The sequence below is a fragment of the Tsuneonella rigui genome (assembly GCF_003958625.1).
In the GTDB taxonomy this organism is placed as follows: domain Bacteria; phylum Pseudomonadota; class Alphaproteobacteria; order Sphingomonadales; family Sphingomonadaceae; genus Tsuneonella; species Tsuneonella rigui.
Genome location: NZ_RSEL01000005.1, coordinates 388,691 through 485,606 on the forward strand (window position 1 = coordinate 388,691; position 96,916 = coordinate 485,606).

Genomic DNA, 96,916 nt, shown 5'->3' on the forward strand with positions numbered 1-96,916 from the left:
GCTGGCACACTGAGCGCAAGCGACGACACCGCGGCCAGCACGGCCGCCATCTTGTGATATTTCCCCATGTTGCTTCCCCTGTTGGGGGGTCCCACCCCCCCCCGCCCCGTTGTAGGCGGACACCCCTGTCCGCCTGGGGATGAGAATGCGCGCGGCCGTTTACCCAGTTTTAAAGACAGAAGGTGAAGCGAAATTTACCAGCCGCGCCCGCTTGCACCGGCCCGCTCGCGCGCTATCTCGCGAGCCAAGGCAACCTTATGAAAGGATAAGCGCGATGACGATCAAGGTGGGCGACAAGCTGCCCGACGTGAAGCTGACCAAGGCGACCGAGAAGGGGCCCGAAGCCGTGCAGAGCGCCGACTTCTTCGCCGGCAAGAAGGTTGCGCTGTTCTCGGTCCCGGGCGCATTCACTCCGACCTGCTCGGCGCGCCACCTGCCGGGCTACGTCGACAAGGCCGCTGAGCTGAAGGCCAAGGGCGTCGACGAGATCGCGGCGACCGCGGTCAACGATGCCTTCGTGATGAGCGCGTGGAACAAGTCGGCCGGCAGCGACGACATCACCATGCTCGCCGATGGCAACGGCGATTTCGCCGAGGCTCTCGGCTTGACGATGGACGGCTCGGGCTTCGGCCTTGGTAAGCGCGGCCAGCGATTCTCGATGATCGTCGACGACGGGGTCGTCACCGAGCTCAATGTCGAGCAACCGGGCGACTTCTCTGTCTCGAGCGCGGAGCACATGCTCGGCCAGCTCTAGGAGCAGCGAACCCAAAAAAGGGCCGCGGCGCGCATCGGTGCGCCGCGGCCCTTTTGCGTTTGGCGTCCGGTGACCGGATCGAAAGCATTGGCGCCTATTGCGGCGGCGTGACCGCCGTTTCCCTCACCAATGCCCGCTTGTCGGCGAATATCCTTGGCGTGCGGATGCCGAGTGCGTTGGCGCTTTGCCTCGCAGGCGTCCTGACGGTGTCGGCAGCGGCTGGTGCTGCTATCATCGTGGCCACAGGCCTCACTCTCGAGATTGCCGGCTTTTCCCGCTTCCTCGCTCTCGCCGGTGTCATGTTCGCCCTCACGTTCTGGTGCGGGTCGCGCAGGCTCGATCCACGCATGGGGGCCGCGGCTTCGATCGTCGGTGCCGCAACGCTTTCGCTGGTCATCTGCGGGATCGTGTCCAACGCCGGACTGCGCTTGGGTGCTCCACTGGCCGATGCCCGGCTCGCCGCCGCGGACGCGCTGGTCGGGCTCAACGCGGGAGAGGTCATCCGCGCTGTCGCACGCCGTCCGTGGCTAACCGAAGTCCTGTCCCTTTTCTACAATTCCTCGGGCGTGGCAGTGATCGCGTTGATCGGATGGTCGCTTGTCCGCAAGAAAGTCGCGCGCGCGTGGGAGCTGGTCGCGACCGCCATCATCTCGATGCAACTCGTGGCGATCGCCTCACCGGCCTTCCCAGCCTGGGGCGCCATGCGGCATTTCGGGCTCGAGGGATTGCAGGGCCATGGCTTGCCCGTGGGGGCCGGGGTCTACCAGTGGCCAGCCTTCGCCAATTTCTACGCCGGAACCGACCCCGTTCTGCGCTTGGCGGACATGGGCGGCGTCGTCGCGTTTCCCTCGTTCCACACCGTGCTGGCGCTGTTGATAACCCAGGCGCTGGGAACGACCCGTCTCTGGCCGCTGGCGCTCGTCTGGACGGCGGGCATCATCCTCGCGGCCATCCCGATGGGTGGCCATTATGTCGTCGATCTTGCCGGAGGCTTCGTCATCTGGCTCGCTGCCGCGGCGATCGCGCGGCGAGCGGTGGCTAGTAGCCCATCAGCTTGAGCACTTCCTCGCGGCTGCGGTGGTCGTCGAGGAATGCCCCCATCATCCGGCTGGTCATCATGCGGACCCCCGGGGTGCGGACCCCCCGCGCGGTCATGCAGCTGTGGCTTGCACAGATGACGACCGCCACGCCTTGCGGCTTGAGGTGATCCCAGATGCACTGCGCGACCTCAGCAGTCAGGCGCTCCTGCACCTGCAGCCGGCGCGCGAAGCCGTTCAGTACCCGCGCGAGCTTGGAAATGCCGACCACGCGGTCGGTCGGCAAATAGGCGATCGACGCAGTACCGATAATCGGCGCCATGTGATGCTCGCAATGCGACTGGAAGGGGATTTCCTTGAGCAGGATCAGCTCGTTGTAGCCGCCAACTTCCTCGAACGTGCGGCTGAGGTGGTGCCCGGGCTCCTCACCGTAACCGAGGCAATATTCCTTCCACGCGCGGGCAACACGCTTTGGGGTATCGAGCAGGCCTTCACGCGTCGGATCGTCCCCCGCCCAGCGGATCAGCGTGCGAATGGCCTCCTGCACGTCGTCGGGAACCGGCGGCTTGCCGTCTTCGACGTCTTCGTCGGGACCGACCAGGCTACTCATCTGCCCACTCCTCGCTTCGCGCGATCGTAGGCGCGCTTGATCATGCTGCCCTGCTTCAACAGGCCGCCCTTGGCAAACGGTTCGAACATGTCCTCGGGTTTCTCCGGGTCGAGCACTTGCGATCCGGCGACCGCCTCCTGGATTTCGCTCACCTCGGGCGCGAGGAATGGCCGTAGCGTCCGGCTATTGCGCTGGCCATGCTCGCGGATCAGGTTCAGCATTGAACCATCGCTCTCGAGCAGCCGGGCAACCTCGTCTTCCTTCAGTCCGCAATGCTCGGCGAGCAGCGAGTGGCGAATGGCGCGAATGGGATCGCACGCGTGCGCGTTGCCCGGCCGGGTGCAATCGATGAACACGTCGCACTCGCTGTCGAGGCCGAGCGAACGGTTGTTGAAGTTCGCCGAGCCGATCCGCAGCACCTCGTCGTCGAAGATCGTCAACTTGGCGTGGACGTAGATCGGCGTCTTGCCCGTGAATGGGTTGAACAGCCCGAAACGCCCCTTGTGATCGAGCTCCTCCAGTCCGCGCACCAGAAGGGCACGCGCGTGATCCATTGCCTGCTGCTCCAGCCAGCCGTCCGCGACCAACGGCTGGACGAGTACGATCTCCGGGGGATCGGCTTCCTTCAGCCGTTCGCCGATGGCCTCGGCGATCTTGGGCGAGGTGAGGTACTGGTTCTCGCTGTAGATGAAGCTCTTCGCCGCAGCGATCTGCACCAACAGCAGCTCCTCGATCTCGCGAACCTCATCGCAATCCTCGTAGCGCGCACGGGTACGTGCGATGCCGATCTCTACGTCTTCGAACTGAACCGGCAGGCTTTCAGGCCATAGACTGTCGTCCGGCACCGTCAGTTCCTCGATTCGTTCACCTCCGGCCCGGTGCCAGCGGTCACGGCTGAGCTTTCCGAGCTGGCGAGCCGCTTCGCCTTCGAACATCATCGTCGCGTCGTGCCATGGCCCGTAGCGCCGCCCGTGCGGGCGATGACGGCGGCGATCGTTTTCCTCGTGCTCGCGGGTGTCCCACCGGTCCTGAGTCATGTCGATCCCGCCGCAGACCGCCAGCTTGTCGTCCAGCACGGCGATCTTCTGGTGATGCGAGCAGCCGATCGGATGATGGTTGTCGAACTTGAAGGTGATGCTTTTGTACTGTGCCATGCGCAGGACATCGACGATCATGTAGCCGCGCAGCAGGAAGGGGACGAAAGCGAAGCCCCACTTGAGGATGCGGATCTCAAGGCCCTCGCGATGCCGGGCGCACCACATCAGGAAGCTTCCCAGCCGGCGCGGATAGCGGCGGCGGAACGGACGGCTGAACCAGCGGCGGCCAATGGCGAGGTGGATGCGGGTGTCGAAGTCCCACCCGACCAGCATGATCCGCCGTCGAGCCTTGAGCATCGCCTGTTGCATGGCGGCGAAGTAGTCTTCGGCGTCGATGATCACGCTAGCGCGGTCCACTTTGGCATAGCGCCAGACGCCGGGGGCGGCGGGCTGGTCGATGTTTTCGTCCGCCGGCGTGTGTGTGGTTTGCGGCCCCTCTCCCATGCTTGGCTCACTGTCAGGATGGAGCGGTTGCGGCAAGTACCGCTGTGGGGCGGCGCGCCCGGAATGATCGCTTCGCCGCTGCGCGGCTGCGCCGTCTCCGCGCTTGCGGCGCTCCGACTCCGAACCGGTCCAAAGCGTGATGGGACGTGCAAACTTTTAAGGCCGCCTCCCGGTGGGGAGACGGCCTTAAAAGTTGGCGCGCCCGGAACGATTCGAACGTCCGACCCTCAGATTCGTAGTCTGATGCTCTATCCAGCTGAGCTACGGGCGCGCGCTAGGGGGCGGCACATAGGGTCGCCATTCCAGCTTGGCAATCCCCTATCCCGCACTCCCGAATAACTGGGCCGCCAGCTGCGAATCGAGCTGCGGCAGGGGTAGCGCGGCAATCTCTTCGGGCGTGAACCAGCCCAGTTCAGCGCCCGGTTCGGGCTGCGGCGTCCCGTGCCATTTGTCGATTTTGTAAAGCGTGATGACAATCGCCGGCTCCCCCTCGCCCGGGTCAGCCGCAGCCTCACCGATAGGCTCAAGGCCGCGCGGGGTCACCGCTATGGTCAATTCCTCGTTAAGTTCGCGAACCAGCGCCTGGAGCGGGGTTTCGCCCGCCTCGACCTTGCCGCCGGGAAATTCCCAAAGCCCGGCATGGCGCTTCCCGGCGGGGCGTTTCTGCAGCAGCCAGCGCCCGCTCGAGTCGCACATCGCACCCGCAACCACCGCCATGATTGTCGGGTTTCTTGTCAAGGTCGCGGCTCCCGGAAACACTTTCTTAACGGGTCGAACTGCAAAACGGCGAAAGTCAGGCAGTATTCGACGGAACAAACAAAATGCCGATGCGCAACCTCATCAAGCGGCTTGCCAGCGACATTTCGGGGGCCACCGCCGTCGAATACGGCCTGATCCTGGCGATGATCTTTCTTGCCATGATCGCGGCGATCCAGAACTTCGGGAACGAGACGATCTCGATGTGGACCAACGTCGCGGGCAAGATGGACAAAGCCGGCAAGCAGTAGTGGCTCGGTTAGGAGTTTTTCAACCACCTGACCGTAATCCACGCAATGCCCAGACCGTGAAAAGGGTTTCGGACTGGGCCGGGTAGCGAAGACTGAACCAGGAGACGTCAAATGCAGTTCATCAAGAATCTCGTTCGCGACGAAGCGGGCGCCACGGCCATCGAATACGGCCTGATCGCCGCTCTGATCGCGGTTGCCGCGATCGCCGCGATGCAGGGCCTCGGCAACCAGCTGAGCAGCACCTTCACGACCGTTTCGACGAAGATGGCCAACGGCAACAAGTAAGCCTCTTCGCTAACGCGAAAACGAAAAGGGCGGCGGGAGAAATCCCGTCGCCCTTTTTCTTTGTCCGCCGCCTCAGCGGCCGCGGACGACCAACTTGACCTTCTGCCCCGGCGTGACGGCCTGGCTCGAGGTCAGTCCGTTGAGCACGCGGAAGCGCTGCTCCTGCGCATCGGAGTAGGCCATGCGCGCCGCCAGCGATTGCACGGTATCGCGCGCGCCGACCGTGACCACGTCGATCACCCGCGGAATCACCTGGGCCGCCTCATTGGCGCTGATCCGCCGCATCGAGTTAAACATCGGCGAGAACACCGACGACCGGCCAGCCTGGCTGATGGTCATGAAGTGGAACGCCTGACTGTTCGAAAATTCATAGGCGAAGATCACAACGTCGACCTGGCTGCCGCCCGAATTGACGCGCGCGGTGCCGTACATCGCCGGAATCCCGTTCACGGTCGTGCGCTGGAGCGACTGCGGAGCGATCTGTTGGTTCTGGCTGAGCGACGCGAAGGCTTGCCGGACGTAAGTCTCAAGGTTGCCGTTGAACGGCGCCGTGGTGAGCTGCGCCTGCCCGCTCTGCCCGTTGATCGACACGGCCTGCGTGCCGTTGACCATGTAGAACCCGCTCGGCGCAGTGAACGCCAGTCTATAGTTCGGATGGATGAACTGGTTGCCCTCGATCACGCCCTGCGCGGGATCGTCGCCGTAGGTCAGGCCGTCGATCCGGGTCAGGAACGTGTCGCGGTTGGTCACACCGGTGGCGTTGCCCGCCATGCTGAGCGCGCTCTTCACGCGGCTGGCGGGATCGGGGTGAGTCGAAGCCCATTCCGGGATCGTCGCGTCATTGCGACCCTGCAGCGACGCGTCGAGCGCGTTCTGCAGTGCCAGGCTCTGCAGCACAGTCGCCATCGCGTGCGGATCGTAGCCCGCGCTGCGCAGATACTGGATGCCGAGCTTGTCGGCCTCGAGCTCCTGGCTGCGCGAGAACTTCAGGGTCAGCAGTTGCGAGCCCTGCTGGATGTAGCCGCTTATCGCCTGCCCGATCTGGCTGTTGCCGAGCACCGCGCCCGCGAGGATCGAGCCGAGCGCGCCGAGGATCGAGTTCTTGGTCGCAGCCTTCTGCCTACGTTGCGAGTGGCGCGCCGCGACGTGGCCGACCTCGTGCCCCAGAACGCCGGCCAGCTCAGCCTCGTTGTTCATCAGCCCGACGAGCTGCCGCGTGGTGTAAATATAGCCACCCGGGATCGCGAACGCATTGTTGACCGAGCTGTTGAGCAAAGAAACGGTGAACGCGTCGCGCGCGTTCGACAGGCTCGACTGGACCGCGATGTTCTTGCCGACCTGCTCGACATACTGCGCCTGCGGACCGGTCATCGCGCCGCCGAATTCCTGCAGCAGTTGCGGATGCTGCTCGGCACCCGACTTGGCCTCCGCCGCGGTGATCGCGGTGGAACGAGTGGACGCGGCATCGGCCGTGGTGGCGCAGCCGGTGACGAAGACGGCAGCGGCGGCGGTGGCAAGCAGAGCGCTCCGCACACCAAAGCGGGAATGGTTCATGTCTGGCCCCTTTTCCTAGGCATGCGCGGCGACCCACCGCCCGCCGCGGTTTTCGTTCTGTGGCCATGGAAACCCGCTCGCCGCGAGCTTGGTTCCCTCGCAAGGAGGGCGGGCGTCAGTTGGCGCCGATCGCCAGGAAACGATCTTCGCGCATGCGCCGGAGCTGCTCGGGAGCGATCTGGGCGAGCGTGTCGAGCTCGTCTCCGATCGCCGTGCCGAGTGCTCGTGCGGCCGCCGCGGGATCCCGATGCGCGCCGCCGATCGGCTCGGGCACGATCCGGTCAATCACGCCGAGCCGTTCGAGATGCTGCGCAGTCACCTTCATCGCCTCGGCCGCTTCAGGTGCCTTCTCCGCGGTGCGCCAGAGGATCGAGGCGCATCCTTCCGGGCTGATCACCGAATAGACCGCGTGCTCCATCATCAGCACCCGCTCGGCGCTCGCCAGCGCGACCGCGCCGCCGGAGCCGCCCTCGCCCACGATCACCGCCACCATTGGTACCGGCAGCGCGAGGCACGCTTCGGTCGACCGCGCGATGGCTTCGGCCTGACCGCGCTCTTCCGCCTCGATGCCAGGGAACGCGCCAGAAGTGTCCACCAGCGTCACCACCGGGATGTTGAACCTGCCCGCGAGTTCCATCAGGCGGATCGCCTTGCGATAGCCCTCGGGCTTACCCATGCCGAAGTTGTGGCGGATACGGGTCTCGGTGTCGTGGCCCTTCTCGTGGCCGATCAGAACCACCTTGCGCTCGCCCAGCTTCGCGAGACCGCCGATGATCGACTGATCGTCCCCATACAGGCGATCCCCGCCGAGCGGCACAAACTCTTCGAAAGCGTGCGCGACGTAATCGCGAAAGTGCGGCCGGGAAGGATGACGCGCGACCTGCGTCTTCTGCCAGGGCGTCAGCGCCGCGTAAGTCGTCGCGAGCAACTCCGCACTCTTCGCCTCGAGCCGCGCGAGCTCGGCAGAGATATCCACCTCGTCCCCCTCGGACGCGGCGCGAAGCTCGGCAATGCGCTGGTCGAGCTGGGCGACCGGCTTCTCGAATTCGAGGTAGGACTGCATCGGCAAGGCAGCTAGTCCCCCCGGCGCGCGCGCGCAAGCGGATGCCGCTCGTTGACCAGCGCGACCAGCCGCGCGGAATCCACATGGGTGTAGATCTGCGTGGTCGCGATATCGGCGTGCCCCAGCAGCGTCTGCAGCACCCGCAAGTCCGCTCCCCCTTCGAGAAGGTGGGTCGCGAAGGCGTGGCGCAGTACGTGGGGGCTGACCTTTTCGGGTTCGATGTCGGCGCGGGCAGCAAGCTCTTTCAGAAGCTGAAAAAGCCGGACCCGCGTGAGGTGCTTGCCGTTTCGCGAAGGAAACAGGTGCTTTCCCTGCGGACGGACCACCAGCCAGCGCGACAAGGCCGCCCGCGCAGCGCTGCTCATGGGCACGATGCGGGTGGTCCCACCCTTCCCCGTGACCGTGATCAGTGGCGCATCGCGCGGAACTGCGGACAGCGGGAGCGAAACGAGCTCCGTGGCGCGTAGTCCTGAACCGTACAGCAGCTCCAGAAGAGCAAGCATGCGCAAGGCCGCGGGGCTGTCGGTGAACGCTTCCAACTCGGCCCTCGCGAACAGCGCCTCCACCTCCGCATGGCTGAGGATGCGCGGCAGGGGCCGGCGGGTGGCGGGGCGCGGGAGCGCGCTGCTGGGATCGTCCTCGCGCACGCCTTCGTCGGCCAGGAAGGCGTAGAACTGCCGCAACGCGGACGCCTTGCGCGCGACGCTCGACGGAGCGAGGTCGGCCCAGGCGTTGCCAAGTTTCGTCAGCGCCGCCCGATCGGCCTTGGACAGATCGCCCAAGTGCTCCTCGGCATTTTGCAGATCACGGCGATAGGCGGCCAGGGTGTTCAACGCCGCTCCCCGCTCGGCGGCGAGCATGGCGAGGAAATCGTCGATCGCACTCATGCCGCGCGCCGCGCGATCACCCGCGCGCGACCGCCTCCGCCGCGATCATCCGCGCCTCGGCCGACAGCCCGACCCGATTGAGCGCGCTGACGATGTGGTAGAGGTGGCGCGGGGTCATCTGCTTCCAGTCGGTGCCCTGCATTCCCAGCCCCGCAAGGAACGTCACCAGCGCCTGGTTGTCGACTGCCGCAGCGGAGTCGATCGCGCGGGTCCAGCGGGTTGCGCTGCCGAGGCCCATCTTGAGGTCGCTCGAGTAGCTCGACACATCGCCCTGATTGATCCGGCCGAGACCAGCGAGACCCGCGACCAAGAACTGGGACTTGCGCTTGTCGTCACTCGAATCGTCGTCGACGAAATCATCGATTGCGCCGGTCGAGACTGACCCTGCGGGAGCCGGATTGGCAAACACGAGCTGTGCCCAGCCTGCGCTCCCCTGCGGCACCACGTTCGCCCAGCGAAGCGCGTCACGCTCGAAGCCTGCCGCCAACATTGATGCGAGCAGAGGGCCTGCGTCGTCGGCAAAGTCTTCGCTCGGCTCCAGCCGGGCAGCGGCGAATGCGGTCAGGACAAGCCGGGCGTAGTCAATGACCCCACCGCCCTGCCCGCGCCAGATATCGCGGATCGCAGCCATCCGCGCGGCTGCGTCCGCGCCGACGTATGCCTGGCGCAGCTGGATCGCGAGCGCCGCGGCGGGCCCTTCGAGGTCTTCCTCGGTATAGGCCTGGGAATAGAGATCGACCAACGCCGCTGAGGACAGAATGCCCTCCCGCGCTGCCAGCTCCGATGCGGCGATCCGGCGCGGCAGGCCGAGCATGGGCGCCGTGGCGGCAGCACGGCTGTAGTAGGGTCCAGCGCCGTCGAGCAGCGGATCGGGGATCGGCTCGCCCACCGCGTTCGCCAGTGCGAAGCGCATGGGGGTCAGCTCGTTGACGTCGGTCCACTCGATCGTGACCGCCCCGCGGCCCTCGCCCGCTGCACCAGCGTATCGCAGCGCGAGGAGCGCATCGATCGAGGCCGCCTGGCCGCGGTAGCGCACGCGGCTGATATCGGCCTTGGCCCGCGCGGCCTCGCCCGCGAACGCGCCGCAAATGCCCTGCAGCAGGCGCCAGTTCGCATCCTCGCGCACGCCGCCCTGCAAGCGCACCGCCGGGCAGGCTCCGACGAGGTCCGCAGTGCCGATATAGGCATCGAGCGCGGCGGCGGTCAGCGCGGGGTTCCAGTTCGAGGTGTCGACGTCCTGCGCCAGCGCCCTCGCCGCGCTGAATTCGCCCATCGCGTTGAGCGCACGCACACGCAATGCTGCGAAGTCCACCGGGTCCATGCCGGCGGGTGCCTCAAGCCGGCTGGCAAGCGCTCGACGCAGCAGGATGTGCCCCCAGCGCGAAACCAGCGGACCTTTGGTACCGGCGAGTGCCGCGCGGACGAGCGGCTCAGGCTGGTTGGCAAGCGAGAACGTCGGCAATCCGCCTTCGGACGGCGCGAGTACGCCGACTTCGGCAAGCGAACGCCGCGCCCCGGCGGGAATGTCGACCTTGGGTTTCAAGCCCAGCAGTTCGTCGAGCTCGTCGGTCGACATGCGCTCGAGCTGGTCGAGCGTCGGCAGCTTGCCGGCGAAGCTGGGCAACGCTGGAACGGGCGCCGATGCTCCGCCCGGAACAGGCTGAATCACCGGGACCGAGGTCGCGCCGCCCGTCGGTCCAGCCGCGGGTGTTTGCGAGGAGGTCGCGGTCGCGCGCGGGGTCGGGCTCGGTGTCGGCGCGGGCTTAGGCTCGTCGAAGCCCGGCGGCAGGATCGACTGCGGTGCGCTCTGCGCGAGCGCCAGGCCGGACACAACCGCCAGCGAGGCCGCGCCCGCTGCGAGGAAGCCGAGACGCTTCACTGCGCGTGTTCCGGGACTACAACCGGCTCGCTGATCGGATGCAGCGCTTCTTCGCCGCCGTCGATCCAGGCGTAGACCAGCAGCAGCACGACCAGCGCGCCTGCGATCCATCCCATTCGCTTACCCGTCATTGCCAAGAACGCGACCCTCTTCCGACCGATCAGCACAGCCGCCGCGCGGGTACCCGCGCACGGTTGCGCAGGCCCTAGCCCATCTATAGGCGAGGCGGCAATGCGCTCTGCGACCGCCGCCCTCACCCCCGCCGAAATCGGCGCGATCGCGCGCCGGATCGACCGTTCGGTGGTGCTCGTGGGCCTGATGGGGGTGGGCAAGTCGACCGTCGGGCGTAAACTCGCGGGATTGTTGCACGCTGATTTCGTGGACGCCGACGAGGCGATCGTCGATGCCGCGGCGATGTCGATCGCGGAGATCTTCGAGCGCTTCGGCGAGCCCTATTTCCGGGATGGCGAGCGGCGCGTAATTGCTCGGCTGATCGAAGAGCATCACGGCGTGATCGCCACCGGCGGCGGCGCGTTCGTGAATCCGCAGACGCGTGCCCTGATCCTCGAGCGCGCGATCGCCGTGTGGATCGATTGCGACACCGCCACGCTCGTCCAGCGCACCGGCCGGCGCGATGATCGACCGCTGCTGCGCAATGGCGATCCGGCCGAAATCCTCGACCGCCTGCGCCGCGAGCGCGAGCCGTTCTACGCCGAAGCGCCGATCCATGTGACCAGCGCCGACGGCCCGCAATACGATACCGCGCTGCACATCCTGGAGGCGATCGACCGATGGCTGTAATTCCCGTCGCGCTCGCCGGGCGAAGTTACTCCGTCGAGGTCGGGCACAGCCTGCTCGAACGCGCGGGTGAGTTGGCGGCGCCGTTCCTGCGGAAAGCTTCGGTGCCGGTGGTGGCGGATCGAAACGCGTGGGCGCTGCATGGCGCGCGGCTGGAGGCGGGTCTGGCGGAGACCGATCGCTCTGCCTCGGTCTATATCGTCGAATCCGGTGAGGGGTCGAAAAGCTGGACGGGGCTTGCCGCATTGACGGATTGGCTCCTTGCTGAGGGAGTCGAGCGCGGCGACCACGTGATTGCGTTCGGCGGCGGTGTTGTTGGCGACCTGACCGGCTTCGCGTGCGCCATCCTCAAGCGCGGGTGCGGCTTCGTACAAGTGCCCACCACGCTGCTTGCGCAAGTCGACAGCTCGGTCGGCGGTAAGACCGCGATCAACACCTCGGCCGGCAAGAACCTGGTTGGTGCATTCCACCAGCCATCACTTGTGCTGGCCGATCTCGCGACACTCGGGACGTTGCCCGAACGTGAGTTGGGCGCGGGATATGCCGAAGTGCTCAAGTACGGGGTGCTTGGTGATCGCGCGTTTTTCGACTGGTTGGGCGTTCATGGGAGCGAAGTCCTGTCGTTCGCCGACGGACCGCTCGAACACGCCGTGGCCACCAGCGTGGCGATGAAGGCCGCCATCGTCGCGGAGGACGAGCGCGAGACTACGGGGCGCCGCGCGTTGCTCAACCTCGGTCACACTTTCGGTCACGCGCTGGAAGCTCAGACCGGCTTCGGCGAGCGTCTGTTGCATGGCGAGGCGGTCGCGCTCGGCATGGTTCTGGCGGCTCGTTTTTCGGCCCGCGCGGCACTGATGGACGCCAGCGACGCCAGCAAGGTCGCAGCGGCTGTGAGCGACGCCGGCCTGCCGGCAGAAGTCGCGTCCCTGGGTTTGAACTGCGACGGCGCCACGCTCGTCGAGCACATGCTGCACGACAAGAAGATGGACGCCGGCGCCCTGCCCTTCGTCCTGCTGCGCGGGATCGGGGAGGCGTTCCTGGCCCGCGATGTCGATCTGGCAGATGTGGCGGCGTTCCTGCACGAGGAACTCGCCCGATGACCCGCTTCGTCGACCTGTCGATCCCGATCACCAATGATGTCGTGTCCGATCCCGAGATCATGCGCCCGCGGATCACCTACATGACGCACGAGGATACCTGGAAGCAGATTGCCATGTTCTTTCCGGGGCTTACCAAGGGCGATCTGCCCGATGGCGAAGGCTGGGCGGTCGAGCAACTGACGCTCAGCACGCACAACGGCACGCACATGGATGCGCCGTGGCATTTTCATTCGACCACCGATTCCGGCGCCAGCCCTGCCCCGAGCATCGACGAAGCGCCGCTCGATCGGTTCTTCCGACCAGGGGTGAAGCTTGACTTCAGCCACCTGTCGCATGGGCATGTCGTGACCGCACAAGAGGTTCAACATGCCTTCGAGCGGATCGAGTATGAACTCAAGCCGCTAGACATCGTGCTGGTGCAGTCGGGCGCGGTCTACGGCACCGACAACTTTACCGATCAGGGCGTCGGCCTTGGCGGGGAAGCGACGCTGTTCTTGACCGAACGCGGAGTCGAAGTGGTCGGCACCGATGCGTGGAGCTGGGACGCGCCGTTCAGCCACACCGCCAAGCGCTGGGCCGAAACCCGCGACCCGTCGATCATCTGGGAGGGCCACAAGGCCGGACGCATCCGCCCGTATTACCAGATCGAGAAGCTGACCAACCTCGCCGCCTTGCCGGCGTACGGGTTCACGCTGAGCTGCTTCCCGGTCAAGATCGAGCGCGCCAGCGCCGGGTGGATCCGGGCGGTCGCGCTGATCGAGGACTAGGCCGCTGGGCGCGAGCGGATCGGCGCCACGTTGGCGGCCGCGTCGCGCATCATCTCGTCATGTTCTGCGAACAGGCGGTCGAGTTCATCCCGGCGGCTGAGCAGGATCTGCGCAATCCCGGGTGCCAGGCTGTCGCCGTCGCCGATGCGGCCCAGCAAGGCCGCGAGATCGCTGATCGTCGCCTCGTCGGGCGTCTTGAAGAAGTGACCGCGGCCGTCGAAGAAGCCGGTTCCCTTGTGAGCCATCGTCGCTCTCCTCGCGGGTCCGTGATGGACCCGGACAGCGGAGAGTCTCGCGAAGCCGCGCCGCGCGCCAGCGGATTTACCACGATTCGCGCAACCCGCCCCGCGGCGGAACGGTTCACTTCACAAGCGTTTCCGGCTCCAGATCGACGCGTCCGAAGCCTTCGAACAACGCGTCGAACAGCAACGACCGATGGCATTCGGCCGCATCGCGTTCGTAGCAGAGCAGAGCGACCCGCTGGCCCTCGGCGATCTCGCGCAGTTCGCCCATCTGCGCCATCGCCTCGGGCAGTTCGAGCTGGCCGGCATAGACTCGCGCCAGTCCCGCGTGATCGCCCCGCCGCGCCGCCTCACGCCCTTCGGCGGGTGTGCCGAGCTGCTTGAAGTGGCGGTAGGCGATGCCCGCTTCCTCGGCGGCCGCCTTGAGGCTCGACTTCGAGAATCCCGGTCGGCGCGATAGGGGCAGGAAGCGGATGTCGGCGAGCAGCTCGACACCTGCGTCCTTCAGCGCGTCGATCACCGCGGCTTGGGTCACGCCCTCATAACCCATGGTGTAGATCGTCGGCATCAGAACAGCCGCGATCCGTTGGGCACGTGCACGTCGGGGGCGAACAGGACGACCTCGCCCGCTGCATCGGCAAAGCCGAGCGTCAGCACTTCGGACATCACCGGTCCGATCTGGCGCGGCGGAAAGTTGACCACGGCCGCCACCTGCCGCCCCGGCAGTTCGCCGAGCGCATAGTTGGTCGCAATCTGCGCCGAGCTCTTCTTCACCCCGATCGCCGGGCCGAAATCGATCTTCAGCCGGTACGACGGCTTGCGCGCTTGGGGAAACTCTTCCGCCTCGACGATGGTCCCGATGCGGATATCGACCTTGAGGAAATCGTCGAACGCGATCTCCTCAGCGGCCGGCGCATCAGCGGCGTGGGCGACGTGCATCACTCCAGCTCCAGAATCACCTCGTCGACCGCGAGGCTGTCGCCTTGCTTGGCGTTGACCTTGGCGACCGTGCCGGTCTTCTCGGCGCGCAGGATATTCTCCATCTTCATCGCCTCGACGGTGGCGAGCGGCTGGCCGGGCTGGACGGTGTCGCCCTCGCCCACGTGGAGCGCGACCAGCAGGCCGGGCATCGGGCAGATGAGGAACTTGGAGAGGTCCGGCGGCACCTTCTCGATCATGTGCTGGGCCAGGTGGCCGATGTGCGCGGGCAGCACCCGCACCTCGTGCTGCGCGCCGCGCGTGGTCATCCGGTAACCCCAGCGCCGCGGGGCGAGCTGGATGCCGTAGCTGGCGACCGGCTCCGCCTCGTCGTCGTCGGCGTCCTCGCCGTAGAGCTCGACCTCGACCAGCCGGTCGCCCGGCGTGTATTCGAGCGCGATCGCGACCGGCTGCCCATCGACGGTAATCGCGTCGTCTTCCAGGCTCACTGCGTGATCGTGACCGTCGATGCGCACCACCCACTCGCCGTTGACGTCATCGTCCTCGGCGAGCTGCCCGTCGATCCTACGCGCCCGGTCGGCGTCGGCGGTGGCGAGCGCGCCGGCGACCGCGGCGAGCGTTCGGCGCACCTCCTCGCTGGTGGCAGCGCCGTGGAAGCCTTCGGGATACTCCTCGGCAATGAACCCGGTGGTGAGCTCGCCCGAGCGGAAGCGCGGGTGCTGCATGATCGCCGAGAGGAAGTCGACGTTGTGCCCCAGCCCGTCGATGCGGAAGTTGTCGAGCGCCTGGACCTGCAGGTCGGCCGCCTCGTCGCGGGTCGGCGCCCAGGTCACCAGCTTGGCGATCATGGGGTCGTAGAACATGCTGACCTCGCCGCCTTCGGCGACTCCGTCATCGACGCGGATGTATGCGGACTTAGCCCTCTCCCCTTGAGGGAGAGGTTTGGGAGAGGGGTCGGCGGCGCCAGCCGCCGCTTGCGCGGCGAACCCCTCTCCCTCCGCGCCTGACGGCGCTCCTCCCTCTCCCTCAAGGGGAGAGGGGAACGGTGCCTGACGGTACCGCGCCTCCGGCGGCCGATAGCGGATCAGCCTCCCCGTGCTCGGCAGGAACCCGCGATAGGGGTCTTCGGCATAGACGCGGTTCTCGATCGCCCAGCCGTCGATGCCGATGTCCTTCTGTGCGAACGGCAGCTTCTCGCCCGCCGCCACGCGGATCATCTGCTCGACCAGGTCGACGCCGGTGATCGCCTCGGTCACCGGATGCTCGACCTGCAGCCGGGTGTTCATCTCGAGGAAGTAGAAGCTCTCCCCCGTCGGGTCCGCGCCGCTGACGATCAGCTCGACCGTGCCCGCGCTGTAATATCCCACGGCCTTGGCCAACGCGACGCACTGCTCGCCCATCGCCTTGCGCATCTTGGGGGTGACGAACGGGCTCGGCGCTTCCTCGACCACCTTCTGGTGGCGGCGCTGGATGCTGCACTCGCGCTCGTTGAGATAGACGATGTTGCCGTGCTTGTCCCCGAGCACCTGGATCTCGATGTGGCGCGGGTTGAGAATGAACTTCTCGATGAACACGCGGTCGTCACCGAACGAGTTCAGCCCCTCGCGCTTCACGCTCTCGAAGCCCTCGCGCACGTCGGTCTCGTTGTAGGCGAGCCGCATGCCCTTGCCGCCGCCGCCGGCGCTGGCCTTCATCATCACCGGGTAGCCGATCTCGGCCGAGATGCGCACCGCGTGCTCGGTATCCTCGATCTCGCCGACGAAGCCGGGGACGACGTTGACGCCGGCTTCCTTGGCGAGCTTCTTGGATTCGATCTTGTCCCCCATCGCCGCGATCGCGTTCACCGGCGGTCCGATGAAGGCGATCCCCTCGGCGGCGAGCGCCTCGGCGAAGCTGGTCCGTTCCGACAGGAAGCCGTAGCCCGGATGCACCGCCTCTGCGCCCGTCTGCTTGCACGCGGCGATGATCTTGTCGGCGACGAGATAGCTCTCCGCCGCCGGCGCCGGGCCGATGTGCACCGCCTCGTCCGCCATCCGCACGAACGGCGCGCGCGCGTCGGCGTCCGAATAGACCGCGACCGTCGCGATACCCATGCGCTTTGCCGTCCGCATGATCCGGCACGCGATCTCGCCGCGGTTGGCGATGAGGATTTTGGAGAACATTGTCAGTCCTTTGCGCGCTTGCGGCGCCAGATGTAGATTGAAAAGACTACGTAGAGAGCGACCGCGCCAAGTAAAAACCAGAACGCCTGATCATCCGCTCGCTGGTTGCAAGCAACGGGACTGTCCGGCCCCAATCCGCACTGCAAAAGAATTTGCATCCAGACGAACGTCGCGGCCGCGGCGTAGGCAATACTTACAGCCAGGAATCCGAGAGGCCTCATCGCGGCAGCCCTAGTCCATCATGCCGGACTTGATCGGGCATAGTGCTTCCTTCGGTCGCAGCGCGAAAAGAGAAGCACCTCCCCGGATCAAGTCCGGGGCGACGAGGTAGGTGGATGTTGGTCACGCGGCCGGCTCCATCGCGCCGCAGTTCGCCGCCCGCAGCGGCTCATCGCCCTTTAGCGCCGTCAGCCCCAACTTGGCGAACAGCGCCGCGTCGCTGTCGTCGCCCGCATTGGGCGCGGTGAGCAGTTTGTCGCCGGTGAAGATCGAGTTCGCGCCGGCGAGGAAGCACAGCGCCTGGGTCGCCTCGCTCATGCTCTCGCGACCCGCGGAGAGGCGCACCATCGACAGCGGCATCGTAGTGCGCGCCACCGCCACGGTGCGGACGAACTCGATGTCGTCGATCTTGGCGAGCGGGGTGTCCGCCAGCATGTCGCCCAACACGGTGCCCTTGACCGGCACCAGCGCGTTGACCGGCACGCTTTCGGGATGCTGCGACAGGGTGGCGAGCGTGTGGATGAAGCCGACCCGGTCATCGCGCGTCTCGCCCATGCCGACGATCCCGCCGCTGCACACGTTGATGCCGGAAGCGCGCACGTTGGCGAGCGTGTCGAGCCGCTCGCCCATCGTGCGGGTGGTGATCACCCGCTCGTAGTATTCGGGGCTGCTGTCGATATTGTGGTTGTAGTAGTCGAGCCCAGCCTCGGCGAGCATGTCCGCCTGTTTCGGCGTCAGCATGCCGAGCGTCATGCAGGTTTCGAGCCCCATCGCGCGCACGCCCCTCACGATCTCGACGATCGCGGGCATGTCGCGGTCCTTGGGATTGCGCCAGGCGGCGCCCATGCAGAAGCGCTGGCTACCGTGGTCCTTCGCCTGCGCGGCGGATTGCAGCACTGCCTGCACGTCCATCAGCTTGGTCGCCGCGACGCCGCTGTCGGCCTTCACCGACTGCGAGCAGTATCCGCAATCCTCCGGGCAGCCGCCGGTCTTGATGCTGAGCAGGGTGCAAAGCTGGACCTGTTCGGGCGGATGGTTCGCGCGGTGCACGCTCGCCGCCTGGAACAGCAGCTCGGTGAACGGCAGGTCGAACAGCGCGGCGATCTCCTCGCGCGTCCAGTCGGTGCGGATCATCGTCATGGCAGGACCTTCAGGAATGCATAGAGAAACGCGCCGACGCCGACCGAAAGCAGCCCGCTGGCGATATGCTGGGACATCAGCAATTGCTTCAGCAGCGGCGGGTCGGCAGCCTTCGCTTTCATCTCCGCGGTGGTGATCGTGGTCAGCGCGGCAAAGCTGGTGATCGCCGCCAGGCCGAGCAGCGCGACGGTCAGCAGGATCATCCATTTGCCGATGTTCGTGCCGTTATGCCCGTTAATAAGCCCGAATACGCCGCCGATTGAGATCAGCGACAGAGTCGTCAGGAACTTGAAGAAATCGTACACGCGCGCAAGCCCGTCGCGCTCGGAGGCCGATACCGGTTCCTCGTCGTCGGTCACTGTCTCAGCCACCTTCGCCGGGCGCCGCCGGCTCCGGGCAGCCGGTGGTGAAGCCGTACTGCGGGTCGAGCTTCTCGGGCGTGGGGAAGAGGAACTGGAGCGCCGCCGGCACGACAGCGTGGTAGATCGTCGCGTGGGTGTATTCGGGGTGCGGCACCGCACACACCTCGCGGCGCGGGCCGAGCGCGGTAAGGAAGCTGGCATCGAACCCGGCCTCCTCGGCGCCTTCTTCCGCTGTGGCGATCATCAGGCGGTGGCCGTCCTGTGCCTTGCCCGCCAACGCAGAAGCGGCGGCGGAAAGCGCGGCGTTGTCCCACCACAGGCTCGGGCTGATCGCGGCGTAGCTGCCGAACAGGTCGGGCTCGCGCAGCCAGGTCTCGGCGATGAACAGCCCCGCGAGCGATTCGCCGATCACCCCATCGGTGCCGTTGGTGCGATAGCGCGCGGCGATCAGCGGCTTGACCTCGTCGCGGATGAAGCGGCGGAAGCGCTCGGAGTGGCCGGCGGTCGGGTACTTGGCGAGCAGCGCGGGGTCGGCGGTCGGCCTGGTCAGCTCGTCGCGCCGGTCCTTTGTTGCGATGCCGACGATGATCGCGTCCTGCTGCCGGCCCGACGCCGCGCCGATCACGCTGGCGCCCACGACGTGGACGAAGTCCTGATCCACCCCGCCGTCGATCAGGTAGAGCACCGGGTAGCTCTTCGTGTCCTTCGCGTAGTCGGCGGGGAGGTAGACGTTGATCGTCCGCTCGGTGCTCATGACCTGGGAGGGGACGGTGTAGCTCTCGCCCAGCGTGATCGGCTGCGGAGCCGGCTCTGCCGCCGCGGACGAGGCAAGCGCCGCGCAGGCGAGGAGGAGCGTGCGCAAGCTCACAGCGCCATCCAGATGATCGCGACGAACAGCACCATCCCGACCACGAACAGCGCGCCGAGCACGCGCTGGCCGAAGCCGGTCCAGCGGCGGACGGTTCGATCGCCGGTCGCGAGGCGGATGATCTCCGATTGCGCGGCGAAGCTGACCGTCGCACCAACCGCGGTAAGCACGCTCGCGGCGACCAGCGGCCAGTGCGGCAGGTGATCGACCGCAGGCGACGCAGCGATCGTCAGCAGGCCGCCGAGGATCACCAGGCTGACCATCCCGGTCCACTTGTAGAAATCGTATTCGAGCGCCTCGGGCGAGACCTTGGCGCGGAAATCGACCGGCACCTTGTGCTCTGCGGGCGGCTGCGTACTCATGCCGGCTTGCGCGCCAGGTAGAGCCCGACCGCCATCACCGCGATGCCGAGCATGCGTTTCGGCGTCAACGCACTCTGGATCGCGCCGAGCCAGCCGAAGTGGTCGATCGCTGCCGCCGCCACGATCTGGCCGAGCAGGACGAAGAAGATCGCGTTGCCCAGCCCTATCCGCGGCGCCGCGTAGGCGACCGAGGTGGCGTAGAACAGCATGAACACCGCGCCGAACCAGATGTACGGCGTCTCGAAGGTGAAGGCCGAGCGCTGAGGCGCGCCGGTGAGCGCGACCAGAGCGAGGGCGATGATCAGCCCGACTCCGAAGGTCACCGCGGTGGCTGCGAAGGGCCCGCCGAGCTGCTTGCTGAGCCCAGAATTGAACGCCGCGAAGATCGGAATTCCGATACCCGCTGCGAACATCATCGCCGCGATCGGGAGAAAGGCGTTGGACGGCGCGGCGCTCACTTGGTCGCGTCCTTCAGCAACGGCGCGTAGCCGTAGCAGTCACAGCCCTTCACCGCGCACAGCCGCTCGTCGTGCGCGCCCGCGTGGTGCGTGCCAAGGGGATGCCCGCAGTGGCGGCAATCCGGCTTCACTCGGCCGCTTCCAATTCGCTGCCCACGGGCGGCATGTTGTGGCCGAGCAGGCGGAGCAGGTCCGCTGCGCACTCAACTACGTTCGAGCCGGGGCCGTAGATGCCCTGCACCCCTGCCTCGCGCAGGAAATCGTAGTCCTGCGGCGGGATCACACCGCCGGCGACGACCTTGATGTCAGTCCGGCCCGCTTCCTTGAGAAGCTGGATCAGTTCGGGGATCAGCGTCTTGTGACCGGCGGCGAGGCTGCTGGCGCCGATCGCGTCGACGTTCTCAGCCAGCGCCATGTCGCGGGTTTCGCTCGGGGTCTGGAACAGCGGGCCGCTGACGATGTCGAAGCCCATGTCGGCGAAGGCGGACGCGATCACGTTGGCGCCGCGGTCGTGGCCGTCTTGGCCCATCTTGGCGACCATCACCTTGGGCGCGCGGCCTAGGCGGCGGGCAACGGCCTGCACGCCGTCGACCACCTGCGCGTAGCGGCTGTCGCCTTCGTAGGCGGCGGAGTAGATGCCGGTCACCGGCGTCGGGTTGGTGCCGTAGCGGCCGAATGCCTCTTCCATCGCGGCAGAGATTTCGCCCAGCGTTGCGTCGTGGCGTGCTGCTTCGACGGCGAGAGCGAGGAGATTACCGCCGGTCGTCGCTCCCTTAGTGAGTTCGGCCAGCGCGGCCTGGCATGCCGCCTCGTCGCGCCCCGCACGCACCGTCTTAAGCCGCGCGATCTGCGCCTCGCGCACGGCGTGGTTGTCGACCTCGAGCGTGTCGAGGTGCTCTTCCTCCGCCTTGCGGTACTTGTTGACCCCGACGATCACGGTCTCGCCGCGGTCGATGCTCGCTTGCTTGGCGGCCGCTGCTTCCTCGATCGCCGCCTTGGGCTTACCGGTCGCAACGTAAGCGGTCATGCCGCCCGCCGCATCGGCCTCGGCGATCAATTTCTCCGCTTCTTCCACCAGCTTGGCGGTCAAAGCTTCGATGTAGTATGACCCGCCGAGCGGATCGACGACGTTGGTGATCCCGCTCTCTTCCTGCAGCACGAGCTGGGTGTTGCGGGCGATGCGGGCGGAGAAATCGGTCGGCAGCGCGATCGCTTCGTCGAGCGCGTTGGTGTGCAGGCTCTGCGTACCGCCCAGCACCGCGGCCATCGCCTCCACCGTGGTGCGGATGACATTGTTGTAGGGGTCCTGCTCCTGCAGGCTGACGCCGCTGGTCTGGCAGTGGGTGCGCAGCATCTTCGAGCGCTCGCTCTTCGCCCCGAGGCCGTCCATCACCCGGTACCACAGCGTGCGCGCGGCGCGCAGCTTGGCGACCTCCATGAAGAAGTTCATCCCGATGCCGAAGAAGAAAGACAGCCGGCCGGCGAAGGCGTCGATGTCGAGCCCCGCCGCCATCGCGCGGGTGGCGTATTCCTTGCCGTCGGCAATGGTGAAAGCGAGCTCCTGCACTGCGGTCGCGCCGGCCTCGTGCATGTGATAGCCCGAGATCGAAATGCTGTTGAATTTCGGCATGTTGGTCGAGGTATATGCGATGATGTCGGAGACGATCCGCATGCTCGGCTCGGGCGGATAGATGTAGGTGTTGCGGACCATGAACTCTTTGAGGATGTCGTTCTGGATGGTCCCGTCGAGCTTCTCCTGGCAGACGCCCTGCCGCTCCGCCGCGACGATGAAGAACGCCAGCACCGGGATCACCGCGCCATTCATGGTCATCGAGACCGACATCTGATCGAGCGGGATGCCGTCGAACAGGATTTCCATGTCCTTGACGGTATCGATCGCCACGCCCGCCTTGCCGACATCGCCGACCACGCGCGGGTGATCGCTGTCGTAGCCGCGGTGGGTGGCGAGGTCGAAGGCGACCGACAGGCCCTTTTGCCCCATCGCCAGATTGCGGCGGTAGAAGGCGTTGGACTCTTCAGCGGTCGAGAAGCCGGCGTATTGGCGGATGGTCCACGGGCGCCCGGCGTACATGCTCGCCTTCACCCCGCGGGTGAACGGCGCGAAGCCGGGGAGGCCCGGGTCGGCCGGCGCGTCGTCAGCGGTGTAGAGCGGCTGGATCGCGAACCCTTCCGGCGTGTGCCAGGCGAGGTCCTTGCCCTTCACTTCCTTGTCGGCAAGCGTTTGCCAGTCGGCGCGGGTCGGCTTCTCGGTCATGCGAGTCCCCTAAGCACACTCGTCATGCCAGCGGAAGAGCGACCCGCTGACCGCCCCCTTCCCCCCCACATCGTCACCCCGGACTTGATCCGGGGGTGGTGCTGTTCTTCTCGCGGCGGCGAAGAATAAGCACGAGGCCCGGATCAAGTCCGGGCCGACGAGGGGATTGCGTTTTAAGCCGCAGCACTCGGCCGCGCGCTGACAGCTTCGTGCCAACGCAGCAGCGCCGCATTCTCCGGCCCCGGCCCGCAGCCGACGAAGGTCGCGAAGTCCACCGTCGTAAGCAGCAGGATGTCGGCCATCGAGTAGCGGTCACCCGCCAGGAATTCCGAATTCTCGAGGCTGCGGTCGAAAAACGCGAAGGCATCGGCCACCCGCGGCCGGTTGCTTTCGCCCCACTCGGCATTCCGGCCCGGCAGCGCAGCGGTGAAGCGGTGGGTGTGGACCCACACCTGCCCGACCGGGTTCATCGCGATCATCTCGACCCGCCGGTTCCACATCTCAACCCGCCCGATCTCGGTCGGTGTGCGACCGAACATCGGCGGATCGGGGTGCAGCGCCTCGAGGAACCGGCAGATCGCGACGCTCTCGGCGATCACCGTGCCGTCGTCGAGCTCGAGCGCCGGGGTCTGCCCGCGCGGGTTGATCGCGAGGAACTCGGGCGCCTTGTGCTCGCGCGCGGGGATCGAGACTTCCTTCGAGGGCAGCGAAATGCCTTTCTCGGCGGCGAAGATGCGCACCCTGCGCGGATTGGGCGCGGGGTTCGGACTATCGTAGAACAGCATCCTCAGCGCCCCTTGAACGCGGCTTTGCGCTTCTGGAGGAAGGCCATGCCGCCTTCCATGGCATCTTCGCTGCCGCCGGCGACGCGCTGGCCTTCCGCTTCGGCGAGGAACACCTGCGGCAGCGTGCCGTCGAGCGCGGTCTGGATGTTGGCCTTCATCGTGCGGTAGGCGAGCGTCGGCCCTTCGGAGAGCTGCGTGGCGAGCGCGGTCGCCTCGTCCATCAGCGCGGCATCGTCGACCGCCTTGTAGATCAGGCCCCAGTCCTCGGCCTGTTGCGCACCGATCTTCTCGCCCAGCATCATCATCCGCGTGGCGCGCGCGCGGCCGATGGCGCGGGCGAGCAGCCAGGTCGAGCCGCCGTCCGGCACCAGCCCGATGTTGACGAACGCTTGCAGGAAATAGGCGCTCTGGCCGGCAAGCACGAAATCGCCCGCCAGCGCGATCGAGCAGCCCACGCCGGCGGCCGGACCGTTGACCGCGGTCACTACCGGCACCGGACAGCGCAGGATCTGGTTGAGCAGCGGGTTGTAGTAGTTCTGCAGCGCAAAGTGGCTGCCGCCCTTTGCGCGCCGCTCGTCACCCCCGCCCCGCGCGGCGAGATCGGCGCCCGAGCAGAACCCTTTCCCCGCGCCGGTAATCAGCACCGCGCGCGCATCGCCGAGGTCGTAGAACGCGTGCGTCAGGTCCTCGGCCAGCTCGATGGAGGCGGCGTTGAGGCGCTCGGGCCGATTGAGCGTGATCTTGAGGACGCCGCCCAAGCGTTCGGTCAGGATGATTTCGTAATCGGCCACGCGCGCTCTCCCGTTTGCGTTTCGCTTCGCAACCGGTGTGGCGTGGGATTAGGACCGACACAAGCCTCATCGTCACCCCAGCGCAGGCTGGGGTCTCGTGCTGGGTAGCGCCACGCCGCACGAGGCCCCAGCCTTCGCTGGGGCGACGCGGAAGCGCCTAAAACACCACACAACCGTCACCCCGGACTTGATCCGGGGTGGTGCTTCCTTCCAGCGCCGCGCTCGCAGAAAAGCACTGGCTCGGATCAGGTCCGGGCCGACGAGAGGTTAGTTCGCGGCCCCACCCCGCGGCGTCTCCATGATCTCGGTGAGCTGGCCCATCATGTCCTTGGGATGGAGGAAAAAGATCGGTGTCCCGTGCGCGCCGATGCGGGTGGGGCCGAGGATGCGCTTGCCGAGCCCCTCGAACCAGCTACGCGCCTCGTCGATATCAGGCACCTCGTAGCAGAGGTGGTGCTGACCCCCGAGCGGGTTCTTCTCGAGGAACCCGCGGATAGTCGAGCCCTCGCCCAGCGGCTCGATCAGCTCGATCTGCGTGCCGTTGATGCCGGAATCCGTCGGCGTATCGACGAAGCAGACCTTCACCCCCTGCTCGGGCATGTCGAACGGCTCGGTGATCTGCGTCGCGCCCATCACCTCGCGGTAATAGCCCACGCTATCCGCGATCGAAGGCGTCGCGACGCCGATATGATTGAGACGGCCGAGTTTCATCTTGCTGCTCCTTCATCAGCAATTTTAGGCCAGTCGATCGCTTCACGAAAAACGATAAAGCCAATGCAGACATTGACCATCCATGATCGAACCTCGGCTAGTTCATCCTCCAAAAGCTGCGACACGGCACTCTCGAACGCCCGAACCTCTTCAGATGAGGAAAGCGACGAGTAGATTCGAGCCGCCGGAAGGACGTTTCCGCCGTAATCAGAATCCGGACGGCGCATAGCTTTCAATAAGGCTGTGCGAAGTTCAGTTGCGTCCCTCATTGCAGGTCTTCACAGCGGAATATTGTCATGCTTCTTCCACGGGTTCTCAAGCACCTTCCCGCGTAGCTTCCTCAGCCCCAGCGCGATCCGCCGCCGGGTCGAGTGCGGATAGATCACCTCGTCGATGTACCCCCGCTGCGCCGCGACGAACGGGTTGGCGAAGCGTTCTTCGTATTCGCGGGTCTTCTCCGCCTGCTGCTCGGCCGGGAGGCCGCGGAAGATGATCTCGACCGCGCCCTTGGCGCCCATCACGGCGATCTCGGCGGTGGGCCAGGCGTAGTTGAGGTCGCCGCGCAGGTGCTTGGACGCCATGACGTCGTAGGCCCCGCCATACGCTTTGCGGGTGATCACGGTGATCTTGGGCACGGTCGCCTCGGCATAGGCGAACAGCAGCTTGGCGCCGTGCTTGATGATTCCGCCCATTTCCTGCGCCGTGCCCGGGAGGAAGCCGGGCACATCCACGAAGGTGAGGATCGGGATCTCGAACGCATCGCAGAAGCGGACGAAACGCGCGGCCTTCTTGCTCGAGTTGATGTCGAGCACGCCCGCGAGCACCATCGGCTGGTTGGCGACCACGCCCACCGTGCGCCCTTCGACCCGGCCGAACCCGGTGAGGATGTTGCCCGCGTGGGCCGGCTGGATCTCGAAGAAGTCGCCCTCGTCGAGCACCTTTCGGATCACTTCGTGCATATCGTTAGGGCTGGTTGGCGTTCGCCGGGATCAGCGTGTCGAGGCTGTCCTCGACGCGGTCCCACGGGTCGGCGGTCGGGCGCTCGGGCACCGGCTCGCGGTTCGAAAGCGGCAGGTAATCGAAGAACGCGCGGGTCGCGAGCAGCGCCTCGATGTCGTTCTCGTAGGCGAGATCGGCGACCGAGGTCTTGGTGGTGTGAGTGATCGCGCCGCCGAGCTCCTCCTGGGTCACGACCTCGTTGGTCACCGTCTTCACCACGTCGGGACCGGTGACGAACATGTAGGAGCTGTCCTTCACCATGAAGATGAAGTCGGTCATCGCCGGCGAATAGACCGCTCCGCCCGCGCACGGGCCCATGATCAGGCTGATCTGCGGCACCACGCCGCTCGCCAGCACGTTGCGCTGGAACACCTCGGCATAGCCGCCGAGGCTGGCGACCCCTTCCTGGATGCGTGCGCCGCCGCTGTCGTTGAGGCCGATGACCGGCGCGCCGACCTTCATCGCCATGTCCATCACCTTGCAGATCTTCTCCGCGTGGCGCTTGGAGAGCGAGCCGCCGAACACGGTGAAATCCTGGCTGAACACGAACACCAACCGGCCGTTGATCGTGCCCGATCCGGTGACCACGCCGTCGCCAGGAAACTTCTGTTCCTGCATGCCGAAGTCGACGCAGTCGTGCTCGACGTACATGTCGAGCTCCTCGAAGCTGCCCTGGTCGAGCAGCACATCGAGTCGCTCACGCGCGGTCAGCTTTCCCTTGGCATGCTGGGTGGCGATGCGCTTCTCGCCCCCACCCTGGCGCGCAGCGGCGCGGCGGCGTTCGAGCTCGGCGATATTGGCGGACATGCGCTCTCCCGGGGAATGGAGCGCGAGCGGTAGGCCGGGTGTAACGAAACCGTCAAGCGGGGCGAGCCCAGCTCTCTCCCCTCGAGGGAGAGATACGGAGACTTGCGAGCTCGCTCGCTAGTCGGAGTTGAGAGGGGGCCGCGGCGCGAGCTGACGCTCGCGACCCCTCTCCCAGAGGACTTAAAGCCTCACCACCCCCTGCGCGATCAGGCTGCGCGCGGTGTCGAGGACCGTCTGCTCGACCGGCAGCGTGGTCCAGCCCAGCAGGTCCTTTGCGTGCTGGCCCGAGACGACCTTGCGCTTGCCGACCTCGCCCGCGATCTGGCGGATGTCGCGACTGAACAGCGCCGTCAGCTTGAGCACGAGCGTCGGCATTCGGCGGCTCGGCACCTTGCGCGCGTCTTCGCCCATGTGCTGGCGCAGGACCTGTGCGATGTCCTCCATCCACATGAACTCTGCCGCGCAGGCGAAGCGCTCGTCTCGGATTTTGTCGGCGGGCGCCTCGAGCGCGAGCACGTGGAGACTGGCGACATCGCGCACGTCGACCACGGTGAATCCGACACGCGGGATCGCGGGAATCTCGCCGGTCAGAAAGCGGCGGACGAATTCGATCGACGCGGATAGGTCGTCGTTTACCACCGGCCCCAGCACCGCGACGGGGTTGACGCTGCAGAACGCCATCTCGGGCGCGTTCTCGGCGACCCAGTCGCGCGCGGCGCGCTCGGCGATGGTCTTGGACTTGACGTAAGGCTGCACCTCGGGCGCGCTGAGGTTGGTCCAGTCGGCTTCGTCGAACGCGGTCTTGGAGGCTGGATGGCCATAGGCGATCGCGGCCGAGCTGCTCGTCTGCACGAAATGCTGCACGCCGGCCGCCTGCGCGAACCGCAGCGCGCGCAAGGTGCCCTCGCGCGCCGGGACGATCAGCTCGTTCTCGTCGCGCGGCACGCCGACCGGGAACGGCGAGGCGACGTGTGCGACGTGGGTGCAGCCCTCGTTGGCGAGGTCCCACCCAGCATCGCTCATCAGGTCAGCTTCGAACACGTAGAGCTGGTCGCCCGCGCCCGGCCAGCGCCCGCGCAGCCGCGCCTCGCTCTTGGCCTTGCTGCGGACGGTGGTGCGCACACACCAGCCTTTGTCCAGCAACTGGTCGATGACTTCGCCGGCGATGTATCCGGTGCCGCCGGTGACGAGAACGGTCCCTGCCATATGCCTGTCTCCCCTCGCGCGCAGGCTACGCGCAATGGGCGGCGCGGGCAATCAGCGCAGCAGCACCAGCTCCTCGGCCATCGTCGGGTGGATGGCGACGGTCTGGTCGAACTGTTCCTTGGTCAGCCCCGCCTTAACCGCCACCGCGGCGGCCTGCATGATCTCAGCGCTCTCCGGCCCAATCATATGAATGCCGAGGATCTTCCCCGATCCTTCCGCGCACACCATCTTGTACAAGGACCGTTCGTTGCGGCCGGCGAGGACGTTCTTCATCGGCCGGAAGTCGCTTTCGTAGACCTTGATGCTGCCGAACTTGTTTCGCGCCTGACCCTCGGTCATGCCGACGCCGGCGAGGGGCGGGTGACTGAATACCGCGCTCGGGATGCACGAATGGTCGACCGCGGTCGGCTTGCCGCCGAACAGGGTGTCGGCGAACGCCTGCCCCTCGCGGATCGCGACCGGAGTGAGCTGCACGCGGCCGGTGACGTCGCCCACGGCATAGATGTGATCGACGCTGGTCTTGCTGAACCGGTCGACCACGATCTCGCCGTGCTGGCCGAGCTCGACGCCCGCCTTGTCCAGTCCCAGCCCCTCGGTGTTCGGCACGCGACCGGTGGCGAACAGCACGCAATCGACCACCAGGTCCTCGTGATTGGTCATCGAGACCTTGAGGCAGCCGTCCTCGGTCTGCTCGATCGCCTTGAATTCGGCGTTGAAGCGGAAGTCGATGCCCTTCATCACGCTGATCTGCAGCAGCCGGTCCCGCAGGCTCTCGTCGTAGCCGCGCAGCAGCTGGTCTGAGCGGTTGATGATCGTCACCTTGCTGCCGAATTCGTTGAAGATGCCGGCGAACTCGTTGGCGATGTAGCCGCCGCCGGCGATCAGGATGCGCGGCGGCAGGGCTTCGAGGTGGAACGCCTCATTGCTGGTGATGCCCAGTTCGTTCCCCGGGCATTGCGGCACATGCGGCCGCGCGCCGGTGGCGATGAGGATGTGCTTGGCGGTGACGACCTTGCCGCTGCCGAGCGTGATCTCATGCGGGCCGGTCAGCACCGCGCGGTCGAGGATGATCTCGACCTCGTTGTTCTTCAGTGTGTCGGTGTAGGCGCCGTTCAACCGGTCGACGTCCTTCAGCACGTTGTCGCGCAGCACCGACCAGTCGAACTTCGGGTTGTCGATGGTCCAGCCGAAGTTCTTCGCGTCCTCGAGGTCCTCGGCGAAGTGCGCACCGTAGACGAGCATCTTCTTGGGCACGCAGCCGCGGATCACGCAGGTGCCGCCGACCCGGTGCTCCTCGGCGACCGCGACCCGTGCGCCGTACCCCGCCGCGATGCGGCTCGCGCGCACCCCGCCCGAGCCCGCGCCGATGACGAACAGATCGTAGTCGTAGGTATCGTCCGCCATCATGTGCCTCCTGTCAGCGAGGGCGCATATGGCGGGCGGCTGGCGCGTTGCCAACCTCACTCGAGATCGTGGATCGCCGGGTCCCAGAAGGTGGCCAGCGCGACCGCGGCGATGGTCATGGTGCGGATGGTGCCGGGATCGAGATCGGGGTCGCCAGTCAGCGCGGGGCGGCCGGTCAGCGACAAGGCGCCGATCGTCTGCCCGTTGCGCTCGAACGTGTAACCGATCGGGGTCAGGCTGGGCAGCGAGGTGCCGGCGATATGGTGGAGCGAGTGGAACCGGATGGTCTCGCCCCCGAGCGCGATTTCGCCCGCGCGTTCGTAGCGGGTGATTGCGGTGCCGCCGCCGACGACTTCCTGCAGCTCGAATCGTGCGGGGATCGCGCGGCCCTCGGCGGTGAAGGCGCAGCGATAGGCAAGCGGACGGGTCGTCACCTCGGCAAGGCCAAGGTCGAGCGCGTGCTCGCGCATGCCGCAGTCCGCTTCGATGGTGGAGCTGATCTCCGGCCCGGCGATCGTGAAACGGCTGGCGCCCGAGCGTTCGATCGACCCGTCGGTGAACGCGGCGCGCTCAAGCCCGCGCGCGAAGTGGCCGCTGTAGGGGCCCACTTCGAACGTGCCCGACGGCGCGCCGCCGATGCCGGTGAATTCATTGAACCAGGTCATCCCGGTCAACGCCTCCGGCATGCGGATTTGCGCCTGCGTGCATCCGGCCAGCGCAAGGCACGCCGCCAGACCGATTCCAGCCCTCATTCGGTGATCTCCCTCATTGATCCCGAACGGGAAAAATGAGCAGCGCACCTGAACGCAAGCTGGCGCGGCCGGGCGGCGCGCTTGTGCTTTAGCCGCGCGAGCGGCGCTGGAAATTGCCGCCGCCGTTGCCGCCGCCGCCCGGGCCCTTGCCGAAGCGACGGCGCCGGTTCTGGCCACCGCCGGCAGGCTTGCCGGCCCGGTCACCCTGGCGCTCGCCAGTCCGCTCGCCCTGGCGCTGGTCCTGGCGCGGGCCGCGGTCGTTGCGGCGGTCGCCGATCGGCTTGGGCTGCACTTTCTGGCGCGGCGCGTTTTGCACCTGACCGGGGTTGCCCTTGGGCCGAACGATCGGCGCGTCTTCGATGAAGGCGCGGAAGTTGTCGGGCAGCGGCAGGCGCGTGCAGGTGACGCCGGTCAGCTTCTGGATGTCGCGCAGGTAAGCGCGCTCGTCCTCGGCGCACAGCGTCAGCGCGATGCCGTCCGCCCCGGCACGCGCGGTGCGGCCGATGCGGTGGACGTACTGCTCGGCGACGTTGGGCAGCTCGAAGTTGATCACGTGGCTGACGCCCGGGATGTCGATCCCGCGCGCGGCGATGTCGGTCGCGACCAGGATCTTGACCCGGCCCGACTTGAAGTTCGCCAGCGCCCGCTCACGCTGCGGCTGGCTCTTGTTGCCGTGGATCGCGTCGGACTGGATGCTCGCCTGCGCCAGTTTCTTCACCACGCGGTCCGCGCCGTGCTTGGTGCGGGTGAAAATAAGCACGCGGTCCATGCCCTCGGTCTGCGGGTAGCGCTGCTTGAGCATCAGCTCGAGCAGGGCCTGCTTTTCCGACTGGCTGACCAGGGTGACGAACTGCTCGACCCGCTCTGCCGTGGTTGCAGCGGGGGCGACCGAGACGTGCGCGGGATTGGTCAGGTACTGCTTCGACAGATCCTTGATCGAGCCCGGCATGGTGGCGCTGAACAGCAGCGTCTGGCGCTCCTTCGGCATCAGCGCGACGAGCTTGCGCAGCGCGTGGATGAAGCCGAGGTCGAGCATCTGGTCCGCCTCGTCGAGGACGAGGATTTCGATGCCGTCCAAACGGAACGCCTTCTGGTCGACGAGGTCGAGCAGGCGGCCGGGCGTGGCGACGAGGATGTCGGTGCCGCGGTGCAGTTTGTTGCGGTCGCGGCCCACCGAGGTGCCGCCGACGACGACGTCGACCTTGAGGCCGGTGAAACCGCCGTAATCCTCGGCGCTCTTGGCGATCTGGCCGGCGAGCTCGCGCGTCGGCGCCAGCACCAGCATGCGCGCGGACTTGAACGGCGTCTGCCGGTCAGCCTCACGCAGACGATCGATGCTCGGGAGCATGAACGCGGCGGTCTTGCCGGTGCCGGTCTGGGCGATACCGAGGAGGTCGCGGCCCGCCAGCACCAGCGGGATCGCCTGCGTCTGGATCGGGGTGGCGACGGTGTAGTTCTTCTGCTCCAGCGCCTGGAGCACGGGCTGCGACAGCCCAAGGTTTTCAAAAGACATAGTAAATCTCAATGCCATGCGGCAACGCGCGGACGGAGTCCGGGCGTGCAGCGGGGTGGTGAGGCTCCGAAGACCCTCGTCAACGACCCGCGTGAAATGGGCTGTCAGGTAAAATGGACCGAGACGCGGCCGGGGCGATTTTTGATCGCCTGTTCACGCTGCGTAGGCGTCTCGATGCGCGCTCACATAATTGTGCAGGTGCGAAATGTCAATGCTGCACCGATCAGGCAGCAGCGCGCTGCGCGGTCAGGCGCGCGATGAGCTGCGCCAGATCATCCTCCGTGAAGGGCTTGGCAAGCCGGGGCACATCGAGCGCGGTGCCCTCGGGCAGATCGGCATAGCCCGACACGATCGCGGCGTTGATAGAGGGCTGGATTTCGCGTGCGCGGCGCACCAGTTCGCCGCCGTTCATGCCCGGCATCGCGTAGTCTGACAGCAGCAGGTCGAATTCCTCGCCCTCCAACGCCGCCAATGCCTCGGCGCCCGAATGACGCTCGGTCACCGCGTGCCCGAGGTCTTCGAGCATGGTCACCGTGTTGAGCAAGACGATCGCGTCGTCGTCCACCGCCAGCACGCGCAATGACGGGGCCGCTGGCCTCGGCGTGACGTCGTTCGCGGGTGCGGCCAGCTGTTGCTCGTCCTCCTGCTGCTCCTCCTCCGCGACCTGAAGCCAGATTTCCGCGGTGGTGCCCCTGCCGGGCTCGCTGCTGATGACGAAGCGCCCGCCGCATTGCTCGGCCATTCCCTGCACCATTGACAGGCCAAGTCCGGTGCCCTTGCCGATGCCCTTGGTGGTGAAGAACGGCTCGATCGCGCGCGACAGGGTTTCGTCGTCCATCCCCTCGCCCTCGTCGATCACCTTGAGGCGGACGAAGCGGCCGTCACCCGGCGCGGTGGGCGGGCAATCGATCGCGAGCACGATCGAGCCGCCGTCGGGCATCGCATCGCGCGCGTTGACGATCAGGTTCATCAGCGCGAGCTCGAACTGCGCGCGATCCGCCAGCACCCGCGGGAGCCTCATCGGAAAACGCGTTTCGAGTGAGACGTTGGGGCCGATCGTCCGCTCCAGCAGTCCCGCCGTGTCGCGTATGCTCGCCACCAGATCGACCGGCGCCAGCTCCAGTTCCTGCTTGCGCGCGAACGACAGCAGCCGCTGGGTCAGCGTCGCGCCCCGCTTGGCGCCGTGCATCGCGTTCTGCAGGAACTGGCGCGGATCCTGGCCCGCGTCGATCCGCCGCAGGGCGATCTCGATGCTGCCCGAAATGGCAGCGAGGATATTGTTGAAATCGTGCGCCACCCCGCCGGTGAGCTGACCGATCGCTTCCATCTTCTGCGCCTGGTAGACCTGCTCGCGCGACAGCTCGAGCGCGTCCTGCGCATGCTTGCGCTCGGTCAGGTCGCGGGTGATCTTGGTAAAGCCGAGCAGATGACCGTCGTCGTCCCGGATCGGATCGATGACCACGCTCGCCCAGAAGCGCGTGCCGTCCTTGCGCATCCGCCAGCCTTCGGCCTCGAACCGGCCTTCGGTCTCGGCGGTCTTGAGCGCGCGTTCGGGGACCCCCGCATCGCGGTCTTCGGGCTGGTAGAAGTTGGAGAAGTGCTTTCCGATGATCTCTTCGGCGGTGTAGCCCTTGAAGCGCTGCGCACCCGCGTTCCAGCTCGACACGTAGCCCAGCGGATCGAGCATGTAGATCGCGTAGTCGGTGACGCCCTGGACCAGCAGGCGGAAGCGCTCTTCGCTCCGCCGCAGCGCTTGCTCCGCCTCGCGTCGTTCGGTCAGGTCGCGGGTGATTTTGGCGAAGCCGACGTGCTCGCCGTTCTCGTCGCGGATCGGATCGACCACCACGTTGGCCCAGAAGCGGCTGCCGTCCTTGCGCATGCGCCAGCCTTCGGCCTCGTAGCGTCCTTCGTTGAGCGCCTTGTCGAGTGCACGGTCGGGCACGCCGGCTGCGCGTTCCTCTTCGGTGTAGAAGCGCGAGAAATGCTGACCGATGATCTCGTCGGCGCTGTAGCCCTTCAGCCGTTCGGCGCCCGGATTCCAGCTGCGCACGATTCCCTGCGGATCGAGCATGTAGATCGCGTAATCGGTAACGCTCTGGACGAGGAGGTCCGCTTTGCTCTGACTAAACGTCGAATCCGCCATGCGTCCGATGCTGAATGAGCCCCCCTTTGGCTAGTGCGCGCCTAACGGGTGCTGCCGCAAAGCGTTCCGAACCTAACCATCGGTAAGGTTACGACTGTGACAAATCCGCCGCAGCGATCAGCGCCTCGGTGCTCGCGTCGAACCGCGCTCCGCCCGCGTCGATCTTGTTGGCGATCGCCTTACCGAGTTCGACCCCGAACTGGTCAAAGGGGTTGATGCCCATCAGCACCGCGTTCGCAAACGTACGGTGCTCGTGGAACGCGATCAGCGCGCCGAGCGTGGCGGCATTGATGTCGTCGCAGAGGATGGTCGCGCTCGGCCGGTCGCCGGGATAGGCGCGTGCGGGGTCCTCGCTCTTCTGTCCCGCCATCAGCGCCGCGCCTTGCGCGAAGCAATTCATCAGCAGGATGCGGTGATGCGCGGGATCGAGCGTATCGCCCGACGTGACGCTGGCGATGAAATCGAGCGGCGCTTCGACCGTGCCCTGGTGCAGAAGCTGGAACACCGCGTGCTGCGCGTCCGTCCCCACCCCGCCCCAGGTGATCGGCGCGGTCGAGCCCGAAACCGGAGCGCCGTCGGCAGTCACCCGCTTGCCGTTCGATTCCATCTCGAGCTGCTGAAGGTAGTCGGGAAACAGCCTCAACCGCTCATCGTAGGCAAATACCCCGCGCGTCTGGCACCCGCCAACGTTGGCGTAATAGCGATCGGCGAACGCCGCGCGCAGCGGCAGGTTCGCGCGGCCCTCAGTGCCCGCGAAATGCGCGTCGACCGCGCGCGCGCCGCGAAGCATGTCTTCGAACACGTGCCAGCCGAGGCCGAGCGCGATCGGAAAGCCGATGCTCGACCACAGCGAATAGCGGCCGCCGACGGTCTCCGGGAACGGCAGCACCCGCGTCTCGTCGACACCCCACTCGACCGCCTTGTCGGGGTTGGCGGTCAGCGCGACCACCCGTCCGTAGGGATCGGCGATGCCGTGCTGCTTGAGCCAGTCGAGCGCGCTCGCCGCGTTGGTCATTGTCTCGATGGTGGTGAAGGTCTTGCTGGCCACCGCGATCAGCGTTTCGGCCGGGTTGCACCGTTCGAAGGCGTCCTCCAGCGCGAGGCCGTCGATGTTCGACACCACGTGCACGTCGACCAGAGAACCTTCGCGCCGCAATGCGTCGATCGCCAGCTTTGGCCCCAGCGCCGAGCCGCCGATGCCGATGTGGATCAGGTGGCGGATCTCGCCGAAAGTCCCGCGATGGATCGCGTCGACGAGGATGTGCATCCGCTGGTGCAGCGCATCGGCTTCTTCCACCGAGGCATCGGCGCCGGTGCCGCGCTGCGCGGTGTGCTCTGCGGCGCGGTCCTCGGTGACGTTGACCCGTTCGCCCGCGAGCAGCGCCGCCCGCTTGCCGGCGAAGTCGCGCGCCTCCGCCAGCGCCTCGAACGCATCGAGCAGCGCATCGTCGAGGTGCGTCTTCGACCAGTCGAACAGCGCGCCGATCGGCTCGTCCTCATCGCCCCACTCCAGCCGCGCGGACAGCTTGCCGACGCGGTCACCGTCGGCAGCGAACAGTTCGGTGAGCGTGCGGCGCTCGCACGCCTTGATGCGATCCCACGCGTTGTCCCAAGGCTGGCCCACTCGCAAAATCCCTTTCCTACGACGCGGGCTCCCGACTAGGGACTACGGCGATGTTTGCAAGCGCTCCAACCGTCCGTCCCGGCGCCCCGTTCCCCCTTGTCGCCGCGCCCGGTTCTTCCTCTCCAGGACAGTGTGACAAGTGTGACAAGTCCAACAGCGAGGCGCGGTGATGACCGCTGACAGCGCCCCCGCCGCGACCGCCGTGACGGAGCCCGAGGACAAGGAAACGCTCGGCAGCTTCGCGTGGTTCGTGGTCAAGCTGGCGCTCGCGGTGTTCGTGTTCCGCGCGTTCTTCTTCTCGTTCTACTCGATCCCCAGCGAGTCGATGCTGCCGCGGCTGTGGAACGGCGATTACTTCATCGCCGCCAAGTGGCCCTACGGCTATTCGAAATGGTCGATGCCGTTCGACCTGCCGCTGATCCCCGGCCACATCCTCGGCTCGCTGCCCGAGCGCGGTGACGTGGTGGTGTTCAAGCACCCGGTCGATCATGTCGATTACATCAAGCGTGTGATCGGCCTTCCGGGCGACAGCGTCGCCATGCGCGGCGGGCAGGTGGTGCTCAACGGCGTGCCGGTGAAGCGAGTGCAGGTCGGCGATTTCATCCTCCCGGTATCGCCCAACACCAGCTGCGCGTGGGGCGCGAGAAACGCAGCCGCCACCGGCCAGCGCGCCTGCGACTACCTGCGATTCAGGGAGACCCTGCCCTCGGGCAAATCCTACGACACGCTCGATTTCGGACCGACGCTGCAGGACAACTTCGGCCCCATCATCGTGCCCGAAGACACCGTGTTTGTGATGGGCGACAACCGCGATAATTCGATGGATAGCCGCTTCCCCGCCAAACCGGAGGGCGGCGTGGGATTGGTGCCCGAAGAGCTGCTGGTCGCGCGAGCCAGCGCGATGGTGTGGTCGACCGACGGCTCGGCCAGTTGGCTCAAGCCATGGTCCTGGTTCACCGCCGCGCGCTGGAATCGCTTTGGAGAGGGCATTTGAGCGCCCTGCCGAACGAAACGCGCGAGTGGCTCACCGCGACCGGCTTCACCGTGCGCGACGAGAGCGTGTGGTACGCCGCATTGACGCACGGCAGCACCGGCGAGGCGGTCAATTACGAGCGGCTCGAATGGCTCGGCGACCGGGTGCTGGGCCTGTCGATCTCGCACTGGCTGTTCGACCGGTCGGACGCGGCGGAGGGCCAGCTTGCCCAGCGGCTCAACGCGCTGGTCAGCCGCGACACTTGCGCGTGCATCGCGCGCGAGATTGGCGTGCCCGCGCATGCCCGGCTCGGCAAGCAGGCGCGCGACGACGGTGCGCACGATAGCGACAACGTGCTCGGCGACGTGATGGAAGCGCTGCTGGGCGCCAACTATCTCGAAGCGGGCTTCGACCCGACCCGCGACCTCGTCCACCACTTGTGGCGCGATGCGGTCGACGGGCGCCGCGGCCGCTCCAAACATCCCAAGTCCGCGCTGCAGGAGTGGGCCGCGGGCAATCGCCGCAAGCCGCCCGAGTACGAGCTGGTCGACCGCTCGGGCCCCGACCACGCGGCGCGCTTCACCGTCCGGGTAAAGGTGCTCAACGTCGGCGAGGTCGAGGCGACCGCGGCGAGCAAGCAGCAGGCTGAAACCGCCGCTGCGGACGCATTCATGAAGAGGTTCGCATGACCGGCTCAGACACCACCCGCTGCGGCTTCGTCGCGGTGATCGGCGCGCCCAATGCGGGCAAGTCCACGCTGGTCAACGCGCTGGTCGGCCAGAAGGTGGCGATCGTTTCCGCCAAGGCGCAGACCACCCGCGCGCGCCTGATGGGCATTGCGCTTGAGGGCAACACGCAGATGGTGCTGGTCGATACGCCCGGCATCTTCAGCCCCAAGCGCCGGCTCGACCGCGCAATGGTCACCGCCGCGTGGGAAGGCACCCAGGCGGCCGACGCGGTGCTGCTGGTGGTCGATCCGATCAAGCAGCGGCGGCATGAGCTCGACCCGCTGATCGAGGCGCTCGGTCACCGTCCGGAGCGCAAGATCCTGGTGCTCAACAAGGTCGACATCGCGAAGAAGGAGCCCCTGCTCGCGCTGGCGCAGGAGTTCGGCGCCAAGGCCGATTTTGCCGAAATCTTCTTCGTCTCGGCCCAGACCGGCGACGGCGTGCCGGAGATGAAAGCGGCGCTTGCAGCGATGATGCCGGCGGGCGAGTGGATCTACCCTGAGGACCAGGTCTCCGATGCCAGCGAACGTCTGATGGCGGCCGAAATCACCCGCGAGCAGCTCTACCGCCAGCTCCACGAGGAGCTTCCCTACGACAGCGCCGTGCGGCCCGAGCAGTACGTCGAGCGCAAGGACGGGAGCGTCGAGATTCACCAGCAGATCGTCGTCGGCCGCGACAACCAGCGCGCAATCGTGCTCGGCAAGGGCGGCAGCCGGATCAAGCAGATCGGCGAGGCGGCGCGCAAGGAACTGAGCGACCTGCTAGGCCGCAAGGTCCACCTGTTCCTCCACGTGAAGGTGGAGGAGAACTGGGCCGAAAACCGCGAAATCTATGAGGAGATCGGGCTGGATTTCGGCCGCTGAGCCAATGCTGATTGAAAGTGGGTCGCAGGTACCGGGCGTTGATCCGGCAGACTTCGCATTGCTGCCCCATACGGCACTGCGATACGAGATTCCCTGCGCGGCGCTGAGGCCGTTTGTCGCCGACTACCACGTTCTCGATTCGGAGATTTCGCCGGAAACCGGACCCAGCGAATGGATGCTGCCCAACTCACCCGCAGTGCGCTTCATCCTCGCTGATCATTCGATGGCGCTGACCCTCGGCGCCAATGATCCGGAGACGATTCCGCGCGTGGCGCTATACGGAACCACCAGCCGCGCGGCGGAGATGCTTCACGGCGGGGGCGGCGTCACCATCGGCTTCAACCTGACCGCAGTCGGCTTTGCCCGCCTGTTCGGCGCCAACGCCACCAAGCTGCGCGACCGGGTCGTGCCACTGGAGGACCTGGTCGACCCCGAATGGTTGCGCACAGTTCTCAGCCGGCTGCGGGAAAGCGACCGCGGCCCCGCGGTCAAAGGCATCCTCGATCGCGCCCTGCCGCAACTGTTTAGCAACCCGCACCCGCTCGAAGCCGAGATCCAGCGGATCGCCGATCTCTTGCTGCGTCCGGGGGTGGTCAACCTTGCCGACGAGGCGGTGGCGCTCGGCATGTCGCCGCGCCGCCTGGAGCGACTATCGAGCCGGTTCTTCGGCTTTCCGCCCAAGCTGCTGCTGCGGCGGGCGCGCTTCCTGCGCTCGATCGTCGCGCTCAAGCTGGCCGGGCCGCCTTACGACTTGTCCGTGATCGATCCCGCCTATCACGATCAGCCGCACTTCATCCGCGACGCGCACCGCTTCCTCGGCATGACCCCGACGCGGTTCCTCAAGATCGGCACGCCCTATCTCGACAGCGTGCTTCGTGCGCGGGCGATCGTGCATGGCGCCGCGATTGCCGCGCTGGCGCCGTCGGGCAAGAGCCGGAGCTAGCGCTTTTTGGCGATCTCGATGCCGTTCTTCTTGGCGAAGTCCTTGGTCGATTCCTCGCTTCGGTTGATCGCCTTGGCGATTTCCCTGAGGCCCTTGCCCTTACCCGCGAGCATGCGCAGCGTGCCCGCCTCGTCGGCCTTCCACGGCTGCTTGTGGCGTTCGAAGTTCTCCTTGCCCATCAGCTTGCCTTCGCCTTCTTCTTCGGCGCCGCTTTCTTCTTGGCCGGCGCCTTGCGGCCCTTCTTCTTCGCCGGGCCCTTGGCGGCGCGGGCATCGATCAGCTCGATCGCCTGCGCTTCGGTCATGTCCTCGGGCTTCATGTCGCGGGGTAGTGTCGCGTTGGTGGTGCCGTCGCTGACGTAGGGGCCAAAGCGGCCGGCCATCACCTTCATCTCGCCCCCACTGGTCGGGTGCGCGCCGAAGGTCTGGATCGGTTCTGCCTTCGCGCGGCCCGCCCCGCGGTTGGCGCCCTGCGCCAGGATATCGACCGCGCGGTTCATGCCGACCTCGAACACCTCGCGGGTGCTAGTCAGCTTGCCGTACTTGCCATCGTGACGGAGGTACGGGCCGTACTTGCCGATCGCTGCCTCGATCTCCAAGCCCGTCTCCGGATGCGCGCCGACGATGCGCGGCAGGCTCAGGAGCTTGAGCGCCCACTCGAAGTCGAAATCGTCGAGGTCCTTGGGAATCGAGGCGCGCTTCGCCTCCTTGCCCTCGCCGAGCTGCACATACGGGCCGAAGCGGCCGGTCTTGCGCTCGACCGGCAGGCCCGTGTCGGGGTCATTACCGAGCACGGCGTTTTCGCCGCCCTCGCCGCCGCTGCCGCCGGGCGAGGCAAACTGGCGGGTATACTTGCACTCGGGGTAATTCGAGCAGGCGATGAACGCGCCGAACTTGCCGCCGCGCAGCGCCAGCCGGCCGCCTTCGCGTCCTTCGGTCACGCACACCTGGCATTCGCGCGGATCATGCCCGTCGGCGCGCGGCGGGAACAGGTAGTCGCCGAGGTATTCGTCGAGCGCCTCGGTTACTTCGGACGGCTTGCGCTCCATCACCTCGTCGGTCTTGGGCTTGAAGTCGCGCCAGAATGCTTCGAGCAGCGTCTTCCAGTCCTCGCGCCCGTCGGAGACGGTGTCGAGCTCCTCCTCCATTCCGGCGGTGAAATCGTAGCCGACATAGCGGTCGAAGAACCGTTCGAGGAATGCGGTCAGCAGCCGCCCGCTTTCCTCGGCGAAGAAGCGGTTCTTCTCCATCCGCACGTATTCGCGGTCGCGCAGCGTCTGGATGGTCGAGGCGTAAGTGGACGGCCGGCCGATGCCGAGCTCCTCCAGCCGCTTGACCAGGCTCGCTTCGGAGAACCGCGGCGGCGGCTGGGTGAAGTGCTGGTTGGCGTCGACGCCGGTTTTCGCCGGACTGTCGCCCTTGCGCATCAACGGGAGCAGGCCCTCGTCGTCATCCTCGCCCTTCTGGTCGAAGCTTTCCTCGTACACCGCGAGGAAGCCGGGGAACTTCACCACCTGGCCGGTGGCGCGAAGCTCGTGCCGGCCGGTCGCATCGCGCAGGGTGACCGTCGTACGCTCGAGGCTGGCGGCCGCCATCTGGCTCGCCATCGCGCGCTTGAAGATGAGATCGTAGAGCTTCGCCTCGTCGCCCACCCCGGCGCGGTCGCGGGTGAAGTCGGTCGGCCGGATCGCCTCGTGCGCTTCCTGCGCGTTCTTGGCCTTGGTCTGGTAGATGCGCGGCTTTTCCGGGAGGTAGTGGCCGGAAAAGCGGTCGCTGATCGCCTTGCGCGCCGCGCTGATCGCGCTGCCATCCATCTGCACGCCGTCGGTGCGCATGTAGGTGATCGCGCCCTGCTCGTAGAGCGTCTGCGCCAGCCGCATCGTATGGCTCGCCGAGTAGCCGAGTTTGCGCGCCGCCTCCTGCTGCAGGGTCGAGGTGGTGAACGGCGGCGCGGGGTTGCGCTTGAGCGGCTTGGTCTCAACCTCCTCGACCGTGAAGCGACCCTCCTCGACCGCCTGCTTCGCGGCGAGCGCGGTGCCCTCCTCGCCGATGCTCAGCCGGTCGAGCTTCTTGCCGTCGTAGGTGACGAGCCGCGCGTCGAATGCGGTGCCGTCGTGCTGCAGGTGCGCGATCACGCTCCAGTATTCCTGCGCGACGAAGGCTTCGATCTCGCGCTCACGCTCGACGATCAGCCGCAGCGCCACCGACTGCACCCGGCCCGCGCTCTTGGCCCCTGGGAGGCGCCGCCACAGCACGGGCGAGAGGGTGAAGCCGTAGAGGTAATCGAGCGCGCGGCGGGCGAGGTAAGCGTCGATCAGGTCCTGGTCGAGCTCGCGCGGGCGCTGCATCGCCTCGGTCACGGTCGCCTTGGTGATGGCGTTGAAGGTAACCCGCTCGACCTCCTTGGGCAGAGCCTTCTTCTTCGCGAGCAGGTCGCGCACGTGCCAACTGATCGCCTCGCCCTCGCGGTCGGGGTCGGTTGCCAGGATCAGGCGATCGGCCTTCTTGGCGAGGTCGGCAATGTCCTTCACCCGGCCCTGCTTGTCGCGGTAAACCTCCCAATCCATCGCGAACCCTTCGTCCGGCCGCACGCTGCCATCCTTGGGCGGCAGGTCGCGGACGTGGCCGTAGGAGGCCAGAACCTTGTAGTCCTTGCCGAGGTATTTCTCGATGGTCTTCGCCTTGGCCGGCGATTCAACGATGACGAGTTGCATGTGAGTGAAGCGGTGTCCCTACGCGTATACGTACGCACGAGGGTGGTGCGGTCAAAGACGGTTCGTCAAGCGGTCAGGCAAACACGGCGTCGAGCTGCGCGCTGGGTTGTTTCTTGAGGGTGTACACCGCCAGGCCGATCGCGGTGGTGAGCAGCCCCGCCACGGATATCGTCAAATTGGTCCCGACGCTGGCGGGCAGGCCAATCGAGCCATTGGCCTCGGTCCAGACGGCCAGTGCGACGACCGCGCCCAGCGCGAGGACGGTCGGAATCAGGAGCGCGACAAGGATCTGCCAGAACGAACCCCTCGTGAGTTCAAAGCTCGAACGCAGCGACTCCATGACGCCCACGCCCTCCACGCAGAGGAAGCCGTATGCGGCGGACCAGCGGACCCACAAGAAGACCCCCGGGATGATCAGCGCAAGCACGCCGAGCCCGATGCCGAGAGTGCTTACGATGCCCAGTCCGAAATAGGCCCAGAACCCCGCGAGGTTGCCGCGGCCCAATTCGCCCTTTTCGACCATCGTGGTCACAAGCATGTAGCCCAGGGCCAGCCCCACGGCGGTCGACGCGAGTGAGCCTCCCCGCTCCCAGCCGGGCAAGTCGGAGATGGTCGACGCGGTCGTGCTGCCGATGACGTACAGCGCCGCCACCAACCAGGTGCGGCCAATCAGGCGATTGCCTTCGCTGAGGATTTCGTTCGTACTAATTTCCATGGACGCTCCCCCAATGTCTCGAATGCTTGGCTAGGCGCCGTTGCTCGCCGAAGATGCCCGCAGGCGCACCCATGCGACAAGGAACAGCGCGCCCAGCAACAGGTCGATCGCGCCAAACGTGGCAGTCAATTCATCGGCTTGTCCGCGCGCCCAGAACGCGATTGCGGGAACGCCGAAGCACAGCTTCTCGAACAGCGTCACGGGCATCAGCGGTGCGAATCGCAGCGGGTCGCGGGCGATGACGAGGAACACGCCTTGAAACACCAGCGCCGTTCCCACGAAGCCCAGATGCGTGAGGTGCCACGGGTCCGGCACCGGCTGAAAATAGGCGAGCGCTAGCACGACGATCCCGTAGATCGCCGCCCAGCGATAGACCCGCGCGGCGAAGCGGACTTCAGGCGGCAAGGCTCACCCTCCCGCCCGCGTGCCGCACGACCCGGCCCGCGATCTCCAATTCGAGCAGAGCGAGTTGGACCGATGCGGCGGGCTCGCCCGATTGACGGATCAGCTCATCGACCGCGACCGGCGCCGTGGTGAGCAGGCTGGTGACATCGGCCGGTTCGGCTTCGGACAGTTCGTCGTCCGCAAACACGTAGGCCGGCGCGGCCTCGCGAAAAGTCGAGCGCGGGTTGCCGTCGAAGCCACTCAGGAGTTCGATCACGTCCTCAGGCGATTGCACCAGTACGGCGCCATCGCGGATGAGCTGGTTGCAACCGGTGGCTCGGCCATCGAGCGGGTTGCCGGGGATCGCCATCACCTCGCGACCCGCCTCGGCAGCGAGGCGCGCGGTGATCAGGGAGCCCGACTTGGGCGCGGCTTCCACCACGACCGTGCCGCTCGCGAGCCCGGCGATGATGCGGTTGCGGCTGGGGAAGTGGCGACCGCGCGGTTCGGTGCCGGGGACCTGCTCAGCGAGCAGTAGTCCGCGCATCGCAACCTCTTCCTGCAAGTCCTTGTGCTCGGGCGGATAGACCACGTCGATCCCGCTCGCGATCACGCCGATGGTCGCGGGCATCGCCCCGCGGTGCGCCGCACCGTCAATGCCGCGTGCCAAACCCGAAGCGATCGCAAAGCCCGCCTCGGCCAGCGCGGCGCCGAAGTCGCGCGCCAGCTTGACCGCCGCCGCTGAAGCATTGCGCGCACCGACGATCGCGACGCACGGCTTGGCAGCGAGCGATATGTCGCCGCGCCAGGTGAGCACCGGCGGCGCGCTGTCGAGCTCCGCCAATAGCCGAGGGAAATCGGGCTGATCGTGGAACAGGTATTTCGCACGGGCACGCCGGACCTGCGAGATTTCTTCGGCGATGGTCTCCGGTGCAGCCGCGCGGTAAGCCGCCCCTCCCCGCTGAGCGAGATCGGGCAGTGCTTCAACCGCCGCCTCCGCTGAGCCGAACCGGCGCAGAAGCTGGCGGAAGCTGACCGGCCCGACATTGGGCGAGCGTAGCAAGCGGATGCGCGCGAAAGCTTCTTCCTGCGAAAGGCTCACTTGGAGGCGCCCACCCGCGGTTCCTTGCCGCGCATCAGCCGGCCGATATTGCTCCGGTGCATCCAGATGATGAACACCGCGATCACCGCCAGTGCCCAGATGTATTCGCCGTACCCGAGCAAGGCTGAAGCGACAGCCGCACCCACTACCGCCGCCATGCCAGCCACCGAACTAATCCGGCCGAGCGCCAACACGAGCAGCCACACAACAGCGTATGCCACGCCGATCGGCCACGCGAGGCCGAAGCTCACACCGGCGTTCGTCGCAACCCCTTTGCCGCCCTTGAACCCGAGCCAGACCGGGCAGCAATGGCCGACCACGGCCGCAACACCCGCCGCGCCTTCGGCACCAGGCCACAGAAATTTCGCCAGTAATACAGCCCCCAGCCCTTTCAGCAGGTCTAGGATCAGAGTTGCGGCGGCGACCGACTTGTTGCCGGTGCGCAGCACGTTAGTAGCCCCGGTCGCGCCGCTCCCGATGTCGCGCACATCGCCGAGCCCGGCGGCGCGGGTCAACAATAGGCCAAAGGGGATCGAACCGAGGAGGTAACCGGCCACTACCGCGAACAACCAATCCATTTGTGTCACGGTATTTCGCTCGCTCCGAACTTGTCCAAGGCGGCCGTTTTCTTCTAGCGACACGATAATTGCAAGGACGGGTCTGGCGGCCCGCACTAGGAGCCTCGTGAGTGATTGATCCGGCCTCCCCCGTGCTCCTGTTCGATTCCGGGGTGGGTGGCCTCTCCGTGCTGGCGGAATTGCGCAAGCTGCTGCCGGACATGCCGGTGATCTACGCGGCCGACAGCGCCGGCCTGCCCTACGGCACTAAGACCGAGGCGGAGATCGCGGCTCGCGTATCCGGGCTGCTTGGTGTGCTCAGCGAACGCTACCGCCCGCGTCTCGCGACGATCGCCTGCAACACTGCGAGCACCATCGCGCTCGGCATGGTGCGTGAGGTATTGCGAATACCGATCGTCGGCACCGTGCCCGCGATCAAGCCGGCGGCCGAAATGACCAAGACCGGCGTCATCGGCCTCCTCGGAACCGCGGCGACGATCCGCCAGCGATATGTCGATAACCTGGAAAGCGAGTTTGCCGCCGGCAAACGCCTGATCCGCTTCCCGGCGCCGGGCTTGGTCGAAGCAGCCGAGGCCAAGCTGCGCGGCGACCCCGTCGACTACAATGAAATCGGACATGCGGTTGCCGGATTGCGCGGCCAGCCAGGTGGCGAGGATATCGACACGGTCGTTCTCGCGTGCACTCACTTCCCACTGCTCAACGATGAGCTTCAGGAGGTGCTCGGACCCGACGTGAAGCTGATCGACGGGGCCGCGGGGATTGCCCGGCGCATCGCCACGCTCGTTGAAGGTCAGCCGATGGCTCGGCAGGCACCCGACCTCGCAGTCTTTACGAGCGAACCTGACAGCCGACCTTCGTTCGCGAAGGTTCTATCGCACTACGGGCTGGAGCGCGTTGAGCGCCTGTAATCGCGAACGATTCGCAAAGATCGCGGTGGCAAATCCGCCTCCGAAGGCGTATCGCGCGCCTCGAGCCGCAGGACGGGACCAGCGGACACGCGACGGGCATGGGCCAGTGAACTACGATCACATTTTCGACCAGGCGATCGACCGGCTTCATGGGGAGGGGCGCTATCGCGTCTTCATCGACATCCTGCGCAACAAGGGCGCTTTCCCCAACGCACGTTGCTTCGCCGGCCACAACGGCCCGCAGCCGATCACCGTGTGGTGCTCGAACGACTATCTCGCGATGGGCCAGCACCCCAAGGTGATCGCGGCGATGGAAGAGGCGCTGCATGACGTGGGCGCCGGATCGGGCGGCACCCGCAACATCGGCGGCAATTCGCACTACCACATCGAGCTTGAAGCGGAACTCGCCCAGTTGCACGGCAAGGAAGCCGCTCTGCTGTTCACCAGCGGCTATGTGTCCAACGACGCGACGCTCTCCACGCTGGCCAAGCTGCTGCCGGGCTGCGTGATCTTCTCCGACGAACTCAACCACGCCAGCATGATCGCCGGCATCCGCAACGCCGGGTGCGAGAAGCGCGTGTTCCGGCACAACGACGTCGCGCATCTCGAAGAGCTGCTGGCGGCGGAAGACCCGGACACCCCCAAGCTGATCGCGTTCGAGAGCGTCTATTCGATGGACGGCGACATCGCTCCCATCCATGCCATCTGCGACCTGGCCGAGAAGTACAACGCGCTCACCTACATCGACGAGGTCCACGCCGTTGGCATGTACGGCGCGCACGGCGGCGGCATCTCGGAACGCGACGAAGCCGCGCACCGGATCGACATCATCGAAGGCACGCTGGGCAAGGCGTTCGGCGTGATGGGCGGCTACATCGCCGCGGACCGCAAGATCGTCGACTGCATCCGCAGCTACGCGCCGGGCTTCATCTTCACCACCTCGCTCTCGCCGGTGCTGGTCGCGGGCGTGCTTGCGGCGGTGCGCCACCTCAAGCAGTCGAGCGAGGAGCGCGACGGCCAGCAGGCGGCGGCCGCGCAGCTCAAGACGATGTTCCGCGATGCCGGCCTGCCGGTGATGAACTCGGTCACCCACATCGTCCCGCTGATGGTCGGCGACCCGGTGCGCGCCAAAAAGATCAGCGACATCCTGCTCACCGAGTACGGTGTGTACGTGCAGCCGATCAATTATCCGACCGTGCCGCGCGGCACCGAGCGGCTGCGTTTCACGCCCGGCCCCGCGCACGACGAGTCGATGATGCGTGCGCTGACGCACGCCCTGGTGGAAATCTGGGACCGGCTCGACTTGCAGCTTGCCCAGGCAGCGTAGGTCCTTCCGCGCGCAGCGAGGGGACGCGCGTTTTATGAAATCGCTGTTCGAGCACCGTTCCGGCCGCATCATCGCGCTGGGGCGGTTGATCCTGGCCTCCGTGTTCCTGATCGCGCTGTGGGCGGACCCGGGCCAGCCAACCCGCGGGAGCGCTTGGGGCTACGTTCCGATCGCGACGTATCTGCTGTTCTCGATCATCCTCATGGTCATCGCGATGAAGAGCTGGTGGTGGGATCACCGCCTCGCGTGGCCCGTGCTGGGCCTGGATATCCTCGCGTTTCTCGCCGCGGTGTTCGTCACCGAGAGCGTGAACAGCGATTTCACCAGCCCATTCCTCGCCTTTTTCAGCTTCGTCATGCTGACCGCCACCATTCGCTGGGATTGGCGCGTCACGGCGGCTGCCGGCCTACTCGTGACCATGTTGTACTTGCTGGTCGGGTTCGGCATCTCACTCGCAGCCGCCGACTTCGACGTTTTCCGGCTTGGACGCCGGTTCGCTTACATGCTGCTGCTGCTGCTGATCCTGGTGTGGTTCGGCCTTCAGCGGCGCGAGCAACATATCGAGCGGTTCAGCGATGCGCCTGACCCTTCTGCGGGTCTGCTTCCGCCGCTGGAGGGCGCTCTGGCGTTCGCGATCGAGCAATGCGGGGCGAGTGCCGGTGCGCTCGCCTGGAGCGACAGCGAGGAGCCGGGCATCGAGCTCAGAACGATGGCGATCCGTTCACCGGGAGGATCGCTCGATCCTTCGGTCCTGAATTCCGACCGCGCATTGGGCGATAAGGTGCGGCTGTTTTCCGCTGACCGGTGCCGCAGCCTGCGCGCAAGCAGCCGCGGGCGGCCGATCGCGAGCGGCCAGGAGTTGAAAGAGCCGCTCGCCGATCGGCTCGGCATCGGCGAGGCTCTCGCGCTGCCCTTCACGGGCGGCGCGGGGCGCGGGGAGATCATCATCTCGGGCATCGCGGGCATGTGCGCCGATCACGTCATGATCGGCCAACTCGTCGCACGCGAAGTGCAAGCCGCGTTCGACCGGCATGCGGCAATGGTCCTCACTCACGAGACCGCACTGGCCCGCTCGCGCGATGCGCTGGCGCGCGATCTGCACGACAATGTGGCGCAGTCACTCGCCGGTGCCGCGCTGCGGCTCGAAGGCCTGCGCAAGTCGATCCGCGCCGGGAACGATCCAGACGCCGAAATCCTCCAGCTCAAGGAAGCCTTGCGCGCCGAGCAGAAGGAAGTGCGCGGCATGATCGACCGCTTGCGGTACAGCGAGCAGGTGATCCCCGTCATCAATCTGCCCGCCAGCATCACGCGGTTGGTGACGGAGTTGTCGGTCAACTGGGGTGTCACCATCGATTTCGAGCCGGAAGGTGCCATCGAGCTGCCCGCGACCTTGGCCTACGAGGTGTCCAACCTCGTCCGTGAGGCTGTGGCCAACGCCGTGCGTCACGGCAGTGCGCAAGCGATCAGGGTTGGCTTGCGCCGTGAGACCGACTGGATCACTATCGCGATCAACGACAACGGGTCGGGATTTTCGACTGGAACAGGGGCGGAAGCACCGCGCTCGATCCGTGAGCGGGTCGCGCGGCATGGGGGCACCTTCGCGGTGCAAACGGGGACCTCCGGAACCCAGTTGAAGATCGGCCTGCCGATGGGAGAAGCCGCTTGATTTCGGTACTGCTTGCTGACGACCATTCCTTTATCCGCGCCGGGATCGAGGCGATCCTGCGCCATTCCCGCTATGAGCTGATCGCCACCGTCAATGACGGTAACGAAGCGCTGGAAGCGGTCGCGCGGCTCGACCCGGCGGTGTGCATCTTCGACGTGCGCATGCCCGGCAAGACCGGGGTCGAGGTGCTCGAGGCGATGCGCGCGCGCGGGGACACCCGTCCTGTGGTCCTGCTCACCGCCGAACTCGATGACCGCGCACTCTACGCAGCGGTGCGTGCCGGAGTGAACGGCATCGTGCTCAAGAACGGCGCCGAGGATGCGCTGATCGAGTGCCTGGAGAACGTTCTCGGCGGCAGCCGCTCGATCGACCAGGAACTGCTGGAGCGCGCACTCGACCTGTCGATGAGCGGCGGGGCGCACGATCCACTCTCCAAGCTCGCTCCGCGCGAACGCCAGATTTCGGAGCTGGTGGCCCAGGGCATGCGCAACCGCGAAATCGCCGAGCGTCTGTCGATGAGCGAGGGCACCGTAAAGGTGTATCTCCACGGGATTTATCAAAAGGTTGGCGTGGAAAACCGCACCGCGCTGGCACTGCTTGCGCGCGACAACCTGCCAACTCGTTAGCTAACAACGTTTGCGCATACTAAACTTTAGTTAGTTTCAGATTCGTCCTTAAGGTAAATTTAACCTCCTGCTGGAGAGGCTCATAGCTGTCTCAGCACCCGTAAAAACCAAAGTGAGTCGCCGGGGCGAACCATCTGGATTTTTTTACGGGAGTTAATCATGCGTAAGCTTGTCTCGGCTGTTTCGGCCATGGCGGTTATCGTGGCCACTAGCAGCCCGGCGTTTGCCGCTCAGAGCGTCGTCGAAGCGGTAACACCTGTCGATGCCGACGCCACCACGATCGCCGCAATGGAATCGCAGTGCTCAGCGCTCGCCGCCGCCCATGCAGTAGGCAATCAGGATCTCTGGAGCGCCGAAGTCGTCGAAGGCGACGTCACCTACGTGAGTGGCCCCACTCTCAACGCCACCCCCAATTTCGACATCGACGAGAGCTCCGTGCTGCCGTTCGATTTCCATCCTAGCGTGACGAAGATCGAGGGCGACCCGAAGCGGAACGGCGGCAGCGTCAACATGTTCGGCCTCCAGATCGCGACTGCCGGCTACTACGGCTACACGACCTACAATTTCACCGCCGACTACGACTCGACGTATCTGCACGCATTCAGCTGCGACATTTCAAAGGAAGCGTACATCGCGCCGGTCCTAATCCCGGGACATCCGGTCGAAGGCTTCTACACCAACAACGGGACCAACCCGTCCGGAGGTGAAGGCAGCTGCCAGGGGCTCAGTCCGGCCAATCCGCACTGGGGTGAGGACCTCGGGAATTGCAAGTTCACCAAGACCGGCGATGCGGTCGAGGATGACTACACCGATCCGAGCTACGGCCCGCTCACCTTCGTAGTGAATGAGCCGGGCATTGCCGTCTCGCAAACTCAGACCGACAACCTGAACTCCTTCGAAGATCACGGTGCGAGCGTACAGCTCACTGGTGAGAAGGTCCTCGGGACGGTGGTCGTCTGCATCTCGCCCAGCTCGACCGGCAAGAAGCTGCCCGGCGAGTGGAAGCAGCAGAACGGCTACACCGGCGACAAGTGCACGACAGCCTGGTTCAATGGCGGCGCCACTGTGGGCGTGATCAATCTTAACCCGGATCGGGCCAGTGGCATCACCGTGCCGGCCATCTGAGGTTATTAATTAAGCGAAGTGAAAATGGCCTCGCCGGGGTAACTCGGCGAGGCCTTTTCTTGCCGACGGACGGGGAAGTGATGATGGACGGTGGTCGCTCAACGCGCGCGAAGGCGCGCAGCCGCTGGTGGCTGTCGTGCTCGACGCTGATCCTATGTCTGGTTCCGGTGACGGCATCGGAAGCCCAGGATGCGCCAGCGTCGCCCGAGCAGCCTGCTCAACCCACCCCAACGCCCTCCCCTGAATCCAAGGCCGAACGCGACCAGATTGTCGTCATCGGGAACAGGGCGATCATCGCCTCGCTGCAGGACCTTGAGCCCGAGCAGGTGTACGACGAGGACGCCGCCGATTCCTACGGCGTCAGCACCCTGGGCGAGATGCTCGACGAGATCCGCAGCGAGAACGGCGACGACCAGGCCGCCTATCTCGTCAACGGCGTGCCGGTGCAGGATGTCGGCGACGTTGCCGACCTGCCGGTAGAGGCGATCCAGCGGGTCGAGGCACTCCCGCGCGGGGCCGCGCAGCGCGTCGGCGGTGCGGCTGGTCAACGCGCTTACAACATCGTCCTCAAGCCCTCGCTCAACATCGCCACGCTTACCGCCAGCCGCGAGATGGCGACCGAGGGTGGATGGGCGAACAACCGCGGTGAGGCCATTTTCACCAGCATCAAGGACCAGGACCGCATCAACGTCACGTTGCGCGGCGCGCAATCGGGCACCTTGTTCGAATCTGAGCGCGACTTCATACCGCTGGTGGAGACGACCCCGTTCTCGGCGCTCGGCAATATCGTACCCTCTTCGGGCAACCAAATAGACCCCGCGCTCGACCTGCTCGTCGGCAAGCCGGTCTCGGTGCTGGCGCTGGCCGGGCCGATTACAGGCAAGCCCACGCTGTCCTCGCTCGCCGGCGGTGCCGGGCAGACTAATCCGAGTAACCTGTCGTCATACCGCTCGCTGCGCGGGTCGAGCCGTCCCCTGGAGTTCGCAATCGCGGGCAACAAGCAGATCAACGAGTGGCTCTCGCTGTCATTCAACGGGCGGATGAATCTCTCTCGCAGTGTAAATTACAGCGGCTTGCCCTCCGGTCGCTTCACAATTCCGGCGAGCAACCCTTTCACCCCCTTCGGCACAACCGTAGCGCTTGCCCTCAACGATCCATCGCGCCCGCTGCGCAGCGTCAGCGAGAGCACCACCGGATCGCTTTCGAGCACCCTCAACGCGGTGGTCGGACGTTGGCACGGCTCGCTCGACGCAAGCTACGACCTGCGAGATCGCAACAGCGTCTCTTCCACGAGCGGATCGCTCGGCGCCCTGGCGACAGTCACGCCAGGCCGAAACCCGTTCGACGGTTCGCTCGCTTCGCTGATCCCGGTGATCGATCGCCCAAGCGAGAGCAGCTTCTCCAGCTACTCGCTCAAGGCCCAAGCGGAGGGTCCGCTGTTCGACCTGTGGGCGGGTCCCGTGTTCGGCCGGATCGCGGCCGGCGGCACGTGGCTTTCGCTCAAGGGCTTCGACCCGTCCGGCGAACGCCGGTTACAGCGTCACGAATACACCTCAAGCGCAGGCGTCACCATTCCTCTGACCGGCGGCGAGCGGGAGTTCCTACCCGCGCTCGGCGAGAGCGAACTCGCGCTCGACATCGGCGTCACCGATCTCGGCAAGTACGGAAAGCTCGACAGTTATTCGGTCGCGCTCAATCTGCAGCCGACCAAGTGGCTGCGGGTGGTCGCCAGCCAATCGCGTGATGAGCACGCGATCGTTCCGGAGTTGTTGGCCGCCCCGACGGTGGTCATCCCGAACTACCCGTACTTCGACCCGCTCACCGGGCAATCGGTCGACGTCACCTCGATTTCTGGCGGGACGCCCGGGCTGCTGCCCGAGAGCTTGAGGACGCGCGCGATATCGGTGACGCTGACGCCCTATCAGAAATACAACCTGCGACTGACCGCCGATTACGAGGTTAACGATCTCGACAACCAGATCGGCACCCTTCCTCCACCGAGCACGGCTGTCGTCGCGGCCTTCCCCGATCGCTTCGTTCGCGACGCTTCGGGGACCTTGGTTCTGGTCGACAGCAGCGCGGTCAATTTCGCTCGCCAGCACACCGAACAACTGAGGCTCGGCACCAACTTCATGATTCCGCTGATTGCGGGCGGAATCGCCCCGGCCGCGCCGGGCACGCCGGCGCGGGATCGCAAGCGCATTCCGCCGCTGCGGCTGCAAGTCAGCGCCTCGCAGACGATCGTACTGGAGAGTACCTCGGTCATCCGCACGGGTTTGCCGGTCGTCGACCTGCTCGACGGCGGAGCGATCGGACTGGGGGGCAGTCGGCCGCGCAACAGCACCGACCTTTCGCTCGCTCTCACCCGCGGCGGGTCGGGTGCGCGGCTTACCGCACGGCGCCGCGGCGAAAGCTATGTGGTCACCGGCACAACGGCCGCCCCCGATCTGCTTACGTTCGAAGGATTCACGACCGTGGATCTGAAGCTGTTCACCGACCTGGGCGAACTGTTCCCGTCGGAAAGGGCGCTCAAGAAGACGCGCGTGACCCTCGCTTTCGACAATCTCAACAACGACCGTCAGCGGGTCACCAATCTTTCCGGAGCCACTCCGCAAGCTTACCAGCCGGTCCGTCGCGACGCGGTAGGCCGCACTGTCATGATCGAGCTGCGCAAGGTCTTTTGAGTTTCCGCGCAAGCGGGCGAAATTTCGCCTCCTCCTGGCGCTGGTCCGTTGCCCTAAGTGTCTCGCCTTAGGACGGTGTAAAGCATTCAAGCGTAGGTATCGCTTCGATTTCCTCGCATGGGGGCCACCGAGCGCAGCGGACTGAAATGGCAGTTAGGAACTTCTGGAAAGCCGCCACGGCCGCGGGTGACGATCTCACCAGCGATGGCTTGCGCTTTACCGTGCTCGACGATTTCGAGCACACGGGCCTGGCGTGGATCTGGTCGTCCGATGCCGATGGGTCGCTGAACTACCTTTCTCCCGGCGCCGCGGAGGTGCTCGACCTGCCGCTCCCGACGCTCCTCGGCAAGCCGCTCGCCACGCTGTTCGAAACCGACCCGGACGATCCCGAAAACCGCTCGGGCCGCCCGCTCGGCTTCCAGCTCAAGGCGCACAACCGGATCGCGGACGTGACCGTTCGTTGTGCCCTGCCCGAAGCACGCACCGGCCGCCCGGTGTGGCTATCGCTCTCGGGCCACCCGAAGGTCGATTCGACCGGCAAGTTCCACGGTTACCGCGGCTGGGCCAAGGACATCTCGGTCGAATACCAGCGCAAGATCGAGGATTCGCGCCTCGCGGAATTCGATTCGCTGACCGGACTCTACAACCGGCACCGGATGGCCCGCCGGCTCGAAGGCATGCTGGCGGCGTTCAAGGCGGCCAAACGCAGCTGCGCGCTGATGATGCTCGATCTCGACCGCTTCAAACAGGTCAACGACACGATGGGTCACCAGGCGGGCGACGAGCTGTTGCGCCAGGTGGCGGAGCGCTTGCGCAACATCATCGGCGACCGCGGCGAGATCGGCCGGCTCGGCGGTGACGAGTTCCAGGTCATCATCCCCGACGTCGACGACCGCGGCAAGCTGGGCGAACTGGCCGACAAGGTCATCCAGATCGTCTCACAGCCCTATCCGATCGACGACAAGCGCGCGATCATCGGCACCTCGGTCGGCATCGCGATTGCGCCGTACGACGGGATGGAGACCGAGGAACTTGTCCGCGCGTCGGACTTGGCCCTGTATTCCGCCAAGAACGGCGGCCGCGGCCAGTTCCGGTTCTACTCGGCCGACCTCAAGGACGAAGAGGAGGAGCGCCAGCTTCTGCTCGACGACTTGCGCGAGGCCCTCGCTGCAGACGAGCTCCAGCTCCACTATCAGCCGGTCGTCCGGATCAAGGACAACCACGTCGTCGGCCTCGAAGCGCTGATGCGCTGGGAGCACGAGGAACGCGGCTGGGTGCCGCCGGGCACCTTCATCTCCGCGGCCGAGGAATCGAGCCTGATCGGGCCCCTGGGCGATTGGGCGCTGCAGCGCGCCTGCGCCGACGCCACCACCTGGCCGGAAAGCGTCCGGGTGGCCGTGAACGTCTCCGCGCGCCAATTCACCGCCGCGGGCTTCGTCGACATCGTCGCCGATGCGCTGCAGTCGAGCGGCCTCGATCCCGATCGGCTCGAGCTCGAGCTGACCGAGAGCGTCTTCATGGGCGATAGCGACGCCACCGACGAGACTTTCCGCGCGCTCAAGAAGCTGGGCGTGCGGCTCGCGCTCGACGATTTCGGGACTGGATATTCGTCGCTCAGCTACTTGCGCTCGGCACCGTTCGACAAGCTCAAGGTCGACAAGAGCTTCGTCGACTCCTGCACCCAGAAAGACCAGAACAGCGCCAAGATCATCACCGCGATCATCGGTCTTTCGAAGGCGCTGGGCATGGAGACGACGGTCGAGGGCGTCGAGGCGTTCGACCAGCTCGAGGTGGTCAAATCGCGCGGCGCGGAGCTGATCCAGGGCTGGCTCTACGCTAAAGCCATGCCGCAGGCCCACGTGCTGCAGCACATCCAGTCCGGCGAGTTCAAGATCGAGCCGAGCGGGCCCGACAAGCACCGGCCCGATCGCCGATCGATGTTCCGCCGGATCGGCATCATCCACGGCGATCATCGCTATGAGGCGGTCATCCGCGATCTCAGCAAGACCGGCGCCTTCATCGAAGGGCTTGTCGGCGTCCCGCTCGGCACCGCGCTGGTGCTCGATCTGGGCAGCGGGCAGCTCGTGGTGTGCCAGGTCATGCGGTCGGAAGGCGCGCAGATCGGGGTCGAGTTCGAAACCCATCTGGTCAACGACGGCGCCGGCGGCCTGTGCACGCGCCACCGCGTCAGCCCTTACGCTCTTGCGGCCGCCAGCTTGCCGGTCGCAGCGGCACCCGGCGCCGGTCCCGCTGCGCTCAGCGCCTCGGCCAGCGCGCCGCAGTTCATGCAGGTCCAGGTCGGCAGCGGCGGCTGAACCTTTACAGCGCGCGGCGACCGGTTAATCCGGTTGCCATGAGCAACGCATCACCGCCCACCTACGACGAAGTCGTCCTCGGCCGCCGCTCGATTCGCGGCTATCTCGACAAGCCAGTCCCGCGCGAACTGATCGAGGAGGTGATCGGACTGGCGATGCGCTCGCCGTCGTCGATGAACACGCAGCCGTGGCATTTCCACGTCATCACCGGCGAACCGCTCGACCGCATCCGCCGCGGCAACACCGAAAACATCCTCGCCGGCGTCCCCGACAGCCGCGAATTCCGCCGCGGCAGCGCCTTTGCCGGCGTCCACCGCGAACGGCAGATCGGCGTCGCCAAGCAATTGTTCGAAGCCATGGGCATCGCCCGCGACGACAAGGACGGCAGGCAGGATTGGGTCTTGCGTGGCTTCCGCCAATTCGATGCCCCGGTGTGCGTTATCATCACTTACGACCGCGAGCTCGACGATGGCGATGACAGCAAGTTCGACTGCGGCGCGGTCACCACTGCGCTGGTCAACGCGGCGTGGAGCCGCGGGCTCGGCTGCGTGATCAACAGCCAAGGCATCATGCAGAGCCCGGTCGTACGGCAATACGCCGGGATTCCCGACGACCAGGTGATCATGAAGGCAGTGGCGTTGGGCTGGCCTGACGAGACCTTTCCCGCGAATGCCGTGGTTTCGCACCGCAAGGCGCTGGAAGAAGCCGTGCGCTTCGTCGGCTTCGACACCTGATCGCCCCTTTCGCTTCGCGGCTCGGCAGCAACCGCCGAACCGCCAGCCGTTCGCCGGGTAAGTCGGGTTGAACCGCCGTTCATCCGGGCGACAGGCGCGCGGCCAGACGCGGCCCCTCCACCGCCGGCAGGACGCCGGCGCAATGGAGAGAGACCCGATGAAGCCGATTTTCGCTGCTGCCGCCTTTGGCGCTCTCATGCTTAGCGCGGGCGCCTTTGCGCAAGACGTGCCGGCGCCGACGACCGACACCACCGTCACGACCACGACGCCCACCGCCAACGGCAACGGCGCCGATGTCACCCGGTCCACGACCACGACGACGACCACTACGCCGCTCGCCGACGGCACGACGTCGGTCGACACCAGCGTGGAGCGGACGCAGTCGGTGACGACGCCCAGCGGCAACACCAATACGGTCACCCGCACCACCGCGGCCGACGGGATGCACACTACGACCGTCGATCACAAGACTACGGCCCACACCAATCCGCCGACGAGCAAGAAGCCCAAGTAAAACAAGCCGGCCCCGCGGCAACGGCGTCGCGGGGCTTCCTTCCTGCGCCATTGACGCGGCGCGCTCGGTGAGCGCAACCTGTGGCCGAAGGAGAATATCCGATGGCCACCACCGCTCCGGAGCGTCCGCAGGAAGCGTCGTCGCTCAACATCCGCCCGATGACGCCCGCCATCGGCGCCGAGATCCTGGGCATCGATCTGGGCGCGCCCGACATCGCCGACCGCATCCCGGAAATCCGCGCGGCATTGCTGAAATACGGTGTGATCTTCTTTCGCGATCAGCACCTTACTGCCGAACAGCACATCGCATTTGCGCGAGAGTTCGGCGAGCTTGAGATCCATCCCGCGACGCCGAAAGACCAGCTCAACCGTGAGATCCTGCGCATTGCGCACGGGCCCGACAGCCGGGGGCAGGAGAATGCGTGGCACTCGGATGTGACCTGGCGGGAGAAGCCGTCGCTCGGCTCGATCCTGCGCGCGGTGGAGGTGCCGGAGGTCGGCGGCGACACGCTATTTGCCAACATGCACCTCGCCTACGAGCGCCTGAGCGTGTCAATGAAGCGCTTCATCGAGGACCGAACAGCGGTGCATGACATCGCCCGAGTGTTCGCCAAACGGCTGAACAAGCGCCCCGAAGAGCTGCACGAGCAATATCCGCCGATGCGTCATCCGGTGGTCCGCACGCATCCCGAGAGCGGGTTGCCGGTGATCTACGTCAACACCGCCTTCACCAGCCACATCGAGGGGCCGAGCGAGAAGGAAAGCCGCTGGCTCCTCGACCACCTGTTCGCGACCGCTGCCGATCCGGAAATACAGTGCCGCTTCCGCTGGCAGCCGGGTTCGATCGCGTTCTGGGACAACCGGCTGTGCCAGCACTTCGCGGCGAGCGATTATTTTCCCGCCCGGCGGGTGATGGAGCGAGTGACCATCGCGGGCGACCGGCCGTTCTACCGGCCGCCCATGGATTGATCAGCGCAGGCTGACGACGTTGTCGCTGGCGCGCGGGTCGACGCGGTCGCCGCGGTAGAGGCTCGCCATCGGCTCGTCCTCGACCACGATCTGCTCGGCGTTGCCGAAGCCGTTGAAGCCGGTCTTCATCGCCGCGCCATAGGCGCCGAGCATGCCGATCTCGATATAGTCGCCGGCCTGGATGTCGGCCGGCAGCATGAAGGGCCCCTTCATGTAGTCGGCATCGTCGCAGGTTGGGCCGTAGAACGAGAATTCGGCGAGCGGCTGGGTGAGGTCGTCCTCCAGCGCCGAAACCGGGAAGCGCCAGTCGATGTGCGCGGCGTCGAACAGCGCGCCGTAGGCGCCGTCGTTGATGTAGAGTTCTTCGCCGCGGCGCTTCTCGACGCGCACGATCAACGAGGAATACTCGGCGCAAAGCGCGCGGCCGGGCTCGCACCACAGCTCCGCGTTGTAGGCGATCGGCAGCGCTTCGAAGTGGCGGTGGATGATCGCGAAATAATCCTCGAGCGGCGGCGGCTCCATGCCGGGGTAGTCGCTCGGGAAGCCTCCGCCGACATCGACCACGTCGATCACCACCGAAGCCTCGGCCACCGCGGCGCGCACGCGCTCGAGCGCCTGGACGTAAGCGAACGGCGTCATCGCCTGACTGCCGACGTGGAAGCACACGCCCAGCCAGTCGCAATGCTGGCGGGTCGCCTGCAACAGCTCGGCGGCATCGGCGAGGTCGCAGCCAAACTTGGCGGCGAGGCTCAGCTCGGAATATTCGGACGACACGCGCAGGCGGACCAGCAGGCGCAGGTCGGAAGCTGCGGTGCCGTCTTCAGCCGTCGTCGCCTCGACGATCTTCTCCAGCTCCTCGATGGTATCGAGGCTGAAGGTCTTTACGCTGTGATCGAAATAGGCCTCGCGGATCGCCTTGGCGGTCTTCACCGGGTGCATGAAGCACAACTCGGCTTGCGGCAGCGTGCCGCGTACCAGGCGCACTTCGGCGATCGAGGCGACATCGAAGTGCGTCACCCCGGCATCCCACAGCACCTGCAACAGCTCAGGCGAGGGGTTGGCTTTCACCGCATAGAGCGACTTGCCCGGAAACTTCTCGGTGAAGAAGCGGGCAGCGCGCGCAGCAGCGTGCGGGCGATTGAGGATGACCGGTTCGTCCGGCGCGAGGGCGCGAACTACAGACCGGGCGTCAGGATGATGGTGCAACTCAAGGGACCCCCAAACGGTAAGTTTGAACGAGGCAGCCTTGCGGTTTAGGAAGTCCCCTTGGGGCTGCGGGGTGCGCCTATAAAACCCAGCGCGTGAACCGCAAGTGAAAAACGGACCCTGTGGATACAACCCTGGGGCGGACGGACCGGGCGCACGGCGGGGTCAGCTGAGCCGGTCGCGGAAGTCCTCGTAGCCGAACGCCTTCACCTGCTCGAGCGAATCGCTTTCGCTGTCCCACAGCCAGATGGAGGGTAGCTGTACGCCATTGAAAGTATTGGTTTTCACCATCGAATAGTGCGCCTGATCGAGGAACGCGAAGCGCTCCCCCTGCTCGTTGGGCACGGCTAGGCGGTAATCACCGATCACATCGCCGGCGAGGCAAGACGGCCCGCCGAGGCGGATCGGCTCGCCCTCCCCCGCCTCGTTCAGCATGGCGGGGCGATAGGGCGCCTCGATCACGTCGGGCATGTGACAGGTGGCGGAAATGTCGGTGATCGCCACCGGCAGCCCGTTCCAGTGCGAATCGAGGATCGTGCCGACGAGGATGCCGGCGTCGAGCGCAACCGCCTCGCCCGGCTCGAGGTAGATCTCGGCGCCGGTATCCTCCTTGGCGTCCTTGAGGAACTCGACCAGCTCCTCGCGCTGATAATCGGCGCGAGTGATGTGGTGGCCGCCGCCCATGTTTATCCATTTCAATTCGCCGAACCACGGCTCGATCGTGTCGAACACGCTGTCCCAGGTGCGGCGCAGCGGTTCGAAGTCCTGCTCGCACAAGTTGTGGAAGTGAATCCCGTCGACCTGCTCCATGATCTCGGGCGTCAATTGGTCCATCGGGAAGCCGAGCCGGCTGCCAGGGCTGGACGGGTCGTAGCGCGGAACCTCGCCGCACGGGCATAGCGGATTGATGCGCAGGCCGACGTCAAAATCCTGCCCCGCCGCGCGCGCCGCATCGAGGATCGGGCGGTAGCGTCCGAGTTGGCCGGGCGAATTGAAGATCACGTGGTCGGAGAGGCGGCATACCTCGGCGAGCTCTTCGGGCTTGTACGCCGCGCAGTAAGTCGCGATCTCGCCGTCGTAGAACTCGCTCGCCAGCCGCGCTTCCCACAGCCCGCTGGTGCACACGCCGTCGAGATACTCGCCGATGATCGGCGCGACCGACCACATGCTGAACGCCTTGAGCGCGGCGAGGACCTTCACCTCCGCCGCATCGCGTAGGTCGGCAAGGATCTGCAGATTGGAACGCAGCTTCGCCGCGTCGACAACAAACGCCGGGCTATCGACGCGTTCGAGGTCGAAGTGGGCGAAGGCCCCCGGATCGCCGGCTCTGGTTTCCATCAGATCGATGCTCCGCGAAAGACAAGGATCGCGCCCGTGGCGATCAGGGCGAACCCGGCGAGCTGGCTCGGCACCGGCTTCTGGCCGAACACTACCCAGGCGACGAAGACGAAGCCGATCAGCGAGCACACCTCGGCAATCGTCTTGAGCTGCGCCAGCGAGTAGGTCTGCGCGCCAATCCGGTTGGCCGGCACCATCAGCGCATACTCACCCAGCGCAATCAGCCAGCTCAGCGCGACGGCGGCCAGCAGCGGACGGCTCGGCGTCTTGAGGTGCCAATACCACGCCACGTTCATCACCGTCGCCGACAAGGCAAGCAGCCCGATCGGCGCGATCGCGGCCAGGCGCGGGTCCATCAGAAGTCGACCGGTCCGCTCAGTTCCTCCAGCGTCCACGGCAAGCCCTCCGAGTTCAGCATGTCCATGAACGGATCGGGGTCCATCTGCTCCATGTTGAACACGCCGTCACTCGCCCACTTGCCGGTCACCAGCATCGCGCTGCCGATCATCGCCGGCACGCCGGTGGTGTAGCTGACCGCCTGGTTGCCGGTCTCCTCGTAGGCGGCTTCGTGGCTGCAGATGTTCTTGATGTAGAACGTCTTCTCGCCCGACCCGTCGAGCGCCTCGCCGGTGGCGATTACCCCGATGTTGGTGTTGCCCTTGGTCGTCTCGCCCAGCGTCTCGGGCTTGGGCAGCACGGCGGCGAGGAACTGCAGCGGGATGATCTCCTTGCCTTGGTAGCGGATCGGCTCGATCGAGGTCATGCCCACATTCTGCAGCACGGTGAGGTGCGTGATGTAAGCATCTCCGAACGTCATCCAGAACCGGGCGCGCTCCAGCTCGGGCACGAACTTCGCGAGGCTCTCCAGTTCCTCGTGATACATCAGATAGGCGTTCTTCTTGCCGACCGCTTCGAAGTCGAACTCCGTCTTCACCTGCATCGCCGGCGTCTCAACCCACTCGCCGTTTTCCCAATGGCGGGCGGGCGCGGTGACTTCGCGGATGTTGATCTCGGGATTGAAGTTGGTGGCAAAGTGCTGACCGTGGTCGCCGCCGTTGCAGTCGAGGATGTCGAGCTGGCGGATGGTTTTCAGCTTGTGCTTCTTGAGCCACATCGTGAACACGGATGTCACGCCCGGATCGAAGCCCGAGCCGAGCAGTGCCATCAGGCCCTTCTCCTTGAAGCGGTCGTGGTAGGCCCATTGCCACTTGTATTCGAACTTCGCCTCGTCCTTGGGCTCGTAGTTCGCGGTGTCGAGGTAGTTTACGCCCGCCTCCAGGCACGCGTCCATGATCGGCAGGTCCTGGTACGGCAGCGCGAGGTTGACCACGAGGCTGGGCTGCACCTGGCGGATCAGGTTGACCATCGCCGGCACTTCCTCGGCGTCGATCGAATAAGTCTGCACGACCTGACCGGTGCGCTGCTTGACGCTCGCGGCGATCGCGTCGCACTTCGACTTGGTGCGGCTGGCGAGATGTATGTCGGAGAAAATCTCCGCGTTCATCGCCATCTTGTGAACGCAGACCGAGCTGACCCCGCCCGCACCGATTACCAGAACTGTCGACATGCTGACTCCGAGAACTTTTGCGAAGCGCCATTGGCGCTGAATGCCGAACGCACTAGTCGGAGCGAATGTTTCGCGAAACCCCCACTGACACGGCCCGCCAGCCCACCCGCGAGGGCGTGCTCCGCGCCGCCGAGAAGATCGCGGCGATCCTGTCGCGGACGCCGCTGTTGCCGCTCCAGATCGGTGACGTGCGGCTGTGGGCCAAGGCGGAGAACCTGCAGCCGATCGGCTCGTTCAAGATTCGCGGCGGGTGGCACCGACTGAGTGACATGACGCCCGAGGAACGGGCGCGCGGGGTGGTCGCGGTGTCGAGCGGCAACCACGCGCAAGGGATCGCGTGGGCCGCGCGGAAGCTGGGCATTCGCGCCACCATCGTGATGCCGCACAACGCGCCGCAGGTGAAGCTCGACGCCACCCGCGCGCTCGGCGCCGAAGTGGTGATCTACGAACGACCCCGCGAGGACCGCGATGCCGTTGCCGCGCGGTTGATCGAGGAGCGCGGCGCGGTCCTGGCCCACGCCTTCGGCGATCCGTGGGTGATCGAGGGCCAGGGCAGCGCGGGGATCGAAATCGCTGAACAACTCGGCCGCCAGCCCAGCCGGATTGCTGCACCGGCCGGCGGCGGTGGGCTGGCCGCCGGCCTATCGCTCGCTTGCCCCGACAGCGCCATTATTCCGGTCGAGCCCGAGGGCTGGGACACGGTCGGCCAGTCGGTCGCTGCGGGCGAGATTCGCGCCATCACCGACGGGCCTGTCACCGTGTGCGACGCCTTGCAGCCGCTCGCGACCAAGCAGATCAACCTCGATGTCCTCGCGGGCCGCTCCGAGCCGGGCGTGACCGTTACCGATGCCGAGGTCCGCGACGCCCAGCGTTTCGCCTTTGCCAACCTCAAGCTGGTGGTCGAACCCGGCGGGGCCGCCGCGCTCGCCGCCGCGCTCGCGGGCAAGGTCGCGCTCGATGAGCATACCGTGATCATGCTCACCGGCGGCAACACCGACGCCGAATCCTTCGCGAAAGTCATCACCAGCACCGACTGACGCCGGTTTGACATCCACCCCTCCTCGGCGCAGTTTCTCGCCGGGTCGATTGAGGGGGATAATCGATGCAGGCACAAATGCTCGCGCCCGCCGCCGTGCTGGTGGCGTGGACGCTGGTGATGCTGGCGTGGACCGCAGGCTCTCGCCTGCCCGCGCTCAGCAAGTTGGGCGGGCTCAAGAACGCCAAGCCGGGCGGCCGCGGCCAGGATTTGGAAGGCGTGATCGACGACCGGATCAACTGGAAGTCGCACAACTACTCGCACCTCGTGGAGCAGCCGACGCTGTTCTACGCGGTGTGCCTGATCATCGCGCTGCTGGGCCCCGATCCAACGAGCGTGCTGGTGGCGTGGATCTACGTCGCGCTGCGCATCGTCCACTCGCTGTGGCAGGCGCTGGTCAATGTGGTGTCGATCCGCTTCGTGCTGTTCTCGCTCTACACGATAGCGCTGGTGGTGCTCACCATCCGCGCGCTTTCGCTCACCCTGTTTGCTGACCCGATGGTGATCCAATGATTGGCATGGAAATCCTGAAGCCCGTCGTCGCGCTGCTGGCGTGGACGATGCTGATGTGGATCTGGATGTACGCGACTCGGATTCCCGCGATCAACAAGCTGCCCAAGGACGGCGGTCCCAATGCCGATGTCGGCTGGACCGGCGCCAAGCTCGACGACCTGATCGAGCCGCGCACGCAGTGGAAGGCGCACAATTACAATCACCTGCACGAAGCGCCGACGGTGTTCTACGCGGTGGCGCTGGTGCTGGCGATAGTCGGCCAGGGCGACGGCCTCAACGCAACGATCGCGTGGGTCTACGTCGCGCTACGGGTGCTCCACTCGCTCTGGCAGGCGACCGTCAACAAGGTGATGGTCCGCTTCCTGCTGTTCTCGCTGTCGAGCCTCGCGCTGATCATGTTGATCGTGCACGCGGCGATGACGGTGTTCGACCTGGCCTAGGCCGCGGCTTCGGCCTTCTCGGCGTGGCCGGCCAAGTCGATCGACAGGCCGGCCACGAACCGCTCCGCATCGAGCGCGGCCATGCAGCCGGTGCCGGCGGCGGTGACCGCCTGGCGGTAGGTGTGGTCCATCACGTCGCCGCACGCGAACACGCCCGGGATCGCGGTCTTGGGAGTGCCCGGCTCGACGATCAGGTAGCCGCTGGCGTCGGTTTCGAGCTGGCCCTTGAACAGCTCGGTCGAGGGCGCGTGTCCAATGGCGACGAACGCGCCGTCGCAATGGAAATCGCTGAGCGCCCCGGTCTGCGCATCCTTGAGTACGAGGTGGGTGAGGCCGCCCGCCGCAGGGTCGCCCTCGAACCGCTCGACGACCTGGTTCCACAGCACCTTGATCTTCGGGTGCTTGAACAGGCGGTCCTGCAGGATTTTCTCCGCGCGCAGGTCCCCGCGGCGGTGGATCAGGGTCACGTCGTCGGAGTGGTTGGTGAGGTAGAGCGCTTCCTCGACGGCGGTGTTGCCGCCGCCGATCACAGCGACTTTCTTGCCGCGGTAGAAGAACCCGTCGCAGGTCGCGCAGGCGCTGACGCCCTTGCCGCCCAGATCCATTTCGCCCGGCACGCCGAGCCACTTCGCCTGTGCACCGGTGGCGATCACCAGCGTATCGCCTTCGTACACGTCGCCGCTGTCGCCGTAGGCGCGGAACGGTGAGCCGTTCGCGAGATCGACGCGGACGATCGTGTCCCACATCATCCGCGTGCCGACATGCTCGGCCTGGGCCTGCATCTCCTGCATCAGCCACGGGCCCTGGATCACGTCGCGGAAACCGGGATAGTTCTCGACATCGGTGGTGATCGTCAGCTGCCCGCCGGGCTGCAGCCCCTGCACCACGATCGGCTCCATCATCGCGCGCGCGCCGTAGATCGCCGCCGAGAGCCCCGCGGGGCCCGAGCCGATGATGAGCATGCGCGTCTTATGGGTAGCCATGTATTCCTCCGTCAGAGGCGCGAGATAGGTGCGCGGCGCCCGATAATCGAGTCGGACCGCTCGGCTATCCCCGTCAGACGATGTATTTGGCGCGCAGGCGCTGGCGCAAGGCGTCGTCCACACCGATCACGTAGGCCAACCAGGCATCGAGCGAGCCGCTCTTGGCGCGCACCGTCTCGTGGAACCGCTCGAGATAATCCTCGTGCACTTCGAGATAGGCGCGGATCGAGGCTTCATCCATCTTGCGGCCGATGCTGGCTTCCATCTTCGGCACTGATTGCGCGCGCAGCACAGCCAGCGTCGGCGCGGCGTTGGTGAGGAGGTATTCGGCGCGCTGGTCTTCCTCCGACACGCCGAGGATATGGAACAGCAGCATCGCCGCGATCCCGGTCCGGTCCTTGCCCGCAAAGCAATGAACCAGGCTCGCCCCGTCGCGTTCGGCGAGCGCGTTGAGGTAGCGACCGAACATCGTGTGCATCGCGGGGTTCTCGGGCATGCGGGTGTAGACCGCCAGCATCCGGTCGCGCGCGAAGTCGACGAAAGTCACTTCCGGGCCGATGTCCATGTGCGGCGGGCTGCTGGTGGTCTCGCCCTCGTAGCCGATGACTTCGCCTTCCCACCCCTCGTGCCGCCGACAAGGGTTGGCCTCGCGCTCGGTGATGCCGCGCAGGTCGATCACCGTGCGGATGTCGAGCGCGCGCAGCGCTTCGAGGTCTTCGTCGGTCGCCTTCACGTGATGGCCGGAGCGATAGAGCAGCCCCTTCGGCACCATGCCGCCATCGGCCTGATAGCCACCGTAGTCGCGGAAGTTGTGGACGCCGGTGAGCGGGGGATGGAACGGGCTGGTCATCGGCCCGCCCCTGCCAGCCGCGTTACTGCGAAGCAACCGGCTGCGGGTGATGCGGCACCAAGATCAGCGTCTCCCCCTCGATCCGCACCGACGCGAGCCGCGACAGCAGGTTCATGCCGATCACATTCGTCGGGCCGATGTTGGGCGCGATCACCGCATCGAGGCCGCTCGCCTTCACATTGCCGAACTTGAGCGTGTCGATCGTCGTCAGGTCAGCCGAGACCGTCCCGTTCGCGGTGGAGATGCGCACCGGCACCCCGCCCGCACGCGGCTTGAGCCCGGCGCGGTCGGCCGTCGCGACGGAGACCGCGGTGAGCGTCGCGCCGGTATCGACCAGGAACGGCGCGGTGGTGCCATTGATCGACGCCTTGATCCAGTAATGCCCGTCCGCCGCCATCTTCACCCGCGTCTCGTCCCCGGCGACAGTCTGCTCGGGCAATCCGAACTCCGGAACGGCGACATCCACGCGAGGATTGAAACGCGCCACCTGCAGCACGACGAGCACCAGGATGCCCGCGAGCGCGAGCGTACTGGTTGTCGCGAGGAAGCGTCCGAACACGACGTTCCGGCGTGCAAGGGCGGTGCCGATCATGCTCCCGGCAACCGCGGCTACCGTGATAATCAGCAGGTTCGACTGCGGAACCTCTCCGATGAGGTTGCTGATCCCTTGCCAGATAGCATGCAGGTCCATGACCACCGCTCTAACCCATCGCGCCTTTACCCGCCATGACCGCGATCAGGGCGCGCTGCGCGGCACGGTCGCATCGGCAAGGATCAGCGAAAATCGCTCCGCGCTGTCGAGCCAGCGACGTCGGGGAGTCCATCCGCCCGCGAGCAACAGGGTGTTACTGCTGCGCCGGGAGAACTTGTGGCTGTTTTCGGTGTGAATGGTTTCGCCCGCGGCCATCGTGAACCGGCGTCCGGAGACCTCGAACGCGATCGGCCGGATGGCCTCGAGGTGCATCTCGATCCGCGCGTAGTCGTCGTTCCAGCGGGCGACATGACGGAGGGCATCGACCGGGATAGTGCCGCCAAGCTCGCGATTGATCCGCTCGGCGAGGTTGAGGTTGAACGCGGCGGTTACGCCCTGGGCATCGTCGTAAGCCGCTTTCAGCACCGCCGGGTCCTTGATCAGGTCCATGCCGATGAGGAGCTGACTGCTCTCGCCCAATGTCGCCCGCATCGTGCGCAACAGGTCGACCGCGGTGCGTGCCACCATGTTGCCGATGGTCGAGCCGGGGAAGAAACCGAGCTTGGGCAGCGTGGCGACTTCGGAGGGCAGCTCGACCCGGCGCATGAAGTCGGCCTCGACGGGATAGACCGGCAGGCCCGGGAACTGCGTCGAAAGCGCCTCGGCCGATGCGCGCAGGAAATCGCCCGAGATATCCAGCGGCACATATGCTGCAGGGTCGATGCACCCCAGTAGTAGCGGCGTCTTGACCGAGCTGCCGGAGCCGAATTCCACCACCGCGCGGCGTGTACCGATCAGTTCGCGGAATTCGGCGCAGCGGTCGGTCAGGATCTCGGTCTCGGCGCGGGTCGGGTAGTATTCGGGAAGCTGGGTGATGTCCTCGAACAGCTGCGACCCGGCATCGTCGTAGAACCAGCGCGCGGGGATCGCCTTCTGCGGTTCCGATAGTCCCTGGAGGACGTCGGCGCGAAACTTGGTGTCGACGCCGTCTTCGTCGAGATCGACCAGGCTGAGGCCCTGCTCCGCCGCCATCAGAGGTCCTTCGCCAGACGAAGGCCAGTGAACTGCCAGCGCTGGTGGGGGTAGAAGAAATTGCGGTAGCAGGCGCGGGATTGGCCGCGCACCGTGGCGCAGCTCGCGCCCTTGAGTACGACCTGGCCGCTCATGAACTTGCCGTTGTATTCGCCAACCGCGCCGTCGGCGGCGCGGAAGCGTGGATAGGGGAGATAAGCCGAGCGGGTGAATTGCCAGCAGTCGCCGAACAGCTCGGTGCCGCCGATAGGCAGCGGCGGTGATGCATCGTCGAGTTGATTGCCCGCTTCGGGATCGTGCCCCTGGGCGATCGCTTCCCACTCGAACTCGGTCGGCAACCGCGCTCCGGCCCAGGTCGCGAAGGCATCGACTTCAAAGTAGGAGAGGTGTGACACCGGAGCGTTTGGGTCGCGCGCCTGCCAGCCGGAGTGAGTGAAACTCTCGCCGTCACGCCAATAGAGCGGCGCCGTGATCCCTTCGGATTGGACCCAGGCCCAACCGTCCGACAGCCACAGGCTCGCAGCGCGATAGCCGCCGTCGTCGATGAACGCTTGCCACTCTGCGTTGGTCACCAGCCGCCCGGCCAGCGCAAACGGTTCGAGCAGCACGCGGTGGCGCGGGCCTTCGTTGTCAAAGGCGAAGCCGCCGCCGTCGTGGCCGATCAGCGCGATCCCGCCGGGATGTTCGTACCAAGATTCCTCAGGTTGCTGCGTAGCGCGTGCAGGGGTGGCGTGCCACATCGCCGGCCCGAGGGGATTCTGAAACAGCGCGTGCTTGATGTCGGTCAGCAGCAGTTCCTGATGCTGCTGCTCGTGCGCGATGCCGAGCTCGATCAGTGCGGCGAGCTCGGGCCGGTCGAGGAGCGGCTCCATCGCCTCGCTCACATGACGCCGCCACGCTACGATCTCGTCGAGTGCAGGCCGCGACAGCATCCCGCGCCGGTCGCGCGCAATCCGCTCGCCCTCGCCTTCGTAGTAGGAATTGAACAGGTACGGCCAATCCTCGCGCCACAGCCGGTAGTTCGCCCGGTGGTCGCGCAGCAGGAAGGTCTCCCAGAACCACGTCGTGTGCGCGAGGTGCCACTTGGCCGGGCTGGCGTCGGGCATCGACTGGATCGTCGCATCGGCCTCGCTCAGCGGGGCGACGAGAGCCTCGCTCAGCGCGCGGGTCGCGCGGAAGGCATCCCGCAGGTCGCCGGTCCGCGCCGCTGCGCGCTTGCTGGGCTGGGGCACGAATGTTCTCCCGGTCGCGTCAGTCCACAACGAACATGTCTAACTTAGGTTGCCGGTGAAAGACTAATCGCGCTTGTCTGGCCTGCGAGAACGCCTAGCTCCGGCGCGAAGGAGATCCGCGATGCGCACACGGCAGGCCTATATCGACGCCCCTGGCGGCCCCGAGGCGATCCGCTGGCGCGAGGTGGAGCTGCCTGCGCCGGGGCCGGGCCAGGCGCTGCTGCGGCATGAGGCGATCGGGCTCAATTTCATCGATACCTATCACCGCTCCGGCCTTTACCCGCTTGCGATGCCGGCGACCCTGGGGCTCGAGGCCGCGGGCGTTGTCGAGGCAATCGGCGATGGCGTCGAGGGCGTGGCGGCCGGCGATCGGGTGGCGACGTTCGGCCCCAGCCGGGCCGCCTATGCCGACGCGCAGATTGTATCGGCCGCAGAACTGTTCGCGGTGCCTGCGGACATCGACCTCCGGACCGCGGCCGCAGTGCTGCTCAAGGGTCTGACCACCGAGATGCTGGCCGAGAGGGTCGCTCCTCTCGCCGAGGGCCAGTGGGCCCTGGTCCACGCGGCGGCCGGCGGGGTGGGACAGCTGCTCGTCCAGTGGCTAGTCGCGCGCGGAGTGCGGGTTATCGCCACTGCCGGCAGCGAAGGGAAGTGCGACCTCGCCCGCTCGCTCGGAGCCGAGCATGCGGTCGATGCGGGAGCGACTGACCTAGCCGAGCAAGTCCGCGCGATCACCGAGGGCCGCGGCGTTCGCGCGAGCTACGACGGCGTGGGCAAGGCAACCTGGGAAGCCTCGCTCAAAGCCACCGGACGGCGCGGGATCATCGCCAGCTTCGGCAACGCGAGCGGCCCCGTCACCGGCGTGAACCTGGGGTCGCTAGCGTCAGCCGGATCGCTGTTCGTCTCCCGACCGACCCTGTTCGACTATTACCGCGAACCCGCCGAACGCGCCGAGGGTGCGGCGAAGCTGTGGGACATGCTCGGCAGCGGCAAGGTCAAGGTCGAGATCGGCCAGACCTACCCGCTCGACCAGGCCGAGCAGGCGCACCGCGATCTGGAGGCGCGCAAGACAGTCGGTTCGACGCTGCTTTTGCCTTAGGCGGCCGCGGTCTGCCCCGCGCTCGCCTCTAGGTTCAGCATTTCGGCGAGCAGGAAGGCAAGTTCAATCGATTGTGCGGCATTCAAACGCGGGTCGCAGTGCGTATGATAGCGGTCGCCGAGCGCCTCGTGGCTGATCGCCACCGCGCCGCCGACGCATTCGGTCACGTCCTGCCCGGTCATCTCGATGTGGATGCCGCCCGCATGCGTGCCTTCGGCGCGGTGCACTGCGAAGAAGCCCTTCACCTCGCGCAGAATGCGGTCGAATGGGCGCGTTTTGTAGCCGCTGTTCGACTTGATGACGTTGCCGTGCATCGGGTCGCAGCTCCACACCACCGGGTGTCCCTCGCGCGCGACCGCGCGGACCAGCGGCGGCAGGCCGCTCTCGACCTTGTCGTCGCCGAAGCGGCTGATCAGCGTCATCCGGCCCGGCTCGCGGCCCGGATTGAGCACGTCGAGCAGGCGGATAAGGTCGTCAGGCGCGAGGCTCGGCCCGCACTTCATGCCGAGCGGGTTGCCGATCCCGCGGCAAAATTCGATGTGCGCGCTGCCGGGGAAACGGGTGCGGTCGCCGATCCACACCATGTGGGCGGAGCAGTCGTACCAATCGCCGGTCAGGCTGTCGCGCCGGGTCAGCGCCTGCTCGTAGGGTAGCAGCAGCGCTTCGTGACTGGTGTAGAAGCTGGTCCGCTCAAGCTGCGGCAAGGTCTCGGGATTGACCCCGCACGCTTCCATGAAATCGAGCGATTCCCCAATCCGGTCCGCCACGTCCTTGAACTTGTCCGCCCACGGCGTGCGGCCCATGAAATCGAGCGTCCAGCGGTGCACCTGGCGCAGGTTCGCGTACCCGCCGCCGGCAAACGCGCGCAGCAGGTTGAGGGTGGCCGCCGCCTGCGAATAGGCGCGGACCATGCGCGCCGGATCGTTGGCGCGGCTCTCGGGCGTGAACTCGATCCCGTTGATATTGTCGCCGAGGTAGCTCGGCAGTGTGACCTCGCCTTGCGTCTCGGTCGGCGCGCTGCGGGGCTTGGCGAACTGGCCGGCCATCCGGCCCACCTTCACCACCGGCCGTTTGCTGGCGAAGGTCAGGACGACGGCCATCTGCAGCAGCACGCGGAAGGTGTCGCGGATGTTGTTGGGATGGAACTCGGCGAAGCTTTCGGCGCAGTCGCCGCCCTGCAGCAGGAACCCGCGCCCATCGGCCACCTCCGCGAGATCGGCCTTCAGCGCGCGCGCTTCGCCGGCGAACACCAGCGGCGGATAGTGCGACAATGTCGCCTCCGCATCGGCAAGCGCCGCGCGGTCGAGGTATTCGGGCAGGTGGCGCGCTTCGCACGCCTGCCAGCTATCGGGGGTCCATTCCTGTGCCACTCCCGAGTCCTAGTCGCTTCGCACCTGCAGCGCAAAGCGGGTTAAACTTGGCGCAGCGCAAGCTCGCTTAGCGCGAGGCCCCGGCGGTTGTCGCTGGCACCCGCGTCGCCAGCTGCTGCCCTTGCGGGATCACCGCCAACCGGAACGGCGGCCGCGCGGCAAGGTATTTCGCCGCCAGGGCCTGCATCGCTTGCGGAGTGGTCCGCGTGTAGTCGGTCAGCAGCGAGCGCAGCAGGCTGACCCGCTGCGGATCGGTGCTCGCGCCCTCCAGTTGCCACAGCCAGAAAGTGTTGCCGGTCGAGGCGCGGCTGATCGACTGTTTGAGCGGCTCGGTCACGCGCGCGAGTTCGTCGGCGGTGGGCGGCGTGGTCGCGAGCTCGTGCGCGATCTTCTCGGTCGCCGCGAAGAACGCCGGCACGTCCTCGGGGCGCACCGTCGCGATCGCCGAGATCGAACCGCCGCTGGAGATATCTTCCGGCCAATCGCTCCCGACTTGCGGCGCATAGCTGGCCCCGGTTCGCTCGCGCATCTCGTCGAGCAGGCGGTTGTTGAACAGGTCGGTGAGGATCTGCAGCTGACGCGATTCCGGCAGCCCCGGGACCCCGGCCCCGCTCGGCCAGGCAACCACCGCCGCGGCCTGGTTGGCGTCGCCGCGATGGTAGAGCACCGTCGGCTCGCCCGGTCCGGCCACCGTGACCTGCCGTGCCAAGGCAGCGGCGGGGATCGGCTCGCGCTCGGGCAAGGCACCGAACGACTTGCTCATCGCGTCGAGCGCATCGGCCATCTTGAAGTCGCCGAACACGAGCACTTCGACCGGACCCTGCTTCAACAGCGGTTCCCACACCCGGCGGAAGCCCTCGGGCGTCGCCGCGTCGAGCTGCGCCGGGTCGGCCGTCGCGAAGCGCGGGTCGCGGGCGTAGAGCTGATACTGCAGGTCGCGTTCGAGGACGCCGCTAGGGCTCGCGGCGTAGCTCTCGTAGGCGAGCTTCGCCGCCGCCTTGGCGCGGATGACCGGATTGGCATCCCACCGCGGCATCGCGAGCTTGGCCGCGAACAGGTAGAGCTGGTCGGCGAGGTCAGCGGCGCGGGTCTGCGCCGTCAGGGTGAAAACGCCGTCGTCGATCGCGAAGTCGAAGCCCATCTTGCGGCCGGTGCTGATGCGGTCGAGCTCTTCCTGGCCGAGTTCGCCGACACCCGATCCCACGAGCGCGGCCTCGCCGAGCTTCGCGTAGACCGCATCCTCGGGCCTGAACGCGCGCCAGCCCGATCCAAAGCGCGCCTTGACCGTCACGCGGCCAGGCTCGCCATTATTGGCCCACAACAAGGCGGTGGTACCGTTGGGGAAGACCACCCGTTGGATGTCGAGCACGCCCAGCGGCGCGACCGAAGACGGCTGCTGCGGGGTGCCGATCGCCGGCAGATCTGCGAACGAAATTGACTTGGCGGTGAGGCGTGCGCTGCTGTCCGCGGTGACGGGGGCAAGCAGCGCCGCGCGCAGATCAGCGGCGGTCGCTTCGGACGCATTCGGCGTCACATAAACGGAGCGGATCACCGGCCCCGAAAACAGCGAGCGAGTGTGCTTCAGCACATTGGCAGGGGTGAACTGGTCCTTCATCCCGCGGAACACGGTGAGCACCGTTTCCGGCGCGGCGACGGTCTCGCGGATGTCGACCGCCTGCACCACGTCGTCCGCCAGCTTCGACCCCGCCATGACCGCGCGCTGCTCCACCGAGCTGGCGAACGCCACGTCGAATTCGGCCATCTCGCGGTCGATTTCCTCCTGCGTCGGCGGCTCGGCCAGCGCATCGGCGATCACCGCGCGCACATCGGTCAGCGCCGATTTCCAGTCGTCGGTGAGCGGCGCGAAGGTGACGAAGGTGCCGTCCGAAGTGCGGCTGACATCCTCCTGGTTCACCTGCGCGTAGAGGTACGAAGCACCCGCCCGTGCACGCGCTTCCAGCCGGCGGTTGATGATCGACTGCGCGAGCGAATCCAGCAGCAGACCCTCGTTATAGACGATCGTGTCGTTGACCGGCCGCCACGGACGCATGACTGCGTAGGTCAGGTTGCGCGGCAGGTCGGGCTCGACCAGCACCTGCGTTTCGCCCACCGGGTTCGCCGGGTCGGCGCCCACCGGCGCTTTCGGATCGCCGAAGTCGGGCGCGGGGACGTGCTTGCCGACGCCCTTCCAGTCGCCGAAGTACTTTTCGACGAGCGAAGCCAGCGTGCGCGCGTCTGTGTCGCCTGCGACGACCACGACGGCGTTTTCAGGGCGATACCAGCGCTTGTGGAACGCCTGGACGGACTCGGCGGTCGCCGCGTTGAGCGTTTCCTCGGTGCCGATCGGCAGGCGGTTCGCGAGTCGCTGGCCGGCGAACAGGGTCTTGCGACTTTCCTCCGCCACGCGCTGCGCCGCGGCGCCGCGCTCTCGCTTCTCGGCGAGCACGATCGGGCGGTCTTCCGACAAGCCCTTGGCCGATAGCGTGGGCGCCTCGATCATGCCGGACAGGAGCTTGAACACCTCTTCCAACTTCGCCGGCGTCGCGTCGGGCACGTCGAGCTTGTATACCGTTTGGGTCGGCGAGGTCTCGGCGTTGGTGTCGCTGCCGAAGGTGGCGCCCAGGCGCTGGAAAGTGGGGATCGCGGCGCCATCGGCGAGGTACTTGCTCTCGCGGAAGGTCATGTGCTCGATCAGGTGCGCGAAGCCCTGCTCGGCGTCGGTCTCGTGGATCGAGCCGGCATCAATGCGCACCCGGATCGAGACTTGGCCCGGCGGCACGCCGTTCTTGCGCACCGCATAGCGCAGGCCGTTGGACATTTCGCCGAACAGCCATTCCTTGTCGCGCGGAACGTCGCTGCCCTTGTAGATCCAGGGCGTGACGTTGCCTGTCTGCAGCGACTTGGGCTCGGGCGCGGCGGTCTTGTCCTGCGCCGGGATCGGCGAAGCCAGCAGGATTAGAGGGAGCAGCGGCGCGAGGTGCCGGACGGCACGCGGAAGCAAGGTCATGGGGCGGCTATAGGGGGCCGCCAAGTGAAGGGATAGTGAATGCCCGACAAGAAACCGTGACCGTCCGACCAACTTGTTCTCCTGCCCCCCTCGCCCTACATGCGCGGCATGTTCATCGAGACCGAAACCACCCCCAATCCGGCCGCGCTCAAGTTCCTGCCGGGTCGTCAGGTCATGCCCGCCGGCACTCGCGAATTCACCGATCCGGAAGCCGCCGAGGCGAGCCCGCTGGCGCAGGCGCTGTTCGATACCGGCGAGGTCACGAACGTATTTTTGGGTGGCGACTTCGTATCGGTAACCGCCGCACCGGGCACGGACTGGAGCCAGCTCAAGCCGCAGGTCGTCTCGGTCCTGCTCGACCACTTCGTGTCGGGCGCGCCGCTGTTCGTCGGCGGCGGGGCGAGCGGCATCGCGGTGCCGGCCGAAGAATCACTGACGGTCGAAGAAGACCCGGCCGACGCAGACATCGTGGCGCAGATTCACGAGCTGCTCGAGAGCCGCATTCGTCCCGCGGTCGCCAACGACGGCGGCGACATCGTCTATCGCGGCTACCGCGACGGAATCGTACACCTGCAGATGCAGGGCGCCTGCTCCGGATGCCCTTCCTCGACCGCCACGCTCAAGCACGGGATCGAGGGGCTGCTGAAGCACTACATTCCCGAGGTCACCGAAGTTCGCGCGGCCTGAAGCATGACCAGGCAGTTTCACGAGCCGCTGGGCGACGCGGCGCTCGACCAGATTTTTCGCGAAGCGCGTACCTACAACGGGTGGCTCGACAAGCCCGTCAGCGACGAGCAGCTCCGCGCGATCTGGGACCTGCTGAAATTCGGCCCGACCTCCGCCAACATGCTTCCGGCCCGGATCGTGTGGGTGAAGTCCGCCGAAGCGAAGGAGAAGCTGGCTAGCCTCGCCGGCGGAACCAACCCCGACAAGATCCGGCAAGCGCCGGTGACCGCGATCATCGGCTACGATATCGATTTCCATGAGCAATTGCCGTGGCTGTTCCCGCACACCGACGCCAAGAGCTGGTTCGAGGGCAATGAGCCGCTGCGCACCGAAGGCGCGTTCCGCAATTCGTCGCTGCAAGGCGCCTATTTCATCATCGCCTGCCGGGCGCTCGGGTTCGATACCGGTCCGATGTCGGGGTTCAACAACGCGGGCGTCGATGCCGAGTTCTTCGCAGATCAACCGCGCGTGCGCTCAAACTTCATCTGCTCGGTCGGCTATGGCGATCCCGCCTCGATCTTCGAGCGGAGCCCGCGTCCCGATTTCGACAAGTTCAACCGCATTATTTGACCCGGCGGCGCGCTCCGTGCATCGGCGCGGACGATGCGGACCCTGGCGATCGAATGCGCGACCGAGGCCTGTTCGGTCGCGCTGTTTGACGGCGAGACCGTCATCGATGCCGCGCACAAGGTGCTCGGGCGCGGTCATGCCGAGAAGCTCGTGCCGATGATTGCGGCCCTGCCCGCTCGCGGCCGAGCGCAGCGCATCCTGGTTTCGCTCGGGCCCGGCAGTTTCACCGGCGTTCGCATCGGCGTCGCCACCGCTAAGGCGCTGGGGTTCGCTTGGAGCGCCGAAGTGCTCGGCTATCCCACGCTGTCGCTCGTCGCGGCGATGGCGCGCGCCGATTTCGACTGGCCCGCGGTAACGGTGTGCATGACCGGAGGCCACGGCGAATGGTTCGTGCAGCACTTCGCTGGCGATAGCGCTGCGGGTCCGGCAGTTTCGTTGTCGCCGTACGCGGCGGTCGCTCAAGATCGCGGACTGCCGCTTGCCGGCTCCCAAGCTCCGGAATTCACGGCGCTCATCGGGAACCGCGACGGGCACTTCCTGCTGCCCGACGCCTCTCGCGCCAATCTCCTGCCACCGGACACCCTGACGCCAGCGGTGGCGCCAATCTACGGGCGCGGTCCCGACGCGCGGTTGCCGGGATGAGCGACGACCTCGACCGGATCATGGCGGTGATGGACGCCGCGTTCGACCCGGCCTGGGGCGAGGCCTGGAACCGTCGGCAAGTGAGCGACTCGCTTGCCTTTCCGCACACCCATTTCCGTCTGCTCGCCGCGGATGGGCAGCCACCAGATATCGGAGCTCCGGCGGCCGGCTTTACCCTCGTCCGTGCGGCCCCCGGTGAGGAGGAACTGCTGCTGATCGGCGTCGCCCCCGAAAGCCGGAATCGCGGCATCGGACGGCGCCTGCTCGAACAAGTCCTCGACGACGCCCGCGAGCGCGGAGCCGAGCGCGTGTTCCTCGAAATGCGCTACAATAATCCCGCCGCGCCGCTTTATCGTTCGATTGGTTTCGAACCTATCGGCCGACGGCGCGATTATTATGGACTGCCCGACGGCACCAAAATCGATGCGATTACATTTGCCTGCGCATTGTGACCCGTAACTGCACGGGATAGAAAAGAGCGCAGTATAGCTCGATACTCCCCTTGTATTCCCAACGGAATTCCTCCACGCAACAACTGCGGAAGGTATGAGTGGGTCGCCCGCACAAAAGTATCGATCGCAAGAGGCTTTTTACAAATGGAAACCATCGAAACCGACATGTCGGAGATGCTGATAACGCTCACATCCGACATCGTCGCCGCCCACGTTAGCAACAACACGCTCTCGGTAGACGAAGTGCCGACCCTGATCTCGACCGTGTACGGCGCGCTCGCCGGGCTCGGTGGTTCGGCACCGGTCGAAGAGGCGCGTCCCGAACCGGCGGTTTCCGTCCGCGCTTCGGTCAAGCGCGACCATCTGGTCTGCCTGGAAGACGGCAAGAAGATGAAGATGCTCAAGCGTCACTTGATGACCGAGCATGGCATGACGCCGGACGATTATCGCCAGCGCTGGGGTCTTGCCGCGGACTACCCGATGGTCGCGCCCGATTACGCCGAGACCCGGCGCGATCTGGCGGTGAAGATCGGCCTCGGCCGCAAGCCCGGTCAGAAGCGCGGCCGCAAGAAAAAGGCCTAACGCCAGGCCAAGCGCAGGCTTGAGAACAATGTCCCGGGGCGATAGGCTCCGGGACATTGTCCTTGCCGGAAGCACCGTTGCACCAACCTATCGATCTCGAACAGCTATGCGCCGAGCGCGGCCTGCGTATCACCGAACAGCGGCGCGTGATCGCGCGCGTGCTGTCGGAGAGCGACGATCATCCTGACGTCGAGCAGCTCCACCGCCGCGCCGCCGATATCGATCCCAAGATCTCGATCGCGACGGTTTATCGCACGGTGCGCCTGTTCGAAGAGGCAGGGATCCTCGACCGCCATGATTTCGGCGACGGGCGCGCACGCTACGAAGCGGCGCCGGAAGCGCATCACGATCACTTGATCGACGTCGAAACCGGCAAGGTCATCGAATTCGTCGATCCCGAGCTCGAAGCGCTGCAGCGCCAGATCGCCGCCAAGCTCGGCTACCGCCTCGTCGATCACCGGATGGAGCTCTACGGGGTCCGGCTCGACCGCGAGGAGTGATGGCGCACGCGCTGCCCGTCCCGCGCATTCGTCCGCTCGGCTGGGGGCTAATCGTTTTTCGCCTGCTTTTGATGATCCTGCTGCTGGTGGTGTGCACGCCGCTGCACCTGATCTGGCGCACGCTCCGGCTCGGCCGCTGGTGGCCGCGGGTGTTCCTCTCCGGCATCGGCATGATCGCGGGGCTTCACCTGCGAGTCGATGGGCGCCCGGAAAGGGGCGCGCTGCTGCTGGCCAACCACGTAAGTTGGCTCGACATCCCCGCGTTGGCCCACGCCACCGGCAGCGCATTCGTGGCGCACGACGGGCTGGCGGCCTTCCCGTTCCTCAAGTGGCTGTGCGAGATGAACGACACGGTGTTCATCGCCCGCCACGACCGCGCGAGCATTACCCAGCAGGTGCAGCAGGTGCGCGCGGCGATGGCCGAGCGCGGCGCGTTGACCTTGTTTCCCGAGGGCACGACCAGCGACGGGACTGGGTTGCTGCCGTTCAAATCCTCGCTGCTTTCGGCGCTCGATCCGCTGCCGCCCGGCGCTGTGGTCCAGCCGGTGCTGCTGGCCTACGAAGATGCCGCCCGGATCGCGTGGGTGGGCGAGGAGCATGGCCTCGACAACTTCAAGCGAATCCTCGCGCGGCTGCGTCCGGTGCGGCTCACGCTGATCTTCCTGTCGCCGCTGGCAGACGGTGCGCTGGCGGACCGCAAGGCGATCTCCGCCGCTGCCCGCATGCAGATCCTCGCGGCGATGGGCGCCTAGCCTCGCGCGGCGTTTTCGGATACCGGCGCGGCCCATGCCTCCCGTGACGCCACCCAAGACCTTTCGGGTCAAAAGCTTCGGCTGCCAGATGAACGCCTACGACGGCGAGCGGATGGCCGATCTGCTCAGCGCCCAAGGTATTGCGCCCGCGCCCGAGGGTGAGAATGCCGAGCTAGTCGTCCTCAATACCTGCCACATCCGCGAGAAGGCCGCGGAGAAGGTTTACTCTGACATCGGCCGCTTGGTGAAGGCCGGTGATGAGGCCGGACGCCGGCCGCTGATCGCCGTCGCCGGTTGTGTCGCGCAGGCCGAGGGCGAAGAGATCATGAGCCGGGCACCGGCGGTGAGCATGGTCGTCGGCCCGCAAGCCTATCACCGCTTGCCGGCGATGCTCGAGCAGGCGCTGCGCGGAGAGCGGGCAAGCGACACCGACATGCCGCCCATCGCGAAGTTCGATGCCCTGCCCGCCCGCCGCCGCAGCGGCCCGAGCGCCTTCCTGACGGTGCAGGAAGGGTGCGACAAGTTCTGCACCTATTGCGTGGTGCCCTATACACGCGGTGCGGAAATTTCCCGCCCGTTCAAGGACCTGGTGACCGAAGCGGAGAAACTGGTCGAGGCCGGCGCGTGCGAGATCACGCTGCTCGGACAGAACGTCAATGCATGGTCGGGCGAGGATCAAGCCGGCCGCGCGATTGGTCTCGACGGACTCATAAGAGCGATCGCCAAGCTACCGGATTTGCAGCGAATTCGCTACATGACCAGTCATCCGACCGATGTCACCGACGGCCTCATCGCCGCGCACGGCGAGATCGACAAGTTAATGCCGTTCCTGCACCTCCCGGTGCAGAGCGGATCGGACCGCGTCCTCAAGGCGATGAACCGGAGCCACACCGCCGACAGCTACCTCAAGCTGATCGAGCGGTTCCGTGCCGCTCGCCCCGGCATCGCGGTGTCGGGCGATTTCATCGTCGGTTTTCCCGGCGAGACCGAGGCGGAGTTCGAGGAGACGCTGCAGCTGGTCGATACGGTCGGTTATGCGCAGGCGTTCAGCTTCAACTACTCGCCCCGCCCCGGCACGCCGGCGGCGTCGATGGACAATCACCTCAGCGCACAAGTGATGCAACCTCGCCTCCAGCGCCTGCAGGCCGCGATCAATCGCGACCAGCTCGCGTTCAACCAGGCGAGCGTCGGCAAGACCGTTCCGGTGCTGATCGAACGACGCGGCAAGCTGCCGGGCCAATGGCTCGGCAAATCGCCGTGGCTGCAATCGGTCTGGTTCGACGGCGATCACGCGATCGGCGATATGGTCGAGGTCGAACTGATCGAAGCCGGCCCCAATTCGCTCGAGGGCCGGAAAAAGATGGCCGTCGCCGCTTGATCGGCTGGCGGCCTCTGGTTGCCGGGACATTTTGTCTCTGGGCCGCGCCTTCCTTGGCAGACGTGCCCTTCACTACCGACGACCCGGGGCTGATCGAGCCGGGCCACCTCGAGATCGCAGTGACCTTTGACGCGATCACGCAGCGGGGCGGCGACCATGTACTGGCGGGAGCAAGCGCAGACTTTGGTGTGACCGATCGGCTGCAGCTCGGCTTCGCCGCGCCGGTTGCCGCCTTGTCGCGAGGCGCGGATCGATTCGCTGTCGACGAACTGGCCGCCCACGCCAAGATTGCGCTCGTGCCCCAGCAGGGCAAACGCCTCGGACTGGTGTTCGAACCCTCGATCGTCGTGCCGTTCAACGATCGCATGCGCACCAAAGCGGGCCTTGCCCTGCCGTTGTTTGCGGGAGTGACCCGGGGCGAGTGGTCGATCTACGGCGGCGGTGGCATCATGTTGGCCTCGCCGAAAGACGGCGGCGACTACGGCTTCGGCGGGCTCGTCGTAAGCCGCGCGCTTGGCGACCGTTGGTCCGTGGGCGGAGAGGTGAACGGCCGCAGCGGCGACGCCTTTGGCCCCTCGATGATCGAGGCCGGTCCGGGTGTCGCCTTCGCGATCGATGACCGCTTCACCCTCGCCGCCGCGCACTACCGCACCATCGTCCACCCGGCGGCGCACGGCGATGCGCGGACGTTGGTGACGCTGCGCTACGCCCGCTAAGCACGGATCTTTTTGCACCGACTTCGCGTTTCCCCAGCTTGCCACCGAGCGCTCATCGCCTAGATTCGCCGCTTGGACCCGAAAGGAGCGCATGGCCCGCAAACCTGCCCGCGCCGATGGCGCAATTCCGATGCCGGCGGTGGCCAGCCGCCGCGCGCGGAGCGAGATCACTTTCCAGGACCAGCGCCTGCTCGGGCCGCTCTTCGGACAGTTCGACGCCAACCTGGTGCAGGTTGAGAATCGGCTCGACGTGTTCATCTCCGCCCGCGGCGACCGGGTGCAGATCGAGGGCAGCGAGGACGCCGTCGCCCGCGCCCGCGACACCTTGCAGGCGATGTACGACCGGCTTGCAGCGGGACAGGAACTGGAAGCCGGCGCGATCGAGGGCATGATCGCGATGTCGGTCGAGCCGACGCTCGAAGGCATCGTCCGCGGCGGCGGCGACAATCCCGGCGTGATGATCCGCACCCGGCGCAAGACGATCGTCCCGCGCAGCGCGGGGCAGATCCCCTACATGCACCAGCTGGCGTCGGCGGACATCATCTTCGCGCTCGGCCCGGCGGGCACCGGCAAGACCTATCTCGCGGTGGCGCAGGCGGTCAGCCAGCTCATCACCGGCAGTGTCCAGCGCCTCATCCTCAGCCGCCCGGCGGTCGAGGCGGGCGAGAAGCTCGGCTTCCTTCCCGGCGACATGAAGGAGAAGGTCGATCCCTATCTTCGCCCGCTCTACGATGCGCTCTACGATTGCCTGCCGCCCGAACAGGTCGAGCGGCACATCGCCAGTGGGGTGATCGAGGTCGCGCCGATCGCCTTCATGCGCGGGCGGACGCTGGCCGATGCCTTCGTCATCCTCGACGAGGCGCAGAACACCACGCGGGAACAGATGAAGATGTTCCTCACCCGCTTCGGCGAGAACAGCCGCATGGTCGTGTGCGGCGACCCGCGGCAGGTCGACATTCCCGGCGGCGACCGCATGAGCGGCCTCGCCGACGCGGTCGACAAGCTCGAGGGGCTGGAGGGCATCGCGGTCAGCCGCTTCAAAGCCTCCGATGTGGTCCGCCACCCGATCGTCGGACGGATCGTCGAGGCCTATGAGGGGCCGGACGCCTGATGATGGCGCTCGATATCGAGATCGACGGCTGGCCGAGCACCACCGATTGGCCGGATCTGGCCGAGCGGGCGCTCGAAGCCGTGCTGCAGATCGCGCCCGAGCTCGACAACCAGCGGCTCACCGCCGATGTCCTGTTCACGGTCGACGAGGAAGTGCAGGCGCTCAACCGCGAGTGGCGGATGAAGGACGCTGCCACCAACGTGCTGTCGTTTCCGATGATCACCCGACCCGAGCTGCTGGCGATGAGCAAGGACGGCGGCCCCGAGATGCTGGGCGACATCGCGCTCGCCTATGAAACGTGCTGCCGGGAAGCGGAGGACAAGCGCATCGGTCTCGAAAACCACGCCGCGCACCTGCTCGTCCATGGCCTGCTCCACCTTGCCGGTCACGACCACCAGGCCGATGGCGAAGCGGAGACGATGGAGGCGCTGGAGGTCAAGGCGCTTGCGCTGATGGGCATCGCCGACCCATACGCGCACTGAACCAACAGGGAATTCAAGCAGGGCCATGCCCGACAGTGACACTCAAACCGGAGAGGCGGACAGTAACCGCAGCCTCTGGCTCGCAATCCGCCGCTTCTTCGATACCGACGGCGAGCGTTCGCTGCGCGAGCAGCTCGAAGACGCGATCGATGAACACTCCGCCTCCCGCAGCGAGGAAGACGACGCGGCGCCGGCCAACGGCGACCTGTCTTCGGTCGAGCTGCAGATGGTCAAGAACCTGCTCCACTTCAGTGAGCACGATGCCGACGACGTCGCGATTCCGCGCGGCGAGATCGTCGCGCTCAATGCCGCCGCGAGCTGGGATGAGGTGGTCGCCGCCTTCGCCGAGCACGGCCATTCGCGCCTGCTGGTCTATCGCGAGACGCTCGATGAAGTGATCGGCATGATGCACATCAAGGATGTGTTCCCGATCATCGCCACCGGCGCCCAGCCGCCGGCCGACTGGACCGCGCTGATGCGCCAGCCGCTGTTCGTGCCGCAGGCCCGCAACGCGCTCGACGTGCTCGCCGATATGCGCCAGCAGCGCGTCCACATCGCGGTGGTGCTCGACGAATACTCGGGCACCGACGGCCTCATCACGATCGAGGACCTGGTCGAGGAGATCGTCGGCGAGATCGAGGACGAGCACGACGACGCGGCGGAGGAGTGGATCATCCCGCTCGGCGACGGGATGTGGGAAGCCGACGCCCGCGCCGAGCTCGACGATGTGGCCGAGAAGATCGACCCGCGCCTCGCCGAAGTGGAGGAAGCGGTCGATACCCTCGGCGGCCTCGCCTTCATCCTCGCCGAATCGATGCCGCCCATCGGCACGGTGGTGACGCACCCGAGCGGCTGGCGGATGGAAGTGACCGACGCCGACGATACCCACGTCAAGCGCCTGCGCCTGCACCCGCCCGAAGCGGCGAACGAAGCCGAGGAATAGCGGGCAAGCTGTTCGCAACCGCGAAAAGCGGCTCGACAACCCGCCCCGCCCCCCGCATCGTCGCCTCCATCATGAGCCGCCGCCTGCCACCCCTGCGCGCCCTCGAGGCTTTCCTGCGTGTTGTGCGGCTCGGCTCCGCGCGCGCGGCGGCCGCCGAGCTGGGGCTCAGTCCTTCGGCGTTGTCGCGGCGGATCCTGACGCTCGAAGAGTTCGTCGGCCGCAAGTTGTTCACCCGCGCGCACCAGACGATGCAGCTGACCGACGAAGGGCGTTCGTTCTACGACGCGGTCGCGCCACATATCGAGGCGCTAGCGGGCGCGGTCGAGGCGCAGTCCGACAATCTTGGCGTCATGCGCCTGCACTTGGGCGTGCTGCCTCTGTTCGGCGGTCAGCGGCTGTTCCCGCGCCTGCCCGAGCTGCGCAAGCTCCACCCGCGCCTGCACATCGACATCGACACCGGCCCGCACTTGCTCGACCGGGTGGGCGATACGTTGGACGCGGCGATCGTGCTGATGGTTGATCCCGACCCATCGTTTCACTCGGTGCGGCTCGATCACAACAGCGTGTTCGCGATCGCCTCGCGCGAGTTGGCGGCGGAGCTTGGCGACACGCCCGATCCGGCCAAGCTCTCGAAGCAGACGTTTCTGGTGCACAACGAACTGCCCGACAGCTTCATCGCCTGGCGCGAGGCGCTCGGCCTCAAGGCGTTCGAGCCGGCGGCGGTCGACCACTACGATTCAGGGCAGTTGATCCTCGAAGCCGCCGCGCAGGGCCTCGGTATCGCGATCATGCACGACGATCATTACAAGCGCGCCGGGGACAAGCGGCTCACCAGCCTGTTCGATATCGACGTGCCCAGCCCCTATTCGTACTGGTTCGTCTGCCGCCCCCGCGCGCTCGACCAGCGCCCGGTGCGCCTGTTCCACGACTGGCTGGTGGGCGCGGGGCTCTAGCGCGCTTCCGCCGCTTCCGGCGGCGGGTCGAGCGCCTGCGCCGGAGTACCAAGCACCGTTTCCCTCAGGAGGAGCGAGCGCCGCAGCAGCGGCATGTCGTGCTCGAGGAACGCCTGCGGCGACATCCCGAGGAAGTACTGCGCGTCGCGGATGAAGTGCGAGTAGTCGGTGTAGCTCGGATCGATCGCGGTCCCCCACGCACGGGGCGGCGCTGCGCGGATCGCGTGCAGCGAGCGTAGGAACCGGGCGCGGCGCAGCAGGACTTTGGGTGAGAAGCCGAACACGCGGTCGGACAGGCGCTGCAATGTGCGCACGCCGAGTGCGGTGCGCTCGGTCAGTTCGGCCACCGTGGTGATCGCGGGATCGACCAGCGCGGCCTCGATTGACGCGACCGTCTGCTCATCTTCATCGCGCGGGGATAGGCTTTCGCGCAGCACGTCGGTGAAGGCGCTGGCAACGTCTTCATCGGAGCCTAGCGCGCTGAACCGCTCGGTGAGTCGATCGATCGCGTCCGGGTGCACAAATGGCGGGCTGCCGATCCGGTCGGCCCAGTCCTTCGCGGTATCGCGGAACAGTCGGCGCCAGCCGCGCGGCCTGATGCCGACGCCGACGAGGTAGCCCGGTCCGGACTCGGACCAGATGATCTCGCTGTTGGGACCGAACAACGCCACTTGCGGCGGGACCAGCCAGTCCCCCGAGGCGAACCGCACGCGCCAGCCCGCCCCGCCCTGGATCGAAATCCGCAAGCTGGGGCCGGCCGGCTCGAAGGCGCCGCGATGCGGCTCGCCCCCGGTCTCGCCGACGACGTAGAGGCTGTAACCGCTGACATAAGGCTGGAGGTCCTCTGGAACCGTCCACATCACCAGCCGCTCGTCGCGCGGCAGTCCGCAGGGCCAGTCGACAGGTGAGGTTGCGGTCATTTGCCGGACGTGTCCGGCGAAGTGGCCAGCGCCTGGGCCGGCGCCCCCAACACTTGCCGCCGCAACGCCAGCGATTGCTTGAGCAGCGGCGTATCGAGCTTGAGGAAAGCCTGCGGGCTCATGCCGAGGAAGTGCTGCGCATCGCGCACGAAGTGCGAGTAGTCTGTGTAGTGCGGATCGATCGCGGTGGCGCGCGCCGCCACCGGCGCCTCGGCCACCGCGTGGAGCGAGCGGAGGAATCGTGCGCGCCGCATCAACCGCTTCGGAGTGAAGCCGAACGCGCGCAGGCTCAGCCTCTCGAGCGAGCGCGCCGAGATGCCGATGCGGCGGGCCAGCTCGGCGACCGTGTGCGCCTCGGGATCGAGCAGCGCGGCCTCGACCTTGCTGATGACCGCCTCGCTATCGTCAACCGGCACCGGATGCGTCTGCAGGAAGCGGTCGAATAGCGCGGGGATCGCGGCATCGTCGTCGATGCGCGCGACCTCCTGCCGCAGCGCTTCGACGTCGAAGGTGAACACGCCCCCAGGATCGCCCACCCGGTCGGCCCATTCGGACGCCATTGGGCGCGCCCAGTGTGCCCATCCCCGGGGGCGCAAGCCGATACCGATGGTGATGCCCGGCCCCGACTCCGACCACGTCACCCGGCAGCTCGGCCCGAACACCGAAGTGGCCCCGACCGGTTGCCACGGGTCGCCAAGCTGGCGGACGCACCAGTTCCCGGCGCCGAAGGTGAAGCGCAAGCTCGGCCAGGCGGGCTGGAACACGTCGCGCTGGCGTGCCCCCGGCCCGGGATCGATCGCGTAGAGGTGGTAGCCGCTCACCAACGGGGCGAGCGCCGGCGCCGGCCGCCAGTATCGCATGCGCGGGTCCGGCGGCAGCGCCAACGCTGCGGAATTGGACGGTGCCCCCGTTGATGTCATGCGCGACCCGTAGCGATCTAGCCGACGGTGGCTTTGACGATCTTGCCCGGATTGCGCGGCGGCTCGCCCTTGGGCAGCGCATCGACGTGCTCCATGCCGCTCTCCACGTTGCCCCAGACGGTGTACTGCCGGTCGAGGAAGCGCGCATCGTCGAAGCAGATGAAGAACTGGCTGTTGGCGCTGTTGGGATCGTTGGTCCGCGCCATCGAGCAGGTGCCGCGCACGTGCGGCTCGGCGTTGAATTCCTGTTTGAGGTCGGGCTTGCTCGACCCGCTCATGCCGGTGCCGGTGGGGTCGCCGCCCTGGGCCATGAAGCCCGGGATCACGCGGTGGAACACCACGCCGTCGTAGAACCCTTCGTTGGCGAGCTCGGTGATCCGCTCGACGTGGCCGGGCGCGAGATCGGGCCGCAGGCGAATGACGACGTCGCCGCCCTCCCCGTTGCCGGTGTCGAGGGTGAAGGTGAGCGTTTCGGCGGCCATCGGGTATCTCCTGTCTAAACGTGGCGCCGCTATACCCGCCACGGACGCGTTGTCACCTTGCGTTTCGTGCCCTCCCGCCTAGAGCGGCGGAGGATGGCGGACGAGCAGATCACGGCTGAGGAACTGCGCCCGGTCGAGGACACCGGCCGCCCCGACGACCGCACCGACGACGAACGCCACGACGAGGAAAACCGCCTCAAGCCCGCCTACGTGCGCAGCGTCACCGAGGCGCTGGAAGTAGGCGACAAGGGCCGCGTCTACGACCTCGTCGAGCCGCTCCACCCGGCCGACGTCGCCGACCTCATCGAGCTGATCCCCGCCGACGACCGGCTCCTGCTCGCCGCGGCGATCACCGATCTCCTGAGCGGCGACGTGATCGCCGAGCTCAACGATCACGTCCGCGAGGACATGATCGACGCGCTCGGGCCCGAAGCGGTCGCCGAGATCGCCGAGCAGCTCGACACTGACGATGCGGTCCAGCTGATCGAGGACATGGAGCCGGCCGACCAGGCCGCGGTGCTCGCCGAGATGGAGCCGGAAGACCGCGCCGCGATCGAGAGCGCGCTGGCCTATCCGGAAGAAACCGCCGGCCGCCTGATGAGCCGCGAGTTCGTCGCGGTGCCCGAGCATCTCACCGTCGGCGACCTCATCGACTACCTGCGCGACGCGAATGCGGGCCAGCTTCCCACCGAGTTCTGGGAAGTGTTCGTGGTCGATCCGGCGCATAAGCCGGTCGGCACCTGCCTCCTGAGCTGGGTCCTGCGCACCCCGCGCAACGTCGCGCTGGGCGACGTGATGAAGCGCGACCAGACCCTCATCCCGGTCACGATGGATCAGGAAGAGGTCGGCAACATGTTCCAGAAATACGCCCTGATCTCGGCCGCGGTGGTGGACGAGAACGGGCGCCTGGTCGGCCAGATGACGGTCGACGACGTGGTCCACATCATCTCCGAGGAGGCGGGCGAGGACGTGCTGCTGCTGTCCGGCGCGGGCGACGGCGACATCAACGAGCCGATCCGCGAGGCGTATTTCTCGCGCGTGCGCTGGCTCATTTCCAATCTCGGCACGGCGGTGGTCGCGAGCACGATCATCTCATTGTTCGGCGCAGCGATCGAGCAACTCGTGGCGCTCGCGGTGCTGATGCCGATCGTCGCCAGCATTGGCGGTAACGCGGGCACCCAGACGATGGCGGTCACCGTGCGCGCGATCGCCACCAATCAGCTTACCGAGGCGAACACGCGGCGCATACTCTGGCGCGAGGTCCGCGTTGCGCTGATGAACGGGTCGACTATCGCGATCCTCCTCGGCCTTGCGACCGGGCTGATCTTTACCCCCTCGCTCGGCGCGGTCATCGCGGCGGCGGTGATGATCAACATCCTTATCGCGGGGTTGGCCGGCGTGCTCGTGCCCGTCGGCTTCGACCGCCTGGAGCAGGACCCGGCGGTGGCAAGCAGCGTTTTCGTGACGATGATCACCGACTCGATGGGCTTCCTCGCGTTCCTCGGCCTGGCGGTTTGGAGCGGGCTGGTCGGATAGCGCGATGCCGCTGCACATGACCAAGATCGCCTACACCTCGAAGACATTCGAGGTGCTGCGGCAGTGGGTCGAGGCCGGCCCCGAGGCGCTGATGCGCACCCGCTATCTGCCCAAGCGGCATGCGGAGATGATCGGCGGCTCGCTCTACTGGATCATGGACCACACGATCATCGCCCGGTGCGAAATCCTGGGCTTCGAGCAGCGGCCCGACGGGCACTGGACCATTCGACTGGAAGGAAAGCTGATTCCGGTCGAGCCGCGCCACAAGCGCGCACACCAGGGCTGGCGCTACCTCGAAGACAAGAACGCGCCACGCGACCTCGCCGAGGGGGAGCAGGCGGGCGACGCGATTCCCGGGCGGTTGCACGGCCGGCTGACCAAGCTGGGCCTTATCTGAGCGTGGCATAACCACGGTTGCGAGCCGCCGACGCGGACGCCACAATCGCGGCGATGGACCTGTTCGCCTCCTTCGACCTGCCGCACGCGCTGGCGGGGCTGCTCGTAGGGGTCGCGGTCGGGCTGACCGGGGTCGGCGGCGGGTCGCTGATGACCCCGCTGCTGGTGCTGATCTTCCATACCAAGGTGCAGACCGCGGTCGGTACCGACCTGCTGTTCGCGGCCATCACCAAGATCGTAGGCACCGGGGTCCACCACGGGCACCAGACGGTCGACTGGATGATCGTGCGCCGCCTCGCGACCGGCAGCATGCCGGCAGCGATCCTGACCCTTATCGCGCTCAACACCGTCCTGCACATCGGCAACAAGACCGAGCATGCGATCCTGATCGCGCTGGGCGTGTTGTTGGTGCTCACCTCGGTGAGCCTGCTGTTTCAGCGGCGCCTGCTCGCCTACGGCGCAACGCATACGATCGTCCATTCGGAGCAGACCTTCTGGCCGACGGTGGCACTCGGCGCCGTCCTCGGAGTGCTGGTGACCATCACCTCGGTCGGCGCCGGCGCGATCGGCGCGACCCTCCTGCTGCTGATCTACCGCCGGGTGCCGGTGGCGCGGATCGTCGGGACCGATATCGCTCACGCGGTGCCGCTGGCGTTGCTGGCGGGTGCGGGGCACTGGTTCATCGGCAACGTGGACCTTGGGCTGCTGGTCAACCTGCTGGCGGGGTCGATCCCGGGCGTGATCATCGGCAGCCTGCTGTCGTCACGCTCGCCCGAGCGGTTAGTGCAGTACGCGCTGGCGGCGATCTTAATGGTCTCGGGCGTTCGCCTCCTGATGCAGTGAGGAACGCTTAGCGCGCACGGTCCGTTGGTCTTTCAAGGAGACAGACGATGCCCGAACGCGACCCCCACGCCGACAACGACCTGATCGACTCGATGCAAGAGAACGCCGGGGGCTCGACCCAGCAGAACGACCGCTCGGGCGGCGATCTTGCGCGCGATGTCGGCACCCGCGCCGAACAGCGCACCGCCGAGGATCACCTGGAGGGCGACGAAGTCGACCGGGTCAAGGGTTCCGACGACCCGGCGCGCGACGAGCTGAAGGGCGACAAGACGATTGCCGCGATGCCGACCACCGGCGGCGACAGCTAGGCGCGCCGCGCGACCACCTTGCGGATCACATTGGCGTAAGTCTCCGGCTCCTGCGCGCCTGGCACGAGGAACTGGCCGTCGAACACCATCGCGGGGACGCCCGAGATATTGTGCTCCCACGCCTGGCGTTCCTCGGCGCGGATCGCTTCGCCCAATGCGGGATCGTCGAGCGCCGTCTCCGCCGCCGCACGATCCAAGCCGGCTTCCACCACGATATCCAGCAAGACGGATCTCTCGCTGATCCGGCGGCGCTGCTGGAAGTGCGCCGCAAACAGCGCCAGCTTGAGCCGCGTCTGCGCCTCTGCCCCCTCGGTCGCGAGCGCCCAGCGCAGCAGCTTGTGTGCATCGAAGGTGTTCCACAGCATCGACGGCGGCGGCGCGCCCTCGCCGGTGTAGTCGAACGGAAAGCCAACCGCCCGCGCGCGTTCGCTCATCATCGTGCGGCCTGCCTCCGCCTGTTCAAGCGTGCGGCCATATTTGCGCGCGATGTGCGCGACGCTTTCCTCGCCTTCGGGCGGCATGTCGGGGTTGAGCTCGAACGGCAGCCAGCGGATCTGTGCTTCGACCTCACCGCCGAGTTCGCTCAGCGCAGCGGTGAGGTTCTGATAACCGATCACGCACCAGGGGCACATGACATCGGACCAAATGTCGATCGTCAGCGGTGCGGTCATCGGTCGAGCCACCAGTTCACGAGGTGCGACGCGATAGCATAAGAGCGCGGGAAGATCAGGTCCCCGTTCCCCTCCGCCCCCGCCGCGCGAGCAGCCTCCAGCTCGGCCCGGGTGAACCAGCGCGCTTCTTCGAGTTCGGTGGTGTCGATGGTGATCGCGTCATCCTCCGCAACCGAGTGACAACCGATCATCAACTGGCTGGGAAAGGGCCACGGCTGGCTGGCGATGTACTGCACGTCGCGCACGCGCACTCCGGCCTCCTCGAACACTTCGCGCGCGACCGCTTCCTCGATCGTCTCGCCCGGCTCGACGAAGCCGGCGAGCGCGGAGAAAATGCGCGGCGGAAAGCGCGGCTGGCGGCCGAGCAGCAGGCGGTCGCCGTGCTCGACCAGCATGATGGTGACCGGATCGGTACGCGGGAAATGCTGCGCGCCGCACTGGATGCAATCGCGCTGCCAGCCGCCCTTGGCGAGCCTGGTGCCCGATCCGCACCGCGCGCAAAAGCGATGCCGCGCGTGCCAATCGACCAGGCTGCGCGCCCCGCCGTATAATGCGAGGTCGCTCGGCGAGAGCACCTGCATCGCCTGCCACACCTGCGGCTGCGCGTAGGCTGGGCCGTCGGCCCCCTCCCCCGGCACCGCGGCGAAGCACGCCTTGCCGTCGAGCAGGCCGAGGAACACCAGCTCGCCGTCCTCCGCCACCTCCGCCAGCGTGCCCCAGCCGATTTCGCCGGTCGCGGCGTCATAGGACGGCAGCAGGCCATCCAGGCGCAACAGCCGCGCCTTCCAATTCATCAGCCCCGCGAGAGCGTCGGGATCGCTACGGATATGGTCGGCGCGGTCGAGCGGCGACCCGGCAAAAGCAATCATGAAGCGGTCCGGTGCACTTCGCCGTGATCGGCCATCGCCACTAGATCGGCCCGGACGGCCTGGTTGAACTCGTTGGTCAGCGGGTAGCTTTCGCCCGGCATGTACTGGGTCATCATCGTCGCGCGCAGGCCGCGCTTGAAGTCGACGAACCCCACCGTGCCCGCCGCGCCGCCCCAGCCGTACGTGCCGGCGGTCTCGCCCAGTCCGACCCGGCCGCCCGCGCCAAAACCGGCGCCGTCCGCGAACGTGCCCTTGGTATCGACGCTCTCGGGCAGCAAGTTGGAGGTGCCGACCCGCACCGCGAGCTCGCTCATCACCCGCGTGCCGTCGATCTTGCCGTAGCCGAGCAGCATGCGCAGGAAGCGGTCATAGTCGCGCGCCGAAGACACCAGCCCGGCGCCGCCGAATGGGAACGCCGGCGCATCGGCATAGACCGACTGCGTCGGCGGATCGATCGGCAGAAGCTGCCCGTTGAGCACGCCGTAATTTGTCGTCAACCGGCCGAGCTCGCTCTGCGGCACGGTGAAGAACGTGCTGGTCATGCCCGTCGGCTCGAAGATGCGCTGCTTCAGGAATGTGTCGAAGGTCTGGCCAGAGACGACTTCGATCACCCGGCCCATCAGGTCGAGCCCGACCGAATAGGACCAGCGCGTGCCCGGTTGCGCGACCAGCGGCATGGTGGCGAGGCCGGCGGCGAATTTCTCCAGGCTGCGCACGGTGTCCCCGCGGCCGAAAGCGGCGGCGAGCGGCAGCTTGGTGACCTGGCCCGGGACCAGCCCCGCATCCTCGTAGGCGGTCTTGATCGGACCCTTCTGAATGATCGAGTAGCCGAGGCCCGCGGTGTGGGTGAGCAGGTGGCGGATAGTGATCGGTCGCACGGCGGGCTCGAGATCGGTGATCGACCCGTCGTACGTCTTCTGCACCTGCATCTTCGCGAACGCGGGGATGACATCGGCGAGGGGCTGGTCGAGCCCGAGCTTGCCCTCGTCGATCAGGATCATCGTCGCCATGCCGCTGATCGGCTTGGTCATCGAATAGATGCGATAGAGGCTGTCGATCGTCGCGGGTGCCGGCTGGCCCAGCGCCAGCGTGCCGGCGGCCACGACCTCGGGGTCGGCCTGGTTCCAGCCGAGCGCGGCGACGATGTTGGCGACCTTGCGGGCGGAAACGTAATCGTTCGCGAGCTTGGAGATATTGGCCCAGTTGGTGGCGTTCTGGGCGAACGCGGCGCGCCCGAATGGCAGGCCGCCGAGCGCCGCGCCCGCCCCCAGCCACGCGCCCGCCTGCAGCAGCGAGCGCCGCGACAGTTGTGGCGTCTCGAAATCCCTGAATGCCATGACCTTCTCCCGCGATCGGTTGCAAATCAGGATGTGCGGCAAGCCGCAAGCGTGGTCAATCGGCCTTGCAAGCGGCTGGTGTGCTGCTCATATAAGACACATGCTGAACATCGTTTCGATCATCATCGGGCTCGTGGCGCTGCTGCTGGCGATCCCGTCGTTTCTTCCCCTGCTCGGGTGGGGCAACTGGTTCGTCGTGCCGATCGCGCTAGTCGGCGCCGGCCTCGGAGCGATGTCCCGCTCGAATGCGGGCCGGAACCTGTGCCTCGTCGTGCTGGTGGTCGCGATCCTGCGGCTGATGCTGACCGGCGGGTTTATCTAGCCGAGCGCTCGCGCGGCCGCCTTGGCGAACACGGTCGGCAGGCCGGCCTCGTCCAGCCTGTCGATCGGCCACCACTCGCCAGGTCCGAGCGGCTCTTCCGCTGCGGTCGTCGCGAGCACGCGGAGCTCCAGATCGAAGTGCGTGAAGCCGTGACGCACCATGCCCGCCTGGCGCCATTCGCCGGCGGGCGCGCCTGACCCGTCGGCGCGCGCCGACCAACCATCGTCGGGCAGCGCGCGCATTCCGCCGAGCATCCCCCTCCCCTCGCGCCGAACCAGCCAGACGTTCCCTTCACGCTCGATCCACAGCGCGACACCGCGGCGCAGCGGCTTTGCCTTCTTCGTTGGCTTGACCGGGTAGCGCTCCGGCTCGCCGCTCGCCCGGGCAAGGCAGGCGTCGCTCAGCGGGCAGACCAAGCACCGCGGAGCACGCGGCGTGCACACGGTCGCGCCGAGGTCCATCATCGCCTGCGCGAAATCGCCCGCGCGGGTGTCGGGTGTGATCGCGTCCGTTCGCTCGCGGATAGACTTCCGCGCTTGCGGCACCGGCTCCGCAATCGCGAACAGCCGCGCGACGACCCGCTCTACGTTCGCATCGACCACCACCGCCCGCCGGCCAAACGCGATCGCGGCCACTGCGGCGGCGATGTAGGCGCCCACCCCCGGCAACTCGCGCAAGCCCGCCTCGGTATCAGGAAACCCGCCGCGCTCGGCCACCGCACGCGCGGCGGCGATCAGGTTGCGGGCGCGGGAATAATATCCAAGCCCGGCCCAGGCGGCCATGACCTCCGCGTCCTCGGCTGCGGCCAGCGCCTCGACCGTCGGCCAGCGCTCGACGAAGCGCAGGAAATACGGCGCGACGGCCGCGGTGGTGGTCTGCTGGAGCATGACCTCCGACAGCCACACCCGATACGGTTCCGGCGGCGGCGTGCCCGGCGGGCTGCGCCACGGCAGAGTTCGCGCGTGCCGGTCGTACCACGCGAGCAGCCTGGCTCCGACAGTGTCCTCGCTGGCGCTCACGCCGCGCCTATGGCATGGCGCGCGCGACGATGGAACGGGACGCCAAGCCGAAAGCGAAAGCGCCAGCGCGCAGCTACGAACGGCCGCGCGGTGGCCCCGCGCGCTCGATCGCGGAGCTGACCCCGCAAGTCGGCCGCACTGCCTTCCGCCGCTTCGGCTTCGTCCAGTCGAGCGTGGTCACCCGCTGGCCCGAGATTGTCGGCGAGCATCACGCCAAGGTTTGTGCCCCAGAGGCGATCCGCTTCGCGCCGGGCGAGAAGTCGGAAGGCATCCTCCAACTCGTCGTGTTGCCCGCGCACGCGCCGCTGATCCAGCACGTGATCCCCGAAATCATGGAACGGGTGAACCGCTTCTTCGGCTACAAGGCGGTCGCCAAGGTCAAGCTGCGGCAAGGGGCGGTTAATCCGCCGCGTGCAGAAGCCGCCGCAGGCGGTCCGCCCTCGCTCAAGCCGATCCCGCTCGAGCTGGGCGATAGCTTGCGTGACATCGGCGACCCGGAGCTGCGCGCGGTGCTCGAATCGCTCGCCCGTTCGCTCGGGGGACAGGAGAAAGTGAAGTGAAGTTCGTGTCCGCGGCGCTGATGCTCGCCGCTGCCCTGACCGCCAGCGCGGCGCTCCCGGCGACCAATTGGCTGACGACGGTCGACACCACCGGCGGCGGCCACCGCATCGGTAACCCCCAAGCCAAGGTCAAGCTGACCGAGTTCGTCAGTTACACCTGCCCGCACTGCGGCGAGTTCGCCAAGCAGGGTTCGAACGCGGTCGATCTCTACGTCGCGAGCGGCAAGGTCCAGGCCGACGTGCGCCACGTCGTGCGCGACGTGGTCGATCTCACCGCCGCGATGGCGACGAACTGCGGCCCCGCGGCAAAATTCCCGCGCAACCACGCCGTGATGATGCTCAGCCAGCCCAAGTGGCTGCCGATCGCCGAGAAAGCTACCGCGGGCCAAAAGGCGCGGTGGAATTCCGGGTCGGGTGCCGCCCGCCGCCGCGCGATCGCCAACGACCTGGGCTTCTACGACATCATGGCACCGCGAGGGTACGACCGCCCGACGCTCGACCGGTGCCTGTCCGACGAAGCCCTCGCCAAGCGCCTGGCCGATCAATCCGCCGCCGACGACGCGAAGTGGAATGTGACCAGCACGCCCACCTTCATGCTCGACGGCGTGAAGCTCGCCGGTACCTGGACCTGGGGCCTGCTCCAGCCGCAACTCGACGCCCGCCTGTAAGCCTGTGGACAGCGCGCCCACGCGCTTCACCCCTGCCCCGCCATCGTCTACCCTCGCCAGCCAACCTACGGGAACCCGCATGATCACGCTTCGCACCGCCTCGCTCGCCCTTGCCGCCACCCTCGCCCTGGCGGCGTGCAACTCGAAAGACGCCGGCACCGGCGGTGAGATCGCCGAAGGCAAGCCGGTTGCCGCGGTCCCCGCGCCCACAGGGCAGAGCTGGTCGGACGTCGCCTCGTTCACGCCCGAAGGCGGCGTGGTCCAGGGCAACCCCAACGCGCCGATCAAGCTGGTCGAATATGCCAGCCACACTTGCAGCCACTGCGCCGAGTTCTCGGAGCAAGGCAGCGACGCGCTCCGGACAAAGTATGTCGACAGCGGCAAGGTCAGCTACGAGCTGCGCAACCAGATCCACGACCCGATCGACCTGACCTTCGCGGTCATGGCCCGCTGCTCCGGACCCGAAGCCTTCCATGCCTTCGCCGAGCAGGGCTGGGCCAACCTCGCGCCGATGTTCGAGACGTTCAACGCCAACAAGGCGGGTCTGGATGCGGCGATGCAGCAGCAGGGCGCCGCGCGCTTCGACGGGATTGCCCAGTCCGCCGGCCTGTATGATTTCTTCGCCCAGCGCGGCGTTTCGCGCGACCAGGCGAAGACGTGCCTCGCCAAGACCGACACCGCGACCCAGATCGCGGCCAATTCGGACACGCAGTCGCAGGAACTGAACGTGACCGGCACGCCGACGTTCTTCATCAACGGCAACAACGTCGGCACCCAGACCTGGGAAACGCTGGAGCCGATGCTCCAGCGCGCCGGCGCGCGCTAGGCGATGCGGGCGCTTCGTCCGATCCTCGTGGTCATGGCCCTCGTGCTTGGGGCCAGCACCGCGGTCGCCGACGCGCGGCCGGCGGCGAACCCCGCGTCGAAGCCGGTCAGCATCGCTCCCGACTGGTCCAAGGTCGTCGCCGCCACGCCCGAGGGCGGCTTCCGCATGGGCAAGGCCGCTGCGCCGGTGAAGCTGGTCGAGTACGGTTCGCTCACCTGCTCGCATTGCGCCGACTTCGCGCGGGACGGCGTGCCGCCGTTGATCGGGAACTACGTGAAGACCGGCAAAGTCAGCTACGAGTACCGCAACTACGTACTCAACGGCATCGATGTCACCGCCAGCCTGCTCGCGCGCTGCGCGGGGCCAAAGGGCTTCTTCGGGATGGCCGAAACCCTCTATTCCACGCAGCCCGCATGGATTGGGAAGGTCACCGCAATGCCGGCGGCCGAGAAAGACAAGCTCAAGGCGCTGCCGGAAGGCGACCGCCTCGACCGCATCGCGGAGATTGCCGGGCTGATCGAGGTGGCGGGCCGCTACGGCGTGCCGGCCGCGCGGGCGCACGCGTGCGCGAAGGATCAGGCCGCGCTCGACCGGCTTGGCACGATGGTCGAGGCAGCCCAGGCGCTGGGGGTCGAAGGCACGCCGACGTTCCTGCTCAACGGCGAGAACATCGGCACCCAGAACTGGCAGTCGCTGGAGCCGCTGCTCCAGCGCGCCGGCGCCAGGTAACACGAACGCGCCGATGCGCATCCGGCGGCTCAAGCTCAGCGGGTTCAAGAGCTTCGTCGAGCCGTCCGAGCTGCGCATCGAGCCTGGCCTGACCGGGGTCGTCGGCCCCAACGGCTGCGGCAAGTCCAACCTCTTGGAAGCGATCCGGTGGGTGATGGGCGAGAACTCGCCCAAGTCCATGCGCTCGGGCGGGATGGACGACGTCATCTTCGCCGGCACCGCTAGCCGCCCACAGCGCGATTTCGCCGAGGTCGTGCTGGCGGGCGATACCGAGGAGGGCGAACCGCTCGAGGTCGTCCGCCGGATCGAGCGCGGCGCGGGGAGCGCCTACAGGGTCAACGGCCGCGACGTGCGTGCGAAGGACGTGGCGCTGACTTTCGCCGATGCGGCGACCGGAGCGCACTCGCCCGCGCTGGTGAGCCAGGGCAAGATCGCCCAAGTGATCGCCGCCAAGCCCGCCGAGCGGCGCATGATGCTGGAAGAAGCCGCCGGCATTGCGGGCCTCCACGTCCGCCGCCGCGACGCCGAGGGCAAGCTCAGGCAGACCGAGGCCAACCTGGCGCGGCTCGAAGACCTGATGGCGGGGCTCGACAGCCAGATCGCCACGCTGCGCCGGCAGGCCAAGCAGGCCGAGCGCTACACCGCCCTGTCCGACCAGATTCGCATCGCCGAAGCACGGCTGCTGTTCGCACGCTGGCGCGATGCAGCCGCTGCCGCCGAAGCCGCCCGGGCAGAAGCCAAGACTGCGGACGAGCGCGTGGCCGCCGCGCAGGCTGCGACTGCCGAGGCACAGAAAGCGCAGGCGGCCGCCGCGCATGCCCTCGCCGAAGCGCGCGAGGAGCTCGCCGACCGGCGCGACGATGCCAGCGCCCACGGTCACCGGATGGCGGCTCTCACCAGCCAGCTCGAAGCCGCTGAGCAGCGCCTCGCCGACCTTGACCGCCAGCGCACCCGGCTGGAGGAGGATCGAGGCGACGCCGACCGCCTGACCCGCGACGCCGCCGAAGCACTCGCGCGGCTGGAGAAGGAACTGGCCGCCAACAGCGCCGCGCTGGCCAACGACGAAGCGCGCCGCCCCGCACTCGCTGCGAAGCTGGAGGATGCCGACCGCGCCAGCCGCGCCGCCGAACTGGCGCTCGCCCGCGCCACCGCGGAGCACGCCGGGGTCGAGGCGGAGTGGCGGGTCGCCGAAGCGGAGGTCGCCCAGGCCGCCGCTCGGTTGGCGCGGCTCGATGGCGAAACGCGGCGCCTCGACGAAGCGCGTGCGGCCTTGTCGCAGGGGGGTGATCTCCAATCGGGCTTGGATGCGGCTCGAAAGCAGGTCGAAGTCACTGCCGCCGCCACAGCGCGGGCGCGTGAGGCGCTCGACGCCAAGCGATCGCGCAAGGAGACCCTGCAGGCCGCGCGCGACGAGGCCGCGAGCGCGCTC

The 96,916-nt window shown here is 66.7% G+C and carries 101 protein-coding genes, 1 tRNA gene and 1 pseudogene (1 of these 103 only partly in view); 48 read left to right on the forward strand and 55 right to left on the reverse strand.

The window, feature by feature from the left end; all coding sequences use genetic code 11:
- Window positions 1–68, reverse strand: the 5' portion of a protein-coding gene (locus tag ELY12_RS02620) for an S-adenosyl-L-homocysteine hydrolase (RefSeq protein ID WP_126175138.1). The gene continues 394 nt to the left of window position 1, outside the view; 68 of the gene's 462 nt are visible here — the first part of the coding sequence; the start codon lies at window positions 66–68; its stop codon lies off the left edge, out of view.
- Window positions 69–274: 206 nt separating this feature from the next.
- Between ELY12_RS02620 and ELY12_RS02625 the strand changes: the two genes are divergently transcribed.
- Both ELY12_RS02625 and ELY12_RS02630 read left to right on the forward strand, forming a co-directional pair.
- Complete coding sequence (locus ELY12_RS02625) at window positions 275–754, forward strand: peroxiredoxin (protein WP_126175139.1); 480 nt, start codon at window positions 275–277, stop codon at window positions 752–754.
- A gap of 107 nt (window positions 755–861) precedes the next feature.
- A complete protein-coding gene (locus ELY12_RS02630) occupies window positions 862–1,812 on the forward strand; it encodes a phosphatase PAP2 family protein (RefSeq protein ID WP_126175140.1) in 951 nt (316 codons plus the stop codon).
- On the opposite strand, the gene folE is transcribed toward ELY12_RS02630, so the two are convergent.
- The 4 genes from folE to ELY12_RS02650 form a co-directional block, all read right to left on the reverse strand.
- The gene (gene folE / locus ELY12_RS02635) at window positions 1,793–2,401 is read right to left on the reverse strand and encodes a GTP cyclohydrolase I FolE (RefSeq protein WP_126175141.1); all 609 of its coding nucleotides are present in this window, start codon (window positions 2,399–2,401) and stop codon (window positions 1,793–1,795) included. The genes ELY12_RS02630 and folE overlap by 20 nt on opposite strands.
- Window positions 2,398–3,942 (reverse strand): phospholipase D-like domain-containing protein, encoded by a 1,545-nt coding sequence (locus ELY12_RS02640; protein WP_126175142.1) that lies wholly within the window; start codon window positions 3,940–3,942, stop codon window positions 2,398–2,400. The genes folE and ELY12_RS02640 overlap by 4 nt, the downstream gene beginning before the upstream one ends.
- Before the next feature lie 194 nt (window positions 3,943–4,136).
- A tRNA-Arg gene (locus tag ELY12_RS02645) sits at window positions 4,137–4,213 on the reverse strand.
- Window positions 4,214–4,260: 47 nt separating this feature from the next.
- Window positions 4,261–4,659 (reverse strand): (deoxy)nucleoside triphosphate pyrophosphohydrolase, encoded by a 399-nt coding sequence (locus ELY12_RS02650; protein WP_126175143.1) that lies wholly within the window; start codon window positions 4,657–4,659, stop codon window positions 4,261–4,263.
- 104 nt (window positions 4,660–4,763) lie between these two features.
- Here ELY12_RS02650 and ELY12_RS02655 point away from each other — a divergent pair, with 104 nt between their 5' ends.
- Together ELY12_RS02655 and ELY12_RS02660 are read left to right on the forward strand one after the other, a co-directional pair.
- Complete coding sequence (locus tag ELY12_RS02655; RefSeq protein ID WP_241229692.1) at window positions 4,764–4,949, forward strand: Flp family type IVb pilin; 186 nt, start codon at window positions 4,764–4,766, stop codon at window positions 4,947–4,949.
- 111 nt (window positions 4,950–5,060) lie between these two features.
- Window positions 5,061–5,234 carry a Flp family type IVb pilin gene (locus tag ELY12_RS02660; RefSeq protein ID WP_126175144.1) on the forward strand — a complete coding sequence of 58 codons (174 nt, stop codon included), beginning with the start codon at window positions 5,061–5,063 and terminating at the stop codon, window positions 5,232–5,234.
- Window positions 5,235–5,306: 72 nt separating this feature from the next.
- Here the strand turns inward: ELY12_RS02660 and ELY12_RS02665 are convergent, their stop codons facing one another.
- From ELY12_RS02665 to ELY12_RS02680, 4 genes are all read right to left on the reverse strand, one after another.
- Window positions 5,307–6,788 (reverse strand): M48 family metalloprotease, encoded by a 1,482-nt coding sequence (locus ELY12_RS02665; RefSeq protein WP_126175145.1) that lies wholly within the window; start codon window positions 6,786–6,788, stop codon window positions 5,307–5,309.
- Between the two features lie 115 nt (window positions 6,789–6,903).
- Complete coding sequence (locus ELY12_RS02670) at window positions 6,904–7,851, reverse strand: acetyl-CoA carboxylase carboxyltransferase subunit alpha (protein WP_126175146.1); 948 nt, start codon at window positions 7,849–7,851, stop codon at window positions 6,904–6,906.
- Window positions 7,852–7,862: 11 nt separating this feature from the next.
- Entirely contained in the window at window positions 7,863–8,738 is an 876-nt protein-coding gene (locus tag ELY12_RS02675) for a tyrosine recombinase (protein WP_126175147.1), read from the reverse strand.
- Window positions 8,739–8,754: 16 nt separating this feature from the next.
- Window positions 8,755–10,617 (reverse strand): hypothetical protein, encoded by a 1,863-nt coding sequence (locus ELY12_RS02680; RefSeq protein WP_126175148.1) that lies wholly within the window; start codon window positions 10,615–10,617, stop codon window positions 8,755–8,757.
- Window positions 10,618–10,848: 231 nt separating this feature from the next.
- On the opposite strand from ELY12_RS02680, the gene ELY12_RS02685 reads away from it, so the two are divergent.
- The 3 genes from ELY12_RS02685 to ELY12_RS02695 are packed head-to-tail and all read left to right on the forward strand — an operon-like array spanning window position 10,849 to window position 13,282.
- Window positions 10,849–11,418, forward strand: coding sequence for a shikimate kinase (locus tag ELY12_RS02685; protein ID WP_126175149.1), 570 nt, complete (start codon window positions 10,849–10,851; stop codon window positions 11,416–11,418).
- Window positions 11,409–12,515, forward strand: a complete 1,107-nt coding sequence (gene aroB, locus ELY12_RS02690) for a 3-dehydroquinate synthase (RefSeq protein ID WP_126175150.1) — start codon at window positions 11,409–11,411, stop codon at window positions 12,513–12,515. Before ELY12_RS02685 ends, aroB begins: the two co-directional genes overlap by 10 nt.
- Complete coding sequence (locus tag ELY12_RS02695; RefSeq protein WP_126175151.1) at window positions 12,512–13,282, forward strand: cyclase family protein; 771 nt, start codon at window positions 12,512–12,514, stop codon at window positions 13,280–13,282. The genes aroB and ELY12_RS02695 overlap by 4 nt, the downstream gene beginning before the upstream one ends.
- On the opposite strand, the gene ELY12_RS02700 is transcribed toward ELY12_RS02695, so the two are convergent.
- From ELY12_RS02700 to pgi, 22 genes and pseudogenes are all read right to left on the reverse strand, one after another.
- Window positions 13,279–13,527, reverse strand: coding sequence for a hypothetical protein (locus tag ELY12_RS02700; protein ID WP_126175152.1), 249 nt, complete (start codon window positions 13,525–13,527; stop codon window positions 13,279–13,281). The two genes, ELY12_RS02695 and ELY12_RS02700, sit on opposite strands and share 4 nt — an antisense overlap.
- 115 nt (window positions 13,528–13,642) lie before the next feature.
- Window positions 13,643–14,092, reverse strand: coding sequence for a DUF488 domain-containing protein (locus ELY12_RS02705; protein ID WP_126175153.1), 450 nt, complete (start codon window positions 14,090–14,092; stop codon window positions 13,643–13,645).
- The gene (locus tag ELY12_RS02710) at window positions 14,092–14,463 is read right to left on the reverse strand and encodes a tRNA-binding protein (protein ID WP_126175154.1); all 372 of its coding nucleotides are present in this window, start codon (window positions 14,461–14,463) and stop codon (window positions 14,092–14,094) included. The genes ELY12_RS02705 and ELY12_RS02710 overlap by 1 nt, the downstream gene beginning before the upstream one ends.
- Window positions 14,463–16,625 carry an acetyl-CoA carboxylase biotin carboxylase subunit gene (locus ELY12_RS02715; RefSeq protein WP_126175155.1) on the reverse strand — a complete coding sequence of 721 codons (2,163 nt, stop codon included), beginning with the start codon at window positions 16,623–16,625 and terminating at the stop codon, window positions 14,463–14,465. The genes ELY12_RS02710 and ELY12_RS02715 overlap by 1 nt, the downstream gene beginning before the upstream one ends.
- Window positions 16,626–16,967: 342 nt before the next feature.
- Window positions 16,968–17,984, reverse strand: coding sequence for a biotin synthase BioB (gene bioB / locus ELY12_RS02720; protein ID WP_126175156.1), 1,017 nt, complete (start codon window positions 17,982–17,984; stop codon window positions 16,968–16,970).
- Window positions 17,981–18,343 (reverse strand): hypothetical protein, encoded by a 363-nt coding sequence (locus ELY12_RS02725; protein WP_126175157.1) that lies wholly within the window; start codon window positions 18,341–18,343, stop codon window positions 17,981–17,983. Before ELY12_RS02725 ends, bioB begins: the two co-directional genes overlap by 4 nt.
- Window positions 18,344–18,347: 4 nt before the next feature.
- Window positions 18,348–19,214 (reverse strand): alpha/beta hydrolase, encoded by an 867-nt coding sequence (locus ELY12_RS02730; RefSeq protein ID WP_420907041.1) that lies wholly within the window; start codon window positions 19,212–19,214, stop codon window positions 18,348–18,350.
- Complete coding sequence (locus ELY12_RS02735; protein ID WP_126175158.1) at window positions 19,211–19,576, reverse strand: hypothetical protein; 366 nt, start codon at window positions 19,574–19,576, stop codon at window positions 19,211–19,213. Before ELY12_RS02735 ends, ELY12_RS02730 begins: the two co-directional genes overlap by 4 nt.
- Entirely contained in the window at window positions 19,573–20,034 is a 462-nt protein-coding gene (locus tag ELY12_RS02740) for a DMT family transporter (RefSeq protein ID WP_241229694.1), read from the reverse strand. Before ELY12_RS02740 ends, ELY12_RS02735 begins: the two co-directional genes overlap by 4 nt.
- Entirely contained in the window at window positions 20,031–20,165 is a 135-nt protein-coding gene (locus ELY12_RS14545; protein ID WP_277600233.1) for a hypothetical protein, read from the reverse strand. Before ELY12_RS14545 ends, ELY12_RS02740 begins: the two co-directional genes overlap by 4 nt.
- Complete coding sequence (scpA, locus tag ELY12_RS02745; RefSeq protein WP_126175159.1) at window positions 20,162–22,309, reverse strand: methylmalonyl-CoA mutase; 2,148 nt, start codon at window positions 22,307–22,309, stop codon at window positions 20,162–20,164. The genes ELY12_RS14545 and scpA overlap by 4 nt, the downstream gene beginning before the upstream one ends.
- A gap of 173 nt (window positions 22,310–22,482) precedes the next feature.
- Window positions 22,483–23,094 carry a glutathione S-transferase family protein gene (locus ELY12_RS02750; RefSeq protein ID WP_126175160.1) on the reverse strand — a complete coding sequence of 204 codons (612 nt, stop codon included), beginning with the start codon at window positions 23,092–23,094 and terminating at the stop codon, window positions 22,483–22,485.
- A gap of 2 nt (window positions 23,095–23,096) precedes the next feature.
- Window positions 23,097–23,885 carry an enoyl-CoA hydratase-related protein gene (locus ELY12_RS02755; RefSeq protein ID WP_126175161.1) on the reverse strand — a complete coding sequence of 263 codons (789 nt, stop codon included), beginning with the start codon at window positions 23,883–23,885 and terminating at the stop codon, window positions 23,097–23,099.
- Between the two features lie 267 nt (window positions 23,886–24,152).
- The gene (gene mce / locus ELY12_RS02760; RefSeq protein ID WP_126175162.1) at window positions 24,153–24,596 is read right to left on the reverse strand and encodes a methylmalonyl-CoA epimerase; all 444 of its coding nucleotides are present in this window, start codon (window positions 24,594–24,596) and stop codon (window positions 24,153–24,155) included.
- On the reverse strand, window positions 24,593–24,865 hold the full coding sequence (locus ELY12_RS02765) for a hypothetical protein (RefSeq protein WP_126175163.1): 273 nt from the start codon (window positions 24,863–24,865) through the stop codon (window positions 24,593–24,595). The genes mce and ELY12_RS02765 overlap by 4 nt, the downstream gene beginning before the upstream one ends.
- A gap of 9 nt (window positions 24,866–24,874) precedes the next feature.
- A pseudogene (locus ELY12_RS02770) lies at window positions 24,875–26,402 on the reverse strand (acyl-CoA carboxylase subunit beta).
- A gap of 180 nt (window positions 26,403–26,582) precedes the next feature.
- A complete protein-coding gene (locus ELY12_RS02775; RefSeq protein WP_126175164.1) occupies window positions 26,583–27,608 on the reverse strand; it encodes an NAD-dependent epimerase/dehydratase family protein in 1,026 nt (341 codons plus the stop codon).
- Between the two features lie 51 nt (window positions 27,609–27,659).
- Window positions 27,660–29,012, reverse strand: coding sequence for a glutathione-disulfide reductase (gor, locus tag ELY12_RS02780; RefSeq protein ID WP_126175165.1), 1,353 nt, complete (start codon window positions 29,010–29,012; stop codon window positions 27,660–27,662).
- A 56-nt stretch (window positions 29,013–29,068) separates the two neighbouring features.
- Window positions 29,069–29,764, reverse strand: coding sequence for a VV20781 family protein (locus ELY12_RS02785; protein ID WP_126175166.1), 696 nt, complete (start codon window positions 29,762–29,764; stop codon window positions 29,069–29,071).
- Window positions 29,765–29,852: 88 nt separating this feature from the next.
- Entirely contained in the window at window positions 29,853–31,277 is a 1,425-nt protein-coding gene (locus ELY12_RS02790) for a DEAD/DEAH box helicase (RefSeq protein ID WP_126175167.1), read from the reverse strand.
- A 223-nt stretch (window positions 31,278–31,500) separates the two neighbouring features.
- Entirely contained in the window at window positions 31,501–33,420 is a 1,920-nt protein-coding gene (locus ELY12_RS02795; RefSeq protein WP_126175168.1) for a hybrid sensor histidine kinase/response regulator, read from the reverse strand.
- 88 nt (window positions 33,421–33,508) lie between these two features.
- Window positions 33,509–35,044, reverse strand: coding sequence for a glucose-6-phosphate isomerase (gene pgi / locus ELY12_RS02800; protein WP_126175169.1), 1,536 nt, complete (start codon window positions 35,042–35,044; stop codon window positions 33,509–33,511).
- A gap of 169 nt (window positions 35,045–35,213) precedes the next feature.
- On the opposite strand from pgi, the gene lepB reads away from it, so the two are divergent.
- The 4 genes from lepB to ELY12_RS02820 are packed head-to-tail and all read left to right on the forward strand — an operon-like array spanning window position 35,214 to window position 38,551.
- Entirely contained in the window at window positions 35,214–36,038 is an 825-nt protein-coding gene (gene lepB / locus ELY12_RS02805; RefSeq protein ID WP_126175170.1) for a signal peptidase I, read from the forward strand.
- On the forward strand, window positions 36,035–36,706 hold the full coding sequence (gene rnc / locus ELY12_RS02810) for a ribonuclease III (RefSeq protein WP_241229695.1): 672 nt from the start codon (window positions 36,035–36,037) through the stop codon (window positions 36,704–36,706). Before lepB ends, rnc begins: the two co-directional genes overlap by 4 nt.
- The gene (gene era / locus ELY12_RS02815; RefSeq protein ID WP_126175172.1) at window positions 36,703–37,608 is read left to right on the forward strand and encodes a GTPase Era; all 906 of its coding nucleotides are present in this window, start codon (window positions 36,703–36,705) and stop codon (window positions 37,606–37,608) included. The genes rnc and era overlap by 4 nt, the downstream gene beginning before the upstream one ends.
- A 58-nt stretch (window positions 37,609–37,666) precedes the next feature.
- Window positions 37,667–38,551, forward strand: coding sequence for a helix-turn-helix domain-containing protein (locus tag ELY12_RS02820; protein WP_164549383.1), 885 nt, complete (start codon window positions 37,667–37,669; stop codon window positions 38,549–38,551).
- Here ELY12_RS02820 and ELY12_RS02825 read toward each other — a convergent pair.
- The 6 genes from ELY12_RS02825 to plsY all read right to left on the reverse strand — a co-directional run bounded on the left by ELY12_RS02825 (window position 38,548) and on the right by plsY (window position 44,043).
- Window positions 38,548–38,730 carry a hypothetical protein gene (locus tag ELY12_RS02825; protein WP_126175174.1) on the reverse strand — a complete coding sequence of 61 codons (183 nt, stop codon included), beginning with the start codon at window positions 38,728–38,730 and terminating at the stop codon, window positions 38,548–38,550. The genes ELY12_RS02820 and ELY12_RS02825 overlap by 4 nt on opposite strands.
- A complete protein-coding gene (gene topA / locus ELY12_RS02830) occupies window positions 38,730–41,264 on the reverse strand; it encodes a type I DNA topoisomerase (protein ID WP_126175175.1) in 2,535 nt (844 codons plus the stop codon). The genes ELY12_RS02825 and topA overlap by 1 nt, the downstream gene beginning before the upstream one ends.
- A 73-nt stretch (window positions 41,265–41,337) precedes the next feature.
- Window positions 41,338–41,979, reverse strand: coding sequence for a hypothetical protein (locus tag ELY12_RS02835; protein ID WP_126175176.1), 642 nt, complete (start codon window positions 41,977–41,979; stop codon window positions 41,338–41,340).
- Window positions 41,980–42,009: 30 nt separating this feature from the next.
- The gene (locus ELY12_RS02840; RefSeq protein ID WP_126175177.1) at window positions 42,010–42,384 is read right to left on the reverse strand and encodes a hypothetical protein; all 375 of its coding nucleotides are present in this window, start codon (window positions 42,382–42,384) and stop codon (window positions 42,010–42,012) included.
- Window positions 42,374–43,465, reverse strand: a complete 1,092-nt coding sequence (dprA, locus tag ELY12_RS02845; RefSeq protein ID WP_206435751.1) for a DNA-processing protein DprA — start codon at window positions 43,463–43,465, stop codon at window positions 42,374–42,376. Before dprA ends, ELY12_RS02840 begins: the two co-directional genes overlap by 11 nt.
- Window positions 43,462–44,043 (reverse strand): glycerol-3-phosphate 1-O-acyltransferase PlsY, encoded by a 582-nt coding sequence (gene plsY, locus ELY12_RS02850; protein ID WP_126175179.1) that lies wholly within the window; start codon window positions 44,041–44,043, stop codon window positions 43,462–43,464. Before plsY ends, dprA begins: the two co-directional genes overlap by 4 nt.
- 113 nt (window positions 44,044–44,156) lie before the next feature.
- On the opposite strand from plsY, the gene murI reads away from it, so the two are divergent.
- The 10 genes from murI to ELY12_RS02900 all read left to right on the forward strand — a co-directional run bounded on the left by murI (window position 44,157) and on the right by ELY12_RS02900 (window position 56,910).
- Window positions 44,157–44,951, forward strand: coding sequence for a glutamate racemase (gene murI / locus ELY12_RS02855; protein WP_126175260.1), 795 nt, complete (start codon window positions 44,157–44,159; stop codon window positions 44,949–44,951).
- A 106-nt stretch (window positions 44,952–45,057) separates the two neighbouring features.
- Window positions 45,058–46,278, forward strand: coding sequence for a 5-aminolevulinate synthase (gene hemA / locus ELY12_RS02860; protein ID WP_126175180.1), 1,221 nt, complete (start codon window positions 45,058–45,060; stop codon window positions 46,276–46,278).
- A gap of 34 nt (window positions 46,279–46,312) precedes the next feature.
- Window positions 46,313–47,944, forward strand: a complete 1,632-nt coding sequence (locus ELY12_RS02865; RefSeq protein ID WP_126175181.1) for a sensor histidine kinase — start codon at window positions 46,313–46,315, stop codon at window positions 47,942–47,944.
- Window positions 47,941–48,570, forward strand: coding sequence for a response regulator (locus ELY12_RS02870; protein WP_126175182.1), 630 nt, complete (start codon window positions 47,941–47,943; stop codon window positions 48,568–48,570). Before ELY12_RS02865 ends, ELY12_RS02870 begins: the two co-directional genes overlap by 4 nt.
- A 159-nt stretch (window positions 48,571–48,729) precedes the next feature.
- A complete protein-coding gene (locus ELY12_RS02875; protein ID WP_126175183.1) occupies window positions 48,730–49,695 on the forward strand; it encodes a hypothetical protein in 966 nt (321 codons plus the stop codon).
- Between the two features lie 59 nt (window positions 49,696–49,754).
- Window positions 49,755–52,379 (forward strand): TonB-dependent receptor, encoded by a 2,625-nt coding sequence (locus ELY12_RS02880; RefSeq protein ID WP_126175184.1) that lies wholly within the window; start codon window positions 49,755–49,757, stop codon window positions 52,377–52,379.
- Between the two features lie 146 nt (window positions 52,380–52,525).
- Complete coding sequence (locus tag ELY12_RS02885; protein ID WP_126175185.1) at window positions 52,526–54,694, forward strand: EAL domain-containing protein; 2,169 nt, start codon at window positions 52,526–52,528, stop codon at window positions 54,692–54,694.
- A gap of 38 nt (window positions 54,695–54,732) precedes the next feature.
- A complete protein-coding gene (locus ELY12_RS02890; RefSeq protein WP_126175186.1) occupies window positions 54,733–55,428 on the forward strand; it encodes a nitroreductase in 696 nt (231 codons plus the stop codon).
- Between the two features lie 157 nt (window positions 55,429–55,585).
- Window positions 55,586–55,942, forward strand: coding sequence for a hypothetical protein (locus tag ELY12_RS02895; protein WP_126175187.1), 357 nt, complete (start codon window positions 55,586–55,588; stop codon window positions 55,940–55,942).
- Between the two features lie 101 nt (window positions 55,943–56,043).
- On the forward strand, window positions 56,044–56,910 hold the full coding sequence (locus ELY12_RS02900) for a TauD/TfdA dioxygenase family protein (protein WP_126175188.1): 867 nt from the start codon (window positions 56,044–56,046) through the stop codon (window positions 56,908–56,910).
- Here the strand turns inward: ELY12_RS02900 and ELY12_RS02905 are convergent, their stop codons facing one another.
- The 4 genes from ELY12_RS02905 to ELY12_RS02920 all read right to left on the reverse strand — a co-directional run bounded on the left by ELY12_RS02905 (window position 56,911) and on the right by ELY12_RS02920 (window position 61,021).
- Entirely contained in the window at window positions 56,911–58,116 is a 1,206-nt protein-coding gene (locus ELY12_RS02905; protein WP_126175189.1) for an alanine racemase, read from the reverse strand.
- 165 nt (window positions 58,117–58,281) lie between these two features.
- Window positions 58,282–59,454 (reverse strand): carboxynorspermidine decarboxylase, encoded by a 1,173-nt coding sequence (locus ELY12_RS02910; protein ID WP_126175190.1) that lies wholly within the window; start codon window positions 59,452–59,454, stop codon window positions 58,282–58,284.
- Entirely contained in the window at window positions 59,454–59,810 is a 357-nt protein-coding gene (locus tag ELY12_RS02915) for a DMT family protein (protein ID WP_126175191.1), read from the reverse strand. The genes ELY12_RS02910 and ELY12_RS02915 overlap by 1 nt, the downstream gene beginning before the upstream one ends.
- Window positions 59,810–61,021 carry a saccharopine dehydrogenase family protein gene (locus tag ELY12_RS02920; RefSeq protein WP_126175192.1) on the reverse strand — a complete coding sequence of 404 codons (1,212 nt, stop codon included), beginning with the start codon at window positions 61,019–61,021 and terminating at the stop codon, window positions 59,810–59,812. The genes ELY12_RS02915 and ELY12_RS02920 overlap by 1 nt, the downstream gene beginning before the upstream one ends.
- A gap of 65 nt (window positions 61,022–61,086) precedes the next feature.
- Between ELY12_RS02920 and ELY12_RS02925 the strand changes: the two genes are divergently transcribed.
- From ELY12_RS02925 to ELY12_RS02935, 3 genes are all read left to right on the forward strand, one after another.
- Window positions 61,087–62,058, forward strand: a complete 972-nt coding sequence (locus ELY12_RS02925; RefSeq protein WP_126175193.1) for a threonine ammonia-lyase — start codon at window positions 61,087–61,089, stop codon at window positions 62,056–62,058.
- 65 nt (window positions 62,059–62,123) lie between these two features.
- Window positions 62,124–62,570: an MAPEG family protein gene (locus ELY12_RS02930; RefSeq protein ID WP_126175194.1), complete on the forward strand. Its 447-nt coding sequence runs from the start codon at window positions 62,124–62,126 to the stop codon at window positions 62,568–62,570.
- The gene (locus ELY12_RS02935; RefSeq protein WP_126175195.1) at window positions 62,567–63,010 is read left to right on the forward strand and encodes an MAPEG family protein; all 444 of its coding nucleotides are present in this window, start codon (window positions 62,567–62,569) and stop codon (window positions 63,008–63,010) included. The genes ELY12_RS02930 and ELY12_RS02935 overlap by 4 nt, the downstream gene beginning before the upstream one ends.
- On the opposite strand, the gene trxB is transcribed toward ELY12_RS02935, so the two are convergent.
- The 5 genes from trxB to egtB all read right to left on the reverse strand — a co-directional run bounded on the left by trxB (window position 63,007) and on the right by egtB (window position 67,798).
- Entirely contained in the window at window positions 63,007–63,993 is a 987-nt protein-coding gene (trxB, locus tag ELY12_RS02940) for a thioredoxin-disulfide reductase (protein ID WP_126175196.1), read from the reverse strand. The genes ELY12_RS02935 and trxB overlap by 4 nt on opposite strands.
- 73 nt (window positions 63,994–64,066) lie before the next feature.
- On the reverse strand, window positions 64,067–64,843 hold the full coding sequence (locus tag ELY12_RS02945) for a tyrosine-protein phosphatase (protein WP_126175197.1): 777 nt from the start codon (window positions 64,841–64,843) through the stop codon (window positions 64,067–64,069).
- A gap of 22 nt (window positions 64,844–64,865) precedes the next feature.
- On the reverse strand, window positions 64,866–65,534 hold the full coding sequence (locus ELY12_RS02950) for a retropepsin-like aspartic protease family protein (RefSeq protein ID WP_126175198.1): 669 nt from the start codon (window positions 65,532–65,534) through the stop codon (window positions 64,866–64,868).
- Between the two features lie 45 nt (window positions 65,535–65,579).
- Window positions 65,580–66,566 (reverse strand): L-histidine N(alpha)-methyltransferase, encoded by a 987-nt coding sequence (gene egtD / locus ELY12_RS02955; RefSeq protein ID WP_126175199.1) that lies wholly within the window; start codon window positions 66,564–66,566, stop codon window positions 65,580–65,582.
- Window positions 66,566–67,798, reverse strand: coding sequence for an ergothioneine biosynthesis protein EgtB (gene egtB / locus ELY12_RS02960; protein ID WP_126175200.1), 1,233 nt, complete (start codon window positions 67,796–67,798; stop codon window positions 66,566–66,568). The genes egtD and egtB overlap by 1 nt, the downstream gene beginning before the upstream one ends.
- Before the next feature lie 121 nt (window positions 67,799–67,919).
- On the opposite strand from egtB, the gene ELY12_RS02965 reads away from it, so the two are divergent.
- Window positions 67,920–68,897 (forward strand): quinone oxidoreductase family protein, encoded by a 978-nt coding sequence (locus ELY12_RS02965; RefSeq protein WP_126175201.1) that lies wholly within the window; start codon window positions 67,920–67,922, stop codon window positions 68,895–68,897.
- On the opposite strand, the gene ELY12_RS02970 is transcribed toward ELY12_RS02965, so the two are convergent.
- Both ELY12_RS02970 and ELY12_RS02975 read right to left on the reverse strand, forming a co-directional pair.
- Window positions 68,894–70,267, reverse strand: a complete 1,374-nt coding sequence (locus tag ELY12_RS02970; protein WP_126175202.1) for a class II 3-deoxy-7-phosphoheptulonate synthase — start codon at window positions 70,265–70,267, stop codon at window positions 68,894–68,896. The genes ELY12_RS02965 and ELY12_RS02970 overlap by 4 nt on opposite strands.
- Before the next feature lie 67 nt (window positions 70,268–70,334).
- Window positions 70,335–73,274, reverse strand: a complete 2,940-nt coding sequence (locus tag ELY12_RS02975; protein WP_126175203.1) for a M16 family metallopeptidase — start codon at window positions 73,272–73,274, stop codon at window positions 70,335–70,337.
- A gap of 108 nt (window positions 73,275–73,382) precedes the next feature.
- Between ELY12_RS02975 and ELY12_RS02980 the strand changes: the two genes are divergently transcribed.
- From ELY12_RS02980 to ELY12_RS03040, 13 genes are all read left to right on the forward strand, one after another.
- Window positions 73,383–73,961 carry a NifU family protein gene (locus tag ELY12_RS02980; protein WP_126175204.1) on the forward strand — a complete coding sequence of 193 codons (579 nt, stop codon included), beginning with the start codon at window positions 73,383–73,385 and terminating at the stop codon, window positions 73,959–73,961.
- 3 nt (window positions 73,962–73,964) lie between these two features.
- Window positions 73,965–74,570, forward strand: coding sequence for a malonic semialdehyde reductase (locus ELY12_RS02985; RefSeq protein ID WP_126175205.1), 606 nt, complete (start codon window positions 73,965–73,967; stop codon window positions 74,568–74,570).
- Window positions 74,571–74,603: 33 nt separating this feature from the next.
- Window positions 74,604–75,212 carry a tRNA (adenosine(37)-N6)-threonylcarbamoyltransferase complex dimerization subunit type 1 TsaB gene (tsaB, locus tag ELY12_RS02990; RefSeq protein WP_126175206.1) on the forward strand — a complete coding sequence of 203 codons (609 nt, stop codon included), beginning with the start codon at window positions 74,604–74,606 and terminating at the stop codon, window positions 75,210–75,212.
- On the forward strand, window positions 75,209–75,664 hold the full coding sequence (locus ELY12_RS02995; RefSeq protein WP_126175207.1) for a GNAT family N-acetyltransferase: 456 nt from the start codon (window positions 75,209–75,211) through the stop codon (window positions 75,662–75,664). The genes tsaB and ELY12_RS02995 overlap by 4 nt, the downstream gene beginning before the upstream one ends.
- A 144-nt stretch (window positions 75,665–75,808) precedes the next feature.
- Entirely contained in the window at window positions 75,809–76,246 is a 438-nt protein-coding gene (locus ELY12_RS03000; protein WP_126175208.1) for a Ros/MucR family transcriptional regulator, read from the forward strand.
- A gap of 77 nt (window positions 76,247–76,323) precedes the next feature.
- Window positions 76,324–76,746, forward strand: coding sequence for a Fur family transcriptional regulator (locus tag ELY12_RS03005; RefSeq protein ID WP_126175209.1), 423 nt, complete (start codon window positions 76,324–76,326; stop codon window positions 76,744–76,746).
- Entirely contained in the window at window positions 76,746–77,498 is a 753-nt protein-coding gene (locus ELY12_RS03010) for a lysophospholipid acyltransferase family protein (RefSeq protein WP_126175210.1), read from the forward strand. Before ELY12_RS03005 ends, ELY12_RS03010 begins: the two co-directional genes overlap by 1 nt.
- Window positions 77,499–77,532: 34 nt before the next feature.
- Window positions 77,533–78,876, forward strand: coding sequence for a tRNA (N6-isopentenyl adenosine(37)-C2)-methylthiotransferase MiaB (miaB, locus tag ELY12_RS03015; protein ID WP_126175211.1), 1,344 nt, complete (start codon window positions 77,533–77,535; stop codon window positions 78,874–78,876).
- On the forward strand, window positions 78,873–79,592 hold the full coding sequence (locus ELY12_RS03020; RefSeq protein ID WP_164549384.1) for a hypothetical protein: 720 nt from the start codon (window positions 78,873–78,875) through the stop codon (window positions 79,590–79,592). The genes miaB and ELY12_RS03020 overlap by 4 nt, the downstream gene beginning before the upstream one ends.
- A 91-nt stretch (window positions 79,593–79,683) precedes the next feature.
- The gene (locus ELY12_RS03025; protein WP_126175213.1) at window positions 79,684–80,703 is read left to right on the forward strand and encodes a PhoH family protein; all 1,020 of its coding nucleotides are present in this window, start codon (window positions 79,684–79,686) and stop codon (window positions 80,701–80,703) included.
- A 2-nt stretch (window positions 80,704–80,705) separates the two neighbouring features.
- Window positions 80,706–81,185 carry an rRNA maturation RNase YbeY gene (gene ybeY / locus ELY12_RS03030; RefSeq protein ID WP_126175214.1) on the forward strand — a complete coding sequence of 160 codons (480 nt, stop codon included), beginning with the start codon at window positions 80,706–80,708 and terminating at the stop codon, window positions 81,183–81,185.
- Between the two features lie 25 nt (window positions 81,186–81,210).
- Entirely contained in the window at window positions 81,211–82,128 is a 918-nt protein-coding gene (locus ELY12_RS03035) for a hemolysin family protein (protein ID WP_126175215.1), read from the forward strand.
- 71 nt (window positions 82,129–82,199) lie between these two features.
- Window positions 82,200–83,081, forward strand: coding sequence for a LysR substrate-binding domain-containing protein (locus ELY12_RS03040; RefSeq protein ID WP_126175216.1), 882 nt, complete (start codon window positions 82,200–82,202; stop codon window positions 83,079–83,081).
- On the opposite strand, the gene ELY12_RS03045 is transcribed toward ELY12_RS03040, so the two are convergent.
- From ELY12_RS03045 to ELY12_RS03055, 3 genes are all read right to left on the reverse strand, one after another.
- Window positions 83,078–84,001 carry an AraC family transcriptional regulator gene (locus ELY12_RS03045; RefSeq protein WP_126175217.1) on the reverse strand — a complete coding sequence of 308 codons (924 nt, stop codon included), beginning with the start codon at window positions 83,999–84,001 and terminating at the stop codon, window positions 83,078–83,080. The two genes, ELY12_RS03040 and ELY12_RS03045, sit on opposite strands and share 4 nt — an antisense overlap.
- On the reverse strand, window positions 83,998–84,861 hold the full coding sequence (locus ELY12_RS03050; RefSeq protein ID WP_164549385.1) for a helix-turn-helix domain-containing protein: 864 nt from the start codon (window positions 84,859–84,861) through the stop codon (window positions 83,998–84,000). Before ELY12_RS03050 ends, ELY12_RS03045 begins: the two co-directional genes overlap by 4 nt.
- 77 nt (window positions 84,862–84,938) lie before the next feature.
- Entirely contained in the window at window positions 84,939–85,403 is a 465-nt protein-coding gene (locus ELY12_RS03055; RefSeq protein ID WP_126175219.1) for a peptidylprolyl isomerase, read from the reverse strand.
- A 93-nt stretch (window positions 85,404–85,496) separates the two neighbouring features.
- On the opposite strand from ELY12_RS03055, the gene mgtE reads away from it, so the two are divergent.
- From mgtE to ELY12_RS03075, 4 genes are read left to right on the forward strand one after another with little or no spacing between them, the layout of a single operon-like run.
- Window positions 85,497–86,939, forward strand: coding sequence for a magnesium transporter (gene mgtE / locus ELY12_RS03060; RefSeq protein WP_126175220.1), 1,443 nt, complete (start codon window positions 85,497–85,499; stop codon window positions 86,937–86,939).
- Between the two features lie 4 nt (window positions 86,940–86,943).
- On the forward strand, window positions 86,944–87,336 hold the full coding sequence (locus ELY12_RS03065; protein WP_126175221.1) for a DUF1489 family protein: 393 nt from the start codon (window positions 86,944–86,946) through the stop codon (window positions 87,334–87,336).
- A 53-nt stretch (window positions 87,337–87,389) separates the two neighbouring features.
- Entirely contained in the window at window positions 87,390–88,178 is a 789-nt protein-coding gene (locus ELY12_RS03070; protein ID WP_126175222.1) for a sulfite exporter TauE/SafE family protein, read from the forward strand.
- A gap of 47 nt (window positions 88,179–88,225) precedes the next feature.
- Window positions 88,226–88,486 (forward strand): hypothetical protein, encoded by a 261-nt coding sequence (locus ELY12_RS03075; RefSeq protein WP_126175223.1) that lies wholly within the window; start codon window positions 88,226–88,228, stop codon window positions 88,484–88,486.
- On the opposite strand, the gene ELY12_RS03080 is transcribed toward ELY12_RS03075, so the two are convergent.
- The 3 genes from ELY12_RS03080 to ELY12_RS03090 are packed head-to-tail and all read right to left on the reverse strand — an operon-like array spanning window position 88,483 to window position 91,363.
- Window positions 88,483–89,157 (reverse strand): DsbA family oxidoreductase, encoded by a 675-nt coding sequence (locus ELY12_RS03080; protein ID WP_126175224.1) that lies wholly within the window; start codon window positions 89,155–89,157, stop codon window positions 88,483–88,485. The two genes, ELY12_RS03075 and ELY12_RS03080, sit on opposite strands and share 4 nt — an antisense overlap.
- Window positions 89,154–90,026 (reverse strand): NAD(+) diphosphatase, encoded by an 873-nt coding sequence (gene nudC / locus ELY12_RS03085; RefSeq protein WP_126175225.1) that lies wholly within the window; start codon window positions 90,024–90,026, stop codon window positions 89,154–89,156. Before nudC ends, ELY12_RS03080 begins: the two co-directional genes overlap by 4 nt.
- Window positions 90,023–91,363, reverse strand: coding sequence for a serine hydrolase domain-containing protein (locus ELY12_RS03090; protein ID WP_126175226.1), 1,341 nt, complete (start codon window positions 91,361–91,363; stop codon window positions 90,023–90,025). Before ELY12_RS03090 ends, nudC begins: the two co-directional genes overlap by 4 nt.
- A gap of 100 nt (window positions 91,364–91,463) precedes the next feature.
- Between ELY12_RS03090 and ELY12_RS03095 the strand changes: the two genes are divergently transcribed.
- Window positions 91,464–91,685 (forward strand): hypothetical protein, encoded by a 222-nt coding sequence (locus ELY12_RS03095; RefSeq protein WP_126175227.1) that lies wholly within the window; start codon window positions 91,464–91,466, stop codon window positions 91,683–91,685.
- Here ELY12_RS03095 and mutY read toward each other — a convergent pair.
- Window positions 91,682–92,704, reverse strand: a complete 1,023-nt coding sequence (gene mutY, locus ELY12_RS03100) for an A/G-specific adenine glycosylase (protein WP_126175228.1) — start codon at window positions 92,702–92,704, stop codon at window positions 91,682–91,684. The two genes, ELY12_RS03095 and mutY, sit on opposite strands and share 4 nt — an antisense overlap.
- 29 nt (window positions 92,705–92,733) lie before the next feature.
- On the opposite strand from mutY, the gene ELY12_RS03105 reads away from it, so the two are divergent.
- The 5 genes from ELY12_RS03105 to ELY12_RS03125 form a co-directional block, all read left to right on the forward strand.
- Window positions 92,734–93,264 (forward strand): DUF721 domain-containing protein, encoded by a 531-nt coding sequence (locus ELY12_RS03105; protein WP_126175229.1) that lies wholly within the window; start codon window positions 92,734–92,736, stop codon window positions 93,262–93,264.
- Complete coding sequence (locus tag ELY12_RS03110; RefSeq protein ID WP_126175230.1) at window positions 93,261–93,932, forward strand: thioredoxin domain-containing protein; 672 nt, start codon at window positions 93,261–93,263, stop codon at window positions 93,930–93,932. The genes ELY12_RS03105 and ELY12_RS03110 overlap by 4 nt, the downstream gene beginning before the upstream one ends.
- Window positions 93,933–94,011: 79 nt before the next feature.
- A complete protein-coding gene (locus ELY12_RS03115) occupies window positions 94,012–94,758 on the forward strand; it encodes a thioredoxin domain-containing protein (RefSeq protein ID WP_126175231.1) in 747 nt (248 codons plus the stop codon).
- Between the two features lie 3 nt (window positions 94,759–94,761).
- Window positions 94,762–95,487: a thioredoxin domain-containing protein gene (locus tag ELY12_RS03120; RefSeq protein WP_126175232.1), complete on the forward strand. Its 726-nt coding sequence runs from the start codon at window positions 94,762–94,764 to the stop codon at window positions 95,485–95,487.
- Window positions 95,488–95,500: 13 nt separating this feature from the next.
- On the forward strand, window positions 95,501–96,916 hold a 1,416-nt coding region (locus tag ELY12_RS03125), incomplete at its 3' end, for an AAA family ATPase (RefSeq protein WP_164549386.1).

Coding starts and splice junctions, on each gene's coding strand:
- ELY12_RS02625 (WP_126175139.1), top strand. CDS start 275: ATGACGATCAAGGTGGGCGACAAGCTGCCCGACGTGAAGCTGACCAAG.
- folE (WP_126175141.1), bottom strand. CDS start 2,401: ATGAGTAGCCTGGTCGGTCCCGACGAAGACGTCGAAGACGGCAAGCCG.
- ELY12_RS02640 (WP_126175142.1), bottom strand. CDS start 3,942: ATGGGAGAGGGGCCGCAAACCACACACACGCCGGCGGACGAAAACATC.
- ELY12_RS02650 (WP_126175143.1), bottom strand. CDS start 4,659: ATGGCGGTGGTTGCGGGTGCGATGTGCGACTCGAGCGGGCGCTGGCTG.
- ELY12_RS02655 (WP_241229692.1), top strand. CDS start 4,764: ATGCCGATGCGCAACCTCATCAAGCGGCTTGCCAGCGACATTTCGGGG.
- ELY12_RS02660 (WP_126175144.1), top strand. CDS start 5,061: ATGCAGTTCATCAAGAATCTCGTTCGCGACGAAGCGGGCGCCACGGCC.
- ELY12_RS02665 (WP_126175145.1), bottom strand. CDS start 6,788: ATGAACCATTCCCGCTTTGGTGTGCGGAGCGCTCTGCTTGCCACCGCC.
- ELY12_RS02670 (WP_126175146.1), bottom strand. CDS start 7,851: ATGCAGTCCTACCTCGAATTCGAGAAGCCGGTCGCCCAGCTCGACCAG.
- ELY12_RS02675 (WP_126175147.1), bottom strand. CDS start 8,738: ATGAGTGCGATCGACGATTTCCTCGCCATGCTCGCCGCCGAGCGGGGA.
- ELY12_RS02685 (WP_126175149.1), top strand. CDS start 10,849: ATGCGCTCTGCGACCGCCGCCCTCACCCCCGCCGAAATCGGCGCGATC.
- aroB (WP_126175150.1), top strand. CDS start 11,409: ATGGCTGTAATTCCCGTCGCGCTCGCCGGGCGAAGTTACTCCGTCGAG.
- ELY12_RS02695 (WP_126175151.1), top strand. CDS start 12,512: ATGACCCGCTTCGTCGACCTGTCGATCCCGATCACCAATGATGTCGTG.
- ELY12_RS02700 (WP_126175152.1), bottom strand. CDS start 13,527: ATGGCTCACAAGGGAACCGGCTTCTTCGACGGCCGCGGTCACTTCTTC.
- ELY12_RS02705 (WP_126175153.1), bottom strand. CDS start 14,092: ATGCCGACGATCTACACCATGGGTTATGAGGGCGTGACCCAAGCCGCG.
- ELY12_RS02710 (WP_126175154.1), bottom strand. CDS start 14,463: ATGCACGTCGCCCACGCCGCTGATGCGCCGGCCGCTGAGGAGATCGCG.
- ELY12_RS02715 (WP_126175155.1), bottom strand. CDS start 16,625: ATGTTCTCCAAAATCCTCATCGCCAACCGCGGCGAGATCGCGTGCCGG.
- bioB (WP_126175156.1), bottom strand. CDS start 17,984: ATGACGATGATCCGCACCGACTGGACGCGCGAGGAGATCGCCGCGCTG.
- ELY12_RS02735 (WP_126175158.1), bottom strand. CDS start 19,576: ATGAGTACGCAGCCGCCCGCAGAGCACAAGGTGCCGGTCGATTTCCGC.
- scpA (WP_126175159.1), bottom strand. CDS start 22,309: ATGACCGAGAAGCCGACCCGCGCCGACTGGCAAACGCTTGCCGACAAG.
- ELY12_RS02750 (WP_126175160.1), bottom strand. CDS start 23,094: ATGCTGTTCTACGATAGTCCGAACCCCGCGCCCAATCCGCGCAGGGTG.
- mce (WP_126175162.1), bottom strand. CDS start 24,596: ATGAAACTCGGCCGTCTCAATCATATCGGCGTCGCGACGCCTTCGATC.
- ELY12_RS02765 (WP_126175163.1), bottom strand. CDS start 24,865: ATGAGGGACGCAACTGAACTTCGCACAGCCTTATTGAAAGCTATGCGC.
- ELY12_RS02775 (WP_126175164.1), bottom strand. CDS start 27,608: ATGGCAGGGACCGTTCTCGTCACCGGCGGCACCGGATACATCGCCGGC.
- gor (WP_126175165.1), bottom strand. CDS start 29,012: ATGGCGGACGATACCTACGACTACGATCTGTTCGTCATCGGCGCGGGC.
- ELY12_RS02785 (WP_126175166.1), bottom strand. CDS start 29,764: ATGAGGGCTGGAATCGGTCTGGCGGCGTGCCTTGCGCTGGCCGGATGC.
- ELY12_RS02790 (WP_126175167.1), bottom strand. CDS start 31,277: ATGTCTTTTGAAAACCTTGGGCTGTCGCAGCCCGTGCTCCAGGCGCTG.
- ELY12_RS02795 (WP_126175168.1), bottom strand. CDS start 33,420: ATGGCGGATTCGACGTTTAGTCAGAGCAAAGCGGACCTCCTCGTCCAG.
- lepB (WP_126175170.1), top strand. CDS start 35,214: ATGACCGCTGACAGCGCCCCCGCCGCGACCGCCGTGACGGAGCCCGAG.
- era (WP_126175172.1), top strand. CDS start 36,703: ATGACCGGCTCAGACACCACCCGCTGCGGCTTCGTCGCGGTGATCGGC.
- ELY12_RS02825 (WP_126175174.1), bottom strand. CDS start 38,730: ATGGGCAAGGAGAACTTCGAACGCCACAAGCAGCCGTGGAAGGCCGAC.
- topA (WP_126175175.1), bottom strand. CDS start 41,264: ATGCAACTCGTCATCGTTGAATCGCCGGCCAAGGCGAAGACCATCGAG.
- ELY12_RS02835 (WP_126175176.1), bottom strand. CDS start 41,979: ATGGAAATTAGTACGAACGAAATCCTCAGCGAAGGCAATCGCCTGATT.
- plsY (WP_126175179.1), bottom strand. CDS start 44,043: ATGGATTGGTTGTTCGCGGTAGTGGCCGGTTACCTCCTCGGTTCGATC.
- ELY12_RS02865 (WP_126175181.1), top strand. CDS start 46,313: ATGAAATCGCTGTTCGAGCACCGTTCCGGCCGCATCATCGCGCTGGGG.
- ELY12_RS02875 (WP_126175183.1), top strand. CDS start 48,730: ATGCGTAAGCTTGTCTCGGCTGTTTCGGCCATGGCGGTTATCGTGGCC.
- ELY12_RS02885 (WP_126175185.1), top strand. CDS start 52,526: ATGGCAGTTAGGAACTTCTGGAAAGCCGCCACGGCCGCGGGTGACGAT.
- ELY12_RS02890 (WP_126175186.1), top strand. CDS start 54,733: ATGAGCAACGCATCACCGCCCACCTACGACGAAGTCGTCCTCGGCCGC.
- ELY12_RS02895 (WP_126175187.1), top strand. CDS start 55,586: ATGAAGCCGATTTTCGCTGCTGCCGCCTTTGGCGCTCTCATGCTTAGC.
- ELY12_RS02900 (WP_126175188.1), top strand. CDS start 56,044: ATGGCCACCACCGCTCCGGAGCGTCCGCAGGAAGCGTCGTCGCTCAAC.
- ELY12_RS02910 (WP_126175190.1), bottom strand. CDS start 59,454: ATGGAAACCAGAGCCGGCGATCCGGGGGCCTTCGCCCACTTCGACCTC.
- ELY12_RS02915 (WP_126175191.1), bottom strand. CDS start 59,810: ATGGACCCGCGCCTGGCCGCGATCGCGCCGATCGGGCTGCTTGCCTTG.
- ELY12_RS02920 (WP_126175192.1), bottom strand. CDS start 61,021: ATGTCGACAGTTCTGGTAATCGGTGCGGGCGGGGTCAGCTCGGTCTGC.
- ELY12_RS02925 (WP_126175193.1), top strand. CDS start 61,087: ATGTTTCGCGAAACCCCCACTGACACGGCCCGCCAGCCCACCCGCGAG.
- ELY12_RS02930 (WP_126175194.1), top strand. CDS start 62,124: ATGCAGGCACAAATGCTCGCGCCCGCCGCCGTGCTGGTGGCGTGGACG.
- ELY12_RS02935 (WP_126175195.1), top strand. CDS start 62,567: ATGATTGGCATGGAAATCCTGAAGCCCGTCGTCGCGCTGCTGGCGTGG.
- trxB (WP_126175196.1), bottom strand. CDS start 63,993: ATGGCTACCCATAAGACGCGCATGCTCATCATCGGCTCGGGCCCCGCG.
- ELY12_RS02945 (WP_126175197.1), bottom strand. CDS start 64,843: ATGACCAGCCCGTTCCATCCCCCGCTCACCGGCGTCCACAACTTCCGC.
- ELY12_RS02950 (WP_126175198.1), bottom strand. CDS start 65,534: ATGGACCTGCATGCTATCTGGCAAGGGATCAGCAACCTCATCGGAGAG.
- egtD (WP_126175199.1), bottom strand. CDS start 66,566: ATGGCGGCGGAGCAGGGCCTCAGCCTGGTCGATCTCGACGAAGACGGC.
- ELY12_RS02965 (WP_126175201.1), top strand. CDS start 67,920: ATGCGCACACGGCAGGCCTATATCGACGCCCCTGGCGGCCCCGAGGCG.
- ELY12_RS02975 (WP_126175203.1), bottom strand. CDS start 73,274: ATGACCTTGCTTCCGCGTGCCGTCCGGCACCTCGCGCCGCTGCTCCCT.
- ELY12_RS02980 (WP_126175204.1), top strand. CDS start 73,383: ATGTTCATCGAGACCGAAACCACCCCCAATCCGGCCGCGCTCAAGTTC.
- ELY12_RS02985 (WP_126175205.1), top strand. CDS start 73,965: ATGACCAGGCAGTTTCACGAGCCGCTGGGCGACGCGGCGCTCGACCAG.
- tsaB (WP_126175206.1), top strand. CDS start 74,604: ATGCGGACCCTGGCGATCGAATGCGCGACCGAGGCCTGTTCGGTCGCG.
- ELY12_RS02995 (WP_126175207.1), top strand. CDS start 75,209: ATGAGCGACGACCTCGACCGGATCATGGCGGTGATGGACGCCGCGTTC.
- ELY12_RS03000 (WP_126175208.1), top strand. CDS start 75,809: ATGGAAACCATCGAAACCGACATGTCGGAGATGCTGATAACGCTCACA.
- ELY12_RS03010 (WP_126175210.1), top strand. CDS start 76,746: ATGGCGCACGCGCTGCCCGTCCCGCGCATTCGTCCGCTCGGCTGGGGG.
- miaB (WP_126175211.1), top strand. CDS start 77,533: ATGCCTCCCGTGACGCCACCCAAGACCTTTCGGGTCAAAAGCTTCGGC.
- ELY12_RS03025 (WP_126175213.1), top strand. CDS start 79,684: ATGGCCCGCAAACCTGCCCGCGCCGATGGCGCAATTCCGATGCCGGCG.
- ybeY (WP_126175214.1), top strand. CDS start 80,706: ATGGCGCTCGATATCGAGATCGACGGCTGGCCGAGCACCACCGATTGG.
- ELY12_RS03035 (WP_126175215.1), top strand. CDS start 81,211: ATGCCCGACAGTGACACTCAAACCGGAGAGGCGGACAGTAACCGCAGC.
- ELY12_RS03040 (WP_126175216.1), top strand. CDS start 82,200: ATGAGCCGCCGCCTGCCACCCCTGCGCGCCCTCGAGGCTTTCCTGCGT.
- ELY12_RS03045 (WP_126175217.1), bottom strand. CDS start 84,001: ATGACCGCAACCTCACCTGTCGACTGGCCCTGCGGACTGCCGCGCGAC.
- ELY12_RS03050 (WP_164549385.1), bottom strand. CDS start 84,861: ATGCGATACTGGCGGCCGGCGCCGGCGCTCGCCCCGTTGGTGAGCGGC.
- ELY12_RS03055 (WP_126175219.1), bottom strand. CDS start 85,403: ATGGCCGCCGAAACGCTCACCTTCACCCTCGACACCGGCAACGGGGAG.
- mgtE (WP_126175220.1), top strand. CDS start 85,497: ATGGCGGACGAGCAGATCACGGCTGAGGAACTGCGCCCGGTCGAGGAC.
- ELY12_RS03065 (WP_126175221.1), top strand. CDS start 86,944: ATGCCGCTGCACATGACCAAGATCGCCTACACCTCGAAGACATTCGAG.
- ELY12_RS03070 (WP_126175222.1), top strand. CDS start 87,390: ATGGACCTGTTCGCCTCCTTCGACCTGCCGCACGCGCTGGCGGGGCTG.
- ELY12_RS03075 (WP_126175223.1), top strand. CDS start 88,226: ATGCCCGAACGCGACCCCCACGCCGACAACGACCTGATCGACTCGATG.
- ELY12_RS03080 (WP_126175224.1), bottom strand. CDS start 89,157: ATGACCGCACCGCTGACGATCGACATTTGGTCCGATGTCATGTGCCCC.
- nudC (WP_126175225.1), bottom strand. CDS start 90,026: ATGATTGCTTTTGCCGGGTCGCCGCTCGACCGCGCCGACCATATCCGT.
- ELY12_RS03090 (WP_126175226.1), bottom strand. CDS start 91,363: ATGGCATTCAGGGATTTCGAGACGCCACAACTGTCGCGGCGCTCGCTG.
- ELY12_RS03095 (WP_126175227.1), top strand. CDS start 91,464: ATGCTGAACATCGTTTCGATCATCATCGGGCTCGTGGCGCTGCTGCTG.
- ELY12_RS03105 (WP_126175229.1), top strand. CDS start 92,734: ATGGAACGGGACGCCAAGCCGAAAGCGAAAGCGCCAGCGCGCAGCTAC.
- ELY12_RS03115 (WP_126175231.1), top strand. CDS start 94,012: ATGATCACGCTTCGCACCGCCTCGCTCGCCCTTGCCGCCACCCTCGCC.
- ELY12_RS03120 (WP_126175232.1), top strand. CDS start 94,762: ATGCGGGCGCTTCGTCCGATCCTCGTGGTCATGGCCCTCGTGCTTGGG.